Annotated in this window: 95 protein-coding genes and 1 other annotated feature (2 of these 96 cut by a window edge); of the genes, 27 read left to right on the forward strand and 68 right to left on the reverse strand. The window is 52.5% G+C overall.

The window, feature by feature from the left end:
• Positions 1-95, reverse strand: partial view of an NAD(+) synthase gene (gene nadE, locus AC3Y2E_RS09725; protein WP_379209909.1) — the start only. It extends 736 nt beyond the left edge of the window; 95 of the gene's 831 nt are visible here — the first part of the coding sequence; its start codon is at positions 93-95; its stop codon lies off the left edge, out of view.
• Between the two features lie 264 nt (positions 96-359).
• Between nadE and xerS the strand changes: the two genes are divergently transcribed.
• Positions 360-1,439: a tyrosine recombinase XerS gene (xerS, locus tag AC3Y2E_RS09730; RefSeq protein ID WP_379209568.1), complete on the forward strand. Its 1,080-nt coding sequence runs from the start codon at positions 360-362 to the stop codon at positions 1,437-1,439.
• A gap of 22 nt (positions 1,440-1,461) precedes the next feature.
• Here xerS and AC3Y2E_RS09735 read toward each other — a convergent pair whose 3' ends face one another.
• The 5 genes from AC3Y2E_RS09735 to AC3Y2E_RS09755 are packed head-to-tail and all read right to left on the reverse strand — an operon-like array spanning position 1,462 to position 6,896.
• Positions 1,462-2,817 carry a F390 synthetase-related protein gene (locus AC3Y2E_RS09735; protein ID WP_379209570.1) on the reverse strand — a complete coding sequence of 452 codons (1,356 nt, stop codon included), beginning with the start codon at positions 2,815-2,817 and terminating at the stop codon, positions 1,462-1,464.
• The gene (locus tag AC3Y2E_RS09740) at positions 2,814-3,683 is read right to left on the reverse strand and encodes an MBL fold metallo-hydrolase (RefSeq protein WP_379209572.1); all 870 of its coding nucleotides are present in this window, start codon (positions 3,681-3,683) and stop codon (positions 2,814-2,816) included. The genes AC3Y2E_RS09735 and AC3Y2E_RS09740 overlap by 4 nt, the downstream gene beginning before the upstream one ends.
• Before the next feature lie 36 nt (positions 3,684-3,719).
• Positions 3,720-4,712 carry an NAD-dependent epimerase/dehydratase family protein gene (locus AC3Y2E_RS09745; protein ID WP_379209574.1) on the reverse strand — a complete coding sequence of 331 codons (993 nt, stop codon included), beginning with the start codon at positions 4,710-4,712 and terminating at the stop codon, positions 3,720-3,722.
• Positions 4,709-5,908, reverse strand: coding sequence for an ATP-grasp domain-containing protein (locus AC3Y2E_RS09750; RefSeq protein ID WP_379209576.1), 1,200 nt, complete (start codon positions 5,906-5,908; stop codon positions 4,709-4,711). The genes AC3Y2E_RS09745 and AC3Y2E_RS09750 overlap by 4 nt, the downstream gene beginning before the upstream one ends.
• A complete protein-coding gene (locus AC3Y2E_RS09755; RefSeq protein ID WP_379209578.1) occupies positions 5,898-6,896 on the reverse strand; it encodes a beta-ketoacyl-ACP synthase III in 999 nt (332 codons plus the stop codon). The genes AC3Y2E_RS09750 and AC3Y2E_RS09755 overlap by 11 nt, the downstream gene beginning before the upstream one ends.
• 458 nt (positions 6,897-7,354) lie before the next feature.
• On the opposite strand from AC3Y2E_RS09755, the gene AC3Y2E_RS09760 reads away from it, so the two are divergent.
• From AC3Y2E_RS09760 to AC3Y2E_RS09785, 6 genes are all read left to right on the forward strand, one after another.
• A complete protein-coding gene (locus AC3Y2E_RS09760) occupies positions 7,355-8,098 on the forward strand; it encodes a polyphosphate polymerase domain-containing protein (protein WP_379209580.1) in 744 nt (247 codons plus the stop codon).
• Positions 8,091-8,777, forward strand: a complete 687-nt coding sequence (locus tag AC3Y2E_RS09765; RefSeq protein ID WP_379209582.1) for a DUF4956 domain-containing protein — start codon at positions 8,091-8,093, stop codon at positions 8,775-8,777. Before AC3Y2E_RS09760 ends, AC3Y2E_RS09765 begins: the two co-directional genes overlap by 8 nt.
• Positions 8,778-8,800: 23 nt before the next feature.
• Complete coding sequence (locus AC3Y2E_RS09770; RefSeq protein WP_379209584.1) at positions 8,801-10,705, forward strand: carbohydrate-binding domain-containing protein; 1,905 nt, start codon at positions 8,801-8,803, stop codon at positions 10,703-10,705.
• Between the two features lie 184 nt (positions 10,706-10,889).
• A complete protein-coding gene (locus tag AC3Y2E_RS09775; protein ID WP_379209586.1) occupies positions 10,890-11,456 on the forward strand; it encodes a sigma-70 family RNA polymerase sigma factor in 567 nt (188 codons plus the stop codon).
• Positions 11,453-12,316: a DUF4367 domain-containing protein gene (locus tag AC3Y2E_RS09780; RefSeq protein WP_379209588.1), complete on the forward strand. Its 864-nt coding sequence runs from the start codon at positions 11,453-11,455 to the stop codon at positions 12,314-12,316. Before AC3Y2E_RS09775 ends, AC3Y2E_RS09780 begins: the two co-directional genes overlap by 4 nt.
• 303 nt (positions 12,317-12,619) lie before the next feature.
• Entirely contained in the window at positions 12,620-13,747 is a 1,128-nt protein-coding gene (locus tag AC3Y2E_RS09785) for an aminotransferase class V-fold PLP-dependent enzyme (RefSeq protein ID WP_379209590.1), read from the forward strand.
• A gap of 204 nt (positions 13,748-13,951) precedes the next feature.
• Here the strand turns inward: AC3Y2E_RS09785 and AC3Y2E_RS09790 are convergent, their stop codons facing one another.
• The 3 genes from AC3Y2E_RS09790 to AC3Y2E_RS09800 all read right to left on the reverse strand — a co-directional run bounded on the left by AC3Y2E_RS09790 (position 13,952) and on the right by AC3Y2E_RS09800 (position 16,671).
• A complete protein-coding gene (locus tag AC3Y2E_RS09790; RefSeq protein ID WP_379209592.1) occupies positions 13,952-15,118 on the reverse strand; it encodes a Gfo/Idh/MocA family protein in 1,167 nt (388 codons plus the stop codon).
• Between the two features lie 597 nt (positions 15,119-15,715).
• Positions 15,716-16,303 (reverse strand): LOG family protein, encoded by a 588-nt coding sequence (locus AC3Y2E_RS09795; protein ID WP_379209911.1) that lies wholly within the window; start codon positions 16,301-16,303, stop codon positions 15,716-15,718.
• 203 nt (positions 16,304-16,506) lie between these two features.
• The gene (locus AC3Y2E_RS09800; protein WP_379209594.1) at positions 16,507-16,671 is read right to left on the reverse strand and encodes a hypothetical protein; all 165 of its coding nucleotides are present in this window, start codon (positions 16,669-16,671) and stop codon (positions 16,507-16,509) included.
• Between the two features lie 133 nt (positions 16,672-16,804).
• Here AC3Y2E_RS09800 and AC3Y2E_RS09805 point away from each other — a divergent pair, with 133 nt between their 5' ends.
• The gene (locus AC3Y2E_RS09805) at positions 16,805-17,365 is read left to right on the forward strand and encodes an AAA family ATPase (protein WP_379209596.1); all 561 of its coding nucleotides are present in this window, start codon (positions 16,805-16,807) and stop codon (positions 17,363-17,365) included.
• 309 nt (positions 17,366-17,674) lie between these two features.
• Here AC3Y2E_RS09805 and AC3Y2E_RS09810 read toward each other — a convergent pair whose 3' ends face one another.
• The 5 genes from AC3Y2E_RS09810 to AC3Y2E_RS09830 form a co-directional block, all read right to left on the reverse strand.
• Positions 17,675-18,247 carry a hypothetical protein gene (locus AC3Y2E_RS09810; protein WP_379209598.1) on the reverse strand — a complete coding sequence of 191 codons (573 nt, stop codon included), beginning with the start codon at positions 18,245-18,247 and terminating at the stop codon, positions 17,675-17,677.
• Positions 18,222-19,982, reverse strand: a complete 1,761-nt coding sequence (locus tag AC3Y2E_RS09815; RefSeq protein ID WP_379209600.1) for a putative phage tail protein — start codon at positions 19,980-19,982, stop codon at positions 18,222-18,224. Before AC3Y2E_RS09815 ends, AC3Y2E_RS09810 begins: the two co-directional genes overlap by 26 nt.
• A 394-nt stretch (positions 19,983-20,376) precedes the next feature.
• On the reverse strand, positions 20,377-21,705 hold the full coding sequence (locus AC3Y2E_RS09820) for an ABC transporter substrate-binding protein (RefSeq protein ID WP_379209603.1): 1,329 nt from the start codon (positions 21,703-21,705) through the stop codon (positions 20,377-20,379).
• A gap of 11 nt (positions 21,706-21,716) precedes the next feature.
• Positions 21,717-22,736, reverse strand: coding sequence for a hypothetical protein (locus tag AC3Y2E_RS09825; protein ID WP_379209605.1), 1,020 nt, complete (start codon positions 22,734-22,736; stop codon positions 21,717-21,719).
• 87 nt (positions 22,737-22,823) lie between these two features.
• Positions 22,824-25,085, reverse strand: coding sequence for a glycosyl hydrolase family 28-related protein (locus AC3Y2E_RS09830; RefSeq protein WP_379209607.1), 2,262 nt, complete (start codon positions 25,083-25,085; stop codon positions 22,824-22,826).
• A gap of 322 nt (positions 25,086-25,407) precedes the next feature.
• On the opposite strand from AC3Y2E_RS09830, the gene AC3Y2E_RS09835 reads away from it, so the two are divergent.
• On the forward strand, positions 25,408-26,307 hold the full coding sequence (locus AC3Y2E_RS09835) for a helix-turn-helix domain-containing protein (RefSeq protein WP_379209609.1): 900 nt from the start codon (positions 25,408-25,410) through the stop codon (positions 26,305-26,307).
• A 251-nt stretch (positions 26,308-26,558) separates the two neighbouring features.
• Here AC3Y2E_RS09835 and AC3Y2E_RS09840 read toward each other — a convergent pair whose 3' ends face one another.
• From AC3Y2E_RS09840 to AC3Y2E_RS09890, 11 genes are all read right to left on the reverse strand, one after another.
• Positions 26,559-27,455: a phytanoyl-CoA dioxygenase family protein gene (locus tag AC3Y2E_RS09840; RefSeq protein WP_379209611.1), complete on the reverse strand. Its 897-nt coding sequence runs from the start codon at positions 27,453-27,455 to the stop codon at positions 26,559-26,561.
• A 273-nt stretch (positions 27,456-27,728) separates the two neighbouring features.
• On the reverse strand, positions 27,729-31,307 hold the full coding sequence (locus AC3Y2E_RS09845) for a DNA polymerase III subunit alpha (protein ID WP_379209613.1): 3,579 nt from the start codon (positions 31,305-31,307) through the stop codon (positions 27,729-27,731).
• Between the two features lie 366 nt (positions 31,308-31,673).
• Positions 31,674-32,561, reverse strand: a complete 888-nt coding sequence (locus AC3Y2E_RS09850) for a TIGR01777 family oxidoreductase (RefSeq protein WP_379209615.1) — start codon at positions 32,559-32,561, stop codon at positions 31,674-31,676.
• A gap of 149 nt (positions 32,562-32,710) precedes the next feature.
• Complete coding sequence (locus tag AC3Y2E_RS09855) at positions 32,711-33,928, reverse strand: mandelate racemase/muconate lactonizing enzyme family protein (RefSeq protein ID WP_379209617.1); 1,218 nt, start codon at positions 33,926-33,928, stop codon at positions 32,711-32,713.
• A 144-nt stretch (positions 33,929-34,072) separates the two neighbouring features.
• Positions 34,073-34,840, reverse strand: a complete 768-nt coding sequence (locus tag AC3Y2E_RS09860; RefSeq protein WP_379209619.1) for an alpha/beta hydrolase family protein — start codon at positions 34,838-34,840, stop codon at positions 34,073-34,075.
• 391 nt (positions 34,841-35,231) lie between these two features.
• Positions 35,232-36,581, reverse strand: a complete 1,350-nt coding sequence (locus AC3Y2E_RS09865) for a cytochrome P450 (protein ID WP_379209621.1) — start codon at positions 36,579-36,581, stop codon at positions 35,232-35,234.
• Positions 36,582-36,991: 410 nt separating this feature from the next.
• Positions 36,992-37,858, reverse strand: a complete 867-nt coding sequence (locus AC3Y2E_RS09870; RefSeq protein ID WP_379209623.1) for an amidohydrolase family protein — start codon at positions 37,856-37,858, stop codon at positions 36,992-36,994.
• Positions 37,859-37,922: 64 nt separating this feature from the next.
• Complete coding sequence (locus AC3Y2E_RS09875; protein ID WP_489957214.1) at positions 37,923-40,598, reverse strand: hypothetical protein; 2,676 nt, start codon at positions 40,596-40,598, stop codon at positions 37,923-37,925.
• A 146-nt stretch (positions 40,599-40,744) separates the two neighbouring features.
• Positions 40,745-42,052 (reverse strand): extracellular solute-binding protein, encoded by a 1,308-nt coding sequence (locus tag AC3Y2E_RS09880; protein WP_379209627.1) that lies wholly within the window; start codon positions 42,050-42,052, stop codon positions 40,745-40,747.
• Between the two features lie 110 nt (positions 42,053-42,162).
• Positions 42,163-42,312, reverse strand: coding sequence for a hypothetical protein (locus AC3Y2E_RS09885; RefSeq protein ID WP_379209629.1), 150 nt, complete (start codon positions 42,310-42,312; stop codon positions 42,163-42,165).
• A 67-nt stretch (positions 42,313-42,379) separates the two neighbouring features.
• Positions 42,380-42,604, reverse strand: coding sequence for a hypothetical protein (locus tag AC3Y2E_RS09890; protein WP_379209631.1), 225 nt, complete (start codon positions 42,602-42,604; stop codon positions 42,380-42,382).
• A gap of 115 nt (positions 42,605-42,719) precedes the next feature.
• On the opposite strand from AC3Y2E_RS09890, the gene AC3Y2E_RS09895 reads away from it, so the two are divergent.
• Both AC3Y2E_RS09895 and AC3Y2E_RS09900 read left to right on the forward strand, forming a co-directional pair.
• Complete coding sequence (locus tag AC3Y2E_RS09895) at positions 42,720-43,622, forward strand: AraC family transcriptional regulator (RefSeq protein WP_379209633.1); 903 nt, start codon at positions 42,720-42,722, stop codon at positions 43,620-43,622.
• A gap of 350 nt (positions 43,623-43,972) precedes the next feature.
• Entirely contained in the window at positions 43,973-44,911 is a 939-nt protein-coding gene (locus tag AC3Y2E_RS09900) for an AraC family transcriptional regulator (protein ID WP_379209635.1), read from the forward strand.
• Between the two features lie 113 nt (positions 44,912-45,024).
• Here AC3Y2E_RS09900 and AC3Y2E_RS09905 read toward each other — a convergent pair whose 3' ends face one another.
• The 5 genes from AC3Y2E_RS09905 to AC3Y2E_RS09925 all read right to left on the reverse strand — a co-directional run bounded on the left by AC3Y2E_RS09905 (position 45,025) and on the right by AC3Y2E_RS09925 (position 51,270).
• The gene (locus AC3Y2E_RS09905; RefSeq protein WP_379209637.1) at positions 45,025-45,816 is read right to left on the reverse strand and encodes a helix-turn-helix domain-containing protein; all 792 of its coding nucleotides are present in this window, start codon (positions 45,814-45,816) and stop codon (positions 45,025-45,027) included.
• A gap of 594 nt (positions 45,817-46,410) precedes the next feature.
• A complete protein-coding gene (locus tag AC3Y2E_RS09910; RefSeq protein WP_379209639.1) occupies positions 46,411-47,538 on the reverse strand; it encodes a hypothetical protein in 1,128 nt (375 codons plus the stop codon).
• A 257-nt stretch (positions 47,539-47,795) separates the two neighbouring features.
• Entirely contained in the window at positions 47,796-49,349 is a 1,554-nt protein-coding gene (locus AC3Y2E_RS09915; protein ID WP_379209641.1) for an extracellular solute-binding protein, read from the reverse strand.
• Between the two features lie 49 nt (positions 49,350-49,398).
• Positions 49,399-50,271, reverse strand: a complete 873-nt coding sequence (locus tag AC3Y2E_RS09920) for a carbohydrate ABC transporter permease (RefSeq protein WP_190928181.1) — start codon at positions 50,269-50,271, stop codon at positions 49,399-49,401.
• A gap of 27 nt (positions 50,272-50,298) precedes the next feature.
• Complete coding sequence (locus tag AC3Y2E_RS09925) at positions 50,299-51,270, reverse strand: ABC transporter permease (RefSeq protein ID WP_379209643.1); 972 nt, start codon at positions 51,268-51,270, stop codon at positions 50,299-50,301.
• Between the two features lie 342 nt (positions 51,271-51,612).
• On the opposite strand from AC3Y2E_RS09925, the gene AC3Y2E_RS09930 reads away from it, so the two are divergent.
• Positions 51,613-53,922 carry an AraC family transcriptional regulator gene (locus AC3Y2E_RS09930; RefSeq protein ID WP_379209645.1) on the forward strand — a complete coding sequence of 770 codons (2,310 nt, stop codon included), beginning with the start codon at positions 51,613-51,615 and terminating at the stop codon, positions 53,920-53,922.
• A 189-nt stretch (positions 53,923-54,111) separates the two neighbouring features.
• Here the strand turns inward: AC3Y2E_RS09930 and AC3Y2E_RS09935 are convergent, their stop codons facing one another.
• The 6 genes from AC3Y2E_RS09935 to AC3Y2E_RS09960 form a co-directional block, all read right to left on the reverse strand.
• Positions 54,112-55,575, reverse strand: coding sequence for an arylsulfatase (locus tag AC3Y2E_RS09935; protein ID WP_379209647.1), 1,464 nt, complete (start codon positions 55,573-55,575; stop codon positions 54,112-54,114).
• Positions 55,572-55,694: a hypothetical protein gene (locus AC3Y2E_RS09940; protein ID WP_379209649.1), complete on the reverse strand. Its 123-nt coding sequence runs from the start codon at positions 55,692-55,694 to the stop codon at positions 55,572-55,574. Before AC3Y2E_RS09940 ends, AC3Y2E_RS09935 begins: the two co-directional genes overlap by 4 nt.
• A gap of 279 nt (positions 55,695-55,973) precedes the next feature.
• Entirely contained in the window at positions 55,974-56,456 is a 483-nt protein-coding gene (locus AC3Y2E_RS09945) for an SRPBCC family protein (RefSeq protein WP_379209652.1), read from the reverse strand.
• A 37-nt stretch (positions 56,457-56,493) separates the two neighbouring features.
• Complete coding sequence (locus AC3Y2E_RS09950) at positions 56,494-56,808, reverse strand: ArsR/SmtB family transcription factor (RefSeq protein WP_379209654.1); 315 nt, start codon at positions 56,806-56,808, stop codon at positions 56,494-56,496.
• Between the two features lie 94 nt (positions 56,809-56,902).
• Positions 56,903-57,784, reverse strand: coding sequence for an immunoglobulin-like domain-containing protein (locus tag AC3Y2E_RS09955; protein ID WP_379209656.1), 882 nt, complete (start codon positions 57,782-57,784; stop codon positions 56,903-56,905).
• A 205-nt stretch (positions 57,785-57,989) separates the two neighbouring features.
• The gene (locus tag AC3Y2E_RS09960; protein ID WP_379209658.1) at positions 57,990-59,669 is read right to left on the reverse strand and encodes a glutamine--tRNA ligase/YqeY domain fusion protein; all 1,680 of its coding nucleotides are present in this window, start codon (positions 59,667-59,669) and stop codon (positions 57,990-57,992) included.
• 120 nt (positions 59,670-59,789) lie between these two features.
• Positions 59,790-60,042: a binding site (T-box leader), on the reverse strand.
• 180 nt (positions 60,043-60,222) lie between these two features.
• Here AC3Y2E_RS09960 and AC3Y2E_RS09965 point away from each other — a divergent pair.
• Both AC3Y2E_RS09965 and AC3Y2E_RS09970 read left to right on the forward strand, forming a co-directional pair.
• The gene (locus AC3Y2E_RS09965; protein ID WP_379209660.1) at positions 60,223-61,128 is read left to right on the forward strand and encodes an AraC family transcriptional regulator; all 906 of its coding nucleotides are present in this window, start codon (positions 60,223-60,225) and stop codon (positions 61,126-61,128) included.
• A 135-nt stretch (positions 61,129-61,263) separates the two neighbouring features.
• Positions 61,264-62,235, forward strand: a complete 972-nt coding sequence (locus AC3Y2E_RS09970) for a phytanoyl-CoA dioxygenase family protein (protein ID WP_379209662.1) — start codon at positions 61,264-61,266, stop codon at positions 62,233-62,235.
• An 87-nt stretch (positions 62,236-62,322) separates the two neighbouring features.
• Here the strand turns inward: AC3Y2E_RS09970 and AC3Y2E_RS09975 are convergent, their stop codons facing one another.
• Positions 62,323-64,086, reverse strand: coding sequence for a glycoside hydrolase family 35 protein (locus AC3Y2E_RS09975; RefSeq protein ID WP_379209664.1), 1,764 nt, complete (start codon positions 64,084-64,086; stop codon positions 62,323-62,325).
• A gap of 218 nt (positions 64,087-64,304) precedes the next feature.
• Positions 64,305-66,668: a WG repeat-containing protein gene (locus tag AC3Y2E_RS09980; RefSeq protein ID WP_379209667.1), complete on the reverse strand. Its 2,364-nt coding sequence runs from the start codon at positions 66,666-66,668 to the stop codon at positions 64,305-64,307.
• A 181-nt stretch (positions 66,669-66,849) separates the two neighbouring features.
• Here AC3Y2E_RS09980 and AC3Y2E_RS09985 point away from each other — a divergent pair, with 181 nt between their 5' ends.
• Complete coding sequence (locus tag AC3Y2E_RS09985) at positions 66,850-67,749, forward strand: helix-turn-helix domain-containing protein (protein ID WP_379209669.1); 900 nt, start codon at positions 66,850-66,852, stop codon at positions 67,747-67,749.
• Positions 67,750-68,342: 593 nt separating this feature from the next.
• On the opposite strand, the gene AC3Y2E_RS09990 is transcribed toward AC3Y2E_RS09985, so the two are convergent.
• Both AC3Y2E_RS09990 and AC3Y2E_RS09995 read right to left on the reverse strand, forming a co-directional pair.
• On the reverse strand, positions 68,343-68,774 hold the full coding sequence (locus tag AC3Y2E_RS09990) for an SRPBCC family protein (protein ID WP_379209914.1): 432 nt from the start codon (positions 68,772-68,774) through the stop codon (positions 68,343-68,345).
• A gap of 222 nt (positions 68,775-68,996) precedes the next feature.
• A complete protein-coding gene (locus AC3Y2E_RS09995) occupies positions 68,997-69,557 on the reverse strand; it encodes an AAA family ATPase (protein ID WP_379209671.1) in 561 nt (186 codons plus the stop codon).
• 290 nt (positions 69,558-69,847) lie between these two features.
• On the opposite strand from AC3Y2E_RS09995, the gene AC3Y2E_RS10000 reads away from it, so the two are divergent.
• Complete coding sequence (locus tag AC3Y2E_RS10000) at positions 69,848-70,747, forward strand: DMT family transporter (RefSeq protein WP_379209673.1); 900 nt, start codon at positions 69,848-69,850, stop codon at positions 70,745-70,747.
• On the opposite strand, the gene AC3Y2E_RS10005 is transcribed toward AC3Y2E_RS10000, so the two are convergent.
• Positions 70,744-72,153 (reverse strand): MFS transporter, encoded by a 1,410-nt coding sequence (locus tag AC3Y2E_RS10005; protein WP_379209675.1) that lies wholly within the window; start codon positions 72,151-72,153, stop codon positions 70,744-70,746. The genes AC3Y2E_RS10000 and AC3Y2E_RS10005 overlap by 4 nt on opposite strands.
• Before the next feature lie 99 nt (positions 72,154-72,252).
• Positions 72,253-72,678, reverse strand: a complete 426-nt coding sequence (locus tag AC3Y2E_RS10010) for a MarR family winged helix-turn-helix transcriptional regulator (RefSeq protein WP_190928221.1) — start codon at positions 72,676-72,678, stop codon at positions 72,253-72,255.
• A gap of 338 nt (positions 72,679-73,016) precedes the next feature.
• Here AC3Y2E_RS10010 and AC3Y2E_RS10015 point away from each other — a divergent pair, with 338 nt between their 5' ends.
• On the forward strand, positions 73,017-74,381 hold the full coding sequence (locus AC3Y2E_RS10015) for an FAD-binding oxidoreductase (RefSeq protein ID WP_379209678.1): 1,365 nt from the start codon (positions 73,017-73,019) through the stop codon (positions 74,379-74,381).
• A gap of 50 nt (positions 74,382-74,431) precedes the next feature.
• Here the strand turns inward: AC3Y2E_RS10015 and AC3Y2E_RS10020 are convergent, their stop codons facing one another.
• Positions 74,432-75,355: a UDP-N-acetylmuramate dehydrogenase gene (locus AC3Y2E_RS10020; protein ID WP_379209680.1), complete on the reverse strand. Its 924-nt coding sequence runs from the start codon at positions 75,353-75,355 to the stop codon at positions 74,432-74,434.
• A 257-nt stretch (positions 75,356-75,612) separates the two neighbouring features.
• Here AC3Y2E_RS10020 and AC3Y2E_RS10025 point away from each other — a divergent pair, with 257 nt between their 5' ends.
• Positions 75,613-75,882 carry a P-loop NTPase gene (locus AC3Y2E_RS10025; RefSeq protein WP_379209916.1) on the forward strand — a complete coding sequence of 90 codons (270 nt, stop codon included), beginning with the start codon at positions 75,613-75,615 and terminating at the stop codon, positions 75,880-75,882.
• Positions 75,883-76,019: 137 nt separating this feature from the next.
• On the opposite strand, the gene AC3Y2E_RS10030 is transcribed toward AC3Y2E_RS10025, so the two are convergent.
• From AC3Y2E_RS10030 to AC3Y2E_RS10055, 6 genes are all read right to left on the reverse strand, one after another.
• Positions 76,020-76,274, reverse strand: a complete 255-nt coding sequence (locus AC3Y2E_RS10030) for a DUF1450 domain-containing protein (protein WP_379209682.1) — start codon at positions 76,272-76,274, stop codon at positions 76,020-76,022.
• 23 nt (positions 76,275-76,297) lie between these two features.
• Positions 76,298-76,540 carry a ferredoxin family protein gene (locus AC3Y2E_RS10035; protein WP_190928229.1) on the reverse strand — a complete coding sequence of 81 codons (243 nt, stop codon included), beginning with the start codon at positions 76,538-76,540 and terminating at the stop codon, positions 76,298-76,300.
• Between the two features lie 24 nt (positions 76,541-76,564).
• Entirely contained in the window at positions 76,565-76,951 is a 387-nt protein-coding gene (locus AC3Y2E_RS10040) for a HesB/IscA family protein (protein WP_379209685.1), read from the reverse strand.
• 299 nt (positions 76,952-77,250) lie between these two features.
• Positions 77,251-78,198, reverse strand: coding sequence for a phosphotransferase enzyme family protein (locus AC3Y2E_RS10045; protein ID WP_379209687.1), 948 nt, complete (start codon positions 78,196-78,198; stop codon positions 77,251-77,253).
• 164 nt (positions 78,199-78,362) lie between these two features.
• Positions 78,363-78,812 carry a hypothetical protein gene (locus tag AC3Y2E_RS10050; RefSeq protein ID WP_379209689.1) on the reverse strand — a complete coding sequence of 150 codons (450 nt, stop codon included), beginning with the start codon at positions 78,810-78,812 and terminating at the stop codon, positions 78,363-78,365.
• Between the two features lie 100 nt (positions 78,813-78,912).
• Complete coding sequence (locus AC3Y2E_RS10055) at positions 78,913-79,899, reverse strand: zinc-binding dehydrogenase (RefSeq protein ID WP_379209691.1); 987 nt, start codon at positions 79,897-79,899, stop codon at positions 78,913-78,915.
• Positions 79,900-80,030: 131 nt separating this feature from the next.
• Between AC3Y2E_RS10055 and AC3Y2E_RS10060 the strand changes: the two genes are divergently transcribed.
• Positions 80,031-80,897 (forward strand): LysR family transcriptional regulator, encoded by an 867-nt coding sequence (locus tag AC3Y2E_RS10060; protein ID WP_379209693.1) that lies wholly within the window; start codon positions 80,031-80,033, stop codon positions 80,895-80,897.
• A 111-nt stretch (positions 80,898-81,008) separates the two neighbouring features.
• Here AC3Y2E_RS10060 and AC3Y2E_RS10065 read toward each other — a convergent pair whose 3' ends face one another.
• Together AC3Y2E_RS10065 and AC3Y2E_RS10070 are read right to left on the reverse strand one after the other, a co-directional pair.
• Positions 81,009-82,379, reverse strand: a complete 1,371-nt coding sequence (locus AC3Y2E_RS10065) for a DUF4179 domain-containing protein (RefSeq protein ID WP_379209695.1) — start codon at positions 82,377-82,379, stop codon at positions 81,009-81,011.
• Positions 82,372-82,905, reverse strand: a complete 534-nt coding sequence (locus tag AC3Y2E_RS10070) for an RNA polymerase sigma factor (RefSeq protein WP_379209697.1) — start codon at positions 82,903-82,905, stop codon at positions 82,372-82,374. The genes AC3Y2E_RS10065 and AC3Y2E_RS10070 overlap by 8 nt, the downstream gene beginning before the upstream one ends.
• Before the next feature lie 193 nt (positions 82,906-83,098).
• Between AC3Y2E_RS10070 and AC3Y2E_RS10075 the strand changes: the two genes are divergently transcribed.
• On the forward strand, positions 83,099-83,953 hold the full coding sequence (locus AC3Y2E_RS10075) for a sugar phosphate isomerase/epimerase family protein (RefSeq protein ID WP_379209699.1): 855 nt from the start codon (positions 83,099-83,101) through the stop codon (positions 83,951-83,953).
• Between the two features lie 105 nt (positions 83,954-84,058).
• On the opposite strand, the gene AC3Y2E_RS10080 is transcribed toward AC3Y2E_RS10075, so the two are convergent.
• A complete protein-coding gene (locus tag AC3Y2E_RS10080; protein WP_379209701.1) occupies positions 84,059-85,510 on the reverse strand; it encodes an MFS transporter in 1,452 nt (483 codons plus the stop codon).
• Positions 85,511-85,728: 218 nt separating this feature from the next.
• On the reverse strand, positions 85,729-86,706 hold the full coding sequence (locus tag AC3Y2E_RS10085; protein WP_379209703.1) for a helix-turn-helix transcriptional regulator: 978 nt from the start codon (positions 86,704-86,706) through the stop codon (positions 85,729-85,731).
• Between the two features lie 188 nt (positions 86,707-86,894).
• Between AC3Y2E_RS10085 and epsC the strand changes: the two genes are divergently transcribed.
• Positions 86,895-87,803 carry a serine O-acetyltransferase EpsC gene (epsC, locus tag AC3Y2E_RS10090; protein WP_379209705.1) on the forward strand — a complete coding sequence of 303 codons (909 nt, stop codon included), beginning with the start codon at positions 86,895-86,897 and terminating at the stop codon, positions 87,801-87,803.
• Between the two features lie 125 nt (positions 87,804-87,928).
• On the opposite strand, the gene AC3Y2E_RS10095 is transcribed toward epsC, so the two are convergent.
• From AC3Y2E_RS10095 to AC3Y2E_RS10130, 8 genes are all read right to left on the reverse strand, one after another.
• Positions 87,929-88,549: a stalk domain-containing protein gene (locus tag AC3Y2E_RS10095; RefSeq protein WP_379209707.1), complete on the reverse strand. Its 621-nt coding sequence runs from the start codon at positions 88,547-88,549 to the stop codon at positions 87,929-87,931.
• Between the two features lie 92 nt (positions 88,550-88,641).
• On the reverse strand, positions 88,642-89,532 hold the full coding sequence (locus AC3Y2E_RS10100; protein WP_379209709.1) for a helix-turn-helix transcriptional regulator: 891 nt from the start codon (positions 89,530-89,532) through the stop codon (positions 88,642-88,644).
• Between the two features lie 327 nt (positions 89,533-89,859).
• Entirely contained in the window at positions 89,860-91,245 is a 1,386-nt protein-coding gene (locus tag AC3Y2E_RS10105) for an ABC transporter substrate-binding protein (RefSeq protein WP_379209712.1), read from the reverse strand.
• A gap of 380 nt (positions 91,246-91,625) precedes the next feature.
• On the reverse strand, positions 91,626-92,684 hold the full coding sequence (locus tag AC3Y2E_RS10110) for an HD-GYP domain-containing protein (RefSeq protein WP_379209714.1): 1,059 nt from the start codon (positions 92,682-92,684) through the stop codon (positions 91,626-91,628).
• 41 nt (positions 92,685-92,725) lie between these two features.
• Positions 92,726-93,091: a response regulator gene (locus AC3Y2E_RS10115; protein ID WP_379209716.1), complete on the reverse strand. Its 366-nt coding sequence runs from the start codon at positions 93,089-93,091 to the stop codon at positions 92,726-92,728.
• On the reverse strand, positions 93,088-95,424 hold the full coding sequence (locus AC3Y2E_RS10120) for a PAS domain-containing hybrid sensor histidine kinase/response regulator (RefSeq protein ID WP_379209718.1): 2,337 nt from the start codon (positions 95,422-95,424) through the stop codon (positions 93,088-93,090). The genes AC3Y2E_RS10115 and AC3Y2E_RS10120 overlap by 4 nt, the downstream gene beginning before the upstream one ends.
• A 67-nt stretch (positions 95,425-95,491) precedes the next feature.
• Positions 95,492-97,849, reverse strand: coding sequence for a response regulator (locus AC3Y2E_RS10125; RefSeq protein ID WP_379209720.1), 2,358 nt, complete (start codon positions 97,847-97,849; stop codon positions 95,492-95,494).
• Between the two features lie 909 nt (positions 97,850-98,758).
• Positions 98,759-100,084 carry an ABC transporter substrate-binding protein gene (locus AC3Y2E_RS10130; protein WP_379209722.1) on the reverse strand — a complete coding sequence of 442 codons (1,326 nt, stop codon included), beginning with the start codon at positions 100,082-100,084 and terminating at the stop codon, positions 98,759-98,761.
• Between the two features lie 521 nt (positions 100,085-100,605).
• Between AC3Y2E_RS10130 and AC3Y2E_RS10135 the strand changes: the two genes are divergently transcribed.
• Complete coding sequence (locus AC3Y2E_RS10135; RefSeq protein ID WP_379209724.1) at positions 100,606-101,937, forward strand: ABC transporter substrate-binding protein; 1,332 nt, start codon at positions 100,606-100,608, stop codon at positions 101,935-101,937.
• A 48-nt stretch (positions 101,938-101,985) separates the two neighbouring features.
• Here AC3Y2E_RS10135 and AC3Y2E_RS10140 read toward each other — a convergent pair whose 3' ends face one another.
• The 5 genes from AC3Y2E_RS10140 to AC3Y2E_RS10160 form a co-directional block, all read right to left on the reverse strand.
• A complete protein-coding gene (locus AC3Y2E_RS10140; protein ID WP_379209727.1) occupies positions 101,986-103,800 on the reverse strand; it encodes an ABC transporter ATP-binding protein in 1,815 nt (604 codons plus the stop codon).
• On the reverse strand, positions 103,797-105,617 hold the full coding sequence (locus tag AC3Y2E_RS10145) for an ABC transporter ATP-binding protein (RefSeq protein ID WP_379209729.1): 1,821 nt from the start codon (positions 105,615-105,617) through the stop codon (positions 103,797-103,799). The genes AC3Y2E_RS10140 and AC3Y2E_RS10145 overlap by 4 nt, the downstream gene beginning before the upstream one ends.
• 173 nt (positions 105,618-105,790) lie before the next feature.
• Complete coding sequence (locus AC3Y2E_RS10150; protein WP_379209731.1) at positions 105,791-106,843, reverse strand: NAD(P)/FAD-dependent oxidoreductase; 1,053 nt, start codon at positions 106,841-106,843, stop codon at positions 105,791-105,793.
• 376 nt (positions 106,844-107,219) lie between these two features.
• Positions 107,220-108,599, reverse strand: a complete 1,380-nt coding sequence (locus AC3Y2E_RS10155; RefSeq protein WP_379209733.1) for a serine hydrolase — start codon at positions 108,597-108,599, stop codon at positions 107,220-107,222.
• A 147-nt stretch (positions 108,600-108,746) separates the two neighbouring features.
• The gene (locus AC3Y2E_RS10160; RefSeq protein WP_190928275.1) at positions 108,747-109,223 is read right to left on the reverse strand and encodes a MarR family winged helix-turn-helix transcriptional regulator; all 477 of its coding nucleotides are present in this window, start codon (positions 109,221-109,223) and stop codon (positions 108,747-108,749) included.
• A 387-nt stretch (positions 109,224-109,610) separates the two neighbouring features.
• On the opposite strand from AC3Y2E_RS10160, the gene AC3Y2E_RS10165 reads away from it, so the two are divergent.
• From AC3Y2E_RS10165 to AC3Y2E_RS10175, 3 genes are read left to right on the forward strand one after another with little or no spacing between them, the layout of a single operon-like run.
• Complete coding sequence (locus AC3Y2E_RS10165) at positions 109,611-110,186, forward strand: bifunctional transcriptional activator/DNA repair enzyme AdaA (protein WP_379209736.1); 576 nt, start codon at positions 109,611-109,613, stop codon at positions 110,184-110,186.
• A gap of 16 nt (positions 110,187-110,202) precedes the next feature.
• Positions 110,203-110,751, forward strand: a complete 549-nt coding sequence (locus AC3Y2E_RS10170; protein WP_379209738.1) for a methylated-DNA--[protein]-cysteine S-methyltransferase — start codon at positions 110,203-110,205, stop codon at positions 110,749-110,751.
• Positions 110,748-111,566, forward strand: a complete 819-nt coding sequence (locus tag AC3Y2E_RS10175) for an SPL family radical SAM protein (RefSeq protein WP_379209740.1) — start codon at positions 110,748-110,750, stop codon at positions 111,564-111,566. Before AC3Y2E_RS10170 ends, AC3Y2E_RS10175 begins: the two co-directional genes overlap by 4 nt.
• 119 nt (positions 111,567-111,685) lie before the next feature.
• Here the strand turns inward: AC3Y2E_RS10175 and AC3Y2E_RS10180 are convergent, their stop codons facing one another.
• A complete protein-coding gene (locus AC3Y2E_RS10180) occupies positions 111,686-112,393 on the reverse strand; it encodes a DNA alkylation repair protein (RefSeq protein WP_379209742.1) in 708 nt (235 codons plus the stop codon).
• Positions 112,394-112,743: 350 nt separating this feature from the next.
• Between AC3Y2E_RS10180 and AC3Y2E_RS10185 the strand changes: the two genes are divergently transcribed.
• The gene (locus tag AC3Y2E_RS10185; protein ID WP_379209744.1) at positions 112,744-113,403 is read left to right on the forward strand and encodes an ArsR/SmtB family transcription factor; all 660 of its coding nucleotides are present in this window, start codon (positions 112,744-112,746) and stop codon (positions 113,401-113,403) included.
• An 83-nt stretch (positions 113,404-113,486) separates the two neighbouring features.
• Entirely contained in the window at positions 113,487-114,779 is a 1,293-nt protein-coding gene (locus tag AC3Y2E_RS10190) for an MFS transporter (protein ID WP_379209746.1), read from the forward strand.
• 172 nt (positions 114,780-114,951) lie between these two features.
• Here the strand turns inward: AC3Y2E_RS10190 and AC3Y2E_RS10195 are convergent, their stop codons facing one another.
• Positions 114,952-115,343, reverse strand: the 3' portion of a protein-coding gene (locus AC3Y2E_RS10195) for a DNA-3-methyladenine glycosylase family protein (protein WP_379209749.1). The gene runs 226 nt beyond the window's last position; the window shows 392 of its 618 coding nt (coding positions 227-618); the start codon falls outside the window, past its right edge — the gene reads right to left on this strand; it ends in the stop codon at positions 114,952-114,954.

Raw genomic sequence — 115,343 nt, forward strand, 5'->3', positions numbered from 1 at the left:
ACATATTCGATTAAAAATTGGACTCTCTTCTCGATTTCCGCCGCGCTATCGATCGCCGGTTGTACGCCGAGCTTGCGTATTATTTCCTGCTGCAACGTTTGCATGATGGTTCCGTCTCCTTCGTATCGATCTAATCAGTGCTGCCTGTCGGCATGTATATCCACATTATACACGTTAATCGCGAAACGTTCACAGCGATTCAAAGTGTTAGGCCAAAGCGTTCCAAAGCTTCCGCCGAATCCATTTACGTCCCTCTTATTATCGGGTAGACTGATTAGGAAAGAAAATGACGGAAAATTTGTTTACATAATAAATATTACGTAAACTATGTTCAAATTCTGCATGTCGAGGTGATCCCTATGAACGTCATTAAACTGAAAGACCGCCAAGAGCTGGACAAACGCGTCCCGGCCATGCCCTGGTATGTCGAGCAGTTTATTAATTATAAGCTGCCAGACCTGTCCCCTTCCTCCCTGCTTGAATATGTGCGCGATTATGAAACGTTTTTCTCCTGGCTGATGGCCGAAGGGCTGACCGAAGCTGCCGCCTGGCGCGATATCCCGATCGAGGTGCTTGAGAAGCTGCGCATGGAGAATATCAACACGTACCGGATGTATCTTTCATCGAAAAAAGACGGCGCCAATACGAGAACGACGATCTCCCGCAAGCTCTCCTCGCTTCGTTCGCTCTTTCATTACTTGAGCCAGATCGCCGAGGATGAAGATTATTATCCCCTGCTCAAGCGGAACGTAATGGCCAAAGTCGAGATCAAGCGGACGCACAAGCCGAAAGACACCGCCGCGAAGCTGGAGGGCAAGCTGCTGCAGGAAAAAGAGATTCTCGAGTTTATCGACTACATCCAAAGCGGGTACCCCCAGGACGTATGCAACAACAAGCAAGCGTTATATTCATATGAGCTTAATAAGGTTCGCGACGTCTGCATCGTCAGCCTGGTCTTGAATACCGGTCTGCGCGTCTCGGAAGTGGTCAATTTGAGTATAGACGATCTGGACCTGAAGAAGAAGCTGGTATACGTGTTCCGGAAAGGTAAAAATGACGAGACGTTCAAAACGCCCGTTTACTTCCGTCAGGAAGCGGTGGAATCGCTGACCGCCTACCTGGAGATCCGTTCGCTTCGCTATGCGCCGGACAAAAAAGAAAAAGCGCTGTTTCTCGCCGTCGCCAACGGATCAAAAGAAGGCAAACGGATGACGAAACGCGCCATTCAGGAAATGGTCATTAAATATGCCAAATATTACGGCAAGCCGTACTTATCGGTCCATAAGCTGCGCCATTCGTTCGCGACCGACTATTATTTGCGCAACGACATTTACAAAACCCAGGAGCAGCTCGGCCACGCCTCCCCCGAGACCACGCAGATTTATGCGCACCTGACGGACAAAACGATGGCCGAAGCGATCGACCGGCGAGAGCCTTAACTTCGACAATACCGCAGACTCCTTATCCCCGTCCAACCGGATCGGGGATATTCGCCGTCCGCATCGTCCGTCTGACTCTTCTCAGCTTACGATCCCCCCGCTCGTTCGAGTACGGAGCGAAGTCGATCCGGATCGGGACGCAGCCGGCTTGCCGGCACAGCTCCTGCATCATCCCTTCGACCGTCCGCTCCGTCAACTGTTTATGCGCGGCTTCAACCCGAAGCGAAATCCGCACATGATCCGCCGCCAGCTGCTCCACTTCGTATTCCTCAATATGCTCGGATGCACGAATGACCGTTCTCGATATAAAGTCAGGGAAGATCGGAATGAACCGGGCGGGATCTTCGGCAGCTGGGATATAAAACAAATCGTCGCATCGCCCGTCGATCGATTCAATCGCCGTGTAGGGGGACCCGCAAGGGCATGGCTCCCTTCTCTCGGTCAACATATCGTTTAGGCGGTAACGAATAATTGGCTGCGTGATGCGGGAGAAGTCCGTTACGATCGGGACGAACTTGCCGAGCTCGGCGTCCACAACTTCTTTCTCGATATGAACGATATCTTCATTCAGATGCAAGGTGCCGTGCTCGCACGTCGCGGCCAGAAAACCTTCCGTACATTGGTATACCTGATGCACCGGGCGGATGAAGCTCTCCTCGATATAGAGCCGGTCCAGCGGGTCCAGTACTTCCGCTACCGAGATCAGCCGGTTCGGACGGACGTTCATCGAGCCCGAGCGATGGGCTTCTCCAATTATCCGGAGCATGGACGGCGGAGCGACGACAACGGTCGGACGGTAGGCATTCATTTGGGCGATCAGCTTGTCGGCCGGTGCCAGCAAGTCGAAATAAACGAACTGCAGCCTTCCTTGATTGACGCTTTGATATAAATTGCTGTTCGCACGCAAGAAAAAAGCGACCCGCTCCCGCCTCGCGAATGCGCCTGGCAGTAGCTTGGCGAGCACCGTCCCGGCCCAGACGAGACGTTCGCGCTCGCTGACCAGGAACAGCCCGCGATTGCCGCTCGTACCCGAGGACAATCCGACCGTAAATGAACCGATCTCCGGCCGGAAATCGCGGGTCTGCTCCGCCCGAAGCGCGGCATTCATCGCTTCATCCTTGCGGATGCCTATCGTGTTCAACCGGTCGAAATGCGTCATCATATCCGATTTGTCGATTACCGGAAAGCTTCTCCACTGCTCGTCAGGCAACCCTTGCCACAACTCCCGGTAGTAAGCGGATAAAGCTCGTACCCGTGCGATATGGCGCACGATTTGCTTTTCCTGCCATTGCAGCAGTTGGTCTCTGGAGCGGATTCGTCCCAGCATCCGGGTACGGATATACGCGGAAGCGGTGAGCGCGAGCTGCTTCATCTTCATCCGTTCTCCTCCCTTCCGGCGGGAACGATGTATTCCCGGCAATGGCTTGGCATAATTCGCAGATTCGGCCGTGCTTCGTGCAGCCTGCACAGCTTCTCGAAGCTGGCCCGGTAATCGCTCCGGCTCGACATTATGATACTTGCTGCGGGATGCGGAGGTCGCCGCTCGCGATAAGCGCGGCTCGACCATACGGCATCCGCACACAGGAATAGTTCCCCATCCTCCGTCGTTATGAACACGCCCATCTGTCCCGCCGCATGACCGGAGACGTCTACAGCCACCACGCTTCCGTCGCCGAATAGATCGCAGCCTGTAGAGAACGGCAGATCGTCCGGCAGCGGCTGCCAGCTCTCCCCATCATCCTCCAGCAGAACGGCGCGTTCGGCGAAATCGGACGGCATCAAATCCGGCAAAAATCCGGCGCGAAGGGCGCCCCAGCCGCGCTCCCCCCGAATGGCTTCGTATGCGGAACGGAAACAGTAAAACGCCGCCTCCGGAAAATCCCGCAGCCCTGCAATATGATCCGCATGAAAATGGCTGACGATCACGGTCCGGATCTCCTCCGCCCGTTTGCCGAACTTGTCCAGCAGCTGTGATGCTGCGGATTGCCGTTCCTCAAAAAAGACGGGCGTCATTTCCCGATAGATCCAATAGGGCCAACCGGCAGCAGCGTCATAAAAACGGGAAGCATACCCGGTGTCGAACAAGAGGATTCCTCGTTCCGGATGCTCGATAACGGCAAAACCGGCAGGAAACCGCACTTTCGCGCGCGAACCTCCCCGAATCGTAACCCATTCCGGATGTGTGCAGTAGCCGGCCGTCAGCCACGTAACGGTTACCGGCCTACGGTTAATAGCTTTCATCATGTCGGTACCTCCAGTCGTATGCTGCACAAATCCGCCCTACTTGTGATGCTCCCGCCACCAGTCCGCAAATCTGGCGAGGCCTTCGTCGACGCTTACGTTTGGCTCATAGCCAAGCAAACGTCCCGCTTTCCCGATGTCGAGCGTCTGACTGCAGCTCACCACCCCGATCGTATAACGGGTAAACGGAGGCTCGCCGCGAAGCCGAAGTAGCCGGTACACCGTTTCCATCCCCGCAGCCAGCCGATCAGCTGTCGGATAAGCCAGATGGCGATAACGCGGCGTTACTCCCAATTTACCGAACAAACGGTTAACTGCGTCGACAAATCGAACCGGCTCGCCGTTGCTGATATTGTAAGTTTCGCCCAAAGCCGATTCGGAGGCCTGGGCGCAGCACAGCAGCGCATCTACCACGTTATCGACGTAAGTGAGATCAATCAGAGCCCGTCCGCCGTCGATAAGAGGGATGCCAACCTTGTCGTTCGCTCGCATCAGGCGGGGGAACAAGGCTGGATCGCCCGGTCCGAATATCGCCCGCGGCCGAATGATCAGCGACGGCAGTCCGGCAGCGAACGCTTCGCGGACCCGGCACTCCGCCTCGTATTTCGTGCGGGCATAATCGTTCGCGAACCGGCTGGGCAGCTCGCTGTCCTCCGTCAGATTGAATTGGTCCGTGTAGTTGAAATAAACGCTCGGAGTGGAAACATGAACGAACCGCTGAACCGAATGCGCCCGTGCCGCGTCCAGCAAAAACCCGGTCGCCGTAACGTTGGATTCATAAAAATCCCGGTATCTCCCCCAAGCCGACGATAAAGCCGCACAGTGGAACACGACGTCCTGCCCGGCAACAACCCGGTGAACGGCTTCGCGGTCCCGCAAATCCATTTTGACGAAGCGGATTCCTGCGCCGGACAGCGCTTTACCGGCCTGCTCGTTCCGGCCGACAGCCGTGACGTCCCATCCGAGCCCGTGTAGCCGTTCAGCCAGCCGTTTCCCCAAAAACCCAGTGCTTCCCGTAACCAGCGTTCTCATCCGTCACCATTCCATTCCAGATCGATCGTGCTCGCCTCCAGCAGCGAGACACCACGTCTGCGGCTCATATTGAACAGTTCCCATAATGAGAAGAGTTGCGACCAAAACGGAAGCGGATCGCGGAAACGGATCAGCACATCCCGGCTGCGGAGCATCGCCCGTACCGTTTCGACGCGAGCCGCCCACGGCATGATTGGCCGTGCCGCCTGCACGCCCATCATCATACCGATCATCGCCGACCGGCCGGCAGGCGGCTGAATGAGCGGCCTTTCTCCGTTCTCCGGGGCGGAACGGAGAACCGTCTCGGCAATCCCGTCTTCCGGCGCGAAGAGATGAAGTCCGCTTGTCGTCCTCGGATTACACTCGATCGGGTATACGGTACCTTCCCTATCGACGATAAAATCGAACGCTAGCTGTCCGTGCAGCCTCTCGGCTGCGACGAACGTTTCCACCCAGCGATGTACAGCCGGATGCTCGATTGCGGCGAAATGAACCGATGCCCCCATCCCGGCCCGGTAACGCGATTCGTAAGCAGCATGGGCAAGCAGCCGGCCGTCCTTGGCGATGCTGTATGTGCAAACCGGCGTACCCTTGATAAACCGCTGCAGCACCCAAGGGCAGTCCGGGGCTAAAGATTCCGGAGCCTGTACGAGTGGGCCGCCGGCGCTTCGCTCGATGATCCGGACCTTTGACGCAAACCGGGAGTACACAGGCTTTAGTACGTACTTTTGCGATACGGATGAACCGGCAACGATGTCCCTCAGCTCCGCTTCGCTCGTGATCCGGTACGTTTCGGGGACCGGCAATCCGTTTTTCTCCACCATCCGGATAAATTCATATTTGTTATGCAAGCCCAGCAGCGCGGGAAGCTGATCGGCGAACACCGCAGCCCCTTCCGCTTCCAGTTTCTTTCGATATTTAACCACATAAAATATCTCTTCGCAGGTTGGCACGACCAGACCGATTCGGTACTTTCGGATGATCCCGACCAGAACGTCGATAAAAGCTTCCGTATCGTCTTTCGACGAAGGAACGGACGCGGAACCGGATACGAGCCGGGAATACCGGCATACGAACCGTTTCAGACTGTCGCACACATACACCTTCCGTCCTGCCGCATGGAACAGCCGGACCCATTCCAGCGCCGCCGGCGCCCGGGCGCCGGTGATAAGCACAGCTTGAGGTTCAATACTCAAGGATCATGCCCCCCAGAGACAATCCGGCTGAAGTGCCAAGCAGCAAGATCCGGTCTCCGCGGTTGATCCGGCTGCGGCGTATCGCCTCATGAAGCCCCATCGGGATCGAGGCGGCAATCGTATTTCCGTGATCCGGCGTAATGTACATAAGCTGATCTTCTGTGATGCCCAGCTTTTTGCGGATCAGCCGCATCGCCATGGCGCTTCCCTGATGCGGAATAACCAGCCGGAAGTCGTCCATGCTCATCCCCGCCCCGGCTAACAGCGACGAGACGAAGTCCGGCAGCAGTTTGTAAGCCATCCGGAAAATAGCCTGGCCGTCCATACGGAACAAATAGTGCTCGCGCGTTGATTCGCTGAATTGCCCGGCGTGAAGCCGCGTGCCGCCTCCGCGTATTTCGGACAAGCGGGCTCCGTTTGCGTAAGTATTAAAGGCGGTTCGTATAATTTTCGAGCCGCCGCCCTCCTCGGTTCTGCCGACAATAACGGCGGCCGCGCCGTCTCCGAACAGCGCCGCGCTTTCCTTATCGCCCCAATTCAGCCCGGTCGAAGCGATCTCGGCGGATACGAGCAGCAGCTTGCCGTACCGGCCCGCTTCCACCAGATACGACATCACATCGAGCCCGGCCAGAAAGCTCAGACAGGTCGAGTTGATGTCGAAGGAGGGAATGCCGTGCCATTCCGGTCCGAGCGCTTTTTGTACCAGCGTAGCCGTGCAGGGGATCGGTTGTTCGGCCGTTCCGCTTGCATAGACGATACAGTCGATATCTTTCGGGCGCAGCCCCGCCGATTTCATCGCTTCCTTCGCCGCCTCCGCCCCCATATAGGAGGACGTTTCATCATCTATAAAATAACGAACTGACACGTCCGTTTTTTTGTAAACCCAACCTACCGGCACTCCCAACAGCCGGTCAATCTCTTCCGAGGTTACTTTCCGTTTCGGCATATATTTGCCGGTAGCGAGTATTGTCACACGTCTCGTATCCATAAGATGCCCCCAATCGTCAGCATACTACGATTTACGTATGGGGTAATTGTAGCAACTGGGTGGTGGCGGGAAAAGTACTATTTTTAACTAGTACCTTGGGATCGGTCCGGCCGATATACGATTCGGATGATTACATAGCAAATATTATGTAGCTTCTATTACGATCTAAGACCTGCCCTAATTTTAATTAATGTAATTAAGTAGACGTGTAATTAATGCAGTTAACTAAATTTTATTTAATAACATTAATAAATATCATTTTGCCGTGTTCCTTCCATTATCAACTGCCCTGTCTGCCGATCCTGAACAGGAATATCGTCCGACTCCCCCCTTTCTCATTCAGCAGTCTTTCAGCTAATGCTCATGTTCTCTTCAACTTGCCTTCAGAACCGCTTCAGCTTAGGGAGATATACTGCGATTAGTTAGATGAGCGTTCGGCGCGGAGAGGGTGCTGGCACATGGCTATTGAAGTATTTAACCGATATGAGAACAAGTATTTACTGGACGAAGCGGCCTTCCACCGGTTTTCCAACAGGCTGCTGGAGTATATGGAGCTGGACGATTACAACAAGGAGCATTCGTTTTATTCCATCAGCAACCTGTATTTCGATACGAAGGACGATGCTTTGATTCGCAAAAGTTTATCGAAGCCGAAATACAAAGAAAAGCTCCGGCTGAGGTCGTACGGCGTACCCAAAGCGGATGCGAAGGTCTATCTGGAGCTGAAAAAGAAAGTGTTCGGTCTGGTCAATAAAAGAAGGTCGGCGCTCCGGCTCCAGGAAGCGTACGATTTCGTCAGAACCGGAATCGCGCCCGCCCCCATGCCTTATATGAACACGCAAGTGATTCAGGAAATTCACTACTTCCTGCAGCGGTACGAGCTGGAGCCGAAAGTGTATTTGGCCTATGAACGAAAAGCACTGTTTAGCATCGATAACCGAGATCTGAGAATTACGTTCGATACGAACATCCGGTCGAGACGGTACGACTTGATGCTGGAAGCCGGCGATTACGGCGAACCTTTGCTGGAGCCCGGGCGATGGTTAATGGAGGTTAAAGCCGAGAAGACGATCCCGATGTGGCTGGCGAGAATGCTTTCGGAGCATCAGATGTTTCGCACGAGCTTCTCCAAATACGGCAATGAGTACAAAGAATACGTAAAACTCGGAAAAACCCGGCAAGGAGGCATGCAGTATGCTTGATTCTATTTTCAGTTCCGCCGCAGCCACGACAGAGTTATCGTTGCCCCATGCGCTCCTGACGATTCTGATGTCGATTGTCGTAGGCTTGGTGATCAGCTTCACCTATATGAAGACAAGCAGCCGCGGCGGATATTCGCCGAGCTTCACGCTGACGATGGTCGTTTTGCCCGCGATCGTAGCGATCATCATTTTGCTGATCGGAAGCAATATCGCGCGTGCATTCAGTTTGGCGGGAGCGTTCTCGATCATCCGGTTCCGCAGCGCGCCCGGCGATCCGAAAGATATCGCATACGTCCTGTTCACGATGGCGGCCGGCCTGGCGATCGGTGTCGGCTCCTTCGGATATGCCGTCTTGTTTACAGTTTGCCTCTGCTTGCTGATGTTTATTTTGAATTTGACCAAGTTCGGGGTCAAGAAAACGACCCAGCTGATGCTGAAAGTGACGATTCCCGAGGATTTGAGCTATGAAGGGGTTTTCGACGGCGTATTCAAGAAGTTTGACGTCAACTATGAGCTGAAAAAAGTAAGAACGACCGAGCTCGGCAGCCTCTATGAGCTGGTTTTTCTGATCACGATGAGCACGGCCACGGATCAAAAGCAATTTCTGGATGCGATCCGGGTCCGGAACGGGAATCTGGACATTACCCTAACGATGAGCCCTACAACGACAGACTATTAAGAAAAAACGAAAGGAAGATATCCATGACCCATATGCGAACGAAAATAGGATGCGCCCTGTTATGCATGGCGACCGTCTTGGCCGCCTGCAACGGCGACAGCTCTACATCTCCCTCCTCTGCCCCAACCGATTCGGGAGCGGTATCGGCAGCAGCGGTGAATACGACGAATGTTGCGGGCGATCCCGAGAAAGCGGCGTACAAAGACAGCGATTATGCGACCGATTGGACACAAGAAAATCCGGTATATATCAAGCTGAACGGAACCGCTGCGACAATCGAAGGGACAGGCGCCAAAGCCAAAGACAAGTCCGTAGCCATAACGTCGCCCGGAACTTATGTGGTCAGCGGCACATGGGAGGACGGTCAAATTACGGTCGAAGTGGCGGACACGGAGAATGTACGGCTCGTGCTGAACGGAGCGGACTTGACGAACAAGAGCGGTGCTGCCCTCTACATTAAAGAAGCGGATAAAGTCACGATCGTTTTGCAGGAAGGCACAACGAATAAAATCTCGGACGGAGCGAATTATGCTGCAGCGGGAACCTCCGACAACGAGCCGAATTCGGCTGTATACAGCAAAGCCGATCTTACGTTGACCGGAACGGGCTCGCTGATCGTGCGAGGCAACTATAACGACGGATTGACGAGCAAGGACGATCTGAAAATTACAGGCGGCACGATTGAGATCCATGCGGTGGACGACGGACTATTAGGCCGGGATCTGGTCGCCGTCAAAGACGGAACGATCGCGATCGAAGCCGGCGGAGATGGCATCAAAACGACGAACGATGCCGACGCATCGAAAGGAAGCATCGCCATCGAGGGCGGATCGTTCCGCATCAGGGCAGGAAGCGACGGCCTGCAATCCGCGGCAGCGATCCGGATCGACGGCGGCACTTTCGATATCGTGTCAGGCGGCGGCAGCGCCAACGGTACGGTGAGAACGGGCAACGACCGTCCGGGAGCGTGGGGCGGTCCGAATACGTACCAGCAGACGGCAACAGAAGATTCGCCCAGCACAAAAGGGATTAAAGCGGCCACGACGATCCTCATGACGTCGGGTACCTTAACCATCGATTCCAGCGACGATGCGGTGCACAGCAACGGTACGATCGCGATCGCAGGCGGAGAGCTCCGGATAACGTCCGGTGACGACGGCATCCATGCGGATACTTCCATCGCCATTACCGGCGGCACGATCGATATTGCCAAGAGCTATGAAGGAATCGAAAGCTCGGAGATCACGATAACCGACGGGATCATCCGGCTTGTCGCCAGCGACGACGGCATTAATATCGCCGGTGGAAATGACAGCTCCTCGGTCGGTAGACGCCCGGGACAAAACAATTTTACCGCGGCGAGTCAGGGCAAGCTAGTCATCCACGGAGGCTCCTTGACGGTGGACGCCGCCGGCGACGGTCTGGATTCCAACGGCTCGATCGATATGACGGGCGGCACGGTCATCGTGAACGGTCCGACTTCGAGCGGCAACGGAGCCTTGGACTATGACGGAACGTTCACCATTAGCGGGGGCACCTTGATCGCCGCCGGAAGCGCAGTCATGGCCATGGCTCCTTCGGAGCAGTCCGCCGGGCGTTCCGTCCTGATGACGTTCTCGCAGACGAAAGCGGCGGGCACGGCCGTCGAGCTGAAGGACGGCAGCGGGAACGTCATCGTAAGCGTTACGCCGTCCAAAGCGTATCAAACGGTTGTGTTCAGTTCCCCGGCCCTCAAGCAAGACACGGCCTACACCCTTTATGCGGGTGGAACGAAAATCGTGGACTTCAACATTTCCGGCTCCGTCACCTGGTTGAACGAATCGGGAGTCACGAGCGGACGCAGCGCAGGTCCGGGCGGTGCAGGCGGCAATCCCGGAATGAATCGAGGGCGCGGAACCGGTATGGGCATGGAACGGCCAGCTCCATAAAATCCACTACTTTCCTCGCAGCAAGCCGGCGCAACAGCCGGCTTGTTTGTTTTTTCCTCGACAGGATCATTATTCCTTATAATCGTAAAATTCTTTTATTCACCGGCGTAATGAAAAGACAAATGATCCGTATTTACTTATGAATGGCTTAGCTAAGCAGAATTCATCAGAAAGGAGCTTTTGCTTGCAGCAGCGCGCGATCGTTCATCCCTTCGTCTCCAAGGAGGCGTTAACGCCTACAGACGCAGAATCCCGGTTCGCTTCTATTTTTGAAACGTACCACAAACGTATATACAACTACATCGCCTACCGGGTGAATTGCCATTTTACAGCGGAAGATTTAACCAGCCAGGTGTTCGAGCGGACGTTAACCAAAATCGGCACGTATTCCGAGAACAAATCACCTTTTGAGGTCTGGTTGTTTGCCATTGCCCGAAATACTGTGAACGACCATTATCGAAGTCTTAAAAGCAGCAGACTCTTCTCGCTCACTGGTTTGAAGGAGCTTGTATCCGGCAAAAAAAGTCCAGAAAGCCTGATCATCGAAGGAGAGTTCAACGATCAGCTGCAGCAGGCCCTGCAATCGTTAAACGCCAGAGAACGGAATATGATCGCCCTCAAATTCGGCGCAGAGCTTAAGCATACGCAAATCTCCGAGCTGCTGGGCATCAGTGAAAATAACGTCGGGATCATCCTGTACCGGACGATGATAAAATTAAGAAAGCAACTGGGGAGTGTGAAATCGGAATGAACCGGAACAACCGTCATCGTTTTGCGGATGAAATGGACGCATATCTCAATCAAAAAACAGGAGAAACGGCAACGAAAGCGGATTATGCACCGCTCTTCGAGGTAGGCCGCATCCTGGCGGATCGGGATTACAGCAAGAACAGCGACAAAGAAACGATGTATCGTCTAATTATGAATAACCACAACCAATCCAAGGACAATTTCAATAGGAATAACCGAAAAAAATGGGTGCGTTTCTCGGTAACGGCCGCATCGGTAGCCATGGCGGGGATCATTAGTCTTGCGGCGGTTCAGCCTTCCTCGGCCTCTGAAATGATGGGCAAAATTATGAACACCATATCACTTGGTCATATCTCCGTCTCGCATGTGGAGCCTGCACCGGAACAATTAGCCGCGGCAATCCCGGAAGAAATGAAACATCAAATCATGGCTCAAGCAAAAGATCAGCCCGTAAAACCGGATGCGCTTGTCGTAAAAGATCCCGGACAACTGAATCAATATACTTCCTTCCACGTGCTACTTCCTGCTTATCAGCCCAGCGGGTATACATTTGATCGCGCCGAATTTTACAAGGATGAACAAGGAACGGTCAGCGGCTCCAAGTACATCGATATTTTCTACACGAATCCGGAGACGGGAAAATTCATCTATATGCAGCAGCGCCATGCCGATGAAGAGACGGCCTTCTCCCAGAGCACGACGCATCAGGTCCATCTGGTAAAAGTCAATCATTACGATGCCATCATGACCGGGGAGTATTCGATCGACTGGGAAGCAAACGGCGTCCTGTACGGCATAACGGCCAAAGGACTTTCAAAAGACGAAATCCTGAAGATCGCAGAGTCGATTCCTAATTCATAGGCAACGATCTGCTCGGTCATGAGACAATCGCCCTTAACAGCTTGCCGGCTAATTAAGGGCGATTCCCTATGCTTATGACCGGGATTCCTTCCGCCGTGCCTCGATATCCCGCTTCGTTGATCCCCGGCTTCGCAAAACGCGCTGTTCATACCGCTTTCCCCTGCGATGCTCCTTTTAGCCGCCGCCGACGCATTGACTACAAAAGATCCGCTTCCCCCCATTTCCAATCTTTGAGATAATCGAGCTAACAGCTTCAGGCGCGTTATCATCATTGTATCTCTATCCGGAAAGGCGGACATATGGATGTCAAACTTCTATAGTAAACTAGGCGTGGCTACGGTCATTAACGCCGCAGACTCCTACACCATGATCGGCGGATCGTTGATGCCTGCTGAGGTTATCGAGGCGATGGCGGATGCAGCCCAATCTTTTGTTTCGCTCGAACAGCTCCATCTGAAAGCCGGTGAGCGGATCGCCCGGCTTACGAGAAATGAAGCCGCTGTCATTACAAGCGGCGCCGCCGCTGCACTGACGGTGGCGATAGCCGCTTGTATGACGGGTGTGGATGAAGCGAAGGCGAAGGCATGGCCTCTTTATAAGGGCGCAAGGAATGAGGTCGTTATTCATCGCTGCCAGCGTAACGGCTTTGACCTTGCGATCCGGCAAACCGGGGCTACCTTGGTTGAAATCGGAGATACGGAAGGCACGACTGCCGAACAGTTGGAATCAGCATTGAGTGATCGAACAGCATGCGTCATTTATTTCGATACGGTGCAATTCGCTAAAGCGGCACTATCTCTGGAGGAAGTGATACGAATCTCCGGCTCGAAAGGCATCCCGGTCGTCGTTGACGCTGCGGCACAGCTGCCCCCGGTAAGCAACCTGTGGCGATACACGGAAATGGGCGCAGATCTCGTTATTTTCTCCGGAGGCAAGACGCTTCGCGGTCCGCAAAGCACGGGATTTATCGTCGGGAAGGAACGTTATGTTGCGGCATGCCGCCTCTATGTGGGAGCCAGAAATTCAATCGCCAGACCGATGAAGGTAGGCAAGGAAGAAATCGCGGGGCTGGTCGCGGCCTTAGAGCGGTACGTCAATCTGGACCATGTTGCGATGAAGGAACACCATGAGCGGCTTGTCCGCCGTCTGTGTGAGGGATTAAACCGGGCGGGATGGCCCGCCGAACGGGTATATCCCGGTCCGACCGGACAGGATTACCCTCTCGCTTTTGTCAAGCCGGCTCATTCCGCCTGCACGGCGGAACAGTTGAGCAAGCTGCTGCTGGAAGGTACCCCGTCCATTCTCGTAGCCTTGACCCCCGATCAGCAGGGACTTGCGCTGAACCCCCTGCATCTGAACGAGGGTGAAGTGGAACAAATCATTGCGCGGATGAGCGAGTTGCTAGACGAATCTCAGAACGGAAGACCTTAGTACCGTCTTCGCATCACTGTGTCGCTCCGGCTGAACATCTTATGCGGGAGTCGCCCCCCGTTCATACTGAACACGGGGAACGCTTTTTCCGCAGCGGCGCCAACTAAGCATAAAAGCTCTGCCGCTGATTGCCTAAGCACTCCGCAGCAGGGCTTTTCGTTCGGATGTATAATAGCAAGTTTGCTTCTTTCTTGCCTTAGCCGCTTATACCGGTTGTCCGGTCCGTTCCGGAGCTGAGGCGGCATCGTATTTGACCCATACCGCTCCTTTTTCCGAGCTCTCCAGGCACTTGTCGATAAACCGTACGCCGTCGGCCCCTTCGCTGATGCGCGGATAATCCGCCGGTTCGGCGCCGGTAAGCGTCCCGTCTCTAAGCAGCTTCAACAGTTCTCCGCTGAATGCGGCGTAAATGTTCGCAAACGCTTCATATAAGCCTTCGGGATGGCCTCCGGGAAGCCGGTTGAACGCCGCCGCTGCCGGATACATCGGATCTCTGCCGCGGGACAGTAATTGAAAGGGCTTTCCCAGGATGGAAAGCTGCAGCTCCTCGGAACGTTCGTGCTGCCACTCCAATGAACCTTTCGTCCCGAACAGCCGGATTTTCAGACCGTTTTTGCTGCCTGGCGCCACTTGGGAGCACCAGTACATGCCGGTCGCGCCGCTGGTGTATTTCACCATAATGTTGGCATTGTTGTCGAGCTCCATCAACGTCCCGTGCGACTGCAGATCGGCACATAACGTCTCAATCTCAAGCCCGGTTATGTAGGAAACGGTATGAGCGACGTGTACGCCAATGTCTGCCACACAGCACGATTTACCCTGCCGGGCATCCATTCTCCAGGACGGTGCAGCCGCATGAAGCACCCATTCCTGAGGATATTCCGCCATCACGGATATAATATCGCCGATCTCCCCTTGTTTGACGATCTCTCTGGCCTGCTTCACCATCGGATAACCGGAATACGTGTACGTTACCCCGAACAATAGGCCTCGTTCGTTCGCGAGCGTCTCCAGCTCCCGCGCTTCGCTCTCCTCGATCGTTACCGGCTTGTCGCAGACGACGTGAATCCCGTGGAGGAGAAACACCTTGGCAATCTCGTAATGCGAATTGTTCGGCGTTACGATGACGACAAAATGAATCCGGTCTTCGCGCGCTGCCTCCTTCTCGGCCATCTCCCGGTACGTCGCATACAGCCGGTCCGGGTCGATGCCGTACTTCTCCCCTGTAATCGCCGATTTGGCGGGGTCCCGCGAGAAGCATCCCGCCGTTAGAACGTTGCGGCGATCGAACATCGCCCCCCGGGCATGAATATCTCCGATTAATGACCCTTCCCCTCCGCCAACCATGCCAAATCTAAGGACGGACTGCATGAAATCCTCTCCCTTCGCTTATTGCTGCGCAGCCGCGCAAGAATTACGTTCGATCAGCTCTGTGGACATCAGCATCTGTCTAGGAGGAATCTTCGATTTTTCGAGCAATCGATCGGCTGTGGACCGCGAGTCTTCCCGGCGCCTCTTTATTTTGCCAAATCACGGTGATCGGCGGGGGATCGATTTGTTGCGAAGTCTGTCCGCCGTCTTCCATCCCGCTAAAATTATAACCGATACCACTTGCGTTGTTGCACATTTTTAAAATGTTTCCAAAGAAATTTTAGTGTTGTGATGTTTAGATAGCTCCCCCGGGCTTCATCATATCAGTGTTGTTCCGAAGTCAGCTCCCAGTTGTTTGAACTGAACCAGGCATTTTTTCCTTCCTGCGGCAGCATGTAATGAGTTTCAACTGCTGGAGCCGCCCCAAGGGACAGCAGTTAGCGAGGCAACCCCTAATACGCGCAAAAGCCGCTTCCCTAACCACGGAATAGGTGGAGGTGGAAGCGCCTTTGGTTTGAACTCCGTCTGAGCGGTGCTAACGAGATTAACGGTGACTTATAGGACAGCTCCTGGGAACTGTCCTATACGCATTGCTGCTCACCCTTTGGGAGTCAGCTCCACCCATTTTTGTCCTTGATCGACTGGCGCGTACTGGAGCAGACGTTCGATCAGCCGGACCGGGTCCGGTTCCACGACAAGAAGCTCCAGATTTTCTTCCCTCATAAAGCCTTCCCGGACGGTGTGCTTCAGCATCTCGACGAGCGGATCGAAAAAGCCGCGGACGTTCAGCAACCCGATCGGCTTGGCGTGAATGCCGATTTGAGACCAGCACGCCGCCTCGAACAGCTCCTCATACGTGCCGAGTCCTCCAGGCAAAGAAATGAAAGCATCCGATAATTGGGCCATCAGCGCTTTGCGCTCGTGCATAGTGCCTACTTCGTGGAATTCCGTCAAGCTCGTATGAGCCAGTTCTCTGCGAAACAATCCGGTCGGCATGACGCCGATCGCCTGTCCTCCCGCCGAGAGTACTTTATCCGCTACTCGCCCCATTAGCCCTACGCTAGCCCCGCCGTACACCAGATCGATCCCGTGCGCGACGAGCGCGTCCCCCAACTCGTTGGCCGCGAGCTCATAATCGGAATGGCTGCCGGGATTTGAACCGGAAAAGATGCAAATACGTTTTATGTCGTTCATCATTAACCTCCTTAATCTCTATCCAGTATAAAACGATTTGCGACAAATTGCATCTGCCGCCCTCTTTCGCACCGCGAGCTGCTTGGTCACTCGTCTACTCTGCTGCTGCTCCATAAACCGAAAAAAGACCTGCCGCCATGGACAGGTCCCGCTTCCAGATCAGGCCCAGAGTGCCAGCCAGCGAATCCGTCGCGCTAATGCCGCACCCGAACCTCCCGAATCATAACTGTATCGTCCTTGCCTGGTTCGGGAATGAATCTCAAAGCCGTCAGCTTCCGCCCGTCTGCCGGCAGCGGAATGACGATTTTGTAATAGGTCCGGTCTCCGTCGCGGATCGGCAGCGCCGTGCGAATCGGCATCGTATGCTTGCCGTCCCGGTATACCTTGCGCTCCGCTCCGCCTAGTAAAGTGCATTTCCTGACGGATTCGATCTGATCTGGCCCCCCGCTTCCTTTTCCCCTATAATCGTAAACAAGAAAGGAAGTGGAAACGATGAAGTTCGTGCTGCTATTCGGTCCGCAGGCGGTCGGCAAGATGACGGTCGGGCAAGAACTCGCCAAAATAACAGGGTTAAAGCTGTTTCACAACCATATGAGCATCGAGCTGGTCGCCCCGTTTTTCAGCTATGGTACGGAGCCAGGAAAACGGCTGGTCAAGCTGTTCCGGCAGGCCATTTTCGAAGAGGTGGCAGCCAGCGAATTGGACGGATTGATCTTTACGTTCCTCTGGTCATTTGACCGTCAAGCGGATTGGGACTATGTGGACAACGTTTGCCGGATTTTCGAATCCAAGGGGGCCGATGTTTATTTCGTCGAGCTGGAAGCGGAGCTGTCCGCAAGACTGGAGCGCAACAGAAGCCCGCACCGGCTCGAGCATAAACCTACGAAACGGGATATCGCCTTCTCCGAACGGGATCTGCTGAGCAAGATGGAGAACAACCGGCTGAACTCCCTTCCCGGCGAAATCAAAAGAGAAAAGTATATGCGCCTCAACAACACCGCGCTCGCTCCCGAACATGCAGCCTTAATGATCAAGGAACGGTTTGATCTGTAAAGGAGCGCGCAGTCGGTCTCGTCCGCTTTTGCCATACTCTGGCGCCCGCCGCAATTATACGCTGTGAGCAGCTGAAACTGACCGCCGACGAAAAAACTGCTGCTCCGGGCAATAACGAATCTGGTGCAAAACAGCATCGATTACAATCCGCAAGGCTGCCACCTCCTGCTGCAAACCGCAAACTCCCCTGATCCGGATCGGAACGAATGTCACTTCGTCGTATCCCGACTACGGAAGAGGAATTCCCCGAAATCAATCCGGCCGAAGTTCCTGAACTCCAGGAATCGGCCGGTTCAAATTGTATGCCCTTCAGGACGAGAAGACGCCAAAATCCCGCAGCGCTTGCTTCAGCAGATTCACTTCCGTCTCCAGCGCCGATACGGTGGCGCCGCTCGTATCCGCGACAGGTCCCAGGTTGCCGATCGGCCCGAACGGCTTTAGGACCGGACTGACGTAACTGATCGCGCTCGGAGAAGGAACGTTGGTGGTGAGCGCGGCGTTCAAGCGGACCTCGTTGCCCGAGATGCGGACGACTCTCCGTACCTGATTCCCGGTATCGATCCGTATCCATTGATCGACTCTGAGAGAGGAGGCGTTGTTAACCGTGAAGTAAGGCGATCCGGCGCTTCCTGTTCCCTGCACCCCGGTTAACGTCCCCGCCGTACCGGTCGTCATTACTTTATACCCGGCCGGCGTTTTGCCGTCCGTCACGGCAGCCCCGGTGATCCATACGATATCTCCCTGATTGTAAGTACCGCTTACCGGAGGGTAGACGGAGGAGAACTTGACGAACTTCTGTACGGCATCGGTAGTCACCGAAGCACTCAGGAACAGCCACAGTCCGCCCTGCTTCGTCCTAACCAGATTGTCGCCGACGATCACATCGGAATACGTGCCAATCGCTGATGCGAATCGAGAACATCCCTTTCGCCGCATCGTACGTATCCGAGATAAGATTGCCGGATATTCGCGCCCCCGACACGGTGGAACGCAGCATAATTCCCGAACGGTACGCTTCGGCCGGCGCCGGATAGTACCCCGCATTGATGACCATATTGTCCGTAATTTGCAAGTTGGTTACGGTCGCCACGCCTGCCGAGCCGCCGACGAGTATACCGGTCAGCGGAGCGTTCTTGATGACGTTATTGCTGATGATCATATTCGACAAGTCCGAATTATGCGTAAAGCCGATCCCGCAAGCCATGCTAGACATTTCGCTCCGGTACTCGAACTCTTCCTGAAAGACGATCGTATTGTTGCTCACTGTAATATTTTCGAAGACGGTCTTCTCGCTTGTCCATCCCGCGCTTGCGATACCCACGGTCAAGTATCGCCGATGCACCTTGTTGGTCAGCGTAATCGTATTACCGATAACCGTTACGTTTTTGACCGGATGGGTGCCGTAGGGCCCAATCTGGATTCCTTGATTGGCGTTGCTGATCGTATTGCCGGAAACCGTCATATCGCACCGGTCGTCCGTGCCGTTACCCGCTTGTAGATTGACGCCCGTATAATATCCGTCCATCACATTGTTCGAAACGACGCTTTGCCCCAGATGCGTCTCGATCGCCCCTCGCGCCTTCTGCCCGGGAGCCGCATAAAACATACAGTTTATCACCGTATGATTCCGGCCGTTCACATAAATCGCGGAGTTGTCGTAATCGCCGGTCCCTCTTGCCATGACGAAGTTGAAATAACAATCCGTAATCGATGCGAGGTAACCCGTATTGCTGTTGAGCGAAACCGAGTTGACGCCGCATGTAGGATCGAAATGCACATTGTCAACGCTTACATTTTCGTAGCGGTACGAGATGATGCAGAACTGGTAAAAATAAACCGTATCTTTTCTATTAAGATCGATGTAACAGGTGAGATTGTTTTGCGGATTTTGGTCGAACCGCAGCTTGCTGATCCGTACATTTTTAAGCGGCGCGCTGCTGCTGCCGTAGAAGATCGTAAAGTAATCGCCCGCATTGTCCTTCACTTTAATGACCGAGCCGACGCCTTCACCCAGCAGGTTCACATCGTTTCTCAGCGTAATCCATTTATTCAAATACGGAGATACGATATACGTGCCTTTCGGGAAAAAGACGGTCCCGCCGCCCATCGCGAATACGGCGTTGATCGCGTTCTGGATCGACTGAAAATCGTCGCTGCTGCCGTCGCCCTTCGCTCCGAACCATTTGACGCTTACATATTCCGTCTCGATAATCCGTTTGAATCTTGCTCCGGACAAAGACACGAGCACCGTTCCCAGATTGTCGGCCGTCGCGGTGTCGGCCGGATCGTACCTGAAGAAGCCTTCCTGACCTTCGTCGGTGACATAATATAACAAATCTGCGCTCGGATTCGTCTCCGTCCTTAAGGCGGCAATCGTCGAGACGACGCAGTAATCCATCTGCATCAGCTCTTTCGGTTTTATCTTATTGTAGTTGCCGTATACCGCCTCTGTCACCAGATTCGCGCCATTTCCGTAAGCGCTTCCAAACGATGAGCCGACAGCCGCGGCTCCGGCAAGCCCTAGAGATACAAGCAACTTCCTTCTGCTAACCATGCTGCTTGCAGCTTGATGAGAATCTTCTTCGCCACTTCCGTTCGGTTTCATACGTTCTTCCATTCGGTTTTCCTCCCTAAATAAGTGTTAGAGCAAGGATTTCGGACTTCGAATAATACGTGAACCGAGTATCGTGCGGGTTGCAGTCTTCCCTGGGTGCTTTCAAGCGATGGTGAAGCTCTTGTTTTCAGAAACCGTTTTCACAATAATCTTAGCCGGAGCCGGGCAAAAAAGCTTTGTCCAGCCGATCGTTTTTTTTGTGCTGCGAATTGTTATTTTGTTCAGCATATTGGTTAAATTGTTCGGACTTTGCAGAAGCTTTCAGCCTGCCTGCGTTATTGCCCGTGTTATTCCCGACTGTCCGGAGCGTACAAAGTCTGAGCCCACCCTTCGGATTTGAAACCGTTGGCTGCATGTCGGGGGCTGACCTTGTACGGACTCCGGTCGGCGGGTGATGTTATTTGTTTTTGTACTCGGCGATGATCTTGAGCGATTCTTCTTCCGACTTGCGGAACGCGGTATTGATATCCATCTTTTGTTTCATGACCTGGTCCGCATATTTCGCATAATTGGCGACGATCGAAGCGTCGTAAGGCGCTTTTGCGGGAATCGGAGCGAATTTATTATGGAAGACGGCTTTGAGATTTTTGTTCTTAAACGGCGAATCCTGTCCAAGTGCTTTCTGAACGGCTTCGTTTTTCACGACCGGCATAATCCCTTTTTTGGACAGCTCCATTTGGAATTCGTCGGAAACCATGTACTTTAGCACTTCCATCGAGGCGTCCGGATTTTTGCTCAGCTTCGTAATGCCGAAGTAAAACGGATACGACTGGGAGCCGACTCCCGGCTGCTCCTTAAACGTCGGCAGCGAGACCATGTCCCAATTCAGCTTCTGAAGATCGTCGGGCAGCACGTAGACGAGACTGGACAAATAGGCGTACATGGCTACGTTCTGGTCCTTCAGGAAGTAGTTGATGTCCGGTACTTTGTTCGTCTTATCCAATTGCTCCTTGTATCCGGCATCCATATACGGATCGAGAAATACTTTTTGGAAAAACAACTTCCACTTCTCGTCCTTATTAATGGTCGGCGTTTGCGTTTTTAAATCCACATTCGGAACGGAAAACTGATTCATTCTCAACAGATGGTTCGCCGAGGTGGTAAACCCGTAGTATTGCGTACCGCCTTCGTTCCGGGTCAGTTTTTTGGACAGCTCGAGAATCTCGTCCCACGTCATGCCGTCTTTCGGATACGAAACGCCGAATTTATCGAACAGCGTTTTGTTGTAATACAATACCATGTTGTTCGTATGAACGGGGATGCCGGTCAGTTTGCCGCCAGACGAATCGCGAATACCCTGGATAACCGTAGGCTCGATTTTGGTCAGGTCCACTTTATGCTTTTTGACCAATTCGTCCATATCGATTTCGAGTCCGTTATCGAACATCATCGATTCATAGTTGCCGGTCGATATGAAGAAAATATCGAATTTGGTGCCCGCAGTCAGCAGCTCCGGCATCGTGCTGCCCTTCGTACTCTGAATATACTTGATCGTATAGTTCGGAAACTTCTTGCGGATCGAATTACCGAACCGAAAATCGAAGCTTTCAACTGGATCGCCGTTCGACGAGTAAAAGACGATTTCCGCCGGTTCGCCGGTTTTTGGCGCAGGAGCTGAAGGCTCCTCTCCGATATTGTTGCCTGCTGTTTGCGTACCGCAGCCTGCTGCTACAGTAGCAAGCAGTGCCGCCGATACGAGTGATGCCGCGCTCATTTTTTTAAACATTGGATATCCCCCTAATCTTCTTGTGTGGAATAAAACCGGTAGCTTCCCCGCCAGAAAACCGTTTTCCCGACAGGCAGCACATAAGCGTTCTCCATGATTTGCAAAAAGTACGACTTTCCGTATTCGTAAGTAAATGCAGCCGGCCGGTGTCCCGCAACATGCTCCATCGTCCCGAGACTGTAGCTCCGGTCCAGCCGGACTTCGAGCCGGTGGCGGATCGGCTGCTCATTCGCGGAAGAGATCAGCAGCCTGTCGATGTCCGGGTAATCCGGCAGCTTGCCAGAATCGCTGTTTGCCTTCACCGGACTTGACGATACGACGCGGTCTCCGGCCATGTAGGCGATGTCACCGTTCCACACGTAATTAACCGTCTGCAGCCCGTAATAACGGGTGATGGTGACATCCTCCAAAGCTTCGATCTCCGCATGTACCTGTACCCTTCCCCCCGATACGGAGTAAAGGATCGTTTCCTGCAAAATTTCGCGGCCGCGGCCGTCCTCCAGCTTCGTATTGTAACCTTGAATCCGGTTGACGACTCGCAGCTCGACCTGATCCGACGGAACGATGACCCCTTCCTGCAGCTCCACGCCGTCCGCCGTTACCTGAACGGACACCGTCCGGGCCGTCGCGGAGCCGGTATCGTTGCCGTTATAAGCGTGCGCGCCTCCCGTAAACTGTTCGGCGCTGCTACCCGTCCCGTTCCGGTTCGCTTTGACGTAATAAGGGCCGATCCAGTCGGACAGCGCATTCTGCAAGACGGAGGATGCCCGGTTCAGATCCGGATTCGCACGCTCCCCATCGTTTGCGGCAAGCCGCCACTGGGAGAAGCTGTACAGCCGGTTCGCGCCGGAATGATCGAATACGATCCACAGATCGTTTTCGCTTGAATATTTGTGAGCGATCGTTACTTTGCTGCCTTGCTTCAAAACGTACTGCATTAGCTCGGCGGGATTGTCTTTCTGATTACAGCCCGTCGGCAGAAGGATAAGAGTGATTAGCAGCCCGACCCTTATACCGGCTTTTGTAAACAATCGGCCGCCTCCCCCCTTCCCTGATTGTCGTCTCCGGGGGAACGCAACGCGTTTCCAGCCGGATCGTTCCGGCGTTCCCGGAAGTCACTAACGCCCCACAATTCCGTATGTCCGCAGCACCTCCTTCAACCGGTTCACCTCCCCTTCAATCTCGGACAGTGTCGCGCCGTTCGTATCGTCTACCGGGGCGAGGCTTCCCAGCCGGCCGAACGGTTTCCATAACGGGGCCGCATAAGTCACGGGACTCGTACCCTGGATCGCCGTCGCAAGCGGCGTTTCGAGCCTCACCTCGCTGCCGGCGATTCGGACGATTTTCCGCACCTGATTGCCTTCCGCGATCCGTATCCATTGCCCCGTCTCAAGCGGCGAGGCATCGCTTACGGTAATAACCGGTTGCCCCGCTTCGCCGGCAGCGCGTATGCCGCTCAGCGTCCCGGAGGTGCCCGCGGATACGGCTTTGCAGCCGACCGGCGTTACGCCGTCCTTCGAGTTCAGCCCGGTAATCCAGACGATATCTCCCGGCCTATACGTACCTGCCGCCGGAGGATAGACCGGTGATGTGAACACGAGCGGCCGCACATCGGTTCGGACCGACGGACTGAGCAGCAGCCACAATCCCCCCTGGTTCGTCCGGATCTGATTGCCCGTCACCTCGACGTCCGTGTAAGTCCCTTCGGCGTCGCTGATGCGGAACGAACAAAACCCCTTCGGCTCGTCGTACGTATCCGAAATCAGATTGCCGCTGATCCGCGCTCCGATTACGGTCGATCTTAACGCGATGCCGGCCCGGTACGATTCGACCTTTGTCGGATAATGACCGGCGTTCACGATCACATTGCCGGTAATTAATGCGTTCGAGACGACGCCGGCTTTCTGAAAGCTTCCGAGCTGGATGCCGGTGATCGGGGCGTTTTTGACAATATTGTTGCTGATCACGACGTTCCGAATATCAGAGTTGTGAGTGAAACCGATTCCGTAAGCCAGCGCCTGCATATCCGCTCTCGGCTCCAGCTCTTCCTCGAACACGATCGTATTGCCGGTAACCGTAATATTCTCGAAAAACGTCGAGTCGTTCGTCCAGCTTGCGCTCGCGATGCCGGTCGTCAGTCCCCGCTTGTGCCGCAGATTGGATAAGCTGATCGTATTGCCGCTCACGGTTATATTTTTCACCGGAAACGTCTTGTATGGCCCGATCTGGATGCCCTGATTGGCATTGCTGATCGTGTTGCCGGTAATCGTCATGTCGCAGCGGTCGTCGCTGCCGCTGACGTTGCCCGCTTGCAGATTGACACCCGTGTAATAACCGTCCATCACGTTGTTCGCTATCGTGCTCTGCCCCAAATGCGTCTCGATCGCTCCCCGCGCCTTCTGTCCCGGACCGGCATAAAACAGGCAATTCGCCACCAGATGATTTCTGCCGTTTAAGTAAATTGCGGAATTGTCGTACGTGCCATTGCCTTTGGCCATCACGAAATTGAAGTAACAGTTCGTAATCGAGGCGAGCTTGCCCGTGTCGCTGTTCAGCGAGATGGAGTTGACCCCGCAAGTCGGATCAAACTGCACGTTGTCGATCGCGATGTTCTCGTAGCGGTACGAAATGATGCAAAACTGAAAAAAGTATCGCGTATCCTTCCGGTCCAGATCGATGTGGCAAGACAAGTTGTTCTGCGGATTCTGATCGAACTTCAGATTGCTGATGCGGACGTTGCGCAGCGGTTCGGACGTGCTTCCGTAAAAAATCGCGAAATAGTCGCCGGCGTCGTCCTTCACCTTAATCACCGAGCTTGTTCCTTCGCCGAGCAAATTTACGTTGTCCTTGAGCTTGATCCATTTGCTCAAATACGGGGACACGCTATACGTGCCTTTCGGGAAAAAAACAGTGCCTCCGCCCTGAAGCGACACGGCGTCAATCGCGGCCTGAATCGCCGTGAAATCGTCGTAGCTCCCGTCCCCCTTGGCTCCGAACCATTTTACGTTTGTGTACTCGGTTTCTTTGATCCGTTTGTAGCGGACTCCGGATGCGGTGACCAGAATCGTTCCGTCGTTATCCCTGGAGACCGGATCGTCCACATCGCAATAAAAGTGACCTTCCCGGCCGGGATCGGTGATGTAATACACAAGCGACGGATCAGCTTCCCCCGTCATCGCCCTCAGTTCGTCCATGGTGGTCACCCTGGTGCCCTTCGCCTCCCACATCTCCGCTCCGCTGCCGTTAACCGCAGCTACGGAAACGCCAAGTATGGCAGCGGCCCCCGCCATGCCGAGTGAAGCGAGCAGCGTTCTTCGGCTGACGCGTTTCCCCGGCCCCGATCGTGTTTCTTCTCCCCGCTCCTTGTTTTCCTCAGACATTGTAAACTCCTCTTCATGTACGCGATGCAGGAGCGGCGATGCGTTGCAGATGGAAAGTCGGCATCTTCGCCCCATTATCGCGGAATCGCTTACAATCGTTATCATAACGGGAATGGAGCGTGAAAGCTTTATTCATACCTTCGCATTTTTTGTACTCAACTTTGTTGATTTGTTCGCATTTTTGGTGGTTTTGTTCGAGAGGATTTACAAGCCGATTGTGGAAATGTATATAACAGTTACGAGGGTACCGATTCATTCGCCAAGCAGACTGGCGGCGCTCCCGCCTTGATCTGACTTACCAGCAGGAAAGGAGTGGCGACGGATGGAGTTTCCGCGATACCGGATCAGACAGGAGATTGTGATTCATAAGCTGGTCACGTGTTACTATTTCGAGCTTGCCAAAAACTACTCGTTCGACGGCGAGAAGCACGATTTCTGGGAGCTGTTCTACGTGGATAAAGGCGAGCTGTGGATCGACACCGATTTCGGGCATTACGATCTCAAGCAGGGCGATTTGATCTTTTTCGAACCGAACCGCTTCCATGCTACGCGCAGCAACGGCAAGATCGCCCCGAACGTGTTTATCGTTTCCTTCGAATGCCGCTCGCCCAAGATGAATTTCTTCAAGCACAACCCGCTGTTCCGGCTGGCGGACCGGGAGAAAGCGATGCTGGGGCTGCTCATGAACGAGGGCGACCGGACCTTCGGCCCTGATCCCTCGAACCGGCCTACGAAGCGGCTTGTGCGCAAACCGAACGCCCCGTTCGCTGGCGAGCAGATGTTCGTGATGTTCCTGGAGATGCTGCTCATCCAGCTGATCCGCGGCGGCACGGAGCCGGAGTCCCGATCGGAGCTGCCTCCCTCGATATTAGAAAATCAGGAGACGGGTCTGGTCGACGAGATTATCCGCTACCTGGAAAACCATCTCGGCCAAGACATTTCGCTGGAACATATTTGCGACGAATTCGCCATCGGCAAGACGCGGCTCAGCATCCTGTTCAAGAAACAGACCGGATCGAGTCTGATTGAATACGCCAACCGGCTCAAAATCGAAAAAGCCAAAGCGTATATTCGCGAGGATAACTTCAACTTCACGGAAATCGCCGAACTGCTCGGCTACACCAGCATGCATTATTTCTCGAAGCAGTTTAAGCAGATGACCGGATCGTCGCCCTCGGAGTACGCAAAAATTTTGCAGGGGCGGATGTTTAAGCGGATATAGCGGGCAGGTGGGTGCGGGGCGGTGGAACATAAATCGTTTGGCAAAGTCGTCCGGACGGTTCTTGAGGTAAAAACATTCGCCTAACATAGGAACATCGCATTCCAATCACTAAGCGAAAGGACCTCACATTCCACGGCAAAGTGGAGGCGGAGGTCCTTATTCTCAAGCAAAACCGGTCCTTAGGCGGGGCTCAATAAACCGCAAAATGAAGTTTTGGAGCAGCCCTTTCTTCGGCTCGCCGCCTGCCCTACTTAGACGCCCCACTCCTTGCGGGCTTCCGCTAACGGCTTGGATGGCGTTTTGCCCCACGCGTAGTGCCCCTTCGGCTTTTTGCCGATCCAGCGCTCGTCGACCGGCTCGGAGGCCAGCTGGTAACGCGTATCCGCGCTGATCCGGAACCGGTCCGTCGTATTGTTCAGCGAAGCGTGCATCATGTACATCCCGAAAATGATCGCATCGCCCGCTTCGAAAGCCGTCGTAGCCCATTGCCCGCCATACTGGTCGACAATTTCGACCGGATCGTCGGAGAACCAGCCGGTGGCTACGTTATCGCGGTCGACGTCCATCTGGCCGTACGTTCTCTTGATTCTCTCGTAGCGTTGGGAATCCAGCAGCATCGCCAGCGTTCCCAGCTCCAGCGGAATGTTGCCGAACGGCGTCCACATCGTATAGACATTTTTCGTCCCGCGTCCCATATAGACAATGTCGTAATGAGCGCCGGTGTTGCCGCCTTTGGAGATTGCCCGCGGCCATTTGTAATCGTAAGTGAGCACAGGTCCGCCGAGAATGCGTTCAAAAAGCGCAAACACCTTCGGGGAGTTGACCACATTCAGAAAATGCGGGAACTCCGCTTGCAGCTCGTCGGCGCTTTTGCCCCACATGGCGCCTTTATTGCCGGAAGCGATTACCCCATCTTCCATCGGGGAGTCAGGATCAAGCTTGCCCTGCGCCTCCAGCGACCGGAGAAACTCCATTCTTGCCGCCAGCACCTCTTCCCGGTTATGCAAGCCGCGGATAAGCAAATAACCGTCTTCCTCCAGCCTTCTGCGAAGCGCCTCCGTATCGTCCCAAATCTCGTTCGAGCTGCGCAGCTCCGTCAAATATTTACCGCCCATCTCCAGCTCCCGGTTGCCGATCTGCACGTTCATCGTCGTTCCCCTTCCTTGTTCTGAAGTGTTCTTGCATACTCCAAGAATAAAGGAGACTCCGCAGGAAGTAGTTAGCCAAATCCGTACGCAATTTATTTAAAACCGTACCGGCATGCCGGGAACTACGGTTACGGGACGATTGTGCCGTTATGTAAATTTTGCTTCTGATTCAGAGCGCCCGAGCCGTCCAACTGCTCAAGGTTAAGGTAGGACTTTGACTTTAATCGTGAAAAAATCGATTTTTTAGCACGCTAATTGGACAAATAGTCCCACTTATTTTACTTTAACGGATTGCGGTCCGAGCAGCGCCTCGATCGCTTGAACCAATTGTGGAGAGGGCTTGATACTGTACTGCTCGCTTAAGCTTAAAGAATGCTTGCTCCGCTCGTAGAAAAGAATGACGCCGAACGGACCCTTGTGCTGCTGAAGCAACTGCTTCAGCTTACTCAAGCTTTGCGTATTTTCGTGAGCAGCGTCGATCTTCAAGAAAACGCATGGCCTTGAGCCTTCGGCTTGGCGCGATATTGGTTCAGTGCGCCAGCGCTGCGCGGTTTCTCGTGCACTGGGCTCGTCCAATGACGCAAGACGATCGGCCAGCAGCTTGATACCAGTGTCTTGTTGTTGCAGCTTGCCGCGAATAAGCATGAGGCATTCCTTTTGTACATGGCTTCCATATTGTTTCCAGATCTCCGGGAAAATGACAACCTCAACCTTTTCAATGCGATCCTCCAGTTCCATGAAAGCCATGGTCTGACCTTTTTGGGTGAGGAAGGTTTTGCAGGATACGATCATCCCCGCTATGGTCACCACGCTTAAGTCCGGCTCTTCCGCCAACTGATGAAGCGGCATGGCTTCAAGCTCGTGCAGCAGCGGTTCATAAGTGTCAAGTGGATGGCCGGAAGTAAACATACCGAGCAGTTCACGTTCCAAAGCAAGCTTTTGAAGCTGGGAAAAAGGAGGAACGTCGGGGTATTCGATCGTCCAATTCACCTCCTCGGTCAAGCCCAGCAAGTGCAGTTGCAGTTCCTCTCGCTCCTTTTTCCATTTCAGCGTCGCCTCAATCATCCGTTCCAGCACGGCCAACAGCTGCGCCCGGTGGCCGGGGAGAGAATCGAAAGCTCCTCCCGCAATCAAGGATTCGATCACCCTCTTGTTGCAAACCCGTAAATCCACCCTACGGATAAAATCAAGCAAATCTTTATACGGTGCGCCATTTCGTTCACGGATTATAGTTTCAATCGCCTGCGTTCCGACGTTTTTGATCGCGGCAAGCCCAAAGCGTATCGCTCCTGCGACGGTATCTTCGTTAAGAGAATCCGCGTTCAAGCCAACGACGTTTTGCTCTTCGCTGCTTCGACGCGGACGGACAGGAGCAAACGCCTCTTTGCTCTCGTTCACGTCGGGAGGCAGCACCGCAATCTTCATCCGCCGACATTCATCGACATATTCGGCCACCTTGCGACGGTTGCCCATGACAGACACAAGTGTTGCCGTCATGAACGGCACGGGATAGTGCGCCTTCAGCCAAGCCGTACGATAAGTCAAAACAGCATAGGCTGTTGCGTGAGAACGCGGAAAGCCGTAGTCGGCGTAGCGCACGATCATGTCATACACCTTGTTGGCATCGGCCTCGCTATAGCCCTCGCGCAAGCAGCCGCGGATAAAATGAGTGCGTTCTTCGTTCAGCACCTCGTGCTTCTTTTTTCTAACAGCGCGCAGCAGCAAGTCGGCCTCGCCTAGACTGAATCCCGCCATCTTGGAGGCAATATGCATGATCTGCTCCTGATAGAGGATAATCCCGTATGTATCGCGCAAAATCGGCTCCAGCGACGGATGGGGATACTCCGTCTCCATTTCTCCGTGTTTGGTCTTCATAAACTTAGGTATAAATTCCATCGGACCCGGCCGGTACAATGCGCTGACAGAAATAATGTCCTCAAACTCCGACGGCTTCATTTCTTGTACCACCCGTCGGAAGCCGATGGACTCCAACTGGAAAACAGCCGCCGTCTCACCGCGGCACAGCATCGCATATGTAGCTGGATCATCTTCTGGCAGCTTCCGTAAATCAATCTCAATGCCGTCCCAATCCCGAATCAAGCGCAATGTACGCTCAACTACTGAGAGCATGCGCACACCGAGAAAATCCATCTTCAGTAATCCAATCGCTTCCAGATGCTCCATCGGATATTGCGTCAAAGCGATCCCCTCCGCCCCCTCTTGGAGCGGCACGTACTGGGTGAGCGGCTCGCGGGAAATAACGACGCCTGACGCATGCGTGGATGCGTGACGGGGCAAACCTTCGACTCGCATCGCCATGTCGAGCAGGTCAGCGGTTTTGGGTTGTTTGGCTGACAGCGCTTTCAGCTCAGGAATGACCGTAAGCGCCTCCGGCAGCGTAATTCCGAGATGGTCGGGGATCATTCTGGCAGCCCTGTCAACATCGTTATAAGGCAGATTCATTGTTCTTCCGACATCGCGCAATGCGGCCTTCGCTGCCATCGTACCGAATGAGATGATCTGCGCGACATGGTCTTTGCCGTATTTCTCCGCTACGTAAGCGATCACCTCTTCCCTCCGCAAGTCGTCGAAATCGATGTCGATATCCGGCATCGATACCCGCTCCGGGTTCAGAAAGCGCTCGAACAACAGGCCGTACCGGATCGGATCGACATCGGTAATGTTCAACGTATAAGCTACGAGACTTCCGGCAGACGAGCCCCGCCCCGGCCCGGTGGCGATACCGTGCTCATGGGCGAAGCGGACAAAATCCCAGACGATCAGAAAATAGTCGGAGTACCCCATTTTTTCAATGACTGTAAGCTCGTACTGCAATCTTTCCTCTATCATTCCCCGATAAGAAGCATCAACAGTAACGCCACCATCATCCTCTTGACGTTCCTCCCGGCTCCAACCGTATCGGGCGGCGAGCCCCTGCCGACACAAATCGGCCAAATACACTACGGCGGTTAACCCTTCTGGTATCGGCCGGAACGCTGGCGAAATCGAGCCGCCGAATTCCAGCTTCAGATTACAGCGGTCAGCCACAACGGCCGTATTGGCCAAAGCCTCAGGGACGTGAGCGAACAACCTGAGCATTTCTTCACCGCTTTTCAAGTACATTTGATCGGTCGAAAAACGCAGCCTGTCAGTAGCATCCACCGTCTTTCCGGTGCCAATGGAAATCAACACATTCTGGACCGCCTGATCCGACGCCTCAATGTAGTGAACATTGTTCGTAACGATTAATGGGATTCCGGCTTCCCTGCTCAACTCAATCATGTCGCGCATCACTTTCTTTTGCTCGGTCAGCCCGTGATCCTGCAATTCCAGAAAGAAATCGTCACCGAATATATGCCGATATCTTTCGGCAGCCAGCTTCGCTTCCTCGCGCCTTGCATGAAGTAAATGCTGAGAAATCTCCCCCTCGAGGCAGGAGCTTAAGCAAATCAAGCCTTCTGCATATTCCGCCAATCGCTCTGCATCAATACGCGGTTTGTAGTGAAAGCCCTCCAAATGGGCGATCGAGACCAGTTTCATTAAATTTTGATAGCCCGATTCATTTTTGGCAAGCAGGATTAAATGGTAAATCGGCTGATTCTGCCGGTTTCCTTTGTCGCGTATCGAGCCTGCCGTAAAGTATACTTCACAGCCGATGATCGGTTTGATTCCCCGCTCCGTGCACGCCTTGTAGAATGGTACCGCTCCATACATGACGCCGTGATCGGTTAGCGCAAGCGACGTCATGCCAAGCTCGGCCGCATGGCTGGCCAAATTTTCGATGCGAGCCGCCCCATCCAGCAAACTGTATTCACTATGCACATGCAGATGCACAAAACGTTCCCGTTCCATACATACCTCATCCCTATCTTATTTTCTATCATGCTTATGTCGTTCAGCTTTTTAGGTATGTTCGGTGAATACGGTTACCCCATTGCTCATCACACTATTTCCAAAATCACGTCTTCAAACGTTAAAATAAATCCATTTCCATTTTATCGCACATATGTTCGGTAGTAAATATTTAACAGGAAGTAAAATACAACAAATCCCTTTCTAAATCTTCTGCCCTCTCGATTGGCTATCCAGGGGATGCGATGACTGGGTGATAACAAAGCAAAAAAGGACAGCCGGTTAGCTATCCCTTTTGACCAGTTATTTCAGTTGGTAAATGATTGCAGCTGTTCAGCCCATCCATCGGCCGTGCTATACCCTTGCTTACGTGCAAATATCCTGAAGCGCTTCCTCTATGCGGTTATAGCGAAAAACAAATCCGTGCGTTTGCAGCCGCTCCGGGATGACCCAACGGCTCTTCAGAATGAGCTCCGTTTCGGTCCGGATGATAAAAGCTCCCGCTTCCAGTAACCATCTCGGGGAAGGCAGACCCATCCGTTTGTTCATGGCCCGGCGCAGCTGATGCATGAATTCGCGGTTTGGAACCGGGTGCGGAGCAGCACAGTTGAATACGCCCTCCAGCTCCTGATGGTCCTTGATATACATCACGATTCGGTACACATCCTCCACATGCACCCAGCTGAACATTTGATTCCCCGGCCCCAGCGCGCCTCCCAGACCGAACGCGACCAGGTTCCGGAACGGCCGCATGACTCCGCCGTCCTTCCCGAGCACGATAGCGATCCGCAGCGCCGCCTGTCTCGTCTTCGGAAGCGAAAACGAGAAAAACGCGTCCTCCCAGGCCAGCGCGACATCAACGGAAAAACCGGTACCGATCTCCCCGTGTTCTTCCGTCATCGGCCGGTCTTCCGCGTGTCTGTATATCGTTGCCGTACTGGAATTCAGCCACAGCGGAGGCGGATTGCCGCATGTCAGGAGCAGCTCCCCCAGCAGCCGTGTGGTTTCGGTCCGGGAAGTTCGGATCTCTTCCTTATTCCTGGAATGATACCGGCAGTCCACCGATTTGCCCGCCAGATTGAGGAGCAGCTCCGCACCTTCCAGCGCCTCCTTGATCCCAGCCAGATCGCTCCACGCAATATGCCCGGGTCTCCGCGAAATGATCTTTACCTCGTAACCTTGAGCCGCAAAACGCCCTGCGAAATATGTCCCGATAAACCCGGTTCCGCCAGCCAGCACAATCTTTTTGTTCAAAGTCTCCGCCCCCGTCCTTCTAAGCTCCCGCGATTTCCTAATCATAGCTGTCTTTCGAACCGTCCAGTAGTTCTATTTTTTGTAGGTCCCGCTTCGAAAGGCATGTCCCACGGTGGCGGAGGCGGCATACTAAGTCGGGATCGCCGGCTTCAGGTCGTCAAATTTTTTCCGGGAACTGAATTAAATTCCCCGCTGCCCGGAACGAACGGGTACTTATGCTTGATCGCATCGGTTAACACGACGCCTAGTCCCGGCTGCTGCGGGGGCAAAACGTAGCCGCCTTCCATCCGGAATGAATCACGGACGATCTCGCTGTGCAGCCCGGCATAATCGGGCGGAATTTCCAAGATCAGCGTATTGCCGCTGGCGAAGCCGCAGTGGATGTTTTGCATCAGACAACCGCCTGCCCCCCAAGCGTGGGTAGCGATTTTGCGTCCGCTTGCTTCCAGCATCGCCGCTACTTTCATGAATTCGCCGAGACCGCCGGTAAAAGCCGCATCCGGCTGTCCGACATCGAAGCAGTTCAGATCGGTAAACATTTTCCATTCACAGCTTCCGGTCAAACATTCGCCGCCGGCGATCGGAATCGTCGTAGCCCGGCGCAGCTCGGCATAACCGGCCGCGTCCGTATAATGCAACGGCTCTTCGAAAAACAGCAGATCGTACGGCTCGAGCGCCTGCAGCACTGTAACGGCCGTATCGAGATCCCATGTACGGGTCGGGCTGTTGCCCATATGGCCGTCAAGCATCAGCTGAACGCCGCTTCCGACATGTTTGCGGACGAATTCCATTTTGTCTGCCTCAAATTCGGCGGTTTCTCTTTTCGATTGCGGCATCTGCCAGCCGCCCCCGGACGTATCGAGACAGCCCGCGCCCAGCTTCACTCCGTTGAAGCCAAGCGATAAATAATGATCCAGTTTTGCCGCCAGCTTCTCTTTCGGGTAATTGCTTGGGCCCCCTGTCGCATAACAGGGAAGACGGTTGTACTTTTTGCCACCAAGCAGTTCGTAGACCGGCAGCCCGTACATTTTTCCTTTCAAATCCCAAAGAGCCGCCTCGATCCCGTTCAGCACAGAAAGACCCATGCCGACTCTGCACCAGAAGTTGCCGCAATGATACATCCGCCGCCACAGCTCGTCGATATTATCGACGGATTGACCGATCAGGATCGGTTTGAAAAAATCGACGATCGCCGGCACGCTCTCCGGAAAAAAGTAGCCGATGTACGTCTCGCCGACGCCAACCAGCTCCGTATCGGTTACAATCTCAATAAATGCAGCGCTGCGCAGCCGGCGCGACTCGCTTAAAAACGGATCGTTCGTGCAAGGTCCCGTCAGGAGAACCGTGCGAACATCAGAAATTTTCATAACGCTTGCTCCCTCTCTCCCGCCTTCAATGCGCGTGGTCATCATTCCGTCAGAAACTTGGCCGAACGGCCCCGGATTTGTATGACCTTGCTGCTTGGTTACGAGCAGCACATGATCAGCTCCGCTAAACGCACACGTTCATGCTTATCTCTGCAACAAAAACTTCGTTCCCAGGTCGTACCAATGACTGCCCATCGTATGATCCGGATCGTCGGTACAATAAAACTCAACCAGCGATTCGGGGTAACCGCACTTCACATTATATTCAACCAGATCTGTATACAGCTTACAGCAGCTCCATGTGCCCACTCGCTCGTCGCGGTTGCCGATCGACATAAATATCGGTTTACCCGCCAACCGTTCGATGTACCGGTGAAGCTTGAGCGCTTCGACATCTTCGGAATCTCGGATCGGGCCGAACTCTCTCAAGATCCGCCAGTCCGTGACCGGCGCGAATGCCGCCGCCCGAACGACTCTCGGGTCGGCAGCGAGCAGCCTCAATGCCATGTACGCCCCTCTGGAAGCGCCGCATACCGCAATGTTGCCGGGCCGCGCGAAACCCAAACGGATACAGTCGTCGATAACCGCCATCGCTTCCCGTACGAACCGTTCGAACGGGTCGTCCCCGGCCAGCCAAGCATCGCGAAACCCGTCGATCCCTTCCCCGTAAGGCCCGGTGCGCTCCCCGTGACACGGGATATCGAAGGTTAGTGCATAGTGGCCGTTCGCCAGATAACCGTCGGCCGTGGCCCGGTAAGGCACTGTCCACAAATGCGTCTTCCAATCCGCTCCGATCGTAATCAGAAGCTGCGGATCTGTATGAATATGGCGGCTTTCCGGACGCCGCAGCATATAGTTCAACGTTTCCCCGCCGATTTGTACCCGATGCTCGGATAACTGTTCCTTGTTCATTTGACTCATCCTTTTCAACCTGATCTTTGCTCAACTAATGGCAGACATTGCTTTTCAGCGGAATTCGTGATAACCCCTTCGGAATGCTTTACGGAACTAAGCTGAAATATTGCGCAGATCAGCTTCTGATGCTGCGGTGAACGATGATCCGTCACCTCCCGATACGTTTAAAGCAAGTGTAGCGGAGGAGTGCCATACGCAACAACAAGCTGAACGGACATCTTTTCCCGGATGTTGTCTATATACAGGAACAGTATGCATTCGAATGTTCAGGAAGAGCCAGGCAGAAGTAGTGCGGGCGGATCCGAAACAGCCAAAAATAACCCCCTTATGTTGGGGGTTATCGGTTCTAATTGAGTTAATCATACTTTCTTCTCGTATTCTTCCATCCTCATCTGGCGTCCACCAACACCTCAATGCCGTTCTTAGGGCGTAAGGTCATCAGTGGCTCCATTTCAATTGGCGGATGTCCTGGGGCCAGCCGTAGACGGTAACGTTGGCCGATCATACATAACGCTATGACCATTTCCAGCATTGCGAAATGATTTCCGATACACCCCCGGGGGCCGCCGCCGAAAGGGATATAGGCAAATTGCGGGATGCGTTTAAGTAAATCGTTCTCAAACCGTTCGGGTCGAAAAGCTAGGGGGTCCGGAAAATATTCCGGATTTTGGTGAATGGCATACGGGCTGAATAGAACAGATTGCCCCTTCTTAACCCTGATCGGTCCAATCTCGACATCGCGAACGGCAGAACGTCCGGTAAAAAAGCTGGGAGAACGCAGCCTCATCGCCTCCCATAGTACATTTTGTGTATAGGTGAGCTGCATATACGTGGCATTCGTCGGAGGAGCTCCTTGTAGAACCCGGTCCCACTCTGCATAGAGCTGCCGCTCGACTTCCGGCTGCTGCAGAATGTAAGAGAATGCCCAGGCCAATGCGTTAGCCGAGGTCTCATGCCCAGCGATAAACATGATCATCAGCTCATCGCGCAGCTCTTGATCCGTCATCCCCTCGCCGTTCTCGTTCCGCGCCTCCATCATTACATGCAGCAGATCACCTTCCCCGGTTCCAGGATGGAGTCGGCGTTGTTTAATAATGTCGTATACCGCGCGGTCCAGTGCCTGAAGGGCGGATTTATACGCCCGGTTCTTTGGGGTGGAGATGAATAGCGGTATGGATACGAGTAAGCGCATCCGTTCGGCGCACATCCTGTTGATGAGTTCATACGGCTCCCGAATGGCGCGAGCGTGTTCATTTCCGTCCAGACTGAAGAGGGTCCGGGCAATGATCGCGAACGTGATGTTCGATATGTCGTCTGTCAGTACACGTCGTTGATTGGACCACCATGTCCGCAACTCTCTTTCGACAATTTCCGCCATTTGCCCGGCATACGTCTGGATGTGTGCTCTTGTAAAGTGCGGTTGAATCAAGCGTCTCACTCGTTTATGCTTTTCTCCTTTACTCGTCGCGACACCGTCGCCGACAAAAAGCCTCGCTTCTTGAAATGCTTTCAACTTAACAAAGTGTTCATGCTTGGTAATCAACAGCTCCTTTAACAGTGCCGGATCATAAAGAACATACATGGTTTGGGGGCCAAACCGGATCTTGGCGGCCCCGCCATAGGTTTTCTGTAATTCGGTTAAAAAGCGAAGCGGATCCTTCCGGTATTCCTTTAAATTTCCGCCAAGCAAGGAGCCTTTGGGTCCTTTCAGTTCGTGTGTCTCGATTGCAGTGCTCATACATTTTCTCCTTTCATTCCGTCTGTTCTTGTTTCATCCTAGCATCGATGAAAGATCGATGCTATTACCCTAAAGGATGTATCCGATAAGATACCCCGCTGCCTAGTGTTAGGTTATATGGAACCTAGAACTTGCCAGATGTATATAGATAAATGAACTGTTTTTGATGAGGAGGAGGAAATTTTCACAAGGCTTGATATTTGAAGTAGAGGTAATCGCAAAAAACGGAAATATCTTAAAAATTGACCAAGAAAATGATAATGACTAAAATAAACGATTCCTGCTCGACAGAAGCGATAGCTGAATACAAAAAAAGTCGGTAATCTCTTTCAAGAGTACCGACTTCTACTTTGGTTCGCCGGGCATCTCGCCTTCGGCTCCTTTAACCTGATCGACGTTTACCGTATGAATCAGGATAACGGAACGAGCTTCAAGGCGTTGCCCGAGTATATTTTGGCAAGAACGTCGTCCGGCAAATGAAGCGACCCTAGCACTTCCTGGTGAACGTTATCGAAATAGTCGCGGCCGTACAAGATGCGGTCCTGAAATTCGAGTATAAACTCTCTCGCGAATTCCGGATCGCGGCTGAACGCTCTCGCTCCCGAGCCTGCGGATATATCGCAGTACAGGTTCCGGTATTTGCGCAGCATATCGCTAACCTTGCCGCCCGGCTGTACTTTTCCTGTCGGATAAGCCACTTTGTCGTACTGGTCGTCGCCGGATAGATGGGCCCAGAAACCGGGAGCATGACCGAGGAAATACGTGTCCGGACAAGCCTTGACAGCACGCTCGAAGGCGTCGATGCCGCCACCGTACCACCAGTTCGGACGGGGATACGTCGCCCCTGTTGCGAACTCGTAGTCGATATGTACCGTAACCGGCAGCCCTTTCTCCCCGCAGAAACGGAATAGCCGGATCGCGTCCGGATTGTCGTACATCATGCGCAGCTTGATCTCGCCATACACGCGGACGCCGTACAGCCGGATCGCATGATCGAGTTTGTCGATCGCATCAGGACGGCGCGGATCGGGCGCGTAGCCTAAAATGAATTTGTCCGGATACTGCTCCGCATACTGGACGCAGCGGCGGAACGAGATCGGACCGTCCGTCAGCGATGCGTCGGGGACCTGTTTTTTGTATGTCGGGCTGTATTCGTCATCCGGGCATTCCCAGCTAAGCAACCAGGTTTTGTCGATGTTGTATTGCCTCATGTTGTCCAAATACCGTTCGATATTATATCCATACCAGTCCGGATGATTGTGGCAGTCGATAATCATGGATCGTACCTCGCTTTATTGGTGGTGGTGTTCCTTACCCAAACTTGTTTACTTTTAAAATCGATTAAACAATTTTTAAAGACAATATTGCGTTTGTCACCGTAATATCAGAGGCGGTTAGGTTTTGATGATACACCCTAACATTACCAGTAGATATTACTTCTGCCCAAACTCTTGAACTTACCCCAAGTGGCGGTGAAGCAGCTACTTGCACAGGCGCACCCAGATAAGCATTATCCATTGTTGTGTCTGTCGTGGCGATAGAGTTTGCAGAAATAGTCTTGGTATAAGATATTGATCTTCTAGCATAACCGTTTACATCTCTAAATGCAGGTGATTGCATAAAACCAACTGGAACAAAAACAGAACCAGCGGTAATACTAGCGGAAGCATGTGAAACGATTAGCTTTTTAGAGTAACTCCCATTCTCAAATACACGACCAACAACCGCAAATGTATGAGTAGACCCTTGAGTTAGTGAAACATAACTACCGACACCGACACGAGAAATCACAGATGATGTTGATGGATCTATCACATTCGTGTCTGTCGCACTTAGCGTTGCCTGACTAGCAATCGTATAGCGACTTGTGTGTGTTCTACCTGCTGCTGTTATGTATCCATCTGACGCAAAAGTACCGTTAGCATCATATAAGGCTCGAAATACATCATTTAGTGCAAACGTACCGCCCGTCACATTGGAAAGGGACGATGTATTCATCCACTCTGTGTTAAGCGCGTTAATTCGTGGCTCGTAGTCAGCATACTGCGGCATCATGGGCACACCGCCTGCGTAAGCACCAATATGCTCAATTTCAACTTGTGAATTTGCGGGGATCGAAATTGTGACGTTACCTTCTCTTGCATGTTCCGATGTAACTTCACAAGCCGCCATTTTCCAGTCGTTGCCGTAATCATACATCAACTCGCCCAACGATATCCGCTCATTAGAATTGTTAACCCATACGTTAGATTTCAATTTAGCATAATCAAAAGAACCTGCTATAGTTCTATACAGCATACAGATTTTGGCTTGTACAGATTGAGTATTGATCGGAAGAATGATATCAATTTGGGATTGTGTCGGATTGATTAGGCGAATCCCATACTTGGTAGTAAATCCAGTATGCACAGATTCGAAACGTTTCACATCATAGATTAAATCATGGCTTGCTGTGTAAGCTCCGTACATGCCAAACTTAAAATCATACTGAGGGCAGAATTTAAAGAAGTTCGTGATTAGGCTTGCCCCCGCACCAAATTCAAACCCTGTATGATTTAAGTATTCGTTATGTTGTCTGCCATTTTCGAAATGTCTGCTCGGTGTGCGAATGCCAGTAGCGGGGTCGTAAGTGCTGTAAGTATCCGCAATAAATCGTACACAAGTATCTTGAGGTCTTTTAAACAAGTGACTTGCATCAAATTTGAATCCGTCAAAACGTTTTTGCATTTCCAATTCAAATAAAGTATTAAACCATTCTGAGTAACCTCCGCCATAGTACGAACCGTGACAAGCATCATAAATCAAAGCTAAGGATGACCCTTGATCTGATGCCGGGGCAATATTAAAACCATTAAAGCTACATCCAGCACCTGTGTTTATCAATAGATAGTCGAATTTATTTGCATATCGTTTATCTACTACTGTGCCGCCACCTATTGTTAAGTTTGTAGCTTGTAACGCATTTGATGTGTTGTAGAATCCTTGTATGCATTCATGAATGGCTACACCGTCCACAACGTTCTCGTAGAAATTTCCGATGCGTTTTCCATTTGTCCAAGCTGACGTATCAAGCCCGTAAAGCGAAATACCGATATGAAATCGTTCAATAAGCAAATTCTCTAGTCGCCACTTGTACGCATTCGCACCATCGATACATTTTTGTGCGTGAACAGTCGATGTTCGTGTTACGTTTCCAAGAAGTACCAAATTTGAAATTTCAACCATAGAAATGGTTTGTGTATTCCAACCTGTACTCAACTGATAAGCCGCTGCCATTTCGTCGCGTGGCGTACTAAACATATCGATAGCTGTTGGCGGGTCAAAAAATAATGTTGAATTGTTCCCCTCAATTTTTGTATTCGTTCTAATCGGCAGTGTGTCTGTGATGTAATAAGAGCCGTGCGGTATTTCAAATGTATACTTGCTATATACTTGTGATGAAATTGCTTTGCTGATATTGGTATGGATTACATACTTGTTCATATTTAGCATGTCTTTAAATGCTTGAGTATCATCATGCCCGGATGCATAATCAAGCACCTCTGGAATCGTGAATACTAAATCGCCATGCGCTCCAAACATGAGCGGATTTAACACATTATTTTCCAATTGACGTACCCATCCATTTAACACGACACCACCATCATTTACAGATGCTTTTGTTGAGTCATAAACAAAGTGTCCGCCACCTTTGTTTAATCCGGCGTGGTACGATTTTACAAATACTCGGCTGCCGTTTTGTGGATCTGCAATAGAAAGCATATCAGCGATGCTCTCTAAATCAGGATCCACCATCAAAAAATCGGGCGGCCCTTTGCGGCCGTATACTTCCCCGCTCACCGGTCCCCCGGCCGCGAACGACGTACCAATCGTTCCTCCGATCACGCTGCCCGCGGCCAAAACTGTCCCAGCCAGACCCAGCGACGACAGCATCGCCCTTCTTGTGAGCAAGGTCGGCTTGCCGCCGGCATCCAAACCTTTATCTTCTTGTATTTCATCCATTTCTCGCCGTTCCATCAAGTGTGCCGCCTCCCGCTTCAATTGGATTTTGTATGCCGTTTTTATAAGTCGGTTTCATGCGCCTTTCACCGGCCGACCGCCGCAGCAGCGGCGTGTATACTCCGCCTCGTTCAAACCGCTTCCACGGCCTTCGGCCTCCGCAGCTACTTGTTTTTATCAGCCTCGATCGCCTTCTTGACCGCTTCCTCGGCATCCCGCAGCGCCGTATTGACGTCTTTGCCCTCGTACAAAATGCCGCGCAAGGCGTTCGTTAGATGCGCCCCGGCCACCGAGTAATATTTGCTCTGGGGAGACGGCTTCGCCATATTTTTCAGCGGGATCGCGGCGATATTGCGCCCTTTGTACAGCGGCGCGTCCTGGCCGAATACTTTCGGAATGTTATCGCTGCTCAGCGCCGGGATGAACGTCGCCGCCTTCGCCTTCTCCGTCAGAAACTCCTCGGTGGATAAAAAGTCCATCACCTGGTACGCGTCGTCCTTGTGTTTGCTGCCGACGTTCAGGAACGCGAAGACCGGATAAGGCTGTGGCCCGAAGCCGTTCATCGTCGGGTACGAGACGATATCCCAATTGAGCGGGGCCAGATCTTTCTCGACGTGCAGACCGGCAACCGGCGTCCACATCGCCGACACTTGATCCCGGAAAAACATTTTGGTCAAACTATCCATTTTTGCCTTATCCGGATTGAAGCCGGGAATTTGATAAAAGCGGGCGATGTTGTCCATGAGGCTTTTGACGTTGTCGTTCGTCAGCGACACTTGCAGCGTTTTCGGATCGACGAAGTTGAGCGACATTTGGTTGCGCCAAAAGTAATGATTCGGTGAAATCGTGAAGCCGTAATATTGGACGCCGTCTTCGTTGCGCGTCAGCTTGACCGACAAGTTGTACAGCTCGTCCCAGGTGATGCCGTCCTTCGGGTAGTCGACACCGAACTTGTCGAACAAGTTTTTGTTGTAGTAAATGACAGACGCTGCGGAGTCGAAAGGCAGCGCGTACAGCTTGCCGCCGCTCATTTGCCGGATCATCTCGAGCGCCTGAGGCTCGAAGCGGCTTAAGTCCGTCTTGTATTTTTTGACGAGCGGTTCGATATCGTATTGCATTTCGTTCAAAAAGATGCTGTTGTAGACGAGGCCGACCGAGCCGAAAATGACGTCGATCGGCTGGTTCGACGCGATCATCTTGTCGAGCGATCCGCTCGTGGTAGGAATCATTACCGGAGTAACGTGTGGGAATTTCGCCTTGATCGCTTTGCCGAACTTTTCTTCGAAGTAGCCTTCGGCGTCGAAATTGCCACCGACGTTGTAAAAGTGAAGCGTGATCGCTTCTTTTTTCTCGGGCTGGGCAGGAGCCCCCTCCTCCGTCCCTTTGCCGGTATCCGGCGTGCCCGCTCCGGAGCAGGCTGCAAGTACGAGCAGCAGTCCCGCCGCTCCGATCGCTATCGATGGTTTCAACATAATGACACCCATTTCGTTATTTGGTTTAAAAGCACTCTCAAAATGTAATCGTTTTCAGTATTGCTTTTAATTTCAGATTGAAATAGATTTCAAAAGAAGATTACAACCCTTCACGCCGATGGCTGGAAGGTCAGACCGGACACTGCGGTAATAATGAATCGAACCTGAAATAATCCGCAGCGGTTTTCCCTTAAACCCAAATAGTCCGCTTTTTTGCCTACAGAAACGTCATAACGCTCTTCTCCGTCCTTTCTCGCCATGTTTGCGCCCCCCCATCTAATGGCTTGTCCTGCGAACAACATCGGCCGGGCAGGCGCCTACGAAACGTCAGTCGATCGATAGAGCCCATCTGCTCCGCTGTGATTCTTCCCGGCGCAGATTGCCTTGATTGCTCCGACGGAGCAGCGTGCAATCGTCCGGCACGCCAACGCCCGCCCGTTGCCGGCTTGCTTTTCCGGATACGGCGACAGCTTGTTCCAGGTGGCGGTTGCCTCCATCATAAGCCGGATTTGCGCCCGGGACCATGCGCAAAGCGTTTGTTTTTTTTAGCATTTGTGCCATTACCATTAAGGATGTTCTAAATATGATAAAATGAAAAAAAGAAAAATGCATGGCCTGCTGCACAACTGAAGGGACTGTCTGCAGTCGAGTCGAACGGAGGAAGCGGATGGATATCGAGGTGATCTTTCCAAATATGACCAGCACACTGCAAATCAAGGGCTGCGGATTTTTCGTCAAGCCGCCGGGTTGGTCGTATCCGCTGCATCATCATCATTTGTTTGAAATATTATACTGCTTCAGCGGTGAAGTCGTGCAGTTTGTGGGAGTAGGCGAACGGAAGATGCGCGCGGGAGATTGGATGCTGCTGAAAGCGGGCGTGCGCCATCGGCTGGAGAACCTCGCTGATGAGCCGTATTCGTTTTTGAACATCCACTTTGATGTGGACGATCCTGACTTGCGCAGGCAGCTCAACGCCGCCGACTGCTTTCTGCTGGGTGGTGCCGATGCGGTTGCGGGCGGACTGGCGGAAATCGTTACGCGCGTTGAGCGACTGATGGCGCTGAGCCTGACGGACGGCCCTTCGTCCGACCCGTCCGACAAACTCGTAGCTCTGGATATCGCTCCGCTGCGCAAGCTTGAACTGCAAGCCGCGATTTTATTGATAGTCACTTCGTTAACTGCACAATGCGCCGCTACTCAAGCGCCCGGCGGGAAAGCCCGGCCTTCCGTCGCTTCTTTTATGGAAATCGAAACGGCTCATGCGATCGAAGAACGGCTTCGGCGGATGGTAACGGCCGATTCCGACGAATCCGTCGCCCGGATCGCCCGAGACTTGCACTTAAGCCGCAGCCGATGTTCGAAGCTGTTCACCAAAGTATACGGCGTCTCGCCTCGCCGCTACGTCAGCGAGTTGATCCTGAACCGGGCAAAACGGCTGCTGGTGACGACCAACCTTCCGATCGAGGGCATTGCCCTGGAGCTCGGCTTTCATTCGCTCAGCCACTTTTCCTGCCAGTTCCGCCGATGGACCGGCGTATCGCCCATGCAGTACCGGCCGAAGTATGAGTGAGCGCGCCTCCCGGGCCCGCTGCCGTATGCAGCGTTTGCCGGTGCGACTTCAAGATACGATAAAAAGAAATGATCGTGGAAATTTCCTGTAAAATCGAAAAAGTCCTCAAGTTATTCTAAATTAATTAGATGACAAGAACTTGAGGACATGTGAATATGAAGAGAATACCGATTGGCTTGCGGCGGAAAAAAGTTCGATACCTATGTTCATAGAGTCTCAGAAAGATTGAATCGTGTCCTTGCACCATTTCCACTTCCGCATACAGACTGTTGACGTCTTGCTCTCTTGTCGTGATACAATGTGGATTAACTTGTACCTCATACGGAATCGCACAAGGAGGGAACCTGTTGATGAATTCGGAAAATCGCTCCGTTCCTGTAGCCTGGGGTCAGCTCAACATTAAAGTCCGTTTCGGCCCGCTGCTGTTCGATATTTTGCTCGACAACAACATTTATCCGATGACGATTGTCCGCAACAAAAAGCACAATCACGCGGCGATCGAGCTGCAATTCATCGATTCCGGCATCGGTACACTCGTCTTGGAAGACCGCGAGCAGCATCTTGAAACCGGTTCCATCCATATCATCGGCCAACATATCTTCCATTCGTTCGAGCCGGACCCGGTGTTGCCCGGAGAGCGTTCTACGTTTCGCTTCACGTTTCAGGACGTTCTGTCCGCGGACCCCGGCTTTCCGAAGGAGGAAGCCGAACAGATCAAGGCGGCGTTGTCCCGGCTCACTTATTGTCAGCTGACCGATCCGATCCGGAATCGAACCATGTTTCGCCTATTGGCGGAGGCGCGGACAGAAATGGAAAATCCCGCGGTAGGCTCCTACACGAAAGTGCTCAGCTTGTTCGCCCAGATGATCGTCGAGCTGGTAAGAGGCATTCAGACGGAACACCCGGCGGACCGGGCGTATGCGATACCGTGCAAAGACAAGTACGATCAATGGTCGTATTTAATTGATTCGTTTTTCTCCAACTGTCACAAAGATTTGACGCTGGAGATGCTGGCCGATACGCTGAACTTGAGCACGAAGCAGACGCACCGACTGCTCAAAAAACATTTCAATACGTCGTTTAAACATAAACTGATGCATACACGGGTGGAAGTAGCCAAGGATTTGCTGCGAACGAGCAGCCTGTCGATCGAACGGATCGCCGGCGATGTCGGCTATTCCTCGACTCAATATTTCTGCCACCTGTTTCAACAAAAAACCGGTATGACCCCCTCGGAATACCGCTACATGGAACGAAGCGGTCATGCTGCTGCTTCGATCAACAACTGATATTGCCTTGGACGATGGTTCGCCGCCTGTATCTCGAGAGATGCCGGATTACCGGCGCAATGACAAAGGAGCCAGCCCCTTCTTCCGAGGGCTTGGCTCCTTTTCATCGATAGCTACTGATGGAACAACCGTTGATTTCTGCGCCAATCCGAGGGCGAGTGCCCTTCCAGCTTTTTGAACCAGGCGGAGAACGAATGCAGCTGCGTGAAGCCGATCGACTCGGCGATCGCCTGCATATCTTTCTCCGTCGAGCTGAGCTGCCATTTGGCCTCCGTCAGTCGGCACTGCTGCTGGAACTGCTTGGGCGACATGCCGTACACTTTGTAGAACCGCTTGCGGAATCCTTCCTCGGAAAGTCCGGCCATCCCGGCCATGTCGGCGATCGAAAGGCCGCTGTGCAGATGCTCCCGGATATGGTCCGCAATATGTGCGATCGATACGGCCTGCCGGTCAGCCTGGGAATGCTCGGTGATGAACAGCAGCAGCACGGTCAGCCAGGCCAGCCGGTTCCGCTCCGGCTCCTTCAGGGGCGATGCCATGACACGCAGCCATTGTCTGAACAAGATCTCGAACTGCTCCTGATTGAACTGCGAGAATGTAATGACGGACGGAGCTTCACCCCGGATCAGCCGGCCGAACAGCTGCCTCGTCTCCTCCGGCAATCCGTCGGCCAAGATCACGCCGAACCGGATCGGCGTGACGGCTTGAAACGAATGGGATACGTTCGACGGAATCAGCACCGTCTGCCCGGCGCTTACCGGTATCGTTTCGTTTCCGTATTGAAACGTGCCGGCGCCGTCCAGGATGTTCGTAATCTCCAGACTGGCATGCCGAAAAAAGTCCGGATCGCCCCACTCTTTCCCGTGTGTGCCAATAAAGCTTCGGATGTGCAGCTGTTCCGCCAACGTTTTTCCCTCCAACGGATTCCTTTGCTCTTTATGGTAGCATATCCGGCCGTTCGCCTAAAGTTCAATTCCAAAAAAATCGCGTCAGCCGCTGAATCCGCAAAGCTTCCCGGGCTTACCCATCCGTTCGCGCCGCCTTCGCCGACCGTCAAGCAGATTGAAACGGAGAGCTGCCGGTCCAACCGTCCGCTCTATTACGATCTCCTAAAAAACTTCGGAACCCGTTTAATCCCTTCCGTCCCGAGAAAACTGCTTGCTGATGCGACCAGGACGTTTGCGAATATAAATTTAACTACATAAAATATCCCGGAGCCTACGAGTATATCCAACATGACGAATTTTTTCAGCGTAGAGCCTCTAATTACGTATACTACGATTTCATTCTTTCTGTCCCTTCTCAGTCAGCACCACACCTTGCTTTTTTATTTGAGAATATGATAGGAAAACTTGGTTTTATTCGGAACGTTTTTCGTTCAAGGGTGGATTTACGCGAAAAAGCCTGAATCGGGTCGATTCGAGGCTCCTTCTTCATTCCTAATTATTTGAGGGTACCGGCTTGGTTATGTAACACCTTGGCAAAATCGGAAGTACGGTTTAATCGATGGTCTCAACATACTGTTCCATAGCCCGGGCGAAATCGTGACCAAACCGTCTGCTGTTATCCGCAGTAATCGGAGCCGCATCGGTGCTTCCGAAATAAGGGAATTCAAAGCTGCATGCAAGCCGGGCGCCGGATCTCTCGAAAAAGCTGGCACAGGTTGCCGGATTAGGCTGATTCCAGTCTTCTCCCATACTCAGATTATCGATGGATTTATGTCGAATCGCATCCGCTTCGCTGCGGGCTCCGCTAATTTTCTCCAGTTTCCCGCTCAGGTTGTTTACCTCCTCTTTCAACGGACTATGGCGATTGACGAAAAAAGGGACGTCATTCCGATCCCCCCATTTGAACGGACCATGGAAATCGATCGCGATCTCTGGCTGAACTCCTTTGGCATAGTTCATCAGCGCTGCGGTCGAGCGGTAAATCGGGGTATCCGTATAGTCGCGGTTATGATCGTGCGGCAAGCGAGACTTGCCTTGATCTCCGTTCTCCACCCCATCGATATCGATGAATGGAATAAAATGAACCAGATAACGTTCCAGGACGGGGGAAGATTCGGCTGTTAGAAGAGCTTCGATCAAGCCTTCAAGCACATACAACGGAGTCGATTCGCAGGCATGATGTCTGGCTGTGAAGAACATATGGCGATTCGTCATACGATTGCCCAACGTTAGCAATGGAACAGGCTTCAACAGCTCGGATTCGGTCAACAACTCCCGTTTCACGTTCCGATGCCCGCCAATGCGCGCGTAATATCGTTCGAAATGGTGCAGCTGGTAAGGAATACAGAAACAGAAGTAGACCCTCTCGCCGGCATGCCGGAACGTGTAACTAAATTCGTTCCTGGACAAAAGCGAAGCCGCTCCAAGCCATCGCCAATGAACCCCGTCCTCGCTGACGGCAGGCCCCCATGGTCCGATCACTTCCCCATCGGCAAATGCAAACGTTACCGTCTTCGGATTTGCGGCCAGAGCAGCAAAATTCCAGTAAAACCACCAGCCGAACGTGTCTCTCATTTCCTGCTTCAGTACGACGCGCTTTTCTTCAACAGACAAAACCTGAATATTTCCACCTGCATGCCGGTTATCGATCCGGATGGACGGTATATGTGGCGAATCCATTAAGGGCTCCCCCTTTTCATTACATCTAACGTTCAGTCTACACTTAAGAAAAGTCTATCTCTGCATCCCCTGGATCGTCAACGCTAAATCCGCTGCCCCCCCCTTTTTCCGACCGAACTGTACATTTTGATACCCCGACATGCCCTATTTATTTGGACTTCATAGCCGAATAACTGCCCTTGCACTTGAGAGCATATAGAAAAACCGTCCAGACTTGCCGGACGGCTGAAATCGTATAACAGGTTGCTCCGAGAACGTTATTTTGCTGCGGCAGCTTTTTCGGCGTATGCATCGTTCATTTCTTTCTCGATCTTTTTCAAGTTCGGGTCTTCCTTCAGTTTCTTGATGAAATCGTCGTAAGCCTGCATCGACTCCTGGCCAAGAATGACTTTGACGCGCATATCGTCGACTTTTTTCTTCAGATCCGGCATCAGCTTCGTGTTCGATTCCGAGACGAGTCCGAAGGCCGGGTTCGGGACGATAATTTTTTTGCGCTCGTCCAAAATGCTCTGGTTCCGCGCGTAAATTTCTTTCGTCGTCAGCGAAGGGTCGCCCAGCACCTGCTCGTCGCTCAGCTTCAGGAAGATGTACTGGAAGCCTTCTTCGACCTTATCTTTTTTGAATTGATCGGTCGGCACTTTAAGCCCGTCTTTTTCGTTGAAGTGTACGTCCTTCACTCCGTAGTTGGCCAGTTCGTTGCCTTCCGGACTATAGCCGTAGTCGAGGAACGACAGTATCTTTTTCACCTTGGCTTCCGATACTTTTTTCGGGATAAGGAAATGTCCGTAGAACGGCGCTCCGGACGGCGTATATTTGCTTCCGGACGGTCCTGCCAGCGATACAAGCGGGATCAGGTTCGCTTCCGGCACCACTTTCTTGATCTCCACCGTACGGGACAGCGCGGCATTCATCGCATAACCGGCGCCCCCGGCTTTGCCGGCGTGAAGCGTATCGTTAATTTGCGAGAACTTCATAATGGCGAAATCGGGCGGGAACAGTCCGGCATCGTACGCTTTTTTCAGCCACAACAAAGCGTCGCGCGAGGCGTCCTCGGTAATGATCGGGTACAGCTTGCCGTCCCGCAGCTTCCATGCCCCTTGAGTATCGTTATATACGTTATAGACAAAGCCCATGTAAGCCGCGCTTGCCGAATACGGGATCGTGTCCGCTTTGCCGTTGCCGTCCGGATCGCCGTCCTTGAACGCTTTGAGCGTATCGAACAGCTGATCCATCGTTTCCGGCACTTTCAGGTTCAGCTTATCCAGCCAATCCTTGCGCAGCATCGGGAAGACGCCGCCGCCGTGTTTCGGATAAAACCGCGGTACGGAGTAGTTTTTCCCGCCGATTTTGGACATTTCCCACATATCCTTGATCGCGGGATTGGACAAGTTTTTGTAATCTTTAATAAACGGGGTCAGGTCCCAGAAGACGCCTTGCTTGATCATATTGCGGATCTGCTGGTTATCCAAATCTTCGACGAACGTCAGGTCCGGTAAATTGCCCGACGCATACAGCACGTTGAACTTGTCCTCGGCCGTCGTCGCCGGCACCCAGTCGATTTTCAGCTTCGTGTTCGTCCGTTTCTCGAACTCTTTGACGATCGCGTTATTGTCGTCCGGAAACTCCGTTCCATAGCTGAGCGTGTTCATTGTAATTTCGGTAATTTCCGTTTTGCCGCCTTCCGGACTCGTTCCCTTGGCTCCGCCGTCCGTACTTCCGGACGAGCCGGTGCCGCCGCAAGCCGATACGACGAGCGATGTGCCCAGCAAGACGGCGCCTGCCGCTTGCCAGCCTTTTTTTCTTTTGTTCATCTCGGTGACCTCCTATTAATGATAGTGTACAACAAAAACGGATATGTGATCATTCTTTTACAGACCCCACCATTGCTCCTTTGGCAAAGTGCTTCTGCAAGAACGGATACACCAGCATGATCGGTACGGTAGCAATCACGACAGCGGCCATCTTCAGCGTTTCTGTCGGCATCTTCTGGCTCGTCCGGAAGTCGGCTACGCTTGCATTGGACGTGCTCGGATCGACGAGCATATTTTGCAGGATGACTTGAAGCGGCCATTTGCGCTGATCGTTGATAAACATAATCGCCGAGAAAAACGTGTTCCAGTAGCCCACCGCAAAGAACAGGCCGAACGCGACCATCGCGGGAAGCGACAACGGTAAAATGATGCGGAACCAGATCCCGATCTCATTAGCGCCGTCGATGCGCGCCGCCTCCTCCAGGCTGTCCGGGATGCTGTCGAAAAAACCTTTCATCAGCAGCACGAACCACCCGCCGGTTAAAGCCGGGACAATCAACGACCAGATGCTGTCGATCAGCCCGACCTGACGGACGATCAGATACGAAGGGATCAGTCCCGGCTGAAACAGCATCGTGAACAGCACGCCGAACATGATGACGCGGCGGAACCGGAGTCTTTTGCGCGATATCGCATAAGCCAGACCCGAGGTGACGATCAGACTGAATGCGGTTCCAACTGTCGCCAGAAATGCGCTGTTGCCGATCGCGTTCAAAAACGTGTCCGTCGACATTAAATAACGGTATGCGTCGAGCGTCCAGTTTTCCGGAAATAAAATGAGCGGTTTCTGATAATATTCCGCCGGATCGGTGAAAGATAAGACGAATGTATAATAAATCGGAAAGATCGAGGCCAGGCTGACAATCGCAAGTACCGCAGCGTTGCCTGTTTCGAATAACCGGTCTCCCCAGCTTCTGCGCATATGATTTCTCCCTCCTGCGGATACGGTTTAATAAACGCCCTCTTCGCCGAATCGTTTGGCCAGCTTGTTGGCGGCGACGACGAGAACGATGCCTACGATCGATTTGAACAGACCGATGGCCGTGCTGTAACTGAATTGGCCTTGCTGCACGCCGTTGCGATACACATACGTATCGAATACGTCCGCCACGTTGGATACAGCTCCGTTCATCATCAGGTATACTTGCTCAAAGCCGACATCCATAACGGAGCCGAGTCTCAAAATAAACAAGATGACGATTACGTTGCGAATGGCCGGCAGTGTAATATGCCACATTTTGCGGAACCGCCCGGCTCCGTCGACGACGGCCGCTTCGTACAGCTGCGGATCGACGCCTGCGATCGCCGCGAGGAAAATGATCGTCCCCCAGCCCGCTTCTTTCCACATCACCTGTACGGTCAGCAGTCCCCAGAACATGTCGGGATCGGTCAAAAAGCCGATTCGCTCTCCCCCGAATTCGTGGATAATTTTGTTGACCAGCCCTTCGGATTGCGACAACATTAAGTACGTCAGCCCGGATATGAGCACCCAAGACAGAAAATGCGGAATGTAGACGACGGTCTGGACGATCCGCTTATACGCCATGCTTCGCAGCTCGTTCAGCATCAGAGACAGCAGAATCGGCAGCGGGAAGAAAAACACGATGTTCATCAAGCTGATCATCATCGTATTGCGCAGCAGCATCCCGAAATCGTCATTGGAGAAAAAACGTTCGAAATGCTCCAGCCCCACCCATTCGCTCTTCAAAATGCCGAAGTAAGGCGAGTAGTCTTGGAACGCGATGATCAGTCCGCCGATCGGCACGTATTTGAAAATAATAAAATACAGCAGTCCAGGCAGCGCGAGCAAATACAAATATTTGTCTCTGGCCAGATCAGAAGCCAGGCGGCGCAGCTTCGAAGTTTTGTCGGACGGTATGGCCCGAGTGGTGGTTGGTGGAGCGCTCGTGTTGGCTTTCAATGCAAGTATCCCCCGTTTCTTTCTTGTGTTAGAATGGTTAGTGCCGTTCGAATCGGCCGGACGGTGTTCTTTATTCCGAACGAAGCCTTCTCAGACTGTCGGCCTTAACCGGAGCGGCTCTCCTCCGTCTTCTGCTTGGGTCCATCCTATATCCTGCAGACCATTTCCAGCAATAATAACATCTTGTAAGCGAAAAGCGTTGATCCTATGCGGATTTCCGGCGATAGTATTGTTTTGCAAACCGTTGAACTCGGCTATCCGATTAGGTAAAATAGGAAAGGCATCGTCGTTCTTCGCCCGGAAGAACGCGGCAACCATTTTCGGCGGAAAGGGACCGGCATCATGAAAAAAACGGAACATCGCAAAGGTTCGTTTTATTGGAAAAGTCTTGTGCTTGTCCTCGCCATCACTTGTCTTCCGGCCTTGCTCATCGGAATCGGCATCTATAATTTTGGCGCCGAACCTATCGTACGCGAGCTGAATCAAGCGCACCAGGAGCAGTTGAATCAATCCATCCGGCAAACCGACGAATATTTGTCCCGTCTGGAGCTGTTCTCCGCCCAGCTTGCGTTTAATCCCGAATTTGACGAATCGCTCGCTTCGTTGAACTTCGCAGAGCAGTTTCAGAAAACGAAAGATCTATACCTCTCTCTCGCTCTGATGAAAGACAGCAATCCGTTAATTTTCGACGTTGCGTTTTATTTGAAAGACTCCGGCAAGGTAATCAGCGACCATTGGGGCGTACGTACGCTGCAGGGAGAAGACAGCATCCGCGCTTTTCAAGCGCTGCTCGATACGGACCGCAAAATCTATTGGACGGACAGCCTGGCCAAGCTCGATCTGAACCATTCGTCGTACAAAGGCGTAGTAACCAAGCTGTATCCGACGTTCAGCGACCAGCCATTCGGAGCGTTTCTGATTTATTTGAACCAGGGGGCGCTGGATCAATTGGTCAGCCCGCTTGCTGCCGCAGATGGAAACGCATTCTTGATGAATCCGGACGGCTCGATTCTGTCGGCTCATGACCACGGCGATACCGGACTGCGGGAGACGCTGACCAAGCGGATTCTTGCTATGGAAGCGTCCCAGGATACTTTTGTGTATAAATGGAAGGATACGAGCTATTCCGTCTCGTACGGTCATCTCTCCAGGCTCGGCAAAGACTGGATCTATGTCTCGGCCACCCCTCTCGATCGGATCACCGCCCCGGTGAACGACATGTCCCGCATGATCGTTGCGGTCAGCGCGTTCGGCCTTGCACTGGCGCTGCTGTTGTCGTGGTTTGCGTCCAAACGGATCTATAACCCGATTCAGCGACTGGTCGGTTTGTTTCATTCGGCCAAAGAAACCGGCAGCGACCGGATGAACGAGATAGCATATATCGAACGCCAATGGAAGTTGCAATTGGACGAGAGCGAGCTGCTGCAAGGACGGTTGCAGCAATCGCTGCCGTCGCTCAGGGAAGGGTATTTGCTGCAGTTTTTGCAAGGGAGAATCATGCCGTTTTCCGATCAAGAAGTGATCGAGAAGCTGCGGCAGTACGAGTGGAACGTGGAAGGAACCCGGTTTGCATTTCTGGTAGCCGGCTTGTACGGGAAAGGAACGCCGGATGCGAAGTTTTCCGACCGGGACGAGCAGCTGATCGATTATGCGGCCGCCAACATCATGCAGGAGCTGTGCCGGACCGCGGCCGTTCATGCGCATGCGATCAACTTTCAGAATTCGACCGTCGGCGTCCTGCTCGCGATCGACAATTCGGTACCGGCGCCGAAGGCCAAAGAAACGCTGCTTGCATTGTCGGCCGATATCGCCTCCGCCTTGAGCGGATTGTTGAAGGTGAACGTAGCGATCGCCGTCGGCAAGCTGACGGATTCGGCGCTCGCCTTGCCCGGACTGCTGAACGAGACTTCCAAAACGCTGCGCAGACGCGATCCGAACGAGCCGATCGACCTATTGGACGTGGAAGATATGCTGCCCGATATGGGCCCTATAGACTTTCCGCTTGAGCTGGAGAAGGACATTATTCAATCGATGCGCATGGGGCTTAGCGAGGAAGCGGCTGACGGCGTTCAAAGGTTCGTCGAAGCGATCCGCAGCAAGGCCGGTACTCAGATGCATGTCCAGCAGGCGATGCTCAAGCTGCTCGGAAGCGTGTATGACGCCGTATTCCGCGCCGGGATGAACCCCGACAGTGTGTACGGCGGCGCCCATCTGTACGAGGATTTGATGAAGATCCGCAATCCGGACGAGATGATCCGCTGGTTTTCCGTTTCCGTCATCGAACCGTTCATTCGTTCGGCGACCTCCTCCTTCGATTCGGAGACGAGAACGATCGTCGATCGGGTCGTGGAGGAGCTGCACCGTGACTTGCTGACCGACGTCTCCCTCGATCTGTACGCCAGCCGGTACGGGATCAGTTCGTTCAAGCTGAGCCGCAGCTTCAAGCAAGTGACGGGCGTTAATTTTATCGATTACTTGACCGGATTGCGGATCGAGAAGTGCAAAGAACTGCTTCTGACGACGGATATGAAGGTCAACGATATCGCCGAAGCGCTGAGATACCAGCCGTCTTACCTGATCCGGCTGTTCAAGAAAAGCACCGAGCTGACACCCGGCCAGTTCCGCGAGAAGTTTTCCCGGAGTCCCGGATAATTCACAGCTACGACGCCAAAAGGTTGCCCAAAAGCATCGCATGACATGGGAACATTCCCCTTTTGCAAACGAAAGGACCTCAAATTCCACGGTCAGGTGGAGAGTGAGGTCCTTCTTCTCAAAAAAGTTCGGTTTGGCGGGGTTCCAAGCATCGCAAAGTGATGTTGGAGGCAGCCTGGCTTTTTTCGTTTACAAGCCCGCAGTCAGGTGATCCAGGCAAGAGCGAGGCGACTGTCCCGCTATAAGCGTCCCATCCTGCACGTAGCCCTCTTCCCGCCCCTCCAATTCCCGGACGAGACGATTTCTCCACAGACTTAGCTTGTTTTGCGATGACGCTTGACCCGCCAAGTTAACCCGTTCCTGCGGGTCGTCCTTCAAGTCAAACAGCTGTTCCTCACCGCTCTGGGAGTACCATACGTATTTGGAGACGCCGTCCGTCACGTAGTGATGCGACAATTGCCCGTAAGCGTGCTCCCCATGGATATACTCGCGCCAAGCCGTCTCATCTCCGCGGCACAACGGCATGACGCTCTTCCCTTCGACCGGTTCCGGAATCGGGACGCCTGCAGCATCAAGCAGCGTAGGCATCAGGTCGCGCAGCTCGACTACATGGCCGATACGGTTCCCGCTTTGCAGACCCAGGCGGCCTCCCGGATCACAGACGATCAACGGCACTTTGGCACTTCCTTCATAAGGCAGCGCTTTGCGGAAATAATAATGATCGCCGAGCATCTCGCCATGATCCGAAGCGAATACGACCAGCGTATTTCCGTAGAGACCGTATTCCTGCAAAGCGTTCAGCAGCCGACCAATTTGATCGTCCAGATGGGTGATCAAGGCATAATAGCCCGCTCTCGCCCGGTTCAGCCGCCGCTTAGGCAATATACCCGACAGCCCCGTCGGATCGGTTCCGCAACGCGCCGCCGCTTCGACATCGACCCAATCGCCTACCGGAGGCTCCGGCATCTCCAGATCGCGGTACATATCGAAGTAGGCTTGCGGCGGATCGAACGGCGGATGCGGACGGACGAACGAGGTCCATAAGAAAAACGGCTTGAGCGGATCTCTTCTGCGCAAAAAATCGATCGATTGCGTGACCGTCCAATTCGTCGGGTGCAGCCGCTCCTCCAGATGCCAGGGTCGGGTGACCGTCGAGGCGTTGCAGTCGAGACCGAGGTCCGTCAAATCCGCTTCGGCTCCCGCCGTCTGGCGCAGCCAGTGCAAGTAGTCGTCGTTCTCGTCATAATGGCTCGTCATCGGCATCCCGCTGTTGCTGCGGCTGTAGTGCAGGTAGCCGTCGTGCAGCACGACGTTATGGAAGCCGCACAAATTGCGGGCCGGATAAACGTGCATTTTGCCGACGCATTGAGTATGGTAACCGGCTTTCGCCAGCTCGCCGGGCAGTGTATGAGGATAATCCCAAGGCACCTTTTCCCGGTAGCCGACTCTTCCATGAGACCGCTGGCTCATGCCGGTGAAGATCGCAGCACGGGCCGGTATGCAGGTCGGCGTCGCCGAGTAAGCGTTCGCGAACAAAACCCCGCCGCGGGCAAGCTTGTCCAGATTCGGCGTCTCCACGACCGGATGTCCGAGCGTGCTCAGACAGTCGTAACGCATCTGGTCGACCGTAATTAGCAAGATGTTCGTCTTCATCCGCGTCCAAGCTCCATCGTGGTCCGCCCGGATCGGTTACAGTTGGCAGGTACGACTCTCCCGCTGTCCGGATTGTCGCCGGAGAGCAATCGTGCCGCTGCCGTTTCAAATGTTTTCATGCGTTCTCCGCCTTTCCTTTATCCTTATCCGATCGCTTGCGTTATCATCATAATCCAGCGTTTCGCAGGATGCCATATACATTCCGTTCGATTTTTTGACCATTTGTGCAATGAAAAACCGTAAGGTAAAAACTCCTGACAATCCTTTTACGTGCAAACCCAAACGTTTGTGCGTGGGAGGGAATGGGTACCGGGCTCCAGCCGCTCGTTGAATCGTGTTGTCTTTTCTTTCAATGAAAACCGCCAAATGATGGAGATCCTGAGCGGATTTCACCATGACTAGTTTTTGGGAAACTGGGCCAGCAGCGCTGAATATTTCTCGTACCACCCTTTCCATTCATCCTCGCGCGATTCTATCTCTCCTCCGTCCAGCAAAGCGATAATGGCATCCAGGCAAACATGCCAGCCGGCGAGATCTTTCGGAGAATGATCGGTAAGCTTATGAATCCGCTCAATCAACACGAGACGGCATCCCTCGGCCTCCGGGTACAGCTCGAAACGGACCTGGTCCTCGCCCCACATATATTCGAGCACCGAATACGGTTTCAGTTCGATAATCCGAAGCTCCTCAAACGTACCGTCCTGCATGTCAAACTTGATCACGCCCCCTTCCCGGAGATCGTCGACCGACAACTCGGCGAACCATTTCGCCAGCTTGTCGTTCTCGGTCAAGTACGACCATACTTTCTCGACGGGATGCTTCAATCGACGTTCGAAACGGGCTCTATATCCGCCCGGAACTTGCTCCACAACGGCTAACATCGGGTTCCTCCTTTTTGTTCGCTAGTAATATGCACGGTTACTCCTGCTCTTCATCAAGCGCCTTCTCCAAATCATCCAGCTTGGACGACCAAAATTGCCGGTACGGCTCGAACCAATCCGCGATCTCCTGCAAAGGTCCGGCATTCAGTCGATACAAGTGATTCTGTGCTTCTTTACGTACGCTCACCAGATTGGCTTCCCGTAAAATGCGCAGATGCTTCGACACCCCGGGCTGGCTCAATGACGATAACGCGACCAGTTCCCCGACCGATCGCTCCCGAACCCGCAAATAGTCGAGCATACGCCTCCGGTTGGGCTCGGCCAGCACTTCGAAAAGTTTGTCTTTGTTCATAAAATTATATTACTTTTCGGTTATATTCCTGTCAAGTTATATAAAACGAGCGGAACCTCTAGGTTCCGCGATCTCTTTGCTTTATACATCCCCCCTACCGCACCGCAAACTCGGCAAACACCGTCTTTTCAATCGACGTCCCTTGGCCATTAACGGTTTTGCCGATCCGGTATTGACCGGGCGGTATATATTTGAACTCGATCGTCTGCTCCCATTCGCCACCCTCGGTCAGTTCATAACCGATAGCCTCCACGCCGATGTTTTTGCCCGTCGGGACAACGGTCCAGTCGTCTCCCTCCTTGCGTTCGAACTTGTAGTCCAGTCCGAAAAACAGGGGGGCCGGGCCGGTGTTCAACATCGTAAGGACTGGCTTGGCGCTGCGGAAATACGTCGTCTGATCCAGCGTTAACACTGCTTCCACCTTCTGCACCGGAACTGTAAGCAGCGATAACACCGTATCCTCCACTGCGTTGCCATCCATAATCTCGACCGTCAGGAGATAGTAGGTTCCTTCACGATCGGGCAGCTTCGAGGAAAAGTTGGAATAGGCAAGCTCCAGATCCATGTGCTCCGTATGCTCGGCCACGCCCCGGATCAATTGCCCCTGCCGGTCGCGTTCCGTCAGCTTGTACCGGATCGTACGAGCTTCGATCCCTTTCGCCTTCTCCGATTCGATGATGTGCAGCAGCGCGCTTACTTCTTCGCCGGGCTTCTTGTAACCCGCGGCGATCGCCGATCCGATGCCTCTGCCGTCCGTCCATGTACCGGAAGGAGGCTGCACCTCCTCATAGTGCCGGTCCGCCCCGTCTGCATCGCTCTTGGGAAGATTCTTGTTTGCCCCCATCGAGACTGAATAATGAACCGCGTTGGACAGCTGCTTCCCGCTAGCTTGTCGCACGTCTTGCTCTTGAACACATCCAGCCGTCAGGATAACGACCAGGAATACATAGGCTGCCGACAGCAATATTCGAGCCACGTTTCTCCCCATCCCCCTCTACATTTTTTTCTACATTTATTAACGTGGACGGAGATGAAATTGTTCCTTGGTTTTCAGATTTTTACATACCGATAATCTTCGATACTTTGCGAATTGTTCGTACACGGGCAAACGCAGCCAGGCCGCCGCTCTATTTCGAACGGCAGCCCCGCAGCTGATCCACTATCGTGTTCCGGATAAATCGTTATTTTCGGTTAAATGTATCTTTCAAAGGGACGATCCGGTTAAATACCAGCTTGTCTCCCGTCGTATACTTCCGATCCGCACAAAAGTAGCCATGACGGAAAAACTGGAACTTTTGCTCCGGACGGGCCTGATTCACAAAGGGCTCCATCCAAGCATCCTTGACAATTACAAGCGACTCCGGATTCAGCACATCCGCCCAATCCCCGTCTTCTTCCCCCGGAATACCCGATTTCAGCAGCAGCTTCTCGTAGAGATGGACATCCGCCTTCACCGCATGTTCGGCCGACACCCAGTGAATCGTTCCTTTCACCTTGCGCCCTGTAAAACCGCTACCGCTCTTCGTAAGCGGATCATACGTGCAGTGCAGCTCCGCGATCTCCCGGGTTACCGGGTCCTTGATCACGTCCTCGCAGCGGATGAAGTAGGCTCCCTTCAGCCGAACCTCGGCATTCGGACTGAGCCGGTGATACCCTTTCGACGGAACTTCCATAAAATCGTCGCGCTCGATATATATCGTTTTGGATAACGGCACTTCGCGTTTCCCCATCGCCTCGTTTTCGCTGTTATTCTCGATCGGCAGCCATTCCGTGTGATTGTCCGGGTAATTGGTAATGACCACCTTGAGCGGATTCAGAACCGCCATGACACTCACCGTTTGTTGCTTCAGATCTTGTCGGAGGCAATGATCGAGCAGCGATATATCGACGGTGCTTTGCGTCCGGATACTGCCGATTTCTTCGATGAAGCCGCGAATGCTTTCGGGAGTGAACCCTCTTCGCCGCAGCCCGCGCAGCGTCGGAAGACGGGGATCGTCCCAGCCGTCCACATGGCCTTCTTCCACCAGCTGTCTCAAAAACCGCTTGCTCGTCACCACGCCCGTCAAGCTCAGCCGTCCGAACTCCCGCTGCCGCGGAGGCTCGGGGATATCCAGCTCTTTTAACACCCATTCATACAAAGGGCGGTGATCTTTGAATTCAATCGAACATAACGAATAGGTGACACCTTCGATCGCATCTTGGATCGGATGGGCGAAATCGTACATCGGGTAGATGCACCAGTCGCTGCACGTCCTGTAATGCTCGGCAAAAACAATCCGGTAAATAATCGGGTCACGCATGTTGATATTTGGCGAGCTCATATCGATTTTGGCGCGGAGAACTTTGGAAGAGGCCGAGAATTCGCCTTTTTTCATTTTGGCGAACAGCTCCAAATTTTCTTCCACGGTCCGGCTGCGGTAAGGGCTGTTTTTGCCCGGCTCCGTCAGCGTCCCCCGGTATTCCGTGACTTCTTCCGGCGTCAGATCGCAGACATATGCCTTTCCCTTCCGGATCAAAGCGACCGCAGCTTCGCAGATTTGTTCCGAATAGTCGGAACCGTAATAAATATGCGGCCCCGGGTCGTAGCCAAGCCAGCGGATATCTTCGATAATCGCATTTACGTATTCGATATCTTCCTTGAGCGGATTCGTGTCGTCGAACCGCAGATGAAACCGGCCGTTGAACTTTTGCGCCATCGAATAATTCGTCTGGATCGCATACGCGCTCCCGATATGGAGGTAACCGTTGGGCTCGGGCGGAAACCGCGTACACATGGTCCGATGGAACGGATTCGATTCAAGCTCCTCCACAATTCGTTTATATAAAAAATGTTCGGTTGTCGGTTCCTTTTCGTTGGTCATAGCGAGTCCTCCTCCTGAGTCTGGGCTTGTGGCAACATGCAAACTTCTCTGCAGCACGTAGTGCCCGGTCCAAGTTAACACGGGTAAAACAAAAAAAACTTCACCTCCAAGACGTTATGTCTTGGGGACGAAGGTTCTCGTGGTACCACCCCAGATTCGTTAATATGTCGCCATATTAACCTCTTCAAGTACGGCATGACAGGCCATGCTTATACTCTAGCTCTATAACGGGAGCTCCCGTCATCCATCCCCGCCTGCGGTTCCGGCATGCTGCTCAGAGGCTTGTTTCGGGGGAAGCACCCGGCTCCTTTTCACCGTCCGGAGCTCTCTGTACAGGTACGTTCTCCCCTACTCTTCTCATCATCGCGTTTCAAATATTGCTATTATGATAACAAATCATTCCCTAAGATGTAAACCACTATTCGGATACTGCGAAAACTTGAGGCGTCCGCAGCCGGTCCCGCGCAAGTACAAACCGGTTTCCGTTTTCTCGCCTCCGGACAGACGGTATAATAGGAGAAGCCATTGCCAAAAAGAAGGAGCCGGTATCCTGATGAACAATCGCGAGATCCGATTTCACCGCGCGGGCGACGTCACCGTAAAGGCCGGGCGCCATCTCGGACCGAGACGGTTAACGGACTATGAGATCGTCTATTTTCCGGTGGGCTCCCGGACGAGGTACGAAGCCGACGGCACGGGACATATTCTCGATTCTGCTTGCGTCCTGCTTACGCGTCCCGGCGAACTGCACGAGTACCGCTTCGATTCGGACAGCCCATGCCGACATCTGTTCGTTCATTTCGACGTCGACCCGTTATCCGGCTTGATCCATTATCGCCTGCTTAAAAACTTTCAATATAGCGTTATCCCTGTGCAAGACCGGTCGCTCATCCCCCAGCACATGAAGCAGATGCTGTATCTGTTCCATGTGAAGCCGCCCAGATGGAGAACGATGGCCGAGAAGCTCTTGATGTACATGCTCGAAGAGCTGGAGAGCGAACTGGAGACGGAATCCGACTCCGGCCGGTACGACGAGAGAACGATGCCTCCTCAAATCTCCGGTGCGCTGCAATATATCGAGGCCCATTCCAGAGAGCAGATCGAAGTGGAACAGCTGGCCCGGCTTGCCGGATGGAGCCACGAGCATTTTACACGGACGTTCCAGCAGCATGTCGGGCATGCCCCGAAGCACTGGATCATCCGACGCAAAATGAATGCAGCCGCTCAGCTTCTGCTGCAGCGCACCGACAGCATCAAGCAGATCGCGCGTGATCTCGGCTTTGCCGACGAATATTACTTTCACCGGCTTTTCCGCCGGACGACAGGAATGACCGCGACCGAATATCGGCGAAAATACGGGGACGCCCGGATGCGGGAGCTTGCCCCTCCCGACGATTGGGGCCGGTTTTACCCGTTAAACCACTACTTCATTCTGGACAACCCGGGGCCGGATGAATAAACATGCAAGACCCGTTCTGCCAAAATCCGCTGACGATAAGATCAAATTTGTCCATCATTGTTTCGCCTTCGTACATTGCCGGATCTCTCCGTTTCCTTGACAATAAAGATATCTGAAGGAGAGGGGTACGAAGGAATGAGCGAAATAAAACCTCAAGAACGTATTCGTTATACCGTATCGGTCGACCAGTACGTCAACTACCACAAAAACGGCTATTTGCTCGTAAAAGGGTTATTGGCAAAGGAAGACACCGAGCGGTTGCTGAGCTGGACGGACGATATCTACTACGGCCGCGTTACGGAACTGGACCATCTGTCCCGTGATCACGCCTGGATGAAAGGAACGAACAAAACGGAGCGGCTCTCCTCCGCCCGCATGCATATGCCGCACCTGCACAATAAGACGGCGGAATGGGGTCTGCTGCACCCCCTCGTGCTGGACGTACTCGAAGCGTTGATCGGCCCGGACGTCCTTGCTTTGCAGTCGATGCTTTTCTTCAATCCTCCGGGAAAAGGCGGCCAGGGCTGGCATCAGGATTCGTTCTACATCCAGACGCAGCCGGACAGCCTGATCGGTGCGTGGATCGCGCTGGACCGGGCAGACGAGTCCAACGGCTGCCTGTGGGTCGCCCCCGGCTCTCATCATGAGCCGATTTATCCGCCGCCGGAGGCGAGGAAAGGTTACGTGCATGCCGACGAGCGGCACATTCAAGGTCTCGTTCCGGCCAGCGCTCCAAGTAATTTGGATGATTCCGTCAACAATTTATCGGAGATCGCCGCGAAATACGGAGAGTCGGTTCCGGTCATCGCCGAGCCGGGCGACGTGCTGTTTTTCCACTCTCACCTGCTCCATCGGTCGTATCGCAACGAAACGGCTGACCGGTTCCGCCGCGCTTATGTGCTGCATTATTGCAACGCCCGTTCGTGGGTGCCTTGGAGCGGCTCCAACGAAAACCATATTTTGGCCCGGGGACGCACGCACCTGCCCTACGCTGTGCCCCAGTTGGGAACCGCTGTGGAGCTGTCGCCCGAGCCGGTGCCCGGCGACGACTCCGGCTCGATGATGGTCGCGATGCCTGACGGCGATATGGGCAAGATGGAGATGTAGGCGGATGTCCTTGCAATAAGATGATCTGCTAAAAAAAACGAGCTCTCACCTCCGGAATTTGGAAGATGGGGCTCGTTTTGATTTTATTTAAGCGCTCGGACCGAGATCGGGAACGTCCTTGAACTCGATTTCGGCGGTTTCCGTCCCGTGCAGCTCCAATATTACGATCTCGTTGTCCCCCGCACGGAGCAGCGGTCCGGGCACATACAAGCTTTTCTGCGGACCCTTGTTCCAGTAACGGCCGATGTTGAAGCCGTTCACCCAGACGACGCCTTTGGTCCACCTGTCCAAGTACAGAAACGTGTCGGCCGGATGATCCGCTTGCAGCGTCGCTTTGTGGAAGACCGGGCCTTGCTGCCCGTTGGCGGTTCCGGCTTCGAACGTCAGGCCGGACAAATCGTCGAGCGGCAGTGTGCGAATCGTCCAATCGAACAGGAACTGATAACCGAACCGAACCCCTTCGGTAATCCCCTTGCGGTCCTTCATATAGGAACCGTAGTTGATCCGGCCCATATTCTCGACCAAGATACCGAGCTTCACGCCTTCCTTCGGAACGTCGAAAGACACTTTCGTCTCCGGGTCCCATCGCTCGATCGTCCCCGCAAACCGGTCGTCCACGAATACGAGTGCCCGGTCGGCGACATCCTGCAAGTTCAACTGATGCTTCTCTCTCGGTCCGGAAATGCGGGTTTCGTAATAAATAAAACCGTAGTTTTGACCCAGCTTCTCCATCGGTTCCGGATATACGGAAGCTATCGGCTCAGACAAGACGTCCAGACTATCGAAAAGCCCCGTCTGCCGGTCCGTCCGGATTTTCCCGTAAGCACGCTTGGCGATTGGCTTCGGAAGTTCCGCCCCGGGCGCGAATCCGTAACGGGCCAGCACGTCGCGCACCGCATAAAACTTGCCCGTCGGATCTCCGGCTTCCGTCAGCAGAACGTCGTAGTCATAGCTCGTAATCGTGGGCTGGAACTGGTTCGGCGCCGGACAGTTAGCACCGCTGTAGAAGCCGAAATTCGTACCGCCGTGGAACATATAAAAGTTAACGGAGCCGTTCTCCTGCAGCATCTCTTCCAAAACCCGCGCGACATCGCCCGCATCCCGCGTATGATGATGCTCGCCCCAATGATCGAACCAGCCGTTCCAAAATTCCATGCACATGACCGGACCGTTGGCTTCGTATTCGCGCAGCTTCGCGAACGCTTCCCCCACCCGGGAACCGAAATTGACGGTCGCGAGAACGCCGGGCACCGTTCCGCCCTGCAGCATCGAATCGGTCGGCCCGTCCGACGTGAACAGGAGCACATCGATGCCGCGGCTGATCATGCCTTGCCGCAAATAGTTCAAATACTTCGTATCGTTGCCGTAACTGCCATATTCGTTCTCGATCTGCATCGCGATGATCGGGCCGCCGTTCGTAGACAGCAGCGGCTTGAATTTCGGCAGCAATACGTCATAATAAGCGTCCACCCGATCCAGAAACGGCTTATGGAAGCAGCGCAGCCGCATATCCGAATCGGCCAGCAGCCAGGCCGGCAGTCCGCCGAACTCCCATTCCGCACAAATATAAGGGCTTGGCCGGACGATCACATGTAATCCGAGCTCGCCCGCCGTCCGGATAAACCGCTCGATATCGGCAATCCCTTCGAAGTTATACTCTCCCGGCCGGGGCTCGTGCAGATTCCAGGCGACATAGGTTTCCACCGTATTGAAGCCGCATGCTTTCAGCTTTTGCAGCCGGTCATGCCAATACTCGGGGACAGTGCGGAAATAATGTATCGCTCCGGATATGATTTGTAACGGCTGGCCGTCATACGTAAATTGTCCGTTTGTAGCTTCCATCAGTGGCATTAGCAGCGCCGCCTTTCCATCGTATGTCGTTCGACATGTTTATGCTTTTATCATATCCAAGCCGCCCATTTGACACCATGTGCATAGCGTCCGTTTTTTTGACCATTTGTGCACGTTAATCTCACTTCCATAATAATTGCAAAAAAAGGCTGCCCCGGTAATAGGGAAAGCCCGATCCAATATTTAATAATGGCTATGTCATTCAGGCTCATCCTTACTTATTCCATCGACGCTCCATATTTCTCGTCCAATAGTGCCTTGGCTTCCTGTTGTTCCTCTTCCGTGCCGTATGCCGCGGCCAATTTCAAGCTGTATACTGCAAAACTCGACATCCCTTTCATTTCGCCGAACGCGATCCCCGCCTCATAATACGTACCGTTCGTTAATGCATGGTTGAGCAGCAAGTACGGATCGGCTTCAGCCGCTTTCCGGTATACCTCGGTTTTCTCGGCACCAACCAAACGTTGATCGGCGGCGTATAAATGATAATAAGTTGCAGTACGTGCATTGATTTGACCAACCTTCTTCGCCATGGCAGCCGATTCAGCCCACAGCTCCTCCTGCTCAAACATTTGAGCAAGCTCACCCAGCAAGACCGCATATTCCAGATAAGCGGCATCGTTGTTCGGTTCGGATTGAAATATCGCTGCATATTCCGCTTCGACTGCGTTAAAATGCTCTTCGATCTGAGCCGCCATCTCCAGTTGGGTTTCGAGATCCGCATTTTCGAATGATTCGGCCCACTGTGCAAAGTCGTCCCACGCCTGTTCCATTCCCATCTCCGTCAGGTCAACGGGGGCGTACTCTGTTACGTCCAATAAAGCGACAACGTTTCCTTTCAGAAAAGAAGCCGGAACGTACAAAACGTCTTCCCATATGAACGAAGCAGCGGCTAATTCCACTTCTTTTCCATTCACTTGCGCTACTGCTTTGTCCGCTTGCAGATCAATCGATAAGCCAGGCCGCTTTGCCGTCAATGTTAACGATTCGGCGTCCCACTCCGCATCCATACCTACACTTTCCAGTACGCTTTGTGCAGGAACATAGGTAACGCCTTCGATAACCGATGGAAGATGGTTCAGCTCCAGCAGCTTTCCGTTTACTTCAATTGCTTTGCCAGCCGTCCAAATCCGCACGTATTCGTTGCCATTTGCATCGCGAGGGACAACTTCATTCCCTTGTGAATCGACATAGTAGCTGCGGCTTTCGGATTGCAAGTAGAACAGACCGCTTGCCGCTCCATAAGCGAACTCGTATTCCGGACCGATGACCCAATTGCCTTTCACATCGATAAATCCCCATTGATTTGCCGATTGGGCCGGCCAATAGCCGTTATGCCCGGTACCGATCATATCGAATTTGGAAGGGACTGTCGTTTTGCCGGTTTTGTCGATCAGACCGTACAGTTTGCCGGTTCTCACAACCGCCAAACCGTCCTCGAACGAACCTGCGTGATCGTAACGATAAGGGATAACGGTCTCTCCGTTTTTATCGATATAACCCCATTTGCCATCTTGCTTGACGGCAGCCAAACCTTCATTAAAATCTCCGGCATCTTCATATTGCAGCGATATGACTTCTTCCCCACGTTTATTGATGTAACCGTAGCTGTTTTTTCTCCCGATCTTGGCCAAACCGTCGGAAAACGGCCCCGCATCGTCATTGTCCGGATACAATACGTATATTCCGTCCTGATTCATATAAAAGAACGATTTGCCGTACGTGGCTGCACCGTATCCTTCACTGAACGGGAGCGCATAGTTGAAATCCGGAGCTTTCAGCAATTTCCCGGATTGTTGCAGGTAGCCCATCTTCAGCTCGCCGTCTACATATTGACCTACAACGGCAATCCCTTCCTCAAAGGCGGATATCGTATCGTATTGGGGCAAGATCGCCATCTTCCCGGTTTCATCGATATAGCCCCACTTGCCGTCCGCTTTTACGGCGGCGAGTTTCTCCGCGAACGGCAACGCTCCATCGTACTCCGCTTCAATGACCACTTTGCCCGCTGTGTTCATATAGCCATACTTGGAACCGACCGAGAACGGAACGAGTTTAGAATCTTCTTTGTTCTCTTCAGCCTTCTTCAGACTTAAATCTACGTTTATCGTCCGTTTTCCATCAAACTCGGCCTTGTACCCGATCTTCTCGAAGAAATCTAATGGGTAACACGGATAATCTCCAACCAGATGAACCGTTACTTCCTTGCTAAGCGTAAATTCGGATTGCTTAATCTTATCTTTGTTCAGTACCGTTACTTTAGAACTGCCGATTTTCATCTCATAAGTCATCGACTTCTGGTGGTCGGTTATTGTAACTTTACCACCGGCTCCGCTAGTATGACTTAATATGCCGCCCATCCGCTTGAGCGAAAAAGCCGGAATTTTGATACTCCCGTCTACTTCAACAAACACAGCAGAAAAATAGTCGGACACCACTTCATCATACGTGTTTACGTATTGATAGGCGGTTACTCCCGTTTCGTATACCTTTACCTTTGCTTCGGCGGCACTTGCAGCCGAGACCGGCCAGCACGCATACAGCATTACACTGGCGATCCATACAAGCAGAATTCGCTTCACTCCCATTCCCTCTCCCTTTTCTGCCATTATTATCTATTCCTTTGCCAAGTGTAACATCAGTAGGTATTTTTATCCATAACTTTCTTCCCATCACTCGTCTTCCATCGACAAGATGTGCCTAATATATGTCCGGGCATGTGATATGATAAATCATACAGATTATTCGGCCGGGGTGAACACGATGGATATCGAAGTATACTTTCCGAACATGACGAGCACGCTGCAAATATCCGGATGCGGGTTCGGCGTCAAGCCGCCCGGCTGGTCGTATCCGATGCATCATCATCATTTGTACGAGCTGTTGTACTGCTTCAGCGGCGAAGTGACGCAAGTGATGAAAAGTTATGAGCTGACGCTTCATCCGGGCGACTGGATTATTGTCAAATCCGGAGCCCGTCATCGGACGGACAACCGCTCCGCTACCCCCTACTCGTTCTTCAACATTCACTTTGACGTCGACGATCCCGAGCTGCGCAGGCGGCTCAGCGGAGCCGATTGCGGGTACTTGTCCCGCTCTGAGGCGGAGAACACGGGCCTGCCCGGTTATATGAAGCAAATCGAGCGGATTATGACCGCCGGTCTGGTCGGTGAACAGCACCACGGATCGGGAATGCTCGCATTACAACACTTCGATCCATTGCATAAAATCGAGCTGCAAGCTTGCATCCTGCTGATTGTCAAAGAAATTGCCGAGCAACGCGCTGCTTTAACGCCTGCTCCGGTCAAAAAGCGCCCGCCGGCCGCTTCGTCCCTGGAGACGGATATTGCTCATGCGGTAGAAGAACGGCTGCAACGGATGGCTTCTCCGGATTCCGAGGACTCCATCGCCCACATCGCCAAAGAAATGCATATGAGCCGCAGCCAATGCACGAAAATATTTACGAAGGTGTACGGCGTCTCTCCGCGCCGTTATGTCAGCCTTCTCATCGTGAATCAGGCGAAGCATCTGCTCGTCACAACGAGCTTGTCGATCGAAGATATCTCGATCCGGCTCGGGTTTCGCTCGCTAAGCCACTTCTCCCGGCAGTTCCGGCGTTGGACCGGCACCTCGCCACTGCAATACCGGCCCAAGCACGAGTGACGGCTGACGGTGGAGATGGAAATGTTGTGATGTATTTCCCATATAGATCCTTCGACACGACAAAATGACCGTTGCGTAAATGGTAGCGCCTTTTTCAGGGACGAAAGTCTCAGCGAGAACGGCGCTTTTCTGTGAGCGAGTGTGTTCCTTTGTTGAAAACGTATGAGGACGCCATCCTTCATGACGGCATAAGAGTCTTTGGCAGCTTCTATTTTCGGCATATGGGGTAGACGGAAGCAAATAAAGGCGGTTTGCGAGCCTGTCGATTCATTGTGTAGAAGTGTTAGCAGACCGTTCCAAGTGAAAAGTTACCTTCTTCTGCTCAGACAGGTTGTCCGGAATCCCTTGATTGAATAAGGATTGTAAGGTAGGGGATTCCAGACAAAACTCGCCAGAAGGTAATCTTTTCCCTTTCCACTTGGTTGTCCACATTGAATCGACAGCCTCATTTGCACCCCCTATTTCAACCAACTGATGGGGGAGGCAGCTTTTTCGGGGATTTTAGCAGCTTTAAACCGCTCTTATTTTCCCCTCCAGGCTCGTTTTGGACAAAATCGTTTTTGGTTCCCCGGCATTTCAGTGGCAAAATCGATCTACTGACGGTTCACATGGGCGTCAGGCGCTTTATCGGCCACGAGGTTCAGGGCAACGTTGTGCTCCAGCAGCGCCTTTAAGGCGCAAAGCACCATCGTGTAACCGCCCATCGAATCGATCGCCTGAGATACCATCTCGTCACCGGTTCCGGCAAATCCCGAATTGGTGATCGTCACGTAGGTTTCCTGGTCCGCGCGTGCCGTAAAGGTCCATTCGGTCCGGGTGTGATCCGAAGATTCGATCCGGATCAGCCGGTTCGCCACGATTTCCGTTACCTCGATCTCATCGTGTACACCATACATCTCCCAGTCCCACCGGATGCGCATTCCTTGTTCCAATCTTCCGCTGCTCTTCGTAAACCAAAACCTGGTCGTAATCTCCGGGTCAATAAAAGCTTCAAACACCTCTGCAACCGGTCTGCGAATAAGCATCTCCGCCCTTACGACTGGCACTTGATCCAGTGTCGCCAAATTGGAATTCCTCCTATCGTCAACCATGAATGTCCTCATTATATCATAGCCATTCCTTGCCGATTTCTCCCCGATTGCGCATGTACACCTGCCCGCTGCAGCCTGTTTGTATGATCTACAGCTGATCATCGCTAGCAGATTGCGAACCCGAATCCGCTTCGCCCTTCATCGCGGGCAGTTTGCTTATAAATGAAACTTTTCCTTGATCAGTTGAGCCACTTCTTCTGCCCCAAGCTTCGTATTATTAATCCTTATATAGTTTTCCTTCCGGATCTCCCCCTCGTACGAGTTCAATCTATACTTATCCATAGAGCGGAGCAGATCTTGTTCGGAAAACTCAATATTGCGTTTGGTCGGTTTGTGAAGCAGGCGGTTCGGGCTTTTGTTGCGCTCCAGTCTTTCCTCCACATCCGCTTCCAGCTCTACATAATACACGACACCGCCCTTGGACTCAAAAATGCCGCTGATCTTTTGCACATAGTCCCAATCCGCCTGCATATCCAGAGCCCACACATACGTAAAAATTAAACCGGGCAAGTCGCTCTTGGCCACTTCTTCGAAAATTTCCTGCCGGAACAAACTAACCAGCCGTTTTCCGGGCGCACTGCCGTAGCTGAAAAAGTTCGAAACGAGATCGATCGTCATATGATTATGAAACAATTTCAGTCCGGTACATTTCGCCAGCTCCTGCCCCACCGTCATTTTCCCTACTGCCTGCGGGCCGAATATAACAATCAGCTTCATTAGATACGTCCTCCTATCCGACTTTCCTCCAATAAATAGGTATCGAAGAAGTTATTGTATCCGATTATGATGGATGAACAGGCACAAATCAACTAGTTTCACCGAATTTCCCCCCATACTCGAACAGTAAATGGACATTGACAACGTATAGGGTTGCTCTTATACTGTAATGGAATTTGAATAATAAAACCTGTTACAGGACGTGGACTTTTCTAGAGGAGACTCTATTTTCGCCACACGGTTGTTTCTCGACAACCGTGTGGCTTTTTATTTTGCAGAGGAGGACGACGATGAAAACTTGGCATTACGCAATAATGGTCTTTCTGGGCGGATGCTGTTACGGATTGTTATCGACCTTTGTCAAACTTGCTTACTCGGCAGGTTTTTCAGTTTCAGCAGTTTCAGGCGGCCAGTATTTATTCGGAGCTTTGCTTTCCTGGATATTGGTGCTCTTTACCAAAAGACAGAAATTGACTTTAAAACGTACGATCCAGCTGCTATTATCAGGCATTCCATTCGGCCTGACAGGAGTATTTTATTACCAGTCCCTGCAATCGTTGAACGCTTCGCTTGCCATCATTTTTTTATTTCAGTTTGTTTGGATTGGCACGCTTCTGGAGTGGATCGTGTACAAGAAAAAACCGACTTCAGGGAAAATGATCTCGATCGCCGTCCTTCTAATCGGCTCCGTTCTCGCTGCCAATGTCGTTTCAGCTGGCGGAATCGTTCTTTCCTGGGCCGGAATGGCTTGGGCGCTGCTTTCGGCTTTGACATTTACTACATTCATTTTTCTTAGCGGTTCCGTTGGGAAAGATACGCCTCCGGTCCAGAAAAGCGCTCTGCTGTCCACCGGTGGTCTTATCGTTGTGTTTGTGCTGCTTCCGCCGGCGTTTCTGCTGGATATGTCCGTATTAATGGGGGTTGCGCCGTATGGACTGCTTCTCGGTTTTTTTGGCGTCGTACTCCCGCCGTTACTGTTCTCGATCGGAATGCCGCGTATCGGGCCGGGGCTTGGCACCATTTTAACCGCCTCCGAGCTTCCCGTAGCGGTGTCCATGTCTTCGTTCATTTTGGCCGAGCATGTAAGCTTGCTGCAATGGATCGGGGTTGTCCTTATCTTGGGCGGCATAGCGGCCGGTAACGTATCGCTTGCTCCTAAAGCTTCCATACGCAAAAGTTCCGCGCCTTAACCTTGTATGGAAGTGCCAGTTGCTGCTGCTTTTTGGATACGGAACGAAATCACAAAGCTTCCTATCATGAAAAGCAGCTGAAGCGACAACGCCAGCAAGACGCCGGTAAATAAGTCCCATTGCAACGTTTGACTCATCGCGATTAAAGCTCCGCCTACGCCGATACTGATCCCGGGGCTAAACGCATCTATGAACTGAATGACGGCGGAGACCTCCCCCTCTTCACCGGCACGGGCATGCTGCAGCGCAATAGCACCTGTGGTGGGATTGGCTAATCCGATGCCGAAGCCGGTGAATAGCTGAGAGATCACGGCATACCCCAGAACGCCTCCCGGCAGCGTGATCGAAGCAATGACGAATACGACCCCGACAATCATAATACCGGTACCGGTGATCACCCGCTTTGTTCTTCCTGCGCCACGATCTCGTTCATCCAGTTTGGATTGCAGCGAGGCGGCGGCGGACCAGCTTAGTGCGCCTGCGGCAACAATCAATCCTGCCAGATCTGCCGAGAACCCCTTCACTTCCGTCAACGCCAATACCACATAGCTCTCCGTTGCAACGTAGCAGGCTACATACAATCCCCTCGTAACGATCGTTGCGGGCAGCCCTTTTCGGACGGTAAACGTTCCTATAGGCAACAGGCTGCGCAAGGGGTGAACCATCAGGAGGATGCCTGCTATCGTAAGAACGATGCCTTTCCATTCCGTAATCCAGCCTAGCCCGCTTAGCAGCAGCCCGGTGCCGAAAGTTAAAATAATCGCATATCCCTCTTTGGGAAAGCCTTTATGGGAGGAAGGCTGACTCGATCTGGCCCGCGTTTGAAGCTGACGAAAGGAAGGAATCGTGAGGAAAATCGCCAAACCGATCAGCGGAAGCACAATCCAAAACACGACTCTCCACGATAAAGTTTCAGCCAGAAGTCCCGCCGCATAAGGACCGATTATCGCCGGCAAAATGTAGGCGCTCGAGAAAGCGGCCAATATCTTCGTTCTTAGCCTGTCCGGATAGCTTAAGGTGATGCTGTAATACACACAGGTAATCATCGCGCCAGCGCCGAATCCTTGAAAGGCTCTCCCGGCGATCAGCATAAACATATGAATAGAAGCAGCCGCAACCGTTATGCCGATCACGAAAAGGAGAATCGCTAAGAGAAACGAGGGATACACTCCTTGTTTGGTAATCTGCTGGCCGATCATCATAGAGCCTACGATTTGCGATAATAAAAACGCGCTGAATATCCATCCGTACAGATGCAAGCCGTTTAAATGCTGAGCAACATTCGGAGCAATCGTCGTAATCGCCAGCCCTTCGAATGCCACGGTAGTAACGGCTAGTATGATCCCGATCGTCAGAGCCCGGTAAGGCGGGTCAAAAATACCGACTTTCTCCTGATTTGCTGTCATGTTCTCACACTCCGTATCTTCTCCAACTACTCGTCATATCGATAATGGTCATAGCAACTATATAATCAATTTTATCGACCATACTAGGGAACCTAAAACTTACAAATCCTTCACATTGTTGTACATCACAGAGAGAATTCTCCGGAACGTCTCCACTTCTTCCTCGGTTAATCCTTCCACCGTTTTCTGGTAAGCCTCAATCGAAGGTTCGAGAATTTCGTCTTTAATTCCGTGTCCTTTCTCCGTCAAATAAACGCGCAAAGATCGCCGGTCGGTCTCATGTGTCACGCGATAAATAAACCCTTTCTTCTCCAGCTTAAACAGCATCCGGGCAATGTTCGTCTGATCCTTGTACAATCGTTCGGCGAGCTCTTTTTGCGTGATGCCCTCCCGTTCCCACAAAATCACTAAGATCTCCCATTGATCGACGGTAATATCAAAGGGATTAACCACTTTTTGATAATAGTTGTTCAGTTTCAAATCTGCCCTGTGAACGATAACACCTATATATTTTTCTAATTCCAATGGAGGCCTCCACGATAATCGGCGTGATGATAGTTGCTGTGACTATTATATGTTCAACGATATGACGTGTCAATCCAAATGTGCGGTCCATCGATCCATACTATCGGGAGAAGCGGATGATCTAACCCGATGCAGCCCGTACCGACAGCGGTTCTTTCCCCGTATATAAGCTCAAAAGAATAAAATCATGTGAACTGTTACGTCTAACTTTCATATTACACATATTATAATTATATATTGACTATGTATTCTTTGTCTCCTATAATGATCACTGTTCCACCATCTGCCAGAACGATTACCAGAGCGGTGGCCAATTCATTATTTTGGAGGGATACTCATTGTTCGAACAATTAAAGGACCAACTGAGCGGGCGGCTCCTAGTCCCGGGCGAGGAAGCGTACAACGAAAGAAGAAAAGTCTGGAACACCGCTTACGATAAATATCCGGCGGCGATTGTCGTTTGCCAATCGGCTGCGGACGTTGCCGCTGCCGTGCAATTTGCCAAAAAAGCAAACCTGGAAGTGACGATCCGCGGCGGAGGCCATCATGTTGCCGGAACCGCGGTGAGCGACGGCGCGCTGATGATTGATTGTTCCGATATGCGCAAAGTGACCGTCGATCTGGAGCGTCGAATCGCTATCGTCGAACCCGGCGCCACGCTGGGCGACGTGGATGCGGAGACGCAAAAATTCGGTTTGGCCACACCTACGGGAACTGTAACGGAAACCGGCATCGCCGGACTCGCTTTATGCGGCGGGACCGGTTACTTGAGAGGCAAATACGGCTTGACGAGCGATAATATCCGCTCTGCACGGATGGTTACCGCTGATGGCGAGGAGATTCAGGTGAACGATCAGGAACATCCCGATTTATATTGGGCGATCCGTGGCGGCGGCGGCAACTTCGGCGTGGTGACGTCCTTCGAGTTTAACTTGTATCCGCTTGGACCTGAAGTATTGTCTGTTGACGTAATGTACGACTATAAAGATGCAAAGCAGGTTTTGCGCAACGCCCAGGCATTTTTGCGTAAGGCGCCCGACGAAGTATCGTTTAACATGATGACCTTCCAAATGCCGGCCGCTCCGGGTGTGCCTGAGTCATTGCACCATAAACGAGTCATCGTGATAGCCGGATTGTATGCCGGGGACAAAGCCGACGGGCACGACGCCGTTCAGCCGCTGCGTGAATTGGCTCAGCCGATCTCGGATAATACGGGAGTAGTCCGGTATACGGAGCTGCAATCCCGGTTTGACTTGGCGGCTCCAAAAAATGTCGCTGTTGCCGGAACGTCGCTGTTTATCAAAGAGTTTAACGAAGAAGCGATAGACGCTTTACTGGCCCAACTAGAGCAGCCGCCCAGATCGTCCCTGCTCGTTCAATTCTGGGAATGCCACGGTCAGATGAATCGGGTTCCTTCCGATGCTACGGCGTTTGCCGTACGGGACGCCTCGTTCCTCCTGTGCTTCGATGTCGATTATCCGACGGATGAGGAGAAGCTGTGCAAGGAATGGATCGATTCCGCTTACAAAACGATGCTGCCCTATTCGACGCGTCAAACGTCCTATCTCAATACCGTACAAGCCGACCCGCAAATTATTAGAGATACATACGGGGGCAACTACAAGAGATTAGCGGCCATTAAACAAAAGTACGACCCGACGAACTTTTTCCGGCATAATCATAATATTCAACCTCAAGTTTAGCTCCATCACAACAACACTCCACTTCAAGTTGAGGTGGAGTGTTTAGGCACTTACAAGATAGCTACTTCAGTCTCGGGAATAAACCCGTAATGCAGTTCAATAGCTTCCGACACCGTATCCTTCAAGACAAGAATATCGGATGCGGTTGCTCGGCGAACATTCAATATCATATTGCCATGGTAGGGCGAAATGACGGCTCCTCCGCAAGATAACCCTTTTAGTCCTAACCGGTCGACCATAGCGCCGATGGATAGGCCGGCCGCGTAGTTGTTTTTGAAAAACGAGCCGCAGGAGCGGAACTTGAAATGCCGCTTCTCCGTCCGGTATTGTTCGATGTGTTTCATAGGCTCAGGTATGCGAATTCGCCGGGATTGGAGCTTTTTTATTTCCCGGGAGAAGTACGAATAAAACGTAACCAAGGATGACGGACCGTTCTCGTTAGCCGCTTTCTGTTGGGTCAGCAGTCGGCTCAAACAAACTGCTAACTCCCCTGCCTGCTCCGGAACCCGGAATTCGGCCCCTACGATAATCCAGGGCTTATGCTGAAAAATCGATTGTTTGTAGGCAAATAAACAATCCTTCACATGAATCGTTTGCAGCGATAACGCCGGATCGTCCAGATCGATATAATATACCTTCTCGATTTTGTCGCCAATCTGCTCATCGTAATATTTCGCGTTCATATAGATTCCCGCACCCAGGCAACCCGGAAGCAAGTACGTAAACTGAAACTCCGGCGAACCCGCAAGCAGCCCGGCAAGAGACAGCATGGACAACGGAGTGCCCGAAGAGACAAACCAACCGGAACCGCTCGGGGTAACGTCGGTCATGTTTTTCAACGAAATATACAAAGTCCCCGGCTTGGGCGAATCGGGAAATAAAACGTTGGACCCCATACCAAACACAACGCGCTCCATCCCGTACGATTGGCTCACGTCCAGTACACTTAGGAGTTGTTCAACGTTTGCCGGCATTACAAAGTAATCCGCAGCTCCTCCGATTCCGTAAGAGGTGTGTTCGGCTAACCTTACCTGGCGTTTACATATCCGGTTAAAAAGTTCGTTACGACTATTCGTCATCGCGGATCAGACCTTTCCATTCAATGTTGCATATTTTACACTTATTATATGTATATATTGACTAAGTGTCCGTTATTCATTACACTGTAGCTGTGCGTTTCCTCATTTCCTACATAGGCGGTGAAAACATTGAATAAAGAATTGATCCTGGGCTGCAGGCGAATCAGCGCATCATTGGAGTTATCGAGAATATGTCCTATTATGCAGATCCGTCAGGAGAAAAGCATAATATTTTCGGACAACAAGGCGGCGCCCTGCTTGCCGAACAGCTTCAGACGAAGCTTCTCGCCCAGATCCCCATCGCGCCGCCGGAACCGGATTCGTTAAGCCCTCATACGCTGCCTTCGGTGTATGCACCGGAATCAACGAACGGTCAACAGTTTAACTTGCTTGCCGAGCACATCATCCATACGGATACTTGAAATGGGAATCTTATACGACAACACGCTTCTATCAATGAGTTAGCAACGATTCCTGCTTGAAACACAACAGCATCTGCACGAGCGGCAGATGCTGTTTTTTTTATAAATTCATCGAGAAGACCTCGTCCTGGGTCTTGTTAGGTTCCCATAAAGTCGTTGATTTCCTTGACGGCCGCTTCTTGAATATCGTGCAGACATGAGTTTACCGTCCTGGCGTAAACCCGCTTGCTGTTCACCATGGCATAAGGAACCGCCCTGCACAGATGGCACATGAACAAACATGGCGTCCTTTGTACCGCAATCTCGGGATACTGGTCTTCCAGTTGTTCCAATTGAAAGGAGGCTAGAAGGTTTCGCTCGCAAACTTCCACAACAACAAGCCCTAACGACAAATACACATCCCTCCCAAGCACTATCAATTGCCCTTTTTGAAAAAATCGACTGCCTTCTGAATATAGGCTTCCTCTTCTTCGGGAACATCGTCGATATAATAAATCGCCGAGACCGGGCAGTTCACTTCACACGCCCCGCAAGAAATACAAATATCGGGATCGATATAATACTGATCCCCGCCGTCTCGAATGCAATCGACTGGACAGACATCAACGCAATCTTCCGCTTTTTCTCCGATACAGGCCGACGTAATTACAAAAGTCATATCCGATCCTCCCTCTCCCGACTTTCAGTCGCACTTTTTCGCTTTGCCCCGGTATGTAGCCGTTCTGAAGCTGGCTCCGCAGCCGCACGTGAATTTGGCATTGGGGTTGTCGATCGTGAAGCCTCCGGTCATGCCCGCTTCCTTGTAATCGATATGAACCCCTTCGAGGAATGGTTCGCTAGTGGGGTCCATAACGACTTGAAACGTTCCCCACACGAAAGCCCGGTCCCCCTCATCCAGCGAATCGTCAAAACGGATACTGTAAGACAGACCGTTGCACCCGCCGTCATTGACACCCAAACGCAAAAAATATTGATCTGCGCCGATGTCTTGCAACATCTCAGCGATCTTTCCAGTGGCCGTCTCGCTTATGTGTATGATCTTGATTCCCTCCCTGATAAATATATACATAATATAGTATTATGTTTATTAAATTATGATAAAAGAAGTCGCTCTTGTCAACGGTTCAGCCAAACTTTTTATAGATAAATCTTTATTTAGTTGGGTGTGACGAAGGTCTCCGCCAAATCATATTGTGACTTATGAACCCTACTTAGAACTGAATATCTGCAAGAAAAAGAACCTCATCCTCCATCTTACCGAGGAATTTGAGGTTCTTGGTTTGGAAACCGGGACGCTCCCGTGTCATGTGAACGCTTTAGGGACAGCCTTGTTTTTTGTTTTTATCGCCTGCAATTTCTTCGATGGCTTTACTCATCCATGCTTTTTAATTCTTTGGACAACCAATTTAAAGTAACGGCCCGATCGGCTTCACTTTGCTGATCATACAATAGCTGCTCGATAAACTGCCATATGTCTTCCAGCAAGCGCCGCCCTCTATAAAACTGCAGCGCATCGGGGTTGATTTCAAAGTCGTTGTGATAGTTCTTGTAACCTTTTAAAAAAAGATCATAGTAGGGCTGGTCTTCCAAAAACATCAGATCCGCTTCAACGGGCGCCAGCTTCAACCCTTCCCAGTCGATCAGGATAAGCTGCCGGCCGGACTGCATCAGATTCCAAGGATGGATATCGGTGTGGCATAGTGCCATTTTAGGGACGCTCTTGCGCAATTTAGCTGAGAGCTGCTCGACTTCGCTCGTTTTATTTCGAATAGGCTCCTGGTAGGGCCGAAGCCGGTCCTTCAGGTCGTCAGGCAACCGGGCAAACTCCTCCTCGACCACGCTGTTCAAATTGCGCATAAAAGGAACTTCGAAACTTTCCTTTATCTTGCTCGTATCCACTGGGATCTTGTCGCCGTATTGATGAAGCTCTCCTATAATTTCCGACAATTGCACGACTTGCTGTTCGTTTAAATCTTTGGCTCCTATCGTATCCCCGGAGAGGTATTCATATAGCAGATACACCCCCTTATCGTCTTCGCACTTGTAATTGCCGGCGGCCGTCAACAGAGGCACAGGTATTTTGCCCTTGAGACCGGTATCGTTCAGCAGCCAGAACAGGACGGGCACATAATCGTCGATGTACGTTGTCAATTCCGCGGTGGAGGCTCTGCTTTTTTCATACTTTTTCAAAAAGAAGGTTTGATCGTTACTGCAATTCACCCTATAAGCAAGCGCCGCCCAGCCGCCTTGTTGCGGCAATACTTCCGTTGCATTCAAAGCATACTGTTCTTTTAAAAGAGTTTCGACTGCGTTCATCTATTCCTCCCTGATTCGTTTGGAGTTTTCGCTTTCTTCTTATAGTACCAAACTATTCCTGCAATAACAGGGGATCAGCCTATTTTTTAAAAGCCAAAAAAGCAGCTCGGGATAAGCTGCTTCATTTGTCGCGAGTCAGGAACCAACACAACCGGCCACTCGTATCAATACTCTCTCCGTCTGCGGAACATCCGAACCACAGCATAAATAACGACACCCCATAGGAGGAAGCTTAACAGCGAGAGAAACGGAGCTCCCATCGAAAATCCGGCGAACGGGTTAAACAAAGAACCCAGTATCGCTCCTAACGCTAAACCGCCGAACAAACCTCCGAAAAATCCACCGAAACCCGTGCGCGGGGCCGGTGTTGTCCGGGCTGGAGCAGGATTACGTGTCGCTTGATCCGGTCTATTCGGAGTCGTGCGAGCCGGATTGGTCGCTCCGGGGTTATAGGTTCGGGTCGGCGAGCGGTACCCGCCGCGTTTATAAGGCTGCACCGTTCCCGGCTGCTCGCTTTCCCGCTCGATTTCGTAAGCTTCGCCGATTACGGTAACGGACGACATCCCTCCCACGGCAAGCATGCATAATAACATCCCCATCAAAAACTTTCGCATTCGACCTTACACCTCCAACCGTAGCTTGCCCTATCCGGTTTTAGGCATACGTTGTTGATCCAAGTTAACAGCCTCGTTCCAAGTGAATGTTTGTTACAGGTCAAACTATCCTTATTCCTATGTTGCCGAATTGCTCTCCCTTCTGCATTCGGTGAAACGCTTGAACGGTGTCCTTTAAACTATACATTCGATCAATTAATGGACGAATCGAATGGACTTCCATAAAAAGAAGCATAGCCTCAAACTCTTCGCTGCTTCCCATTGACGTGCCGATAATGCTGATTTGGGGAAAAAATATGTCTCGAATCGGAATCTCAATGCGATCTCCCGAGCTAGCTCCGAAAGTGACGATACGTCCGTTCGGCTTAATGACATCAAAGTAGTTCGGGAATGTCGCAGGCCCAATGCTGTCGAGAATGAGATCCACGGTATTATTGCCGATACTTTCCTTCCAATCGCTAAAACTGTCAAACGCGTAATCAGCTCCATGTTCGAGTGCGGCCTTTCTTTTCGCTTCACTTCGAGACGTTACACTGACTCGCGCCCCCGCCGCTGAAGCCATAAGCATGGCATAAGTCGCCACTCCTCCTCCAATGCCCGGAATGAGGACATGTTCACCTTGCTGTAAGCGCCCTCTCGTAAACAGAGCCCGATAGGCTGTCAATGCGGACAAAGGCAACACGCCCGCTTCTTCCCATGACAGGTAAGCTGGCTTGCTGATCACATTCCGCGCCGGAATGATCACATACTCAGCGAATGTACCGTCGGAAGGACCTCCTACAATCGCTGGAACGTTTGGGACATCTTCGGTTGTTACCCACCCCATACACGGATTAATAATGACATCAGAACCAACTGTAATGTTGGATACGCCTTCACCTACCGTTTCAACCATGCCTGCACCATCCGAGCCGATCACAAGCGGTTCCGGTGCAGTCCGATCTTTCATGATGAATAAGTCTCGATGGTTTAACCCTGCTGCTTTAAGCTTTACTTTCACCTCGCCGAAGCCCGGCTGCCTGTCATGAATCTCTTGATAGGTCAAGCCCTTTAAACCGCTTATGTTTGCATGTACTATTGCTTTCATCATTACTCCTCCCAGAAGACAACATACTTTATACTGCTGTCTTTCATTGTACTGATGGGGACTATTCTAGTAAAATTAGTAGAATCGAACGTGACTATCATAAACAATGATATCAGACAGGTGATACGTGCATGGAAATCAGCGATTTGAAAATATTTCAAGCTGTCGCTCGCGAGGGCAGCATAACGAAAGCCGCTCAAGTGTTGAATTATGTACAATCTAATGTCACCACAAGGATCCAGGAGCTTGAAGCTCAGTTAAAGATCTCGCTTTTCCGCCGGTCCAATCGGGGAATGACGTTAACGCCGGCAGGCGAAAATTTACTGAAATATGCCGATAAAATACTCGTCTTGTTGGACGAGGCCGTGAAATCTACGCAATATTCGGAACATCCGTCCGGCCCCCTTCGATTAGGATCTATCGAGACAACAGCTGCCACTCATCTGACTCCGCTGTTTGCCCGGTTCCATTCCCTATACCCCGAGGTTCATCTATCGCTTGTAACAGGTGAAACGCACCGTTTATTGCAAAAGGTACTGAACTATGAGCTTGACGGAGCTTTTGTTTATGGGCCGATAAACGATCCTGTGATCGAGCATGTTGCAGCTTTTGAAGAAACGCTGGTGCTGATTTCGGAACAGGGGGAGGGCGATATGCATGAATTACTCAAAAAGCCGATGCTGTTTTTCGACGTCGGGTGTTCACACCGCACCAAAGCAGAGCGTTTCCTGCGTGATAACGGACTGACCTCCTTTCCAATTATGGAGTACGGAACGTTGGAAGTGATTATAAGCGGGGTATCCGCCGGCCTCGGCGTTTCGATGCTGCCACAGTCGTCGATCGCTAAAGCAGAAGAAGCGGGAATCATCGTTTCCCACAGTCTCCCTGAAGATTATCGGAATCTACAGGTTTGGTTTGTGTATAGACAGGACTCTATCTATTCAAGCGCATTGTCCAAATTTGTACAATTTATTGATCTTGGACCCTCGCGCCATTGACGAAAGAAATATAAACATGTTCAAAATCCAACAGTCTTGAGCTTTAAGTGCCATTTTAAAAGAGGACCTGCATATAAGCAGTCCTCTTTTTGTTTTTTCTTATCGGAAGTTCTATTTCAAAGGGATCATAACCTCCAGTTCACGGGTTATTTCCGGATTCGGGACCTCTACCGCCGCAACCCGTACATCCTGGCTGGAATCGATCGCCGGCAGCTCTTTCATAAACAGCATCGATTCGGCGTCCGAGAACACGACATCTCCTGTCCATTTCTGTCCCGAAGCGTTTTCCAGCCATAGCCCCTCGGCTTGCTGGTACGGATCGTTTCCATGGACGCGGAAGTGCAATAATGTTTTCTCTGCTGTGAATTCGATTTTAATGATAGTAACATCGCCTACAGCTCCCTGAGATAAAGTGATCGGCGGTCCCTCGGGATTCCATAGCTCAGTGGTAGTACGAGCGTTCGCATAATCGAAAGTCCGGGTGTATGGACGAAGTATCAAATGGTCCGGAATTCGTTGCAATGGAGCCATTTCGATATAACGCTTCACGGCGACCGTCTGATCCCCGACCTTGTGAGGTCCACTCGATCCCCCGACTCCGAACACTTCCAAGTACATCCCGGAATCATCGAGAACTTGGTAACCTTTGGATGTATTCGGATGAGCCACATCGACAAGCGGTTCGTTCGGCCCTATCGTTTCAAACTCGATTCGCGTGACAGCCGGAGTAGACACCGCTTTGGATACTGTAATTTTCTGGCCGTTCCATTCGGATGTCGCTCCCGCGATTTTTTTGGTCCACGTTTTGACATTCGATTGAATCCGGGGAAGCTGCAAGGACCAGTGTCCTGGCAAAGTAACCAGATTGCCCTCGGCATGCTTGGTTCGATCCAGAACGGAACCAAAACGCAGCTCAAGGAGGGCTCGTGCAGGCAGCGCCTTACTCGGCGTGAACGATATCACCCCGATTTGGGCTCCGTCCTCAGTCTTCCCGATCCGCTGCGAATTACCGCCGTTTACCTGGATTCCATCGATATACCACTGTGGGGTTATCGGCACATATGCAGAATCGCCTTCGATCCGATACCCTAAGGTGAGCCGGACCCCATCGTACAGCATTTCTTTTACCGTTATACGAACCCCCTGGTCCTCGGCCGTTACATTCACCTGGGTGGCTAGTCCCAATTCGTCTCCCTGCCGAATTCCGGAGTCCCCTGCCAGCTTGAGAATGGAGTCTACCAATGGAATCTTCCGCAGCGCTTCCGCAAACGGCGGATTCACCAGAGCGGCCCCCCCGATCCCGCCGAAAGTTATACAAGCCGCAGCGGCTCCGTATACGATTTTCCGGCGAAGTCCTTGCTTGCGTTTGCGCTTCAGCTCGGACAGCGTATCGTCCATCTTTTTGCTGATCCATTCGGGTACTTCATTAGAGACGGGAACGAGCTGCTTTCTCGCGTGGATATCAAATTGCTGCTCATTCATAGGAAACTCTCCCTTCTGCGGATGGCTGCATGATGACAGCCAGCTTCTCCCTGGCACGGGCCAATCTGGATTTTACCGTACCTTCGGGGGTATCCAACAATCGGGCGACTTCTTTCACCGGCAAATCTTCCAAATAATATAAAGTGATCACAACTCTAAGCTCGTCCTCAAGCTCTTGTAAAGCGTCGGCCACCACCAACTTTCCCGACAGATCAGGGTGGTATGACTCCTCTGATGGTTCTGCTACTGGAATGATACCCTTGTGTTGATTGTATATTTTGCGGCATTCATTCGTTAATATTTGCAGCAGCCAGGTTTTAAAGTAGAGCGGTTCTCTCAAATTCCGAATCGACTTGTACGCTTTGATCACCGTTTCCTGCATCGCATCGGCACATTCCGAATCGGATCGCAGAAACGCCCCGGCTACCCGATACATGGTACTCTCGTATTCCTTGACGAGTCGGACAAAAGCGTCGTGATTCCCCTTCTGTGCGCGCCGAACCGCCTGGACAAGATCCTCGTTCACAACTTCACCTCTCTATTTAGCCTTCTACTCTTTAGATCAGAACGGGAACGATCCGGTTCTCAGTTTGCAAAAATAGTCATGGTGAGACGCCCTGATACATGATAAAATGTTTAATTATAACATTAATATGTTCACTTCAAACAAAACCCGTAATCAAATGAATGATGATCCCATTTATGATCAGGAGGGTTCTATGAAAACCAGCGTATTTTTGTGCAGCTACGGATCTTATTATGCCAAAGGCATGACTTTGCTGGAATCGGTGGATCTTGCCGTCAAGCAAGGTTTTGACGCCATCGAACCGTATCCGACCAAGGAATTGGCCACATTGGAAGACGCACGGCGACTGGCCGATTATTGCGGGGAGCGAGGAATCCCCGTCAGCTGTTTTTCGATGGGCTGCGATTTACTGGCTCCCAATATCGCCTCGGCCGTCGAACGGCTTACACATTATATCGACATCGCCGTCCTGCTGAATTCGCCTTATTTTCATCATACGCTCATTCCGCATCTGAAGCCTCTTCGCTTCGGCCAAGCCGATTTCGAGCAGCTGCTTCCTCAAATTGTACCTGCCGTAAGAGAAGTTTGCGACTATGCTTCGGAACGGGGCATCCGGTGCGTATACGAGGATCAGGGCTTTGTTTTTAACGGGGTGGAGCGGTTCAGCCGCTTCCTGGTGGAGCTGGATCGCGAAGACGTTGGCGTTGTTGCGGACCTCGGTAACATCATGTTTGTGGACGAGACCCCGGAGCAGTTTGTAGGGCGCTTCTCCAACGAGATCGTCCATGTCCACGTCAAAGACTATTTGCTGAAAAGCGGCGGCGGAGCTCATCCCGGTCCAGGGTGGCATGTGACTCGCAGCGGTAATTTTTTGCGCGATACGGCAATCGGTCACGGTGCGATCCAATTTCAGCAAGTGTTCCGGATCTTGCGCACGATTGGCTATGACGGTTATTTTTCAGCCGAGTACGATGCTCCAGAGCCAACGGACAAATGGCTGCCGATCAGCATCGACAATATGAAGCGTTATTACGAGCTGGCACAGTAGCGCGCGTATAAAGCCCGAACCTTGGATCATATCGATCGGGGTTCGGGCTTTTGGGGATCATATCTCAACTTCACCTACTTAAACCAATATGTCGGATAAGCCCGCCTAAGGCCGATCGGGTAAGAAACATAAGCAGACGTACGCCAAGAAACCGAGCCCGCCGGTTACCGCTAAAGCGGAAGTGAATGCCCGTACATAGTCCGGCAGCTCCGCACCTCCTGACGAATTCCCCAGCACAGCGGAAAACAATAGGCCAATCAAGGCTACCCCTATCGAATTGGCCAAATACATCCACGTATTAAACAACCCCGACCCCGTACCGGCATCCCGAGCGGGTACAGCACCGAGAACGACGTTCACCAGAGGAGTGGCGGCCAATCCCAGGCCAAATCCGTAAATCGTCAATATCCCCATATTCCGAATATGCAGCAGATGCACCGGATCTATCCGCAACGAGCCCATCAATAGCAGGCTGCCGCTTCCCATCGCGATCGCACCGAGTCTCAACACTTTCGTCCCCCATCTCCCGACTAACCGGGAAGAAACCAAAGAAGCAATGAAAAAACCGGCCCCTAAAGGCAAGAAAACAAGACTCGTAGCCTGAACGTCATAACGCAAGCCGAACTGCAAGTAGTAAGTTAAGATAAAGAATAACGAAAACATGCCGAGATAGATCATAGCCGCTGTTAGGATTCCGACGCGAAATGTCCGATGTTTGAAAATGTTCAGGTCGATCAGCGGGGACGTCCCCCGCTTCCGCTTGCGGATTTGGACCACAGTAAAAATGAATAAAATGAGAGCGGCAGCAAGCAAGCAGCCCAAGGTCCAAAGCGGCCAGCCTTGCTTTTGCCCCTCCGATAGCGGATATACGAGCAGGAACAATCCGGCCCCCAGCATAAACTCCCCCGCCCAATCCATCCTTTGCCCCCGTGCGCCGCGCGTCTCGGGTACAATCGGCAGAAGCGACAAAATAAGAAGCCCGAACGGCACATGGATAAAAAAGATCGCCCGCCATCCGAGGCCGCACACATTCCAATCGACGATCATCCCTCCGAGAATTAATCCGAAAGTAAATCCGATCCCGATCATAGCGCCGTATATCCCGAAAGCAAGCGCCTTTTCCTTTAGCGAAAAGCAAACTTGCAGAGTGGACAACACTTGGGGCTGGATCAGAGCGGCAGCCAGTCCTTGCATGATGCGGACCGGGATCATGACGGCCGGGTCGGTAGCGATACCGCCGATTGCCGCCAGTATCGTGAAGCCGCTCACGCCGATGGCCAGCATCCGTTTCCTTCCATACAGATCTCCAAGCTTGCCGCTCACAATTAGCGCGATGGCCAAACCGAGGGAGAACCCGGTCACGATCAGCTGCGCTTCGGAGAACGCGGCGTGCAAGCTGTCCTGGATAAGCGGGAGCGCAACTTGTACCATATAAGTGTTAAACGATATTAACAATACAGAGAGCAGCATAACGGCAAGCGCATACCAGCGCTTCGGATCGACTTGATGATCCGCGGCCGACTCTCTGGGCGCAGAAGCTGAAAACAGCGTGGTCAATGGGATACCTCCTCCATGCAGATGACGATGATACTCCCACATTACCACCTGGCCGTCCTTCGCTCTCCCTGCTGCTGGAGTTTCTCTCCCTGATGCGGGACCTAACAAAAAAACTTCGGCGCAGGCCAAGCCTGTTCACACTCAAACGGAGCTTGGTAGTCGGCATGCCGAAGTTAGTTGCGATTGCAGTTTTGTTAAAGTTTACATATACGCCAAACTCAGCGATCGATCTGCTTTAAATAGTCGCTGGGATTGCAGCCGTAATGTTTGCGAAAAGTCGTCGTAAAATTACTGACATTGCTGTAACCGACGGAAACGGCGGCCGTTCCGATATTCCAGCCTTCCACCTGCAAATACCAGAGCGCCTTCTCCATCCGCTTCTGCCGCACCCGCTCGAATATCGTGCAGCCGAACCGTTCGCGGAATCCTTTCTTCAGCTTGAACTCGTTCATCCCGACACGTCTGGCCAGTTCACGGATCGACAGCGGCTGCTCGAAATGCACTTCAATCAGTTCATGCGCCAAGTTCAATTTCTCAACATCGTCACGGCGAAGCTTCCCCTTCCCGCCATCAAAGGAACCAAATTCGTCCGCCTCTCCGAATAATGCGATAAACTCCAGCGCTTTGCTCTCAAGATATAAACGCTTCAACGAACCGCGATGCGTACAGTGCAGCAGCTCCGCCACACATTTTTGGATTGCCGGGGTCGCCGGAAAGGAATCGATTCCTCCGCGATGGTGTTCCAGCCAGCCCTCCATCCGGCTTTTCTCTGCCGGATCTTCGGCATACCGCATCAGTTCGCCCGGAGTTAGCCGGATCTCCAGCAAATGATGCCGGACGCCCGCCCGTTTCTCCTCCATGACGCACACATCTTCCAGGAAAAGAACGTTCCCCGTTTGCCGGACCGTATGACTTTCCTTTCCGCTCCATTCGCAGTGGATATCACCGTTCAAGCAGTAACTCAGCTCGAACAGCTGGCAGTTTTCCCGTATACGCAGCCTCATATCTTGCACGAACGTTACATCCGTCACCATGATCTCCATCCCGGGACGAATACGCGTCCGCGATATGGTTCCGGAGCCCACGTGCGCAGGAAGCGCGAGCTGCTGCTCCGATCCGTTCTGAACCGCCTCGCCTTCTACCAAACTCGTAAATTGATCGAAAAGATCGTGGATTCCCGATATATGCAAGGTCATTGTACTTCACCTTCCAGTCTTCCAGCCGCATGTATAGGATGCATTGTATCCGATCCGGGACAAAGGTTCAACCGTCTGGCGCAATCCGCTACTTTTCCCCCTTCCCCCGCTTCGGCCCCTTTCTTCGATTTCTAGTACTGCATAGGGCTGATCTGTGATAAAATCCTTTCGTGGAGGTCGAACAAGCTATGAATCTAAACGAATGGTTGAATGAAGAGATTCCAGGCATCGCCAAAGCTCTGGAAGATATTAATAAAAGCCATTTTTTTATTGAGAAAACGATCGGGTTTGCCGGGAAGGAAACCATCTATAAAGTTCTGCACGATTTCCGTTCCGCACTGTTCCCTGGCGTATATGACAAGTACCCGATCGACGAGACGAGAATCAATATTATTATCGGGAACCGTCTTAGGACGTCCGCCTTGGACCTCAAGGATTTGATCCAGAAAGTGCTGCTGAATAAACGCGCGAAGGCGGATTGTGCCGAGACACGTTCGGAATGCTACACAAAAGCGGACGAGATCGTCATCCAACTCTTGAAGCTGCTGCCGGACATTCGCCAAAAAATCCAGACGGATATTCAAGCCGCCTATGACGGAGATCCGGCCGCCATTTCCACGGAAGAAATTCTGCTAAGCTATCCGTCGGTGGAAGCGATCAGCATTCATCGAATCGCTCACGAGCTGTATAAACTGGACGTACCCATCATACCGAGAATCATGGCTGAGTACGCCCATCAGCTGACGGGTATCGATATTCATCCGGGCGCATCCATAGGCGATTATTTCTTTATCGATCACGGAACGGGAGTCGTCATCGGCGAAACGTGCACAATCGGGCGGCATGTGAAGATTTACCAGGGCGTCACGCTCGGAGCCAAAAGCTTTCCGCTGGACGAGCACGGAAACCCGATCAAAGGAATCAAAAGACACCCGAATATCGAAGACCATGTGGTGATTTACGCCGGGGCGACTATTCTTGGCGGGGATACGACGATCGGGCACAACTCCGTTATCGGCGGAAACATCTGGCTCACCCAGTCCGTGCTTCCCTACTCCAAAGTGTATAACTCTCAGCCTTCTCCGAATATCAAATAAACAAAAGCCCTGTCTCTCTTCACGCGGAGAAAACAGGGCTTTCCCTATACAGCTGGTGCCAGACCTCTCTGTTGCTATTACAGCAGACCCTCTGTCACAGAGAGTCCGTTTCCATCCCCGATTCATCAATAAAAGTTTTGAAGCGGTTTGCCTAGATACAATACGGTTAATTCGGCATGATCGTAGTGTGGCATATCCCCCTCAACCCAAACGTTAAAGGGGACGACTTCAAACGGATTGTCCGCCCAGCCGCCGAATGTGATCAGCTTCGTCGTTATCCCGATCTGCTTCTGATTCCAGTCATAAAACGTCAGCTGAATTCGCATTTGCATCACCTGTTCCGCTTGAAACTGTTTATCCGAGCTGTCGAATAACAAATATCCGCCCAAGCGCGTTTTTTCTCCATCTTTTACGGGCTTTAAATTCCCTATCGCCACGCTCGGATAGGACGGATCGCGCAAGACCGGCCGGTTGGATTCATTATACAAAACCGACACGGTGCTTGAGGCCCGATCATAGCTGACTGCCGCTCCCAAGTTCTCGGCCATAAATCGCAGCGGAACGTATGTTTTCCCTTCGTAATTCAATGATACATCGTGTTCGCCCAGACTCACATTTTTGTCATTGAATTTAAACGCCACCGGAAATAGACTGAGCTCTCCCCACTTTTCGGCATACACCGCCGTGCAAAAGCTAATCAGGATGCCGCACAAGATCCCGCCAATAAACTTTTTCAATTTATTCACCTCTGCCTCTCGATAACGGTTCACGGATCGAATGAGTATGATCCTCTTTTCTATTAAGATTTCTACAGAGGTTTGGATAATCCTTCCATTGTTTATAAAAACGCCCGCTCGCGCACGGCCCGACAGCTTGCCGACAATTCGCGACTCCCCGCCTCTTGCCGGCATTTGCGCAACTGCTCGGGGGACAACCCTGTAATCTGCTTGAAACTGGATGAGAAATGCGAAAGCTGCTTAAAGCCGACCTCGAGGCTGATGTCCGTAACCGACCGTTCCGGCTCTTGGAGCAGCAGCCGTTTCGCCTCGACGACCCGGCGTTTTCGAATGTAATCGAATAAGGTCAAACCTGTTGATTCCTTAAACAGCTTGCCTGCGTAATATTTGTTCAGGTTGACGGTTTTCGCCAACTGCTCCAGCGTTAATTCGTCACCGTAATGGTCTCCGATATAAGAAACGAGGTGCCGGACGTGAGCTTCCTTTTCTGTGGACCGCTCCGGTTGTTGGCCCTTCGATTCACCGCAGATTTCGCATATGAGCAGCAGTACCTCCAGAAAGGCGTGGTGAAACCGATGGACGCTAACCGGATTCGCCTGCAGCTGGCATACGGCCATTTTGTTGAAGATCGATTCAAGCTCTAGCTTTCGGTCGCGTTCCAGCCTCCATCGGAGCAAGCCCGCCTGACGAAAAGGGGCCCCTACGTCTACCGGCCAATAAACAGGCATCATCGCCTGCGTGTCCGGCTCGTCAAATCGGATGTTCGTTCGAGTCCCGCACACGTTTACCGCCGTTGCATGCAAGCCATGGCATAAGCTGCCGCGGATGAGCAGGTCCCCCTCCTCCAGATGACAAAAATCCGGCTCCGAGTAGTACCAGCAATTCCCCGAATGCACGTAGCAAATCTCATAGCCGCTCTGCTCCGTAGAGCATGGTGTGCATCCGTTTTCAATCCGGTGTATGAAGCTTTGGATCACTCCGGGCGTTGTCATCAGCCGTCCCCCTTGTATTTGCTCTCGAACCGCTTGACCCGGCAGGTTGATCGTTTCTGGCGATTTCATCATAATCCGGTTCAGTCAAGCGGGAAACTGCAAATACCGGAGAACTCCGTGTAAAAACGGGGTGAGGCAACTGCAAATTCGGACTGTACCCCGGACGTAAGTGAAGCGGTATACGCCGGGTTACCCTCAAAAATACGAAAAGACGGTCCTTCCAGCGACAAGTCGCCGTTCCGGGCCGTCCATCCGAATTCCTATACCGTTGTACTAGCCAATTCTCCTTCCTTCACTTCCCTGCACTATCCTACACTTCCTAATACCTTACTTCGCCTTGTCCTCGGCGACCTTTTTCTCGACCGTTTCCGCCGCTTGTCTCAGCGCCACATTGACATCAATCTCGCCCCGCAGCACCAGATCCAGCTGCTCCAGCATCGCGCTGTTCGCAACCGGAGTATACTTCGTCCAGACGCTGGCGTCCGCCGGTTTGGCCGGCATCAGCGCTTTGACGTTCCGCCCTTGCAGAAACGGCATATTCGCTCCGAAGGCAGCGCGGATATCCGGGTTTTTGTTCATCGGAAGCACGCCTTCTTTGGATTTGGCCAACTGGTACTCATCACTGGTCAGCCAAGCGATCACCTGAAATGCGGTATCTCTGGCATTTCCTTTGGCCATATTCGTAATATTAAAGTACGTCGGATACGGCTGTGAGCCGACGCCCCGCAGGTCACTGTATTCCGGCAAGCTCACCATATCCCAGTTTACCAGATTCATAGGATCAGACGGCGAGAGCCATACTTGGGTCGCATTCATCGCAGCGATCCGTTCCTCCACGAACCATTTATTCATCTGAGCCAGATTCGTGCCTTGTACTTCGTTGCCGGGAATCCGGAAAAACCGGATCAGATTATCCGCATGTTTCTTCCATTTGTCGTCGGTTACCAGCAGCGGTTTGAACGTATTGCGATCGACGAAATTGGCCGACAACTGGTTCATCAGAGCGATGTGGCTGAATGACGTGACAAAGCCGCGGTAATTCACATCGCCTTCCTTGCGGGTCAATTTCTTGGCCACCTCGTAAATTTCGTCCCAAGTCATTCCGTCTTTCGGATAAGACACTCCGAACTTGTCGAACAGATCCCGGTTGTACACAAGCACACTCGGGTTGTTCGTTACCGGAAGACCGTACATGCCGCCGCCGGCAATTTCCTTCATAAGCCCAACGGCCGTATCGTCGAGACGGGATAGATCGAATTTGTATTTCTGAATAAGATCAGTGATGTCCGTCTGCAAATTGAAATCGATAAACCGGCTGTGGATCGCTCCGATCGAGGAGAACACAATATCGATGTGCGTACCGGCGGCCAGCAGATCGGGCAGTAAAATATAGCCTCCTCCGTCTTTAGGGGTAATATGGACGAAATTCGTCTTCACATGGGGAAATTTTTTCTCGATCGCCGCCCCGTACTGTTCCATGAACAATCTCTTGGACTGCCCCGTGGAAGGCTCGAAAAACGTTAAGGTTACCGGCTCCGGTGCAGCAGCAGTGTTTGGCGGGCTTTGGGACTCTCCCTCTTTTTTGCTGTCACTGCCGGTTTCCCCGCTCCCTGCGCCGCCGCTGCCTGTACATGCCGCCAGCAAGGAGAGCGCAGCCAGAGCAACGGTCAGCTTGATCCCGTTCCCCCCTGTACATGTCCTGATGAATCCCATAAGAACTTCAGCCCCTTTAGCCTGTAATTCCGCTCCGGGAATGAATGCGCTTTCGAAAACGGCTTAACCGGTGCGATACTTTCTATGTTACAGGCAGGCTGCCGCAAGTTCTTATGCGCAATTGAGCTCTTTTTCAAGTTTGCGGATGCCCGTGGGATTCGCCTTTCTGACGCCGGCCATGCGGTGCGACGCTTGTCAGGGCGGGATATCCACTGAGAAGCTGGCGGCGGTTTTATGCGAAATTGGTTTTTCTAGCATAAAAGAAAGCGAATTATTTTAATTAATACAACTCATTATTAATGTCATTAATATTAATTACGCACCAACATAAACGCCGCCCGCCTCCTGAACCGGAAGCGAACGGCGACATCCTTCCCTCTTTATTCCCAGCCTTCTTCATCCGTTTTGACCAGCTTGCCTTCCTCATACAGCTGCACGAACGCGCTGACAATGGCCGGATCGAAATGCAAGCCGCTCTGCTTAACGATCTCGTCCATCGTTTCTTGCGGAGTCCAGGCTCTCTTATACGGTCGCTCATGAGTTAAGGCATCATAAAAATCGGCAAGCGCGACGATTCGCGCCTCCAGCGGAATCGCTTCCCCCTTCAGCCCGCTCGGGTAACCGGAACCGTCCCACTTCTCGTGGTGCGCTTCGGCAATGACACCGGCCAATCTCAGAATCGAGAACGAGCTTCCATCCAAGATGCTGCTGCCGATCCGGGTATGCTCCTTCATCCGTTCAAACTCGTGCGGCTCGAACCGTCCCGGCTTCAATAAAATGTCGTCCGGAATTCCGATTTTGCCGATATCGTGAAGAGGGGCGGCCAACCGGATCGAATTGGTCAACTCTTCCGAAAGCCCGATCCGGCAGGCGATTAAACCGGCCAATCTGCCCACCCTAAACGTATGGCTGCCTGTCATATCGTCACGATATTCCGCCGCACGCCCGAGCAATTGCAATATTTCATTTCTCGCTTTTTGCAGCTCATCGGTTCTTTCCCGCACTCTTTGCTCCAGTGTGTTTTTATGCTGCTGAAGCTGAATATGCAGCTGTCTTGTTTTTAACAAATTATGAATCCGAAGGATCACTTCCGTCCGATCGTACGGCTTGGTCAAGAAATCGTTAACCCCCGCCTGCAGCCCTTGCTGCTTCATGGCGGGCGTAGCGTCGGCGGTAAGCATTAATACCGGCAAGTAGATGTCCGGTCCCGTCATCTCCCGGATAAGCGACAGCACCTGCAGCCCGTCCAGCCCCGGCATATGCATATCGAGCAGGACGATATCCGGCTCCACCTGAGTCATCCGATCCCGGACTTGCAGCGGGTCCGTCAGGCTGTGGACATGGATAAATCCGGCACGGGCCAGTATCCGCTCGAGCAGGCTGATGTTGTATTCCTGGTCATCGACGATCAGAAGTTTTGCCAGCTTGATGTCTTCCATCTTTGATCTCCATTCTGTATGCGGGCCTGGATGAGGCGGTATCAGTTCTCGAGTGCGGTACGCATCTTCTCCAGCAGTCGATCCAGCACTACCGGCTTCGTGTCGAAATCGTCGCACCCGGCCTGGTAAGCCTTCTCTTCGTCGCTGGCCATCGCATGGGCAGTCAACGCGATAATCGGGATCGAGCTTGTATCCGTTCGGTTTTTCAACAACCGGGTAGCTTCCCATCCGTCCAGGATCGGCAAGCTCATATCCATTAAGATCAGATCCGGCTGAAGCTGAGCCGCAAGCTCCACTCCCTGCGCGCCGTCTTCAGCGGTGACGATCCGGTACCCTTTGCGCTCCAGCCTTCTTGAGAGCATGTCCCGATTCATTTCGTTGTCTTCGACCAGAAGAACGGTGATCATTGGCATTTTCCCTCCGCGCTTTCATTAATCGGCGTTAAAATTCGGCGAATCTCCGCAGCCAGCGAATTAAAATCGAACGAGCCCTTCTGGACAATGTTTCGTACATACCCGTTTAATTTCTCCCGTTCCTCGGGCGTAACCGTTTTTGCCGTTACTACTACGATCGGTACAGCCTTCCAGCTCTCCTCCTTGCGCAGCTCGCTTATAAATTCAAACCCGTCCATCTCCGGCATCATCAGATCGAGCAAGATGAGCGAAGGAACCGCAGCGGCCATATGCTCCAGCGCGATACGTCCGTTGCCGGCCCGGGAGACCGCATATCCTTCCTTCAGCAGCAGGCGGGTCATCAGCTCGCTGGCCGTCGCATCGTCCTCGATGACGAGAACATGGTGCTCTTCGCTGGAAGGGATATATTTCTCCATCACTTTAATTAACCGGTCCCGTTCGACCGGCTTCGTCAAATATTCCGATACGCCAAGCGTGTAGCCGAGCTGCCTGTCGCTCGTCATCGACCAGATGACAACCGGGATATCCGCCAGCTCCGGGTCGTTCTTCAGGGCGGACAGCACGCTCCACCCGTCCATGCTGGGCATGAGAATGTCGAGACAGATCACCTTCGGACGAAGCTTCCTGGCCAGCCGCAGCCCTTCCGGCCCGCTGTCCGCGTAAGCGACCGTCCAGCCGGTTTTGGCTACGTACCGTTCCATCAGCTCCCGGTTAAAAGCCTCGTCGTCGATTAACAGGATGCTGATCTCGCCTCCCTCATCTTCCGCGGTGCCCGGCGTATCCATCCACATCGTCGTGTCGATTACATCCTGCGGGGCTGCCGGCAGCCAGCAAGTAAACAGCGTGCCCTCGCCCAGGCCGCTCTCCACCCGGATATCGCCGCCCATCAGCCGGCTGTACCTCTGGCTGATCGTAAGCCCGAGTCCCGTCCCTCCGTACTTCCTTGTCGTGGAAGCATCGGCTTGGGTGAACGGCTGAAACAGCTTGTCGAGCTGATCCGGAGACATGCCGATCCCCGTATCCTGTACGCTGAAGCTGTACCCGGCTCGTCCGTTCCTTGATGCCTTCACCACTTTAAAGGTAATCGTGCCGGCATCGGTGAACTTGTTGGCGTTGCTGAGCAAATTGATCAATATTTGCCGGAGCTTCGTCACATCGGCCGTAATCATCCCTTCGTGCTCGCATTTCACGAGCAGCTTGTTGCCTTTATTCTCCACGAGCGGACGAATCGTAGCGATCGTATCCTGAACAAGATCGGGCAAATTGCACGGTTCGGGAAAAAGCTCCATCTTGCCGGCTTCGATTTTGGAAATATCCAGAATATCGTTGATCAGGGTAAGAAGATGATTGCCGGCTTTGCTGATCTTCGCCAAATCTTCCGCGAACTCCGGCTCCCCTAAAATCTCCGCTTCCTCCTGGAGCATCTCGCTGTAGCCGATAATCGCATTCAACGGGGTTCGCAGCTCGTGGCTCATATTCGCCAGAAACTGGCTTTTGATCAAGCTTGCCTTGACCGCTTCGTCGCGCGCTCTGGCGAGCTGTTCGGTCCGCTCGGCCAGAGCGGCTTCCGCCTTGACGCGATCCGTAATATCGGAGCGGATCGAGATAAATTGATGAGGGCTGCCGTTCTCGTCAACAAAAGGCACGATTGTCGTATTCATCCAGTATTCGCTGCCGTCTTTGGCCCGGTTTTTGACCTCGCCTTTCCAGACCCCTCCTTTTTTGATCGTCTCCCACATGTTTTGGAAAAACGATTTGGGGTGATAGCCCGAATTGATTACCCGGTGCGTCTTGCCGATCAGCTCGATCCGATCGTACTTCGATATTTCGCAAAACTTTTCGTTAACGTATGTAATGACGCCCTTCGCGTCCGTGATCGCCACAATCGAGGATTCGTCCAGCGCATTTTCGATATCGCGCAAGTTTTCCATCATTTGCAACAGCTTCGTTTCGTTTTGTTTACGCTTCGTAATGTCGGTCCCGATCGCCACGTGCTGATAGACGATGCCTTCGTCGTTAACAAACGGAACGATCGTCAGATTCACCCAATAATCGCTGCCGTCCTTCGCCCGGTTGTTCACTTCCCCTTTCCACACTTGCCCCGCGCCGATCGTCTCCCACAGATGCGTGAAAATCTCCTGCGCATGATAGCCGGAATTGACCGCCCTATGATTAAATCCGATCAATTCCTTCCGTTCGTATTGGGATATTTCGCAGAAATGATCGTTCACATATGTGATCGTGCCTTCGTGGTCCGTGATCGACACGATTGATGATGCTTCGATGGCGGATAATGCGTATTTGACATCTTTCAGATCCGATAACATAGCTGTCAGCTCCCATCCGGTGATTGGAATGCGCTTCGTCTTCCCCCTGCTCGCTTACCCGGCCCTCCTAGACCAGATACGGTCTGATTTCCGCAAGCAGCGACTGCGGGGTGAATCCGCCCTTCTGTATAATGTTCTGCACGTAACCGTTCAGCTTGACGCGGTCCTCGGCCGTTACGGTTTTCGCCGTGATTACGATGACCGGGATGTCCCGCCAAGCCTCGATCTTCTGCAGCTCCTCAATAAATTGAAAACCGTCCATCTGCGGCATCATCAAATCCAGCAAAATTAACGAAGGCTGGTGCCGGGTCAAGCTGTCCAAGGCGATCGCCCCGTTCCCGGCTACGGTTACGAGATAGCCTTCCTTGCGCAGCAGCCTGGCGGCAAGCTCGCTCGCCGACTGGTCGTCCTCGATGACCAGAACCGAATGCTGCCCGAGCTTGTCCACGTATTTATCGATAACTGAGACGAGCTGTTCCCGTTGTACGGGCTTGACCAAATATTCGGCGGCGCCAAGCGCGAAGCCGAGCTGTTTGTCGCTCGTCATGGACCAGATGACAACGGGAATGTCCTTCGTGTCCGGGTCGTTTTTGAGCTGGGACAGCACGCTCCATCCGTCCATGCCGGGCATCAGAATGTCGAGGCAGATCACCTTGGGGCGAAGCTTTTTCGCTAAGGCCAGCCCTTTCTGCCCGTTCCCGGCGTAGGCGACCGTCCAGCCTTCCTTGGCCAGGTACCGCTGGAGTAATTGTTCGCTCGACTCTTCGTCGTCAATCAAGAGAATCCGGGCGGAATTCATCTCCGCGTCCGGATCGGCAATCGGGTCAACCGCCTGCTCGGCAGGCTCTGGAGCCAAGCGGGATGCGGGAAGCCAGCATACGAAGGTGCTGCCGGCCCCGAGACTGCTCTCGACACGGATATCACCGCCCATCAGTTCGCAATACCGCCGGCTGATCGCCAGTCCGAGTCCGGTACCGCCATATTGGCGCGTAGTGGAATTGTCGGCTTGAGTGAAGGGCTGGAACAGCTTGTCCATCTGTTCGGGCGACATGCCGATTCCGCTATCCTGTACGCTGAACCGGTACCCCGGCTCGCCGTCTCTCGCTTCCCGGCCGACCTCCAGAACGACTTGACCCTGTTTCGTAAACTTGCCTGCGTTGCTCAGCAAATTGATCAGAATTTGCCTAAGCTTCGTCACATCGGTGGTAATCTCACCTTCCAGGCGATGCACCTCCAGACGGTTCTCGTTCGCTTCCATAAGCGGAGCGACCGTATCCGCCGCGTCCTGAATCAGCTTCGACAGATCGCAGGTTTCGAAGTAAATCTCCATCTTGCCCGCTTCGATCTTCGAGATGTCCAGAATATCGTTGATCAGCGCAAGCAAATGTTTGCCTGCATGGCTGATTTTCCCCAAATCTTCGACGAACCCCGCCTCCCCGAGATCCTCCGCATCCTCCTGAAGCATTTCGCTGTATCCGATAATGGCGTTAAGCGGCGTTCTCAGCTCGTGACTCATATTGGCCAGAAACTGGCTTTTGATCCGGTTCGCGCGAATCGCTTCGTCATGCGCATTCTCCAGCTGGGCCGTACGTTCCTTGACCAATTGCTCCAGATGCCCGTTCAGCTGCAGCAATTCTTCATTCATCCTGTATATTTCTTTGGACTTGAGCAGAATCTCCGAATCTTTCAAGTAGAACCGTTTGGATACGAAGATGCCGAGCAAGCATAAGCCCAGCGTGAATAAAGTGCCGCCCGATATGAAATAAGCGAGCCACTTCTGATCCAGTACGACGCCTGACGCCAGATCCGGATCGCTGCTTGCCGTAAAATTGGCCGCCAGCATGCCCGTATAGTGCAAGCCCGCGATCGCCGCCCCCATAATCAGACCGCTGCCGAGCTTCTTCCATCCTTCTCCACGCTGACCGTCCTGGCGAAAATAAAACGCCAGCCACAAGGCGGTCACCGATGCGGCTATCGCAATTACAATTGATAGGCCGAACAGCAGCGGATCATACCTTATGCCGATCTGCATGGCCGACATGCCGATATAATGCATGCTCGATACTCCGGCAGCCAGCAGCAGGCCGCCTCCCCATAACGCTCGCGCTCCGAGCCTTTTGCTGCGGCTCACTGCATATAAAGCGACGAATGACCCGACAATCGAAGGCAGCACCGAAACCGTTACGAGTCTGAGATCATAAGCAACCGGGATGGGCAGCGACAAGGCGAGCATAGCGACAAAATGCATCGACCATATGCCAAGCCCCATAGCGGCTGCGCCGAACAGCAGCCATAACCAGCGCCTGATTCGTTCCGCGGTGCTGATTCTGCCTGTCAGATCGAGCGCCGTATAGGAAGCTACCACAGCTACGATATACGAAAATACGACCAGTACCGGATCATGCGTGCCGTGTATATGTTCCATTCTTAGTTCCTCCCTATTACGCTCCGAATGGAGTTAGCGGATTTTGATAAATAACGTCGAAATCAATCGTACCCTTGGCAATCCGATCATACTACCGAACTAGCAATCTGGGAATCAATGGGCACTTAGACTCCTCTATTATACTACAATGCTTGGAAACATTTTACGAAAAGTTATGGACCTTCAGGATGCCAAGCAGCTCATCCCTTCACATCTATTAATGAAGTAATTTTTTCGAGCAGGGCATATTCGGCTTCGTTCAAACGGAATGCATACCGGCACTATCACATAATAAGAGTCTCACGCACCCTCTATTTTCGACATATGGGGATGATAGAGTCGAATAAAGGCGGTTTTGCACCTCTTATCTCGCCCCACTCGTCCCGTTTGCACCCTTATCGCGGATATTAGCAGCTTCAAACCACTCTTATTTCCCCCTCCAACAGATTATGAACAAAATAACGGGTACAAACGAGGCTGTCGATTCAATGTGGACAACCAAGTGGAAAGGGAAAAGATTACCTTCTGGCGAGTTTTATCTGGAATCCCCTACCTTACCATCCTTATTCAATCAAGGGATTCCGGACAACCTGTCTGAGCAGAAGAAGGTAACTTTTCACTTGGAACGGCCTGCTAACACTTCTACACAATGAATCGACAGGCTCACAAACCGCTCCTATTCGGTTCCTTCTCCGCTTGCAGCATGGCGGAAGGTCCAGACGAAACGGCCACCCACGAAAAGCGATCTGCGACCCTTGCTGACTCAACAAGGAAAATGATCCCTTCTCCGCTTAACACGTTGAAGACATTTAATGTACACAAAAACTCGCATCCCTCATAAAGGATGCGAGCTGCTTAGGGCGGATTGAACGGTTAAAGGCGCAATAGCATAGTAGCTTCTCCCGCCTGCTATTTCATCATAGAGGCCATCTCCGCAATTTTCTTGTCGGCCAGCTCCTGACCTTCCCGGAGCACCGTGTTGATGTCCTTTTTGCCGACGGCCATCTCTTTGCGGATATTGCGGATAACCGTTTGTACTTCCTTGTCGGCAATATGCGGCTGCGGAGTTTTGGACGGCGGGTACTTGTAAATCGCCGCAATATTTTTACTTTTTAAAGATGGATTGTTTGCGCCAAACTGATTCTGAACTTCCTTGTCCTTCATAACCGTAAGTCTGGCGTCCCGGGTCATCATGATTTGATGCTCTTGCGACGTTAACATTTGAATTACTTGCATCGCTTGTTCCTTATACTTGCTAGGTTTCGTAATAATCAGCATATCCGCCAGCGCATGACGACCCTTGCCGACCGTATCTTCGAAATTAGGCACCGTGGCGAGATCCCAGTTCGGTGCGGCGCCTTTCGCCTCGGCCTGAAGCAGGTCGCTTACCAGCTTGCTTACCCAGTCCGCCTGCATCGCCAATATATGCGTGGATACGAATCCGCCCGGTCCGTAAGCGTATTCATTCTTCGGACCGATGTAGCCGGGTTGGTCGTACACTTGCTTGAACAATTCGAATATTTTCCGGTAATGCGGAATATCGATCAGAGCTTTGTTCGTCTTCGGATCGACAAATTCCTGCGAGTACGGGCTGATCAAGTGATCGGGGAACCGGGGGTCCCATCCGATATATTGAACGTCGTTTTCCTTGCGCGTTAATTTCCTGGACAGCTCCAGCACTTCGCTCCAGAGCATGCCGTCCTTCGGATACGGAACCCCGAACTTATCGAACAAGTCTTTATTGTAGAAAAGCGCTCCCGTATTCAGGAACAGCGGTATGCCTTCCAGTCCGCCCTTCGGGTCGAGATTGCGGATCGCCTGAATCGATTCAGGGAGGAACACGTTCAAGTCCAGACCCGATTTCTTCACAAGCTCGGTCAGATCCATCGGCAGATCCAGATGCTTCAAGGGCATATGCCAGTCGTTATCGGACATAATCAGATCCGGCACATCCCCAGCGGCAACCAGCTTATCGATCTCGCCTTCGAGCTTCTGAAGCGTAATATGCGGATATTTCTTTTTGAGCGGATCGACGAAATAGTTTTGAAACTCCAGTTCCGACAATCTCGTTACGTTGACATAAAACTTCAAAGTAACAGGCTCCGTCGAGACGACAAAACCGGACTCCTTGGCCGGCATATCCCCTCCCTGACTGCCCTTCCCGGACGAACAGCCCGTGATGGCCAGCGCGGCGATAATCGAACTTATTGTAAGCCCTTTCAAATGCTTGTTCATATAAAGTCCCCCTCCAGGATTCGTATTGGATAAAGCGGTTACCCCGACTTACGACTACAAATCCGTATATGACGGATATCGATATGCCCAATGTATGGAAATCACCCCCTTCTCGCCGAATCAGGAAAAAATGGAACAAAAAAAACCTCGGGCAAAACACCCGCTCCGCCGGCTGGCGAAACAGACGTAATGGCCTCGGGGTTCTCTCGTGGACTCCACCCTTAACCTAACTTTTAAACGCTTTCATCAAAAGGGATGACTGAAACCTTGTTTCTTATTATTATACAGAATACGAAATATTGCAACTCTTTTTTCTTGAAAACGGAAAGAGGGAAAGTTTCAGAAATTTAATTTTTCGTTTTAAACTTCGTATTGAAATATTATTTCTTCGAGGATATAATTGGAATGAAATCGCTACCAACGTCAAACCGGGTACGCTCTTACAGGCGCCGGGGGCACCCGTACGTTGCCGGGAAGTGGCGACTTTTCACAAGTTGATCCGGAGAAGGAGGACAATGATAATGCGAAAGAAACACGTGCAGTCGGTCGGGATCGGCATCTTGATTGCGCTGACGGTCGGGGCTTGCGGCAAGTCGGACAACCAGACAAATGTCATGTTGAAAGATGACGATTTCGCCAAGCAGACCGTAACCTTAAAACTGTTTAATCACGGAGCCGGTATTAATACGGACCATGATCTGAACAAAACGTTCATCGAGCCGATCCAAAAAAAGTATCCGAACGTGTCCGTCGAGCTGATCAAGGGGCGCAAGCTGGAAGAACTCGCGGCCGCCGGCGAGATTCCGGATCTAATCATCACAAGCAACTATTATTTGATCCAGCCTCTCGATCTCGGTCTCGGCAGCGACTTGCGCGATCTGATCAAGCGGGGAACTATCGATCTGAGCAAGTTCGAGCCGGAAGCCGTCAATGTGGTCAAAGGATACGGAGAAGGCATTTACGGAAAAAACGGAGAAATGTACGGCATCCCCTTCTCGCTCAACTACGGATTAGTCGCTTATAACAAAGACATCTTCGACAAATTCGGAGTCCCGTACCCGAAAGACAATATGACGTGGAATCAGCTGATCGACCTGTCGCAAAAAGTGACGCGTTATGATGACGGCACCCAATATATCGGTATCGATCCGGGCCCCGCGCTCGCTTTGTCCCGCGCCTATTCGCTGCCTCTGCTCGACAAAAATCGGGAAAAGGCCGATCTCACGACCGAGGGCTTCCAAAAAGTGTTCGCGCAAGCAAAACGGATCTTCGATTACCCGGGACAAGTGATCGATCCGAACAAACGGTACGTCTACGGGGTCGCCTATTTCCTCAAAGAACGGAAGCTGGCGCTTTACCCGTATTGGCTCGACTCCTTCGCCACCCAGCTGACTACACCGGACGAGCCCGGCAAGCAGTTCAACTGGGATATGATCAGTTATCCGTCCTATGACGACCGGCCGGGAATCGGACGCGAAGTCGATTTCCATCTCTTGATGGTGCCCCAGGCTGCCAAAAACCGGGAAGCGGCCTACCGCGTCATCGAGCTGTTAACCGGCGAGGAAGCGCAAAAAGATATGAACCAGCGTGCCCGGTTGACGATTATGAAAGACAAGGAGCTTCGCAAGCAATACGCCCGCGATATGAAAATTTTCGAAGGCAAAAACTTGTCGGGGATATTCAACGTCACCCCTGCGCCATTGCCGCAAGCGTCCAAATACGATCCGAACATCTACGGATTTCTGAACGATGCGCTCAAAAGCGTCATCCAGGAAAACGTCGACATCAATACCGCCCTGCGTACAGCGAACGAGAAAGCGAACAAGTTTATCGAGGAAAAGAAAAATCAATAGTTCGCACAACAGGCCGCCGAACGGAATCGGCGGCTTGTTGCTTTTTGCTTAATGCTGTATGGAATACCACTGCGCTTGAGCGCTGAACATCTCGGCATATTTACCGGCCTTGCGCATCAGTTCATCATGCGTGCCTGTCTCAGCAATCCGCCCCTGATCCAGAACGACGATCCGGTCGGCGATTTTGGCCGAGCCCAGCCGGTGGGTGACGATGATCGCCGTATTGTCTTTGGCGATTTCCGCGAACTTCTTGTACAGGTTCGATTCTTCGATCGGATCGATAGCCGCCGTCGGTTCATCCAGCACGATCATGCCATGTATGCGATAAAACCCTCTGGCGATCGCAACCCGCTGCCATAACCCGCCCGACAAATCCACTCCGTCGAATTCCCGGGAGAGCATCGTGGCGTGACCGTCCGGAAATGCCCCCGCATTCACGTCCAGATCCGCTTTCCGAACGGCGAGCTGTAAGCCGTGCTTCGACCGGCGCTCCCCTTCATCCGGATCGCTGATACGGATATTATCCTCCAGCGTCATCTTGTACCGCTGGTATTTCTGAAATACGGCCGTTATTTCCCGGTACACCGACTTGGCGGAGACGTTCCTCGTATCGGCGCCCCCTATCCGCACTACACCTGTGCTCGGCACGTATAGGCCGGTCATTAGTTTGATGAGGGTCGTTTTGCCGGCCCCGTTCTCGCCGACGATGGCGATGGTCTCCCCCTTCTTCAGCTCCAGCGTTATGTCCGACAACGATTCGCTATCGGCCCCGGGGTAGCGAAAAGAAACGTCGCTCAGAACAACGCCGTCGCCAGCGTTTATCCGCGCTTCTTCGCCGGATCGCTCCGGCAGCTTCAAGAAACGGATGAAGTTTCGCACGGTGCCGAGGTTTTTCGTCATACTCCCGATTTGACTCGTAATCACTTCCTCCATCATCCCGAACATAAAACCGATAGAAGCGAATACGGCGGCAAAGGAACCGATGCTGATTTCCCCATTCAGCATTGCGGCGACCAGCATGTACAAGATACCGAAATATCCGGCCAATGTCACCATTTTCATCCCAAGCTCCAACAGCCGGGTCCTTAGTTCCGCTTTCCAGGTTTTGACCGCAAGCAGCGATAGTGCGGATCGGTACAAGTCTATGAAAAACGCAAATGCCCCCAAAATACGGGTCTCCTTGTAATACTCCCTGTCGCAGATGCAGCGCTCCACATATTCGAACTCCCGCCGGATCGGCGCAGCCTGATCCTCCAGCCCCGCGAATACCGCCCCCCGTATCAATTGAGAGATTACAACAGGGATAAAAACGAGGATCAAGGAAAGGGCAAGGATCGGCTTTAAGGTGTACAAATAAAATCCCATAAAAATAAAATACGGGATATAAAACGTGAAAATCGTAACGGCCGTAAACAATAAGCCGAGACTGTTGGTCATCCCCTCGTTTGCTTTGTTAATATCGTCCAGAAGCTCCGGAGATTCGTATACGATCGGATCGAGCCTCGAAGCTTTTTCATTCATCCGTAAGCTTAAATAACCGATCATCTTCCGGTAGTAGGTTTTGCCCATAAAGTTATGCAATCCGTTCAAAATCTCGGAACCGATCGTCGCCGCGCCCAGAGCAGCCGCCAACCCTAATACGACGGACAACCCGGTCTGCTGGCTGACGGCCTTCGTAACCGAATCGAAAAAAAGCTGCGATAGGAACGTGTTTAATCCGAACGACGCCCCGTGAGCAATCCCGACCGCATTCGTAAGCAGAAACAAGACCGGAAACGATGCGAGGGCGAATGGAAATAACGTTCTCAGAACGGTCAACAGCGAGATCGGTTTGCCGGTTGCCGCGGAATCGTTCTTCTTCATTGATACCAGCTCCTCTGGCTCTCATACATCCCGGCATATACACCCCGGGCTTTCATCAGCTCCGGATGGCTGCCTTGCTCGATAATCCGTCCGTCACCGATCACGAATATGTGATCAGCCAGCAGCGTTGAGCCCAGACGATGACTGATGAACAACGTGGTTTTGTCTCTGCTGATCTGCTCAAATTGCTCATACAGCTTGCTTTCGCCGATCGGGTCCAGCGCCGCCGTCGGTTCGTCCAGTATGCGGACCGGTGCGGGATTCAGAAGAGCCCTCGCCATCGCAATCCGCTGCCATTCGCCTCCGGAGACGTCCTGACCGCCCGTTTTGATTTTGCCGAGCGGCGTGTCGAATCCTTCAGGCAGTTTTTGCTCAAGCGTATGCAAGCTCACTTGACCGGCGGCCTGGCGAATCCGCGCTAACGTACCCTCTTCGGCGTCGTGACGCAGCCGATTCACATCCCCTACCGCGATATTGTCTTTCAGCGGGATGTAATATTTGGCGAAATCTTGATAAACGACCGAGTAAAACGCTTTCAGTTCATGCTGCCCGTATTCGGAAATAGGCTTGCCGTTCAAAAGAATCTCGCCATCGTACTGGTCGTATAACCCCGTAAGCAGCTTCATAATCGTCGTCTTCCCCGCTCCGTTCACGCCGACAAATGCATACTGGGAACCGGCTTGTATCCGAAACGAAAGTCCGTTTAGGACCGGCGCCTGCATGCCCGGATAAACGAATTTGACTTCTCTGAACTCAAGCGATTCGAAGACCGGCGCCGGAAATACCGGAGCTGCCGCCGCTCCGTCCGTTTCTTCAAGCCGTGCGAATTCGGTCAAGTCTTTTAAATACTCTCGGTGTTTCGTCAGTTGATCCACATTGGCGGTGAACTGCCACGACATCATCTGGACGATGCCGAAGACGGCGTTCACCAGAGAGATGAACATACCGATCGTGACCGCTCCAGCAATCACAGGTCCGATCAGCACCATGATGATCAGCATCGAGACGATCGCGGTCAGCACGCTTCCGGCTTTCATTTTAATAAACCATTTCCGTTCCGTGCGGAATTCGATGCTCCGTGCCGTCTCGTAGTGGCGATACCAGCGTTCTCCGACGGGTCCGCCGAACCCGAATAACGTTCTCTCGTCCACCGCCTCGCGGCCTGTCAACACTTCGGTCAAATATTCGTATTTTCTCTTATACTTGGATACTTCACGGCCGGCCTCGTACGTCGAGCGGCCGCTCTTGATCGCCAGGGCGAACAGGGGCGCCGTCAGCGCCAGGATCAGCAGAGCCGCCCACCACACTTGGGTAATAAGCAGAATCAGAATTCCCGTGACCTGGATCGCTTTGGAGACGATGGCCAGGAGGTCGGTGAAGGCGGATCTGATCTTCGTTTCCGGTGCTGCGGCTATTCGCGAGATCAAGTCCCATGTCTCGTGATTTTCGATATGCCGGTAAGCCAGCTTCGCCCGTTTTTCTGTGATGGCCGTACGAAACTGCTCGCGGATGGAAAGCTCCAGCCTGACCTGAATCAGCGCTGTCCATTGCCTTGCCATCCATTGATAGGCGATTAAAGCAACAACGGCGAGCATAGACGGATAAATAAGTGACAAGTCCGATTCGTTCTGAACGATTGATAGGGCGTTATCGATAAATGATGCTGTCGCTACAATTTGCATCGTTGGCGCCGCCCCCGCCAATAACGTCTGCAAAATGGCGAGTACCGTCAAAATCGGCGCGCACCGAAACGGGATTCGGAACGTGTCCCAAACCCCATATGTCCTGCCGGTAAGTACCAGTTTAGTCCCCTCCATCGCTATGTAATCTCATTCCTAATATACTACGTCACTTCCATATATTAGGTCTCATGAAAGAGAGATATTAGCAGCAAACAGCAAAAAGCCCGCCGGGGTTATCGGCCTGCGGACTTGGTTTCGCGCTTGTCAATTGGATCGTAAATGCGAAAATTACCGGTAAATTCCGAAGCTTATTTCGTATACAAATGCTTCAGCAGCTCACGGTTTTTTTGCTCGAACAAGTCGTTATGGGACGAAACCATCCCATAAGCGTTCGCGTCGGGAGTTATGTATTGCTTGGCCTTGTTCACGGCGTTCGCGGCATCCTGGAAAGCTCCTGCGATAAGATGCAGCTTGCCTTCATGGTGCAAAATATCGCCTGCCGCATACAACCCGTCTACCGACGTTTCGCTCATCGCACTTCCGGCGATCCAGTATTCTTTTTCCATCGCAATCTTTACTTTGCTATTTTGCAGCAGATCTTTGTCCCGCTCGTAGCCGTGATTAATGATGACCTCATCGATCTCCAGCTCGGTTTCCGTATCGTCCTCGCTATGCTTCAGCAGCACCTTTTGGATCGTTTCATGGTTGGGCGAGGCAATCAGCTTTTCGATCGACGTGTTCAACAAACATTCCACGGAGCTCGCAAGCAGTTTGGAGATTTCCGCCTCGTGGCCTTTCAGATTGTCTTTCCGGTACGTCAAATACACTTTCTTCGCGATCGGCTCCAGTTCGTTCGCCCAATCGATCGCCGCATTCCCGCCGCCCGAGATGAGCACGGTCTTACCTTGATAGCGGGCGAGAGACTTCACGGTATAGTGCAGATTTGTTACTTCAAACCGCTCTGCGCCGTCGATCGTTAATTTGGTCGGCTTCAAGATGCCGCCCCCTACCGCGAGAATAACCGTCCGGGAATAATGCTCGCTTCCCGAGGCTGTATGCAGCACGAATGTTCCCTGTTCATCCTTCGTAATCGACGTCACCTTCTCCCCAAGCACGATTTCAGGGTTGAATGTCGTTCCTTGCGCGGTCAGCTGCTCGATCAGTTGGGCTCCGGAAACCGGTGTTAGACCGCCGACGTCCCAGATCATTTTCTCCGGATAGACATGGACCTTGCCGCCAAGAAAAGGCTGATACTCGATGATTTTCGTCGACATTTCACGCAACCCGCTATAAAATGCGGCAAACAGTCCGGCCGGACCACCGCCGATAATCGTCACGTCGAAAACTTGCTTTGTATTCATATTAATTTGCTCCTCTGCAGGTAATGGGGGGAAATCCGCCTAGCTTCATGGAATCGTCCGCTAACGTCAGTCATCTGAATCCAAAACCAATTCATAAAAGTGATAATGATTATCATTATCGTAATTATATCAAAGAAAACGAACTTTTCAATAAGAATTTGCAGTTGCTGGGAAATGTCGAATTCTACTCCTAACCGGAGTCAGGTATGGAATGCTGACAACGCTCTTCGTGCCGCCGGTTTTGAACCTGTCGCCCGCCTGCCACACGCCAAAAAGCCCGCAGGATGCGGGCCAAACCAGACCAAACCAAACGTAAACAATACCAAACTAAACTAAACGATTTTGAAATTGCCGCATAAACGGGTGTCCGGTATGTCTACCCTTCTCCGATCCGCACTCCCTGCGTCTCGGCATCCTCCTGGATCACAATCAGCTTCTCCGCTTTCCCATCCCCGTCGCACAGGAATTCGACTTCAACCGGTATAAGCCGGACGAAGAAACGGGTTTGCGTCGATGGATACAACTCCAGACGCACTTTGCCGGCAATCTGCAAAAAGAGCCGGTCTTCCTCGACGAGGACTTGAGCGATTGTCGAATCTCCGTCGCTCCCTTCTTCTCCAAGCCGGTACGTTCCGACATAACGCTCGTATAGCTTACGGTCGAACGACGCGATTTTTTGTTCCGGAGGAAGCTGGGGAATGTCATAGGGGAGTTCCAGCAATATATGTTCGGCGGCGGATATGACAGCCTGATCGAATTCAACGGCCTGCTCCCGGTTTCTCAAATAAATCAGCGTCATATCGGCATCGATATACCGGATCATCACGGTCGCATAACCCGGCCAGCCTCCGCTGTGAAGAACCGCTCTGCCCTTCCCTTCCTTCTGCTCCAGAATCCAGCCGAAACCGTAATCGAAGGTTTCCCCGTTATTGAACGGTACTGGCGCAAACGCCTGATCCAGGGACCGTCTGCTTACGAGCGAATCTGAGTACAAAGCGCGGTCGAACTTCAGCAAATCGCTCATATTCGAATTGACGGTGCCGTCACCCTGAATGCCGTCCAAAAATCTGACATACTGCGTATCCCCGATATCGTCGGGCAGCTTATACTCTCCGGAATGAAAGTCGAAGGCGTATCCGTAAGCGTAATCGGAAATCGTTTCAGGGCGGTACCTCCTGTTATAAACGCTTGTGCGGGCCATCCCAAGCGGATGAAAAATGCGGCTTCGCATGTATTCCGCGAACGTAAGTCCGGATATTCGCTCAATCAGGACGGCGAGCAGCACATACCCTGTATTGCTGTATAACCAGCTTTCACCGGGTTCGAAATAAACCGGTGGCTGGTAGCGGATCAACATGTCCAGCACGTCTGCGTTCGTTGCTATCCGGTTCCGGTCCCAATGCGTCAAGAACAGCTCCATATAGTCGGGCAAACCCGAAGTATGGCCAAGCAGCTGCCTTACGGTAATTCCCGGGTATGGAAGCTCCGGAATCCACAGCGAAACGGGATCGTCATAGGCGAGCTTTCCCTGCTCTTCCAAAAGGATCACACCCAAAGCGGTGAACGGCTTCGACAACGAAGCGAGCTCGAATACGGTATTTGTCGTCAACCGGCGTCCCGAAGATCGTTCGGCGAAACCGAATGCCACTTCATAAATCACTTCGCCTCGCTCCGCCGCCATGAAAACCCCGTTAACTCCGCCCTGCCGATCGATTTCAGCAAACAAGTGCTCCAGCTTCTCCCGTTTGGTATTCATCGAACCCTCTCCTCGTCTAAGGTTTATGACAGTCAGACTGGCTATAATGTTAATCAAATGTAAACTATTAAGGTGACTTAACTATCGTACAAAAGGAAACGCCGGTACCTGTCGACGATTGTCCCTGCTGACAGGCCATGGCAGCGTTTATTTTATCGTTTTGCTGCCATCGCCGTTTACTTCCTTCTCCACGATCGCCTTCAGCTTCAAGATCGTGTTCTTCATCGCAACGACTTCATCGAAGTCGAGCTGCGAGTAATAACGCTCGATGATCGTCCGCTCCAGATGATCCTGCTTGACGAAATAGTCCGTCCCGCGCTGCGCAAGACGAACAAGAATTTCCCTGCGATTGCTCCGGTTGATCTCACGGGTCACATAATTCGCTTTCTCCAGCTTGCTGACGATCTGGCTTACCGCACTGGACGAAACGTTCATCCGCTCGGCAAGTTCGCTAACCGTCATCTGGTTGTGCTTATGGACATGCTCGAGCAGAATGGTCTGCTTTGCCGTTATTTCACTTTCCAGCAGCTCTTCATGGGCTTGAAACAGCATTACATTCATCGAGTAGTCCGCTTCATTCATCTCTTTGACGATCCGGATCAAGTCTTCCCTCGTGGTCTCCATCGGAATAGGTTCGCATCCTTCATAGTTAAGTCACCTTAACTATTTTACCTCGATTTTCTGCCAATAGCAAGCGAGCTTTCAAAAGATCTTGGTCGTACCAAGAGGCTGTCGATTCATTGTGTAGAAGTGTTAGCAGGCCGTTCCAAGTGAAAAGTTACCTTCTTCTGCTCAGACAGGTTGTCCGGAATCCCTTGATTGAATAAGGATTGTAAGGTAGGGGATTCCAGACAAAACTCGCCAGAAGGTAATCTTTTCCCTTTCCACTTGGTTGTCCACATTGAATCGACAGCCTCACCAAGCTCATTATTTCGTTATCTTGCTATTCCATCCGCTAAAACGTACAAAAACCGCTTTTTAGAGTTATACTTTGGATGGAGGTGAACCCGCATGAAACAGCAGACCGGTCCGCAGCCGCTGACGGAGGAACAATGGCAGGCTGTCGTCAGCAACGATGCGTCCTATGACGGCCGATTTTTTTACGCAGTAAAAACGACGGGCATCTTTTGCCGTCCTTCCTGCAAATCCAGACCGCCGAAGCAAGAACATATCGGACTTTTTCATACGCCAGAACAAGCTGTAGCCGCAGGTTACCGGCCGTGCAAACGATGCAAACCGACCGGACAGCGATGGCCTGACGAAGAGTGGATCGCACTGGTAACCGACTATATCGACGACCATTACGCCGAGCCGCTGACGCTGGATACGCTTGCGGCGATCTGCCACGGTACGCCCTATCATCTCCATCGTACGTTCAAAAAAGTAAAAGGGAAAACTCCTGTGGAGTATATTCAAGATATTCGTATCGAAAAAGCCAAAGCTGAGCTGATCCGAACATCGAAGCCGGTATCCGAGGTGGGCCATGGCGTGGGCTTGTCGAATACTCCGTATTTCATCACGTTGTTCAAAAAGAAAACCGGGCATACGCCGGCGAGCTACCGCCACGACCCGGCAACCCGGTCCTGAAGGAGGATTTTTATTTATGGAAAAAAGCTCTAATGCGGCACCGCTCTACTGGTCGCTGCTCGCTTATCAAGATTGGAACATGCATATCGGGGCGACAGAAAAAGGCTTATGTTATGTAGGCTCGCAAAACCGATCTTTCCAGGAACTGGTAAACTGGGCAGCCGCCCGTTTTCCGGGCAGCGCGCTCGTTCGTAACGACGGGATGATGCAGCGGTATGCGGACGAGCTGGTCGAATATTTGGAAGGCGCTCGTGAAAGCTTCACGGCCCCTGCCGACTTGCGAGGCACCCCTTTTCAGCTTGCTGTATGGAAAGCGCTCGGCGACATCCCTTACGGACAAACGAGAACGTACACCGATATCGCGGAGATGATCCGGAAGCCGTTGTCGGTGCGTGCCGTAGGAGCGGCGATCGGAGCCAACCCGAACCTGATTACGGTCCCCTGCCATCGCGTCATCGGGAAAAACGGGGCGCTGACCGGCTACCGGGGCGGGCTAGAGATGAAGACGAAGCTGCTTGAACTGGAGCGGAACGTCTCGTATCCTAAGGAAGCCTTGCAGCGATGAACCCTGAGTATACGCACAAAACGCCAAAATCGCTTCTTAACAAAGGGACAGGCTTCCTGGCCGGCTACAGCCATTCGTTGAATCCGTACACAGGGTGTGCGTTCGGATGTTCCTATTGTTACGTCCGGCAAATGCCGGTATCCACGTTCCGCGGCAAAGCTTGGGGGACCTGGGTCGATATCAAAAGCGATGCGGCCGACATTTTCCGGAAAGAGCTGCAAAAAGCGAAGTCCAAAGGTCCCGTCACCATCTTCATGTCCTCCAGCACCGATCCGTATCAGCCTATCGAATACAAGGAGAACGTTACCCGGTCGCTGCTTGAAGTTATGGTTGCCGATCCGCCGGATTTCTTATTCGTCCAGACCCGCAGTCCGCTCGTACGCAGAGATATCGATCTGCTGGTCCGGCTAGGGTCCAACGTGAGAATAAGCATAACGGTGGAAACTGATCGGGAAGAAATCCGCAAACATTTCTCTCCGTATGCCCCGCCGATCGCGGCGAGATTAAAAACGCTGGAGATATTGGCTGATGCCGGAATTCCGACCCAGGCTACGATAGCCCCGATTCTGCCAAGCAGCAGCTCGTTTGCTCAAACGTTACGTCCGCTAGTAAACCGTGTATGTGTGGACGATTATTTTATGGGGGACGGCAGCGGCGGCAAACGGACCAAAAGCCTCGGCATTGTTCAGAAGTACAAGGAGCTCGGGCTGGAGGAATGGTACCATCCGGACGCCTACCGGATCGTCATCGAGCGGTTGCAGCAAATCTTTGTCGAGGACGAACTGTTCGTCAGCCAACAAGGATTCGAGCCATAACCCGCGCTCCCCTTCCTTGACTTTCCTTGATATTGGAACATTCCGGGTAACGGATACGGCGGCGCCATCATTCGATTTAACTCCAGGTGAGACGCCGCTTTTTCGCGTGCTCGCCGCAACTACGAGTCGTTATGACGCATGGTGCCGGTTTGCTTCATCCGCCGAATCGTCTTTTTCATGTCCGGATGGACCCGGTTCGACTCCGTTATTTTCTGCAATGCTTTGTTGTAGGTAAACGCGTCAAGCGAATGGTTATGCAAATAATGCATCGTCGGCTCGGGCTGCTTCACATAACAGACGGAGATCGCCCAGGCAACCGCCATTTTCACATAATAACCCTCGTGCCGGATCGAGTCCAGCAAGCTCAGGACAGACTGAATATCCGGCTCATCGGTATAGTACATTAACAGCATGACTACGCCAAACCGCAGTTCGTATTCGCTCTTCGACCGTAAGTAAGGCTGGAGGAACGTCCACACGCTCTCCTTGTTCGCAGAGGTGAACTTAAGCCCCGTACAGAAACTGTCGCAAACCGACCAATTGTCGATTTTGGGGATGAAATCCGCCACCAGGGCCAGAAACTCCTCCAGCTCCGCCTGGGCATAGCCAATGACCATCCCTTGAAGCATCACTTCCTCGAAATAATCGCCGTCGGCCTGCTTCAGATAACTGCGCCAATCGCGGCGTGCGATTGTTTTGGCCATTTTGCGAAGCTCCGGCAAACGAACACCCATCACATGATCGATCGTGGGGATCAGCGAAGCGGAAAACGTCCGGTATTCCTCGTCTGCCAGCTCCAGCAATTGTTCTCTGATCGATATCTCCATCCTGATCACCTTCCCGTTCCCTAATTCCGCTCGTCCGTGCCTTGCGACTTCTCGGACTCCCTATTGGTCGGCCGGTATGACGGCACGGCGATATTCGCGCATCACGTCTTACGCTCGTACAGCCAGTATACCTTAATGATGGCTCACGGGAGACCTTTCCCGAATGGAACAGCAAGATAACGAAGATGTCTTTTGGCGATTTCCCCTGACAGGTCGTCTCGTCTGCTTCAACCCGATCGCCAACACGACAATGAGAGTTTCCCTTATTCGGTTTCTGTTGACGACTCTTCCGGTATCGATTAGAATACAACTATTCAATTAAACAATTGAATAGTTGAGGTGATGGAGCGATGACAATCGATCTAGCAATAAAGGATAAGCTGTATCAGGAATTTGCCCGTATCGGGAAATGTTTGTCGAGCCCGAAACGTCTGGAGATTCTGGACTTGTTGTCGCAAAGCCCCAAGTCGGTCGAAAGTCTGGCTAGAGATACCGGGATGAGTGTCGCCAACGTCTCCCAGCATTTGCAGACGCTTCATCAGGCTAGACTGGTGAACTACAAAAAGCAAGGTAATTTCGTTATCTACGAATTAGCCGGCGACGAGGTATCCGGGTTTATGGGCGGCTTGCACCGTCTGTCGGAGAAGCAGCTCGTCCAAGTGCAGCAGATCAGGAAGGAGTTTATGTCGAATCATGCCGGGATGGAAGCCGTATCTCTGGCAGAGCTTCACAGGCGGATGGAACGGGGCGAGGTTATGCTGATCGACGTGCGGCCCAAGTCGGAATACGAGGCAGCGCATATCCCCGGTGCCGTATCGATTCCGATCGAAGAATTGGCAGAGAGGCTCGCCGCTCTGCCGACGAACTCCGATATAGTCGCCTACTGCAGAGGTCCATACTGCCTGATGTCCGTTGAAGCCGTTGAATTGCTGCAGGCCAACGGATTCAAGGCGTTCCGGTTGGAGGAAAGCGTTCATGACTGGAAGCAATTCGTCAGGCCCGCAGAATAATAGCCATCCGATCGCAGTACCAAGTTAAAATCGGCACTTCCCTACAATCCAGACTGGCAAGCCAGGAAAGGCGGGCATTCATCATGCAACCTGCGAACAAAATGTTCAATCAACAACCGGCTTACATCCAGTCGTATATCGCCTCTCCCGAGAGACGGCGTCAGTTGTATCGCCGTACCCTGATCATCGTGGTTCTCTCCCAAATATTCGGAGGGGCCGGACTCGCCGCAGGCGTAACGGTCGGCGCGCTTCTCGCTCAAGACATGCTGGGCACGGATGGCTTTGCCGGCATTCCATCCGCACTGTTCACCCTGGGCTCCGCCGGAGCGGCGCTCATCGTAGGCCGGATTTCGCAGCGGATGGGACGGCGAATCGGCCTTGCCGCGGGTTTTATGACCGGGGGAATCGGCGCGATCGGGGTCGTCCTGTCTGCGGTAACCCACAATATTGTGTTTCTGCTGGTCTCTTTGTTCATTTATGGAGCCGGTACGGCAACCAACCTGCAAGCGCGATATGCAGGAACCGATCTGGCGACGGCCAAGCAGCGGGCTACGGCGGTCAGCATCGCTCTCGTCTCGACTACGCTGGGAGCGGTCGCAGGACCGAATCTCGTTGACACGATGGGCCGTTTTGCAACCGGCATCGGGGTTCCGGCACTTGCAGGGCCGTTCATATTGGCGGCAGCCGCTTTCCTTACAGCGGGGTTGATCCTTCTGTTTTTTCTTCGGCCTGATCCGCTGCTCGTGGCAAAAGCAATCGCCGAAGCGCCCTCAACAAGCGAAACGGCGCGTACCGACGACAACTCCGGCCTTGCGGCTGTAAACAAAAGCGGTATCGTAGCCGGAGCTTCGATCATGGTGTTCACCCAGATCGTAATGGTCGCCATTATGACGATGACGCCTGTGCATATGGGTCACCATGGACACGGCTTGAGACAATTCGGACTTGTGATCGGCTTCCATGTTGCCGCCATGTACCTGCCGTCCCTGCTCACCGGCTATCTCGTCGATAAGATCGGCCGTACCTGGATGGCTGTCGCGGCCGGAGTCACATTGCTCGCGGCCGGCGTTATGGCGGCTGTCGTGCCGGCCCATTCGTTGCCGCTCCTTACGATCGCATTAATTCTGCTTGGATTGGGCTGGAACTTTGGCTTGATTAGCGGTACAGCGCTGATCGTCGACGCTACGACGATTTCGAACCGCGCCAAAACGCAAGGCTCGGTGGACGTGCTGATTGCTTTGGCGGGAGCTTCGGGCGGAGCGTTGTCCGGTATGGTGGTCGCGCAATCCAGTTATGCGGCGCTTTCGCTGGCCGGAGGTTTTCTGTCCTTGCTGCTAATCCCTGTTGTGATCTGGTCCCATCGTAAAGGAAATTAAGAAAAGGCCGCCCCCCATCACTTGTGATGACTGGAGGGACGGCCTTTTACGGTTGAAAAGCGAAACGCAGTGCCCGGCTGATCATGGCCGCCAATATCGATACGTGCCCCTCGTTCTCGAATTCCGTGAACGACACTTTTATCGTTTTGCATACGGTCAATCGTCATCTTTCTTATTCGAACGAGATCACCCACAAGTAGAGGGAAGCCACGGAGCCGTAAGGCGAATAGCCTGTGCGGTACTGTTCGAACTGATCCTTCGTCAAGGCGTCCAGCCCGTACAGCTTCATCATCCCCCGCCGTATCGCGATGTCTCCCCAACTGACAATATCCGGACGCTCGTAAGCATGGAGAAGCAGCATTTCGGCCGTCCATCTGCCCACACCTTTTAATGCCATTAACTTTCGTATCACATCCTCGTCCGGAAGCTCGTTCAGTTCATTCAAATCGAGCTTTCCTTGAACGATGGCTTCCGCGATCTGATGAATGCAGACCGCTTTTTTCATCGTTAAGCCGCAGCGCTGAATATCGTCCGCCGTTACGGATGACAGACGTTGCGGCGTCA

This window comes from Paenibacillus sp. MAH-35 (assembly GCF_058135425.1).

Excerpts from the sequence above, each read along its gene's own strand:
- xerS (WP_379209568.1), top strand. The coding sequence starts at position 360 with ATGAACGTCATTAAACTGAAAGACCGCCAAGAGCTGGACAAACGCGTC.
- AC3Y2E_RS09735 (WP_379209570.1), bottom strand. The coding sequence starts at position 2,817 with ATGAAGATGAAGCAGCTCGCGCTCACCGCTTCCGCGTATATCCGTACC.
- AC3Y2E_RS09740 (WP_379209572.1), bottom strand. The coding sequence starts at position 3,683 with ATGATGAAAGCTATTAACCGTAGGCCGGTAACCGTTACGTGGCTGACG.
- AC3Y2E_RS09745 (WP_379209574.1), bottom strand. The coding sequence starts at position 4,712 with ATGAGAACGCTGGTTACGGGAAGCACTGGGTTTTTGGGGAAACGGCTG.
- AC3Y2E_RS09755 (WP_379209578.1), bottom strand. The coding sequence starts at position 6,896 with ATGGATACGAGACGTGTGACAATACTCGCTACCGGCAAATATATGCCG.
- AC3Y2E_RS09760 (WP_379209580.1), top strand. The coding sequence starts at position 7,355 with ATGGCTATTGAAGTATTTAACCGATATGAGAACAAGTATTTACTGGAC.
- AC3Y2E_RS09765 (WP_379209582.1), top strand. The coding sequence starts at position 8,091 with ATGCTTGATTCTATTTTCAGTTCCGCCGCAGCCACGACAGAGTTATCG.
- AC3Y2E_RS09770 (WP_379209584.1), top strand. The coding sequence starts at position 8,801 with ATGACCCATATGCGAACGAAAATAGGATGCGCCCTGTTATGCATGGCG.
- AC3Y2E_RS09780 (WP_379209588.1), top strand. The coding sequence starts at position 11,453 with ATGAACCGGAACAACCGTCATCGTTTTGCGGATGAAATGGACGCATAT.
- AC3Y2E_RS09785 (WP_379209590.1), top strand. The coding sequence starts at position 12,620 with ATGTCAAACTTCTATAGTAAACTAGGCGTGGCTACGGTCATTAACGCC.
- AC3Y2E_RS09790 (WP_379209592.1), bottom strand. The coding sequence starts at position 15,118 with ATGCAGTCCGTCCTTAGATTTGGCATGGTTGGCGGAGGGGAAGGGTCA.
- AC3Y2E_RS09800 (WP_379209594.1), bottom strand. The coding sequence starts at position 16,671 with ATGCCGATTCGCACGGCGCTGCCGATCCGCGACGGAGACCGGACCTAT.
- AC3Y2E_RS09805 (WP_379209596.1), top strand. The coding sequence starts at position 16,805 with ATGAAGTTCGTGCTGCTATTCGGTCCGCAGGCGGTCGGCAAGATGACG.
- AC3Y2E_RS09815 (WP_379209600.1), bottom strand. The coding sequence starts at position 19,982 with ATGGAAGAACGTATGAAACCGAACGGAAGTGGCGAAGAAGATTCTCAT.
- AC3Y2E_RS09820 (WP_379209603.1), bottom strand. The coding sequence starts at position 21,705 with ATGTTTAAAAAAATGAGCGCGGCATCACTCGTATCGGCGGCACTGCTT.
- AC3Y2E_RS09830 (WP_379209607.1), bottom strand. The coding sequence starts at position 25,085 with ATGTCTGAGGAAAACAAGGAGCGGGGAGAAGAAACACGATCGGGGCCG.
- AC3Y2E_RS09835 (WP_379209609.1), top strand. The coding sequence starts at position 25,408 with ATGGAGTTTCCGCGATACCGGATCAGACAGGAGATTGTGATTCATAAG.
- AC3Y2E_RS09840 (WP_379209611.1), bottom strand. The coding sequence starts at position 27,455 with ATGAACGTGCAGATCGGCAACCGGGAGCTGGAGATGGGCGGTAAATAT.
- AC3Y2E_RS09845 (WP_379209613.1), bottom strand. The coding sequence starts at position 31,307 with ATGGAACGGGAACGTTTTGTGCATCTGCATGTGCATAGTGAATACAGT.
- AC3Y2E_RS09855 (WP_379209617.1), bottom strand. The coding sequence starts at position 33,928 with ATGAAAATTTCTGATGTTCGCACGGTTCTCCTGACGGGACCTTGCACG.
- AC3Y2E_RS09860 (WP_379209619.1), bottom strand. The coding sequence starts at position 34,840 with ATGAACAAGGAACAGTTATCCGAGCATCGGGTACAAATCGGCGGGGAA.
- AC3Y2E_RS09865 (WP_379209621.1), bottom strand. The coding sequence starts at position 36,581 with ATGAGCACTGCAATCGAGACACACGAACTGAAAGGACCCAAAGGCTCC.
- AC3Y2E_RS09870 (WP_379209623.1), bottom strand. The coding sequence starts at position 37,858 with ATGATTATCGACTGCCACAATCATCCGGACTGGTATGGATATAATATC.
- AC3Y2E_RS09875 (WP_489957214.1), bottom strand. The coding sequence starts at position 40,598 with ATGGAACGGCGAGAAATGGATGAAATACAAGAAGATAAAGGTTTGGAT.
- AC3Y2E_RS09880 (WP_379209627.1), bottom strand. The coding sequence starts at position 42,052 with ATGTTGAAACCATCGATAGCGATCGGAGCGGCGGGACTGCTGCTCGTA.
- AC3Y2E_RS09885 (WP_379209629.1), bottom strand. The coding sequence starts at position 42,312 with ATGGCGAGAAAGGACGGAGAAGAGCGTTATGACGTTTCTGTAGGCAAA.
- AC3Y2E_RS09890 (WP_379209631.1), bottom strand. The coding sequence starts at position 42,604 with ATGCTAAAAAAAACAAACGCTTTGCGCATGGTCCCGGGCGCAAATCCG.
- AC3Y2E_RS09895 (WP_379209633.1), top strand. The coding sequence starts at position 42,720 with ATGGATATCGAGGTGATCTTTCCAAATATGACCAGCACACTGCAAATC.
- AC3Y2E_RS09900 (WP_379209635.1), top strand. The coding sequence starts at position 43,973 with ATGAATTCGGAAAATCGCTCCGTTCCTGTAGCCTGGGGTCAGCTCAAC.
- AC3Y2E_RS09910 (WP_379209639.1), bottom strand. The coding sequence starts at position 47,538 with ATGGATTCGCCACATATACCGTCCATCCGGATCGATAACCGGCATGCA.
- AC3Y2E_RS09915 (WP_379209641.1), bottom strand. The coding sequence starts at position 49,349 with ATGAACAAAAGAAAAAAAGGCTGGCAAGCGGCAGGCGCCGTCTTGCTG.
- AC3Y2E_RS09920 (WP_190928181.1), bottom strand. The coding sequence starts at position 50,271 with ATGCGCAGAAGCTGGGGAGACCGGTTATTCGAAACAGGCAACGCTGCG.
- AC3Y2E_RS09930 (WP_379209645.1), top strand. The coding sequence starts at position 51,613 with ATGAAAAAAACGGAACATCGCAAAGGTTCGTTTTATTGGAAAAGTCTT.
- AC3Y2E_RS09935 (WP_379209647.1), bottom strand. The coding sequence starts at position 55,575 with ATGAAGACGAACATCTTGCTAATTACGGTCGACCAGATGCGTTACGAC.
- AC3Y2E_RS09940 (WP_379209649.1), bottom strand. The coding sequence starts at position 55,694 with ATGAAAACATTTGAAACGGCAGCGGCACGATTGCTCTCCGGCGACAAT.
- AC3Y2E_RS09945 (WP_379209652.1), bottom strand. The coding sequence starts at position 56,456 with ATGTTAGCCGTTGTGGAGCAAGTTCCGGGCGGATATAGAGCCCGTTTC.
- AC3Y2E_RS09950 (WP_379209654.1), bottom strand. The coding sequence starts at position 56,808 with ATGAACAAAGACAAACTTTTCGAAGTGCTGGCCGAGCCCAACCGGAGG.
- AC3Y2E_RS09960 (WP_379209658.1), bottom strand. The coding sequence starts at position 59,669 with ATGACCAACGAAAAGGAACCGACAACCGAACATTTTTTATATAAACGA.
- AC3Y2E_RS09965 (WP_379209660.1), top strand. The coding sequence starts at position 60,223 with ATGAACAATCGCGAGATCCGATTTCACCGCGCGGGCGACGTCACCGTA.
- AC3Y2E_RS09970 (WP_379209662.1), top strand. The coding sequence starts at position 61,264 with ATGAGCGAAATAAAACCTCAAGAACGTATTCGTTATACCGTATCGGTC.
- AC3Y2E_RS09975 (WP_379209664.1), bottom strand. The coding sequence starts at position 64,086 with ATGCCACTGATGGAAGCTACAAACGGACAATTTACGTATGACGGCCAG.
- AC3Y2E_RS09985 (WP_379209669.1), top strand. The coding sequence starts at position 66,850 with ATGGATATCGAAGTATACTTTCCGAACATGACGAGCACGCTGCAAATA.
- AC3Y2E_RS09990 (WP_379209914.1), bottom strand. The coding sequence starts at position 68,774 with ATGCTTATTCGCAGACCGGTTGCAGAGGTGTTTGAAGCTTTTATTGAC.
- AC3Y2E_RS09995 (WP_379209671.1), bottom strand. The coding sequence starts at position 69,557 with ATGAAGCTGATTGTTATATTCGGCCCGCAGGCAGTAGGGAAAATGACG.
- AC3Y2E_RS10000 (WP_379209673.1), top strand. The coding sequence starts at position 69,848 with ATGAAAACTTGGCATTACGCAATAATGGTCTTTCTGGGCGGATGCTGT.
- AC3Y2E_RS10005 (WP_379209675.1), bottom strand. The coding sequence starts at position 72,153 with ATGACAGCAAATCAGGAGAAAGTCGGTATTTTTGACCCGCCTTACCGG.
- AC3Y2E_RS10020 (WP_379209680.1), bottom strand. The coding sequence starts at position 75,355 with ATGCCGGCAAACGTTGAACAACTCCTAAGTGTACTGGACGTGAGCCAA.
- AC3Y2E_RS10035 (WP_190928229.1), bottom strand. The coding sequence starts at position 76,540 with ATGACTTTTGTAATTACGTCGGCCTGTATCGGAGAAAAAGCGGAAGAT.
- AC3Y2E_RS10040 (WP_379209685.1), bottom strand. The coding sequence starts at position 76,951 with ATGTATATATTTATCAGGGAGGGAATCAAGATCATACACATAAGCGAG.
- AC3Y2E_RS10045 (WP_379209687.1), bottom strand. The coding sequence starts at position 78,198 with ATGAACGCAGTCGAAACTCTTTTAAAAGAACAGTATGCTTTGAATGCA.
- AC3Y2E_RS10050 (WP_379209689.1), bottom strand. The coding sequence starts at position 78,812 with ATGCGAAAGTTTTTGATGGGGATGTTATTATGCATGCTTGCCGTGGGA.
- AC3Y2E_RS10055 (WP_379209691.1), bottom strand. The coding sequence starts at position 79,899 with ATGAAAGCAATAGTACATGCAAACATAAGCGGTTTAAAGGGCTTGACC.
- AC3Y2E_RS10060 (WP_379209693.1), top strand. The coding sequence starts at position 80,031 with ATGGAAATCAGCGATTTGAAAATATTTCAAGCTGTCGCTCGCGAGGGC.
- AC3Y2E_RS10065 (WP_379209695.1), bottom strand. The coding sequence starts at position 82,379 with ATGAATGAGCAGCAATTTGATATCCACGCGAGAAAGCAGCTCGTTCCC.
- AC3Y2E_RS10075 (WP_379209699.1), top strand. The coding sequence starts at position 83,099 with ATGAAAACCAGCGTATTTTTGTGCAGCTACGGATCTTATTATGCCAAA.
- AC3Y2E_RS10085 (WP_379209703.1), bottom strand. The coding sequence starts at position 86,706 with ATGACCTTGCATATATCGGGAATCCACGATCTTTTCGATCAATTTACG.
- epsC (WP_379209705.1), top strand. The coding sequence starts at position 86,895 with ATGAATCTAAACGAATGGTTGAATGAAGAGATTCCAGGCATCGCCAAA.
- AC3Y2E_RS10100 (WP_379209709.1), bottom strand. The coding sequence starts at position 89,532 with ATGACAACGCCCGGAGTGATCCAAAGCTTCATACACCGGATTGAAAAC.
- AC3Y2E_RS10105 (WP_379209712.1), bottom strand. The coding sequence starts at position 91,245 with ATGGGATTCATCAGGACATGTACAGGGGGGAACGGGATCAAGCTGACC.
- AC3Y2E_RS10110 (WP_379209714.1), bottom strand. The coding sequence starts at position 92,684 with ATGGAAGACATCAAGCTGGCAAAACTTCTGATCGTCGATGACCAGGAA.
- AC3Y2E_RS10115 (WP_379209716.1), bottom strand. The coding sequence starts at position 93,091 with ATGATCACCGTTCTTCTGGTCGAAGACAACGAAATGAATCGGGACATG.
- AC3Y2E_RS10120 (WP_379209718.1), bottom strand. The coding sequence starts at position 95,424 with ATGTTATCGGATCTGAAAGATGTCAAATACGCATTATCCGCCATCGAA.
- AC3Y2E_RS10125 (WP_379209720.1), bottom strand. The coding sequence starts at position 97,849 with ATGGAACATATACACGGCACGCATGATCCGGTACTGGTCGTATTTTCG.
- AC3Y2E_RS10130 (WP_379209722.1), bottom strand. The coding sequence starts at position 100,084 with ATGAACAAGCATTTGAAAGGGCTTACAATAAGTTCGATTATCGCCGCG.
- AC3Y2E_RS10135 (WP_379209724.1), top strand. The coding sequence starts at position 100,606 with ATGCGAAAGAAACACGTGCAGTCGGTCGGGATCGGCATCTTGATTGCG.
- AC3Y2E_RS10140 (WP_379209727.1), bottom strand. The coding sequence starts at position 103,800 with ATGAAGAAGAACGATTCCGCGGCAACCGGCAAACCGATCTCGCTGTTG.
- AC3Y2E_RS10145 (WP_379209729.1), bottom strand. The coding sequence starts at position 105,617 with ATGGAGGGGACTAAACTGGTACTTACCGGCAGGACATATGGGGTTTGG.
- AC3Y2E_RS10150 (WP_379209731.1), bottom strand. The coding sequence starts at position 106,843 with ATGAATACAAAGCAAGTTTTCGACGTGACGATTATCGGCGGTGGTCCG.
- AC3Y2E_RS10155 (WP_379209733.1), bottom strand. The coding sequence starts at position 108,599 with ATGAATACCAAACGGGAGAAGCTGGAGCACTTGTTTGCTGAAATCGAT.
- AC3Y2E_RS10160 (WP_190928275.1), bottom strand. The coding sequence starts at position 109,223 with ATGGAGACCACGAGGGAAGACTTGATCCGGATCGTCAAAGAGATGAAT.
- AC3Y2E_RS10165 (WP_379209736.1), top strand. The coding sequence starts at position 109,611 with ATGAAACAGCAGACCGGTCCGCAGCCGCTGACGGAGGAACAATGGCAG.
- AC3Y2E_RS10170 (WP_379209738.1), top strand. The coding sequence starts at position 110,203 with ATGGAAAAAAGCTCTAATGCGGCACCGCTCTACTGGTCGCTGCTCGCT.
- AC3Y2E_RS10175 (WP_379209740.1), top strand. The coding sequence starts at position 110,748 with ATGAACCCTGAGTATACGCACAAAACGCCAAAATCGCTTCTTAACAAA.
- AC3Y2E_RS10180 (WP_379209742.1), bottom strand. The coding sequence starts at position 112,393 with ATGGAGATATCGATCAGAGAACAATTGCTGGAGCTGGCAGACGAGGAA.
- AC3Y2E_RS10185 (WP_379209744.1), top strand. The coding sequence starts at position 112,744 with ATGACAATCGATCTAGCAATAAAGGATAAGCTGTATCAGGAATTTGCC.
- AC3Y2E_RS10190 (WP_379209746.1), top strand. The coding sequence starts at position 113,487 with ATGCAACCTGCGAACAAAATGTTCAATCAACAACCGGCTTACATCCAG.